At 29.2% G+C, this 115,343-nt stretch carries 103 protein-coding genes, 2 tRNA genes and 1 other RNA gene (1 of these 106 cut by a window edge); 59 read left to right on the top strand and 47 right to left on the bottom strand.

Going from position 1 to position 115,343, the window contains the following annotated elements:
- Window positions 1-80: 80 nt before the first annotated feature.
- The 3 genes from BLU40_RS07675 to BLU40_RS07665 form a co-directional block, all read right to left on the bottom strand.
- Window positions 81-1,268: a tyrosine-type recombinase/integrase gene (locus BLU40_RS07675; RefSeq protein ID WP_090121885.1), complete on the bottom strand. Its 1,188-nt coding sequence runs from the start codon at window positions 1,266-1,268 to the stop codon at window positions 81-83.
- Between the two features lie 97 nt (window positions 1,269-1,365).
- Window positions 1,366-2,070: a hypothetical protein gene (locus tag BLU40_RS07670; protein WP_090121881.1), complete on the bottom strand. Its 705-nt coding sequence runs from the start codon at window positions 2,068-2,070 to the stop codon at window positions 1,366-1,368.
- Between the two features lie 19 nt (window positions 2,071-2,089).
- Complete coding sequence (locus tag BLU40_RS07665; RefSeq protein WP_090121878.1) at window positions 2,090-2,473, bottom strand: LETM1 domain-containing protein; 384 nt, start codon at window positions 2,471-2,473, stop codon at window positions 2,090-2,092.
- 366 nt (window positions 2,474-2,839) lie between these two features.
- On the opposite strand from BLU40_RS07665, the gene hisG reads away from it, so the two are divergent.
- From hisG to hisIE, 8 genes are all read left to right on the top strand, one after another.
- Window positions 2,840-3,697: an ATP phosphoribosyltransferase gene (gene hisG / locus BLU40_RS07660; protein ID WP_090121874.1), complete on the top strand. Its 858-nt coding sequence runs from the start codon at window positions 2,840-2,842 to the stop codon at window positions 3,695-3,697.
- Window positions 3,698-3,818: 121 nt separating this feature from the next.
- Entirely contained in the window at window positions 3,819-5,102 is a 1,284-nt protein-coding gene (hisD, locus tag BLU40_RS07655; RefSeq protein WP_090121871.1) for a histidinol dehydrogenase, read from the top strand.
- Window positions 5,103-5,139: 37 nt separating this feature from the next.
- Entirely contained in the window at window positions 5,140-6,174 is a 1,035-nt protein-coding gene (hisC, locus tag BLU40_RS07650) for a histidinol-phosphate transaminase (protein WP_090121869.1), read from the top strand.
- Window position 6,175: 1 nt separating this feature from the next.
- Window positions 6,176-7,312, top strand: a complete 1,137-nt coding sequence (gene hisB, locus BLU40_RS07645; RefSeq protein WP_090121867.1) for a bifunctional histidinol-phosphatase/imidazoleglycerol-phosphate dehydratase HisB — start codon at window positions 6,176-6,178, stop codon at window positions 7,310-7,312.
- A 72-nt stretch (window positions 7,313-7,384) separates the two neighbouring features.
- Complete coding sequence (gene hisH, locus BLU40_RS07640) at window positions 7,385-7,966, top strand: imidazole glycerol phosphate synthase subunit HisH (RefSeq protein ID WP_090121864.1); 582 nt, start codon at window positions 7,385-7,387, stop codon at window positions 7,964-7,966.
- 195 nt (window positions 7,967-8,161) lie between these two features.
- On the top strand, window positions 8,162-8,887 hold the full coding sequence (hisA, locus tag BLU40_RS07635) for a 1-(5-phosphoribosyl)-5-[(5-phosphoribosylamino)methylideneamino]imidazole-4-carboxamide isomerase (RefSeq protein ID WP_090121860.1): 726 nt from the start codon (window positions 8,162-8,164) through the stop codon (window positions 8,885-8,887).
- A 140-nt stretch (window positions 8,888-9,027) separates the two neighbouring features.
- Window positions 9,028-9,783, top strand: a complete 756-nt coding sequence (gene hisF, locus BLU40_RS07630) for an imidazole glycerol phosphate synthase subunit HisF (RefSeq protein ID WP_090121855.1) — start codon at window positions 9,028-9,030, stop codon at window positions 9,781-9,783.
- A gap of 114 nt (window positions 9,784-9,897) precedes the next feature.
- The gene (gene hisIE, locus BLU40_RS07625) at window positions 9,898-10,494 is read left to right on the top strand and encodes a bifunctional phosphoribosyl-AMP cyclohydrolase/phosphoribosyl-ATP diphosphatase HisIE (RefSeq protein ID WP_090121851.1); all 597 of its coding nucleotides are present in this window, start codon (window positions 9,898-9,900) and stop codon (window positions 10,492-10,494) included.
- A 70-nt stretch (window positions 10,495-10,564) separates the two neighbouring features.
- Here the strand turns inward: hisIE and BLU40_RS07620 are convergent, their stop codons facing one another.
- The 3 genes from BLU40_RS07620 to BLU40_RS07610 all read right to left on the bottom strand — a co-directional run bounded on the left by BLU40_RS07620 (window position 10,565) and on the right by BLU40_RS07610 (window position 15,634).
- The gene (locus BLU40_RS07620) at window positions 10,565-12,496 is read right to left on the bottom strand and encodes an FAD-dependent oxidoreductase (protein WP_090121849.1); all 1,932 of its coding nucleotides are present in this window, start codon (window positions 12,494-12,496) and stop codon (window positions 10,565-10,567) included.
- Between the two features lie 5 nt (window positions 12,497-12,501).
- On the bottom strand, window positions 12,502-14,112 hold the full coding sequence (locus BLU40_RS07615) for an alpha-L-fucosidase (protein ID WP_090121847.1): 1,611 nt from the start codon (window positions 14,110-14,112) through the stop codon (window positions 12,502-12,504).
- A 370-nt stretch (window positions 14,113-14,482) separates the two neighbouring features.
- A complete protein-coding gene (locus tag BLU40_RS07610) occupies window positions 14,483-15,634 on the bottom strand; it encodes a right-handed parallel beta-helix repeat-containing protein (RefSeq protein WP_090121845.1) in 1,152 nt (383 codons plus the stop codon).
- Window positions 15,635-15,816: 182 nt separating this feature from the next.
- On the opposite strand from BLU40_RS07610, the gene BLU40_RS07605 reads away from it, so the two are divergent.
- Window positions 15,817-16,491: a DUF2461 domain-containing protein gene (locus tag BLU40_RS07605; RefSeq protein ID WP_090121844.1), complete on the top strand. Its 675-nt coding sequence runs from the start codon at window positions 15,817-15,819 to the stop codon at window positions 16,489-16,491.
- Window positions 16,492-16,560: 69 nt separating this feature from the next.
- Here BLU40_RS07605 and BLU40_RS07600 read toward each other — a convergent pair whose 3' ends face one another.
- On the bottom strand, window positions 16,561-18,639 hold the full coding sequence (locus tag BLU40_RS07600; RefSeq protein ID WP_090121843.1) for an endonuclease: 2,079 nt from the start codon (window positions 18,637-18,639) through the stop codon (window positions 16,561-16,563).
- A gap of 94 nt (window positions 18,640-18,733) precedes the next feature.
- On the bottom strand, window positions 18,734-19,942 hold the full coding sequence (locus BLU40_RS07595; protein ID WP_090121841.1) for an RsmB/NOP family class I SAM-dependent RNA methyltransferase: 1,209 nt from the start codon (window positions 19,940-19,942) through the stop codon (window positions 18,734-18,736).
- 93 nt (window positions 19,943-20,035) lie between these two features.
- Here BLU40_RS07595 and recG point away from each other — a divergent pair, with 93 nt between their 5' ends.
- From recG to BLU40_RS07575, 4 genes are all read left to right on the top strand, one after another.
- Window positions 20,036-22,141, top strand: coding sequence for an ATP-dependent DNA helicase RecG (gene recG / locus BLU40_RS07590; RefSeq protein ID WP_090121839.1), 2,106 nt, complete (start codon window positions 20,036-20,038; stop codon window positions 22,139-22,141).
- 121 nt (window positions 22,142-22,262) lie between these two features.
- A complete protein-coding gene (gene pheT / locus BLU40_RS07585) occupies window positions 22,263-24,689 on the top strand; it encodes a phenylalanine--tRNA ligase subunit beta (protein WP_090121837.1) in 2,427 nt (808 codons plus the stop codon).
- A gap of 66 nt (window positions 24,690-24,755) precedes the next feature.
- Window positions 24,756-25,787 carry a quinone-dependent dihydroorotate dehydrogenase gene (locus BLU40_RS07580; protein WP_090121836.1) on the top strand — a complete coding sequence of 344 codons (1,032 nt, stop codon included), beginning with the start codon at window positions 24,756-24,758 and terminating at the stop codon, window positions 25,785-25,787.
- A gap of 73 nt (window positions 25,788-25,860) precedes the next feature.
- On the top strand, window positions 25,861-26,538 hold the full coding sequence (locus tag BLU40_RS07575; RefSeq protein ID WP_090121834.1) for a tetratricopeptide repeat protein: 678 nt from the start codon (window positions 25,861-25,863) through the stop codon (window positions 26,536-26,538).
- A gap of 54 nt (window positions 26,539-26,592) precedes the next feature.
- On the opposite strand, the gene uvrA is transcribed toward BLU40_RS07575, so the two are convergent.
- Window positions 26,593-29,373, bottom strand: coding sequence for an excinuclease ABC subunit UvrA (gene uvrA, locus BLU40_RS07570; protein WP_090121832.1), 2,781 nt, complete (start codon window positions 29,371-29,373; stop codon window positions 26,593-26,595).
- Between the two features lie 188 nt (window positions 29,374-29,561).
- Here uvrA and BLU40_RS07565 point away from each other — a divergent pair, with 188 nt between their 5' ends.
- A complete protein-coding gene (locus tag BLU40_RS07565) occupies window positions 29,562-33,602 on the top strand; it encodes an FG-GAP-like repeat-containing protein (RefSeq protein ID WP_090121831.1) in 4,041 nt (1,346 codons plus the stop codon).
- A gap of 211 nt (window positions 33,603-33,813) precedes the next feature.
- Window positions 33,814-34,398 (top strand): RNA polymerase sigma factor, encoded by a 585-nt coding sequence (locus tag BLU40_RS07560; RefSeq protein WP_090121829.1) that lies wholly within the window; start codon window positions 33,814-33,816, stop codon window positions 34,396-34,398.
- Window positions 34,399-34,668: 270 nt separating this feature from the next.
- Here the strand turns inward: BLU40_RS07560 and BLU40_RS07555 are convergent, their stop codons facing one another.
- Entirely contained in the window at window positions 34,669-35,319 is a 651-nt protein-coding gene (locus tag BLU40_RS07555; protein ID WP_090121828.1) for an endonuclease III domain-containing protein, read from the bottom strand.
- 35 nt (window positions 35,320-35,354) lie between these two features.
- On the opposite strand from BLU40_RS07555, the gene bcp reads away from it, so the two are divergent.
- Together bcp and BLU40_RS17685 are read left to right on the top strand one after the other, a co-directional pair.
- Entirely contained in the window at window positions 35,355-35,813 is a 459-nt protein-coding gene (bcp, locus tag BLU40_RS07550) for a thioredoxin-dependent thiol peroxidase (protein ID WP_090121826.1), read from the top strand.
- Between the two features lie 78 nt (window positions 35,814-35,891).
- Entirely contained in the window at window positions 35,892-36,632 is a 741-nt protein-coding gene (locus BLU40_RS17685) for a DUF5684 domain-containing protein (protein WP_217633388.1), read from the top strand.
- Between the two features lie 65 nt (window positions 36,633-36,697).
- Here the strand turns inward: BLU40_RS17685 and BLU40_RS07540 are convergent, their stop codons facing one another.
- Both BLU40_RS07540 and BLU40_RS07535 read right to left on the bottom strand, forming a co-directional pair.
- Window positions 36,698-39,145, bottom strand: coding sequence for a TonB-dependent receptor (locus BLU40_RS07540; protein ID WP_090121824.1), 2,448 nt, complete (start codon window positions 39,143-39,145; stop codon window positions 36,698-36,700).
- A gap of 6 nt (window positions 39,146-39,151) precedes the next feature.
- Complete coding sequence (locus BLU40_RS07535) at window positions 39,152-40,867, bottom strand: M23 family metallopeptidase (RefSeq protein ID WP_090121823.1); 1,716 nt, start codon at window positions 40,865-40,867, stop codon at window positions 39,152-39,154.
- Between the two features lie 163 nt (window positions 40,868-41,030).
- Between BLU40_RS07535 and BLU40_RS07530 the strand changes: the two genes are divergently transcribed.
- The 5 genes from BLU40_RS07530 (at window position 41,031) to BLU40_RS07510 (ending at window position 47,199) form a co-directional block, all read left to right on the top strand.
- Window positions 41,031-41,321, top strand: coding sequence for a hypothetical protein (locus tag BLU40_RS07530; RefSeq protein ID WP_090121821.1), 291 nt, complete (start codon window positions 41,031-41,033; stop codon window positions 41,319-41,321).
- A 10-nt stretch (window positions 41,322-41,331) separates the two neighbouring features.
- Window positions 41,332-41,625 carry a cell division protein ZapA gene (locus BLU40_RS07525; protein WP_090121819.1) on the top strand — a complete coding sequence of 98 codons (294 nt, stop codon included), beginning with the start codon at window positions 41,332-41,334 and terminating at the stop codon, window positions 41,623-41,625.
- A gap of 60 nt (window positions 41,626-41,685) precedes the next feature.
- Window positions 41,686-41,792: non-coding RNA, 6S RNA (ssrS, locus tag BLU40_RS07520), on the top strand.
- Between the two features lie 45 nt (window positions 41,793-41,837).
- Window positions 41,838-43,406 (top strand): ribonuclease Y, encoded by a 1,569-nt coding sequence (gene rny / locus BLU40_RS07515; protein ID WP_090121956.1) that lies wholly within the window; start codon window positions 41,838-41,840, stop codon window positions 43,404-43,406.
- A gap of 325 nt (window positions 43,407-43,731) precedes the next feature.
- Complete coding sequence (locus tag BLU40_RS07510; RefSeq protein WP_090121818.1) at window positions 43,732-47,199, top strand: PPi-type phosphoenolpyruvate carboxykinase family protein; 3,468 nt, start codon at window positions 43,732-43,734, stop codon at window positions 47,197-47,199.
- A 54-nt stretch (window positions 47,200-47,253) separates the two neighbouring features.
- On the opposite strand, the gene xerD is transcribed toward BLU40_RS07510, so the two are convergent.
- The gene (gene xerD / locus BLU40_RS07505; protein WP_090121816.1) at window positions 47,254-48,150 is read right to left on the bottom strand and encodes a site-specific tyrosine recombinase XerD; all 897 of its coding nucleotides are present in this window, start codon (window positions 48,148-48,150) and stop codon (window positions 47,254-47,256) included.
- Between the two features lie 72 nt (window positions 48,151-48,222).
- On the opposite strand from xerD, the gene BLU40_RS07500 reads away from it, so the two are divergent.
- From BLU40_RS07500 to aroQ, 3 genes are all read left to right on the top strand, one after another.
- A complete protein-coding gene (locus BLU40_RS07500) occupies window positions 48,223-48,780 on the top strand; it encodes a type IX secretion system membrane protein PorP/SprF (RefSeq protein ID WP_090121814.1) in 558 nt (185 codons plus the stop codon).
- 67 nt (window positions 48,781-48,847) lie between these two features.
- On the top strand, window positions 48,848-49,474 hold the full coding sequence (locus tag BLU40_RS07495) for a porin family protein (RefSeq protein WP_090121812.1): 627 nt from the start codon (window positions 48,848-48,850) through the stop codon (window positions 49,472-49,474).
- A gap of 12 nt (window positions 49,475-49,486) precedes the next feature.
- The gene (gene aroQ, locus BLU40_RS07490; protein ID WP_090121810.1) at window positions 49,487-49,900 is read left to right on the top strand and encodes a type II 3-dehydroquinate dehydratase; all 414 of its coding nucleotides are present in this window, start codon (window positions 49,487-49,489) and stop codon (window positions 49,898-49,900) included.
- Here the strand turns inward: aroQ and BLU40_RS07485 are convergent.
- Genes BLU40_RS07485 through BLU40_RS07475 form a run of 3 tightly spaced genes read right to left on the bottom strand, consistent with a single transcriptional unit; the run spans window position 49,883 to window position 53,157 of the window.
- Window positions 49,883-51,061 (bottom strand): lipoprotein N-acyltransferase Lnb domain-containing protein, encoded by a 1,179-nt coding sequence (locus tag BLU40_RS07485; RefSeq protein ID WP_139170931.1) that lies wholly within the window; start codon window positions 51,059-51,061, stop codon window positions 49,883-49,885. The two genes, aroQ and BLU40_RS07485, sit on opposite strands and share 18 nt — an antisense overlap.
- A gap of 4 nt (window positions 51,062-51,065) precedes the next feature.
- A complete protein-coding gene (locus BLU40_RS07480) occupies window positions 51,066-52,130 on the bottom strand; it encodes a putative type IX sorting system protein PorV2 (protein ID WP_090121806.1) in 1,065 nt (354 codons plus the stop codon).
- A gap of 58 nt (window positions 52,131-52,188) precedes the next feature.
- Complete coding sequence (locus tag BLU40_RS07475) at window positions 52,189-53,157, bottom strand: YheT family hydrolase (protein ID WP_175454757.1); 969 nt, start codon at window positions 53,155-53,157, stop codon at window positions 52,189-52,191.
- A gap of 79 nt (window positions 53,158-53,236) precedes the next feature.
- Between BLU40_RS07475 and BLU40_RS07470 the strand changes: the two genes are divergently transcribed.
- The 3 genes from BLU40_RS07470 (at window position 53,237) to BLU40_RS07460 (ending at window position 56,681) form a co-directional block, all read left to right on the top strand.
- Entirely contained in the window at window positions 53,237-54,001 is a 765-nt protein-coding gene (locus BLU40_RS07470) for a CDP-alcohol phosphatidyltransferase family protein (protein ID WP_090121954.1), read from the top strand.
- A gap of 6 nt (window positions 54,002-54,007) precedes the next feature.
- Entirely contained in the window at window positions 54,008-54,475 is a 468-nt protein-coding gene (locus tag BLU40_RS07465) for a GNAT family N-acetyltransferase (protein ID WP_090121802.1), read from the top strand.
- A gap of 97 nt (window positions 54,476-54,572) precedes the next feature.
- Complete coding sequence (locus BLU40_RS07460; RefSeq protein ID WP_090121801.1) at window positions 54,573-56,681, top strand: prolyl oligopeptidase family serine peptidase; 2,109 nt, start codon at window positions 54,573-54,575, stop codon at window positions 56,679-56,681.
- A 1-nt stretch (window position 56,682) separates the two neighbouring features.
- Here BLU40_RS07460 and lptB read toward each other — a convergent pair whose 3' ends face one another.
- From lptB to BLU40_RS07440, 4 genes are read right to left on the bottom strand one after another with little or no spacing between them, the layout of a single operon-like run.
- On the bottom strand, window positions 56,683-57,417 hold the full coding sequence (gene lptB / locus BLU40_RS07455; RefSeq protein ID WP_090121799.1) for an LPS export ABC transporter ATP-binding protein: 735 nt from the start codon (window positions 57,415-57,417) through the stop codon (window positions 56,683-56,685).
- A gap of 15 nt (window positions 57,418-57,432) precedes the next feature.
- Entirely contained in the window at window positions 57,433-57,786 is a 354-nt protein-coding gene (locus BLU40_RS07450) for a carboxymuconolactone decarboxylase family protein (RefSeq protein ID WP_090121797.1), read from the bottom strand.
- Window positions 57,779-58,600 carry a twin-arginine translocase subunit TatC gene (tatC, locus tag BLU40_RS07445; RefSeq protein ID WP_090121795.1) on the bottom strand — a complete coding sequence of 274 codons (822 nt, stop codon included), beginning with the start codon at window positions 58,598-58,600 and terminating at the stop codon, window positions 57,779-57,781. The genes BLU40_RS07450 and tatC overlap by 8 nt, the downstream gene beginning before the upstream one ends.
- A gap of 1 nt (window position 58,601) precedes the next feature.
- On the bottom strand, window positions 58,602-59,567 hold the full coding sequence (locus BLU40_RS07440) for a KpsF/GutQ family sugar-phosphate isomerase (protein ID WP_090121793.1): 966 nt from the start codon (window positions 59,565-59,567) through the stop codon (window positions 58,602-58,604).
- Between the two features lie 167 nt (window positions 59,568-59,734).
- Between BLU40_RS07440 and BLU40_RS07435 the strand changes: the two genes are divergently transcribed.
- Window positions 59,735-61,933 carry an ATP-dependent DNA helicase RecQ gene (locus BLU40_RS07435; RefSeq protein WP_090121792.1) on the top strand — a complete coding sequence of 733 codons (2,199 nt, stop codon included), beginning with the start codon at window positions 59,735-59,737 and terminating at the stop codon, window positions 61,931-61,933.
- On the opposite strand, the gene BLU40_RS07430 is transcribed toward BLU40_RS07435, so the two are convergent.
- Entirely contained in the window at window positions 61,930-62,601 is a 672-nt protein-coding gene (locus BLU40_RS07430; protein ID WP_090121790.1) for a ZIP family metal transporter, read from the bottom strand. The genes BLU40_RS07435 and BLU40_RS07430 overlap by 4 nt on opposite strands.
- Complete coding sequence (locus BLU40_RS07425) at window positions 62,601-63,326, bottom strand: class I SAM-dependent methyltransferase (RefSeq protein WP_090121788.1); 726 nt, start codon at window positions 63,324-63,326, stop codon at window positions 62,601-62,603. The genes BLU40_RS07430 and BLU40_RS07425 overlap by 1 nt, the downstream gene beginning before the upstream one ends.
- Window positions 63,327-63,459: 133 nt before the next feature.
- Between BLU40_RS07425 and BLU40_RS07420 the strand changes: the two genes are divergently transcribed.
- Window positions 63,460-64,623, top strand: a complete 1,164-nt coding sequence (locus BLU40_RS07420) for a THUMP domain-containing class I SAM-dependent RNA methyltransferase (protein ID WP_090121786.1) — start codon at window positions 63,460-63,462, stop codon at window positions 64,621-64,623.
- Window positions 64,624-64,661: 38 nt separating this feature from the next.
- Here BLU40_RS07420 and BLU40_RS07415 read toward each other — a convergent pair whose 3' ends face one another.
- A complete protein-coding gene (locus tag BLU40_RS07415) occupies window positions 64,662-65,765 on the bottom strand; it encodes a hypothetical protein (protein ID WP_139170930.1) in 1,104 nt (367 codons plus the stop codon).
- A 129-nt stretch (window positions 65,766-65,894) separates the two neighbouring features.
- Window positions 65,895-66,908: a cytochrome-c peroxidase gene (locus BLU40_RS07410; protein WP_090121779.1), complete on the bottom strand. Its 1,014-nt coding sequence runs from the start codon at window positions 66,906-66,908 to the stop codon at window positions 65,895-65,897.
- A 136-nt stretch (window positions 66,909-67,044) separates the two neighbouring features.
- On the opposite strand from BLU40_RS07410, the gene priA reads away from it, so the two are divergent.
- The 6 genes from priA to BLU40_RS07380 all read left to right on the top strand — a co-directional run bounded on the left by priA (window position 67,045) and on the right by BLU40_RS07380 (window position 74,505).
- Complete coding sequence (gene priA / locus BLU40_RS07405) at window positions 67,045-69,501, top strand: replication restart helicase PriA (RefSeq protein ID WP_090121776.1); 2,457 nt, start codon at window positions 67,045-67,047, stop codon at window positions 69,499-69,501.
- A gap of 82 nt (window positions 69,502-69,583) precedes the next feature.
- Complete coding sequence (rpsF, locus tag BLU40_RS07400; RefSeq protein WP_090121773.1) at window positions 69,584-69,925, top strand: 30S ribosomal protein S6; 342 nt, start codon at window positions 69,584-69,586, stop codon at window positions 69,923-69,925.
- A 6-nt stretch (window positions 69,926-69,931) separates the two neighbouring features.
- Window positions 69,932-70,225 (top strand): 30S ribosomal protein S18, encoded by a 294-nt coding sequence (gene rpsR / locus BLU40_RS07395; RefSeq protein WP_090121770.1) that lies wholly within the window; start codon window positions 69,932-69,934, stop codon window positions 70,223-70,225.
- A gap of 15 nt (window positions 70,226-70,240) precedes the next feature.
- On the top strand, window positions 70,241-70,693 hold the full coding sequence (gene rplI, locus BLU40_RS07390; RefSeq protein ID WP_090121767.1) for a 50S ribosomal protein L9: 453 nt from the start codon (window positions 70,241-70,243) through the stop codon (window positions 70,691-70,693).
- Window positions 70,694-70,792: 99 nt separating this feature from the next.
- Window positions 70,793-73,921 (top strand): TonB-dependent receptor, encoded by a 3,129-nt coding sequence (locus tag BLU40_RS07385; protein WP_090121763.1) that lies wholly within the window; start codon window positions 70,793-70,795, stop codon window positions 73,919-73,921.
- A gap of 113 nt (window positions 73,922-74,034) precedes the next feature.
- On the top strand, window positions 74,035-74,505 hold the full coding sequence (locus BLU40_RS07380; RefSeq protein WP_090121761.1) for a DUF6495 family protein: 471 nt from the start codon (window positions 74,035-74,037) through the stop codon (window positions 74,503-74,505).
- On the opposite strand, the gene BLU40_RS07375 is transcribed toward BLU40_RS07380, so the two are convergent.
- On the bottom strand, window positions 74,486-75,169 hold the full coding sequence (locus BLU40_RS07375; protein WP_090121757.1) for an SIR2 family NAD-dependent protein deacylase: 684 nt from the start codon (window positions 75,167-75,169) through the stop codon (window positions 74,486-74,488). The two genes, BLU40_RS07380 and BLU40_RS07375, sit on opposite strands and share 20 nt — an antisense overlap.
- Window positions 75,170-75,211: 42 nt before the next feature.
- On the opposite strand from BLU40_RS07375, the gene BLU40_RS07370 reads away from it, so the two are divergent.
- The gene (locus BLU40_RS07370) at window positions 75,212-75,895 is read left to right on the top strand and encodes a TrmH family RNA methyltransferase (RefSeq protein WP_090121755.1); all 684 of its coding nucleotides are present in this window, start codon (window positions 75,212-75,214) and stop codon (window positions 75,893-75,895) included.
- Here BLU40_RS07370 and BLU40_RS07365 read toward each other — a convergent pair.
- Genes BLU40_RS07365 through porX form a run of 4 tightly spaced genes read right to left on the bottom strand, consistent with a single transcriptional unit; the run spans window position 75,882 to window position 79,424 of the window.
- The gene (locus tag BLU40_RS07365; RefSeq protein ID WP_090121751.1) at window positions 75,882-76,250 is read right to left on the bottom strand and encodes a hypothetical protein; all 369 of its coding nucleotides are present in this window, start codon (window positions 76,248-76,250) and stop codon (window positions 75,882-75,884) included. The genes BLU40_RS07370 and BLU40_RS07365 overlap by 14 nt on opposite strands.
- A 1-nt stretch (window position 76,251) precedes the next feature.
- Window positions 76,252-77,454 carry an alanine dehydrogenase gene (locus tag BLU40_RS07360; protein ID WP_090121747.1) on the bottom strand — a complete coding sequence of 401 codons (1,203 nt, stop codon included), beginning with the start codon at window positions 77,452-77,454 and terminating at the stop codon, window positions 76,252-76,254.
- Window positions 77,447-77,863, bottom strand: coding sequence for a tRNA (adenosine(37)-N6)-threonylcarbamoyltransferase complex ATPase subunit type 1 TsaE (gene tsaE / locus BLU40_RS07355; protein WP_090121742.1), 417 nt, complete (start codon window positions 77,861-77,863; stop codon window positions 77,447-77,449). The genes BLU40_RS07360 and tsaE overlap by 8 nt, the downstream gene beginning before the upstream one ends.
- A 13-nt stretch (window positions 77,864-77,876) precedes the next feature.
- Window positions 77,877-79,424 (bottom strand): T9SS response regulator signal transducer PorX, encoded by a 1,548-nt coding sequence (gene porX / locus BLU40_RS07350; RefSeq protein WP_090121739.1) that lies wholly within the window; start codon window positions 79,422-79,424, stop codon window positions 77,877-77,879.
- 37 nt (window positions 79,425-79,461) lie between these two features.
- On the opposite strand from porX, the gene BLU40_RS07345 reads away from it, so the two are divergent.
- From BLU40_RS07345 to BLU40_RS07300, 10 genes are all read left to right on the top strand, one after another.
- Window positions 79,462-80,691 carry an HD domain-containing protein gene (locus tag BLU40_RS07345; RefSeq protein ID WP_090121737.1) on the top strand — a complete coding sequence of 410 codons (1,230 nt, stop codon included), beginning with the start codon at window positions 79,462-79,464 and terminating at the stop codon, window positions 80,689-80,691.
- Window positions 80,692-80,726: 35 nt separating this feature from the next.
- Window positions 80,727-81,758 (top strand): UDP-3-O-(3-hydroxymyristoyl)glucosamine N-acyltransferase, encoded by a 1,032-nt coding sequence (gene lpxD, locus BLU40_RS07340; RefSeq protein WP_090121735.1) that lies wholly within the window; start codon window positions 80,727-80,729, stop codon window positions 81,756-81,758.
- Between the two features lie 2 nt (window positions 81,759-81,760).
- Complete coding sequence (locus BLU40_RS07335) at window positions 81,761-83,158, top strand: bifunctional UDP-3-O-[3-hydroxymyristoyl] N-acetylglucosamine deacetylase/3-hydroxyacyl-ACP dehydratase (RefSeq protein ID WP_090121733.1); 1,398 nt, start codon at window positions 81,761-81,763, stop codon at window positions 83,156-83,158.
- On the top strand, window positions 83,158-83,940 hold the full coding sequence (gene lpxA / locus BLU40_RS07330; protein ID WP_090121731.1) for an acyl-ACP--UDP-N-acetylglucosamine O-acyltransferase: 783 nt from the start codon (window positions 83,158-83,160) through the stop codon (window positions 83,938-83,940). Before BLU40_RS07335 ends, lpxA begins: the two co-directional genes overlap by 1 nt.
- A 12-nt stretch (window positions 83,941-83,952) precedes the next feature.
- On the top strand, window positions 83,953-84,519 hold the full coding sequence (efp, locus tag BLU40_RS07325) for an elongation factor P (protein WP_090121729.1): 567 nt from the start codon (window positions 83,953-83,955) through the stop codon (window positions 84,517-84,519).
- A 7-nt stretch (window positions 84,520-84,526) separates the two neighbouring features.
- On the top strand, window positions 84,527-85,450 hold the full coding sequence (locus BLU40_RS07320; RefSeq protein ID WP_090121727.1) for a UDP-3-O-(3-hydroxymyristoyl)glucosamine N-acyltransferase: 924 nt from the start codon (window positions 84,527-84,529) through the stop codon (window positions 85,448-85,450).
- A gap of 75 nt (window positions 85,451-85,525) precedes the next feature.
- Window positions 85,526-86,398 (top strand): succinate--CoA ligase subunit alpha, encoded by an 873-nt coding sequence (sucD, locus tag BLU40_RS07315; protein ID WP_090121723.1) that lies wholly within the window; start codon window positions 85,526-85,528, stop codon window positions 86,396-86,398.
- Window positions 86,399-86,495: 97 nt separating this feature from the next.
- Window positions 86,496-87,242 (top strand): 3-oxoacyl-[acyl-carrier-protein] reductase, encoded by a 747-nt coding sequence (fabG, locus tag BLU40_RS07310; RefSeq protein WP_090121719.1) that lies wholly within the window; start codon window positions 86,496-86,498, stop codon window positions 87,240-87,242.
- A 10-nt stretch (window positions 87,243-87,252) separates the two neighbouring features.
- Window positions 87,253-89,271, top strand: a complete 2,019-nt coding sequence (locus BLU40_RS07305; RefSeq protein WP_090121717.1) for a vWA domain-containing protein — start codon at window positions 87,253-87,255, stop codon at window positions 89,269-89,271.
- 77 nt (window positions 89,272-89,348) lie between these two features.
- Complete coding sequence (locus BLU40_RS07300) at window positions 89,349-90,179, top strand: prohibitin family protein (RefSeq protein WP_090121713.1); 831 nt, start codon at window positions 89,349-89,351, stop codon at window positions 90,177-90,179.
- 51 nt (window positions 90,180-90,230) lie between these two features.
- On the opposite strand, the gene BLU40_RS07295 is transcribed toward BLU40_RS07300, so the two are convergent.
- The 4 genes from BLU40_RS07295 to BLU40_RS07280 all read right to left on the bottom strand — a co-directional run bounded on the left by BLU40_RS07295 (window position 90,231) and on the right by BLU40_RS07280 (window position 92,487).
- Window positions 90,231-91,343 carry an LOG family protein gene (locus BLU40_RS07295; RefSeq protein ID WP_090121710.1) on the bottom strand — a complete coding sequence of 371 codons (1,113 nt, stop codon included), beginning with the start codon at window positions 91,341-91,343 and terminating at the stop codon, window positions 90,231-90,233.
- Between the two features lie 60 nt (window positions 91,344-91,403).
- The gene (locus tag BLU40_RS07290) at window positions 91,404-92,222 is read right to left on the bottom strand and encodes a carboxypeptidase-like regulatory domain-containing protein (protein ID WP_090121707.1); all 819 of its coding nucleotides are present in this window, start codon (window positions 92,220-92,222) and stop codon (window positions 91,404-91,406) included.
- Window positions 92,223-92,283: 61 nt separating this feature from the next.
- Window positions 92,284-92,367 (bottom strand) — tRNA-Leu (locus BLU40_RS07285).
- A gap of 47 nt (window positions 92,368-92,414) precedes the next feature.
- Window positions 92,415-92,487: transfer RNA gene (locus BLU40_RS07280), tRNA-Lys, on the bottom strand.
- Between the two features lie 122 nt (window positions 92,488-92,609).
- On the opposite strand from BLU40_RS07280, the gene BLU40_RS07275 reads away from it, so the two are divergent.
- Complete coding sequence (locus tag BLU40_RS07275; RefSeq protein ID WP_090121704.1) at window positions 92,610-93,119, top strand: shikimate kinase; 510 nt, start codon at window positions 92,610-92,612, stop codon at window positions 93,117-93,119.
- Here the strand turns inward: BLU40_RS07275 and BLU40_RS07270 are convergent.
- The 3 genes from BLU40_RS07270 to BLU40_RS07260 are packed head-to-tail and all read right to left on the bottom strand — an operon-like array spanning window position 93,111 to window position 94,581.
- Window positions 93,111-93,608 carry a phosphoribosyltransferase domain-containing protein gene (locus BLU40_RS07270; protein ID WP_090121702.1) on the bottom strand — a complete coding sequence of 166 codons (498 nt, stop codon included), beginning with the start codon at window positions 93,606-93,608 and terminating at the stop codon, window positions 93,111-93,113. The genes BLU40_RS07275 and BLU40_RS07270 overlap by 9 nt on opposite strands.
- Window positions 93,609-93,613: 5 nt before the next feature.
- Window positions 93,614-94,198, bottom strand: coding sequence for a methyltransferase domain-containing protein (locus BLU40_RS07265; protein WP_090121700.1), 585 nt, complete (start codon window positions 94,196-94,198; stop codon window positions 93,614-93,616).
- A gap of 14 nt (window positions 94,199-94,212) precedes the next feature.
- Complete coding sequence (locus BLU40_RS07260) at window positions 94,213-94,581, bottom strand: RNA-binding S4 domain-containing protein (RefSeq protein ID WP_090121697.1); 369 nt, start codon at window positions 94,579-94,581, stop codon at window positions 94,213-94,215.
- 78 nt (window positions 94,582-94,659) lie between these two features.
- Here BLU40_RS07260 and BLU40_RS07255 point away from each other — a divergent pair, with 78 nt between their 5' ends.
- On the top strand, window positions 94,660-95,445 hold the full coding sequence (locus BLU40_RS07255; RefSeq protein WP_090121695.1) for an FKBP-type peptidyl-prolyl cis-trans isomerase: 786 nt from the start codon (window positions 94,660-94,662) through the stop codon (window positions 95,443-95,445).
- Between the two features lie 65 nt (window positions 95,446-95,510).
- Here BLU40_RS07255 and BLU40_RS07250 read toward each other — a convergent pair whose 3' ends face one another.
- The 5 genes from BLU40_RS07250 to smpB all read right to left on the bottom strand — a co-directional run bounded on the left by BLU40_RS07250 (window position 95,511) and on the right by smpB (window position 99,166).
- A complete protein-coding gene (locus BLU40_RS07250; RefSeq protein ID WP_090121692.1) occupies window positions 95,511-96,125 on the bottom strand; it encodes a porin family protein in 615 nt (204 codons plus the stop codon).
- A 54-nt stretch (window positions 96,126-96,179) separates the two neighbouring features.
- On the bottom strand, window positions 96,180-97,151 hold the full coding sequence (locus tag BLU40_RS07245) for a transketolase family protein (protein WP_090121689.1): 972 nt from the start codon (window positions 97,149-97,151) through the stop codon (window positions 96,180-96,182).
- A 61-nt stretch (window positions 97,152-97,212) separates the two neighbouring features.
- The gene (locus tag BLU40_RS07240) at window positions 97,213-97,791 is read right to left on the bottom strand and encodes a Maf family nucleotide pyrophosphatase (protein ID WP_090121687.1); all 579 of its coding nucleotides are present in this window, start codon (window positions 97,789-97,791) and stop codon (window positions 97,213-97,215) included.
- A gap of 3 nt (window positions 97,792-97,794) precedes the next feature.
- Window positions 97,795-98,703: a geranylgeranylglycerol-phosphate geranylgeranyltransferase gene (locus BLU40_RS07235; protein ID WP_090121685.1), complete on the bottom strand. Its 909-nt coding sequence runs from the start codon at window positions 98,701-98,703 to the stop codon at window positions 97,795-97,797.
- Between the two features lie 4 nt (window positions 98,704-98,707).
- Window positions 98,708-99,166, bottom strand: coding sequence for an SsrA-binding protein SmpB (gene smpB / locus BLU40_RS07230; RefSeq protein WP_090121683.1), 459 nt, complete (start codon window positions 99,164-99,166; stop codon window positions 98,708-98,710).
- Between the two features lie 137 nt (window positions 99,167-99,303).
- Between smpB and BLU40_RS07225 the strand changes: the two genes are divergently transcribed.
- Entirely contained in the window at window positions 99,304-99,957 is a 654-nt protein-coding gene (locus tag BLU40_RS07225; RefSeq protein WP_090121681.1) for an OmpW/AlkL family protein, read from the top strand.
- A gap of 30 nt (window positions 99,958-99,987) precedes the next feature.
- On the opposite strand, the gene BLU40_RS07220 is transcribed toward BLU40_RS07225, so the two are convergent.
- Both BLU40_RS07220 and clpB read right to left on the bottom strand, forming a co-directional pair.
- Window positions 99,988-100,494, bottom strand: coding sequence for a histidine phosphatase family protein (locus BLU40_RS07220; protein ID WP_090121678.1), 507 nt, complete (start codon window positions 100,492-100,494; stop codon window positions 99,988-99,990).
- An 80-nt stretch (window positions 100,495-100,574) separates the two neighbouring features.
- On the bottom strand, window positions 100,575-103,166 hold the full coding sequence (gene clpB / locus BLU40_RS07215; protein WP_090121675.1) for an ATP-dependent chaperone ClpB: 2,592 nt from the start codon (window positions 103,164-103,166) through the stop codon (window positions 100,575-100,577).
- A gap of 129 nt (window positions 103,167-103,295) precedes the next feature.
- Here clpB and ytxJ point away from each other — a divergent pair, with 129 nt between their 5' ends.
- Window positions 103,296-103,631, top strand: coding sequence for a bacillithiol system redox-active protein YtxJ (ytxJ, locus tag BLU40_RS07210; protein ID WP_090121672.1), 336 nt, complete (start codon window positions 103,296-103,298; stop codon window positions 103,629-103,631).
- A 15-nt stretch (window positions 103,632-103,646) separates the two neighbouring features.
- Here ytxJ and BLU40_RS07205 read toward each other — a convergent pair whose 3' ends face one another.
- Together BLU40_RS07205 and fahA are read right to left on the bottom strand one after the other, a co-directional pair.
- The gene (locus BLU40_RS07205; RefSeq protein ID WP_090121668.1) at window positions 103,647-104,840 is read right to left on the bottom strand and encodes a hypothetical protein; all 1,194 of its coding nucleotides are present in this window, start codon (window positions 104,838-104,840) and stop codon (window positions 103,647-103,649) included.
- Window positions 104,841-104,951: 111 nt separating this feature from the next.
- Window positions 104,952-106,235, bottom strand: a complete 1,284-nt coding sequence (gene fahA / locus BLU40_RS07200) for a fumarylacetoacetase (protein ID WP_090121664.1) — start codon at window positions 106,233-106,235, stop codon at window positions 104,952-104,954.
- A gap of 119 nt (window positions 106,236-106,354) precedes the next feature.
- Between fahA and glyA the strand changes: the two genes are divergently transcribed.
- From glyA to BLU40_RS07170, 5 genes are all read left to right on the top strand, one after another.
- Window positions 106,355-107,629 carry a serine hydroxymethyltransferase gene (gene glyA, locus BLU40_RS07195; RefSeq protein WP_090121662.1) on the top strand — a complete coding sequence of 425 codons (1,275 nt, stop codon included), beginning with the start codon at window positions 106,355-106,357 and terminating at the stop codon, window positions 107,627-107,629.
- A 272-nt stretch (window positions 107,630-107,901) separates the two neighbouring features.
- Window positions 107,902-108,606 carry a peroxiredoxin gene (locus BLU40_RS07190; RefSeq protein WP_090121660.1) on the top strand — a complete coding sequence of 235 codons (705 nt, stop codon included), beginning with the start codon at window positions 107,902-107,904 and terminating at the stop codon, window positions 108,604-108,606.
- A gap of 417 nt (window positions 108,607-109,023) precedes the next feature.
- Window positions 109,024-110,793: a translational GTPase TypA gene (gene typA / locus BLU40_RS07180; protein ID WP_090121656.1), complete on the top strand. Its 1,770-nt coding sequence runs from the start codon at window positions 109,024-109,026 to the stop codon at window positions 110,791-110,793.
- A 165-nt stretch (window positions 110,794-110,958) separates the two neighbouring features.
- Window positions 110,959-111,612 (top strand): DUF2202 domain-containing protein, encoded by a 654-nt coding sequence (locus BLU40_RS07175; protein WP_090121653.1) that lies wholly within the window; start codon window positions 110,959-110,961, stop codon window positions 111,610-111,612.
- Window positions 111,590-112,102: a c-type cytochrome gene (locus BLU40_RS07170; RefSeq protein WP_090121650.1), complete on the top strand. Its 513-nt coding sequence runs from the start codon at window positions 111,590-111,592 to the stop codon at window positions 112,100-112,102. The genes BLU40_RS07175 and BLU40_RS07170 overlap by 23 nt, the downstream gene beginning before the upstream one ends.
- On the opposite strand, the gene BLU40_RS07165 is transcribed toward BLU40_RS07170, so the two are convergent.
- Window positions 112,099-112,512: a NifB/NifX family molybdenum-iron cluster-binding protein gene (locus BLU40_RS07165; RefSeq protein WP_090121646.1), complete on the bottom strand. Its 414-nt coding sequence runs from the start codon at window positions 112,510-112,512 to the stop codon at window positions 112,099-112,101. The genes BLU40_RS07170 and BLU40_RS07165 overlap by 4 nt on opposite strands.
- 348 nt (window positions 112,513-112,860) lie before the next feature.
- On the opposite strand from BLU40_RS07165, the gene BLU40_RS07160 reads away from it, so the two are divergent.
- The 3 genes from BLU40_RS07160 to BLU40_RS17555 all read left to right on the top strand — a co-directional run bounded on the left by BLU40_RS07160 (window position 112,861) and on the right by BLU40_RS17555 (window position 114,496).
- The gene (locus BLU40_RS07160; RefSeq protein WP_245729910.1) at window positions 112,861-113,307 is read left to right on the top strand and encodes a MarR family winged helix-turn-helix transcriptional regulator; all 447 of its coding nucleotides are present in this window, start codon (window positions 112,861-112,863) and stop codon (window positions 113,305-113,307) included.
- Between the two features lie 513 nt (window positions 113,308-113,820).
- Window positions 113,821-114,339: a CAP domain-containing protein gene (locus BLU40_RS07155; protein ID WP_090121643.1), complete on the top strand. Its 519-nt coding sequence runs from the start codon at window positions 113,821-113,823 to the stop codon at window positions 114,337-114,339.
- A 10-nt stretch (window positions 114,340-114,349) separates the two neighbouring features.
- Entirely contained in the window at window positions 114,350-114,496 is a 147-nt protein-coding gene (locus tag BLU40_RS17555; protein WP_175454756.1) for a hypothetical protein, read from the top strand.
- A gap of 286 nt (window positions 114,497-114,782) precedes the next feature.
- Here the strand turns inward: BLU40_RS17555 and BLU40_RS07150 are convergent, their stop codons facing one another.
- Window positions 114,783-115,343 carry the 3' end of a glycosyltransferase gene (locus tag BLU40_RS07150; RefSeq protein ID WP_090121640.1) on the bottom strand. Its footprint extends 675 nt past the window's final position, so only the last 561 of its 1,236 coding nucleotides appear in the window; its start codon lies beyond the right edge, outside the window; it ends in the stop codon at window positions 114,783-114,785.

The raw sequence follows: 115,343 nt of genomic DNA, 5'->3' as shown, positions 1-115,343 counted from the left end.
TGTTCATATTAACAATACATTTTTTTTATGAAGTTATTAATAGGTTATAAACTATTATTTTTAGTAAAAATGAGTTTGGATTAATAATTACCAGACAATCTATTTGGTAGTGTTGGGTTGTTTGTTGAAGCAATACTTTTTAAAGCCATATCTAATGGGCTTTTAATTTGAAGTAAATCTTTTTTGCTTACATGAGTATAAATCATAGTAGTTTCTGGTTTTGCGTGTCCTAATAACTCTTGAATATATCTTAAATCAATACCATTTTCTAATAGGTGAGTAGCATAACTATGTCTTAATGTATGTGGTGTTACTTTTTTAGTTATATGGGCAGCTTTACAAGCCGATTTTAAGAAACTTCGTATACTTTCGGCTGAATATTTTTCACTTTCAATTAAACCTTCAACAAAATAACGTTTAGGTACGTAGCTTGTTAGGTAATTTACCATTAGAGGAATAAAACTCTCAGCTAAAATAATATGTCTATCCTTACGACCTTTGGCATTTTTTACAATAATTTGTCGCCTATCTACATCAATATTTTTTAATTCTAAATTTAACAATTCACTTATGCGTAAACCGGCAGAATATATCATTGCCAAAACAGCTCGGTGTTTAAGGTTTTTGGTGCAACGTAGTAAATCAATAACTTCTTCTTTAGATAAAACAGTTGGTAATTTTTTATCTTTTTTGGGTCTAATTAATCGTACTTCATCAATTTCACATTCCGGATAAAAAGCTTTAAACAATTTAATGGCACTAATTAACTGCCTTTGTGTGCTAACACTTAGTTTACGAGGTATAAAAACATCTTCTATAAACAATTCAACATCTTTATTATTAAGCTTTTCTAGAGGTTTATTTTTAATGTAGTCTATAAAATCTGCAATGTGTGTAAAATAGGTTTTAATAGTACTTTCGCTATAGCGTTTACCTTTTAAATATTTTACATATAAGCGTATTATGTTTTTATTTTCTTCGGAAATATTTCTGGGTTTTCTTTCAACAATACGTTCTTCTTTTTTAAAAATAGAAGAATCAAAATGTATGGTTGCTAAACCTTCTAATTGTTCTTTTAATAAATGTATATGTTCTTCAGAAAAAGAAATATACCAAGCTTTTAAGGTTTGGCTCCATTTAAAATTAGGTATAGCCTTTATTTTTTCTTTTAATTCGTAATCAAATGGAAACTTAACCACAAGTTGATTTTCTTTTCGGTGTATAGCTTTACTTAATAAAACTGAAGGTAATTGTATTGATTTTTTCATAGCTTTTCAAATATACATAAAACATTTTAAAGCTTAAGGGTTTGTTTGTAAGCTAGATGGTTTTATTGTTATACCGCGTATTTAAAAGGCTTTTGGGTTAGTGTATTTCTACATTATGTTTAAAATGGATTCTTACAAATGAGTTTACAGCTGTATTATTAATAAACATAGGTGTCCATTTATTTTTGGTTTTTTCTAGAATTTCAATAATTTTTTTATTGGATTTTTTTAAACAACTAATACTTCCTCTAGGTTCAATTAATGCTCCTGTTTTAGTTATAATAAAATAAAATGTGACGTTGCATTTAGAATTTTGAGTATTTCCATATTGAAAAGAATTAGAAAAATAATGTAATAAATTTGAAGAGCCATTAAGCTTAGGCGAATTAATTTTATTTGTATAAAAAACTAATTCTCCGTTATGTGTAAAGTATTTTTGTTTTTGCTTTTTATTTAGAAACAATTTGGACTCGAAAATATATGTTTTACATATTTTATTATTATTTATAGAAAGCATAAGGGTATCAATAGTTACTTTTTTAACTTCATAAAATATATCGTTAACTTTTAATAAACTATCATTAATAGTATAGTTAACTTCTTTTTTTAAACCTAAATTGTTAAATGTAATTAATGCTTTATTTAATGTGTCAAATTCAATATTCCATTTAGAATCATTAATTGGTTTATTAGTAGAACAATTAACTGTTTTATTTAAAAACCATTTGGTATTAAAGCTGTTTTTTTGAGTGTAAAAATTTATTGAGTAAAAAAATAAAAATAGCGCAATTATAAATTTCATTTTTTAAACTTTAAAGTAACTAATTATTATTGTTTTTAAAATTACTAGGTATTAAATCAATGCCTTTTTTTTCTGCAGCTTTTAAAATAAACGGTATAAGTAGGGTAGCACCAGGAATTAAAACAAAAGGTACGCCAATACCTAAAATTTTAAAAACATCATAAACCTGAGTTTTTAAATGTTTTTCTTCTAGCTTACTTATTTTTTGTTTTGCAACAAACTTTAATATAATCCGTGAAGTTTCTTTAGAATCTACAGCTTCGTTTTTTAAACCAATTAAAAAAGAAGAAAAAGCCTTTGCAGTTTTAACTCTATTACTTTTAACAACATCTGCAAATTCTATTTTACCATTTTTTTCAAAAATGGATAAATCTATATTTAAAAATGTTTTTTGCTTAGTCATTAATTTTAATTGTTGTTAAAGTGGTAAATATACTATTTAATTTAAATGCTCTCTGTTTTATTAAACTTAGACCAAACGTTATTTAGCAAAAAGTATTTGTTATTATTAAATATTTAACAAATATTAATTTTTTGTAAATTTTTAAGTTTAGTAGTATGTCAAAACTAAAGTTATTTATATATTTGTTCTTCAAAATTAAAGAAATGACATTTATTCAATTACATCATCATCATTTAAATACTTGCAATCAAGCGAGCTGAAGATGTATTGAATTTAGTTAAAATATATTTTAAACCCGTTTGAGTAAATCAAGCGGGTTTTTATTTGTAAATTCAGCACGTTTACTTAAACACATTAATAAATAAAATGAGTAAAATTAAAATCGCAGTTCAAAAATCAGGAAGATTAAACCAAGATTCATTAAAACTATTAAAAGATTGTGGAATTTCTATAGATAATGGAAAAGATCAATTAAAGGCTTCAGCAAGTAATTTTCCAATGGAAGTATTATACTTACGTAATGGAGATATTCCTCAATATTTAAGAGATGGAGTAGTAGATATTGCTATAATTGGAGAAAATGTTTTAATAGAAAAAGGTACAGATATTATTACTGCAGAAAAGTTAGGCTTTTCTAAATGTAGAGTCTCCTTAGCTGTACCTAAGGATGTTGAGTACAATTCTATTCAAGATTTAGATGGTAAGCGTATTGCAACTTCATACCCAAATACCGTAATTGAATATTTTAAAAAGTTTAACATAACACCAGATATTCACATAATTAATGGTTCTGTAGAAATTGCACCAAATATTGGGTTGGCAGATGCTATTTGTGATATTGTTTCGAGCGGAAGTACGTTATTTAAAAATAACTTAAAAGAAGTTGAAAAAATGTTAACTAGTGAAGCTGTTTTAGCAGTTTCGCCAAATATTTCTTCTGAAAATCAAGAAATTTTGAATAAATTACAGTTTAGAATTCAAGCCGTATTAAAAGGGCGAAAATCTAAATATGTTTTAATGAATGCACCAAACGAAAAAGTAGATAAAATTATAAGTTTATTACCAGGTATGCGTAGTCCTACGGTATTACCTTTGGCTGAAGAAGGTTGGAGTTCTATTCACACAGTAATTGAAAAAAATTCTTTTTGGGAAGTAATTGACGAGTTAAAAGAAAATGGAGCAGAAGGATTATTAGTTGTGCCAATTGAAAAAATGGTATTATAATTTTAGTTAAAGTGTTGATTTGTTTAAAAGTTTAGAGGTAAATTATTATGCAATTAAATAGAATATTGAGAATTATCAATTACACAAATCAACAGTTAAACGGTTAAACAGAAATTAAAAAATGAATAAAATAATAAACCCTGCCAAAAGTGAATGGTCTCAAATTTTACAAAGACCAACACAAACAATAGCTGATATTGAAGAAACTGTTACCGCAATTTTTGACGATATTAAACGAAACGGAAACGATGGCGTAAAACGTTACACATCTATTTTTGATGGTGTAGAGTTAGATGATTTATTTGTTTCTGAAGAAGAAATAAAAGAAGCAGAAAATCAAGTTTCAGAAGAGTTAAAAAAAGCTATTGAAGTTTCAAAAAATAATATTTACAAGTTTCATGCAGCTCAAAAAACAGAAAAAGTTTTAGTCGAAACAACTGCAGGAGTTGAGTGTTGGCAAGAAAAACGACCAATTCAAAAAGTTGGTTTGTACATTCCAGGTGGTACGGCTCCTTTATTCTCATCTGTTTTAATGTTGGCTATTCCTGCTCAAATTGCAGGTTGTAAAGAAATAGTTTTATCTACACCACCAAATAAACAGGGAAAAATTAATCCAGCAATAATTTATGCAGCACAGCAATGTGGTGTTACTAAAATTGTAAAAGCAGGAGGTATACAGGCAATTGCAGGTTTAACATTTGGTACAGAAACAATTCCGCAGGTTTATAAAATATTTGGGCCAGGAAATCAATTTGTTACAGTAGCAAAGCAATTAGCAACTAAATATGGAGTAGCAATAGATATGCCGGCAGGTCCAAGTGAATTATTAGTAGTGGCAGATGATACGGCCAATGCTAGCTTTGTTGCTTCAGATTTATTAAGTCAGGCAGAACACGGTACAGATAGCCAAGTAATTTTAGTTTCTACTTCAAAAGAAAAGTTAAATGAAGTTGAAAAGGAATTAGAAATTCAAATAGAAGAATTAAGCAGAAAAAAAATAGCGAAAAAAGCCATAAAAAACTCTAAACTTATTTTTGTTGAAACTAAAGAAGTAGCTTTAGAAATGATAAACGAATATGGTCCAGAACATTTTATTGTTTGTACAGCAAATGATAATTTTTATGTTGAAGGTATTGAAAATGCAGGATCTGTTTTTATAGGTAACTATACGCCAGAAAGTGCAGGTGATTATGCTTCGGGTACAAATCATACATTGCCTACAAATGGATATACAAAAGCATATTCAGGTGTAAATTTAGATTCGTTTTTAAAAGCAATTTCTTTTCAGAAAATTTCTGAAGAAGGTATAAAAAATATTGGAAATGCTATAGAAATATTGGCTGGAGCAGAAGGATTAGACGCGCATAAAAATGCAGTAACATTAAGATTAAATAAATTGAAGTGAAATAGAAAAACAAAAAACTAACTAACCCAAATAAAAAATGAAAATCGAGAAACTAATCAGAGAGAACATCCGGGCAATGAAGCCTTATTCTTCCGCAAGAGATGAATTTAAAGATTTCGATACTGAGATGATTTTTTTAGATGCCAACGAAAACCCTCACGAAAACGGAGTAAATAGGTATCCAGATCCACAACAAAAAACTGTTAAAACAGAACTAGTAAAATTAAAGAAGGTAAAAGAATCTCAAATTTTATTAGGTAACGGTAGCGATGAAGTATTAGATTTAATTTTTAGAGCTTTTTGTGAACCAAAAGAAGATAACATAATAACATTGCCACCAACTTATGGTATGTATAGTGTGTTAGCCAATTTAAACAATATTGAAAATAGAGAAATTGTTTTAACTAAAAACTTCGAACCTTCAGTAAAAAACATTTTAGAAGGAGCAGATAAAAATTCAAAAATATTGTTTTTATGCTCTCCTAATAATCCAACGGGAAATTCATTTTCTAAAGAAAGTGTAGAAGTTTTGTTAAATACATTTCCAGGTATAGTTGTAATTGATGAAGCTTATATAGATTTTTCCGAACATAAAAGTTGGTTAGATCGCTTAAACGAGTTTCCAAATTTAATTATTACTCAAACATTTTCTAAAGCCTATGCTATGGCAGGAGTTAGATTAGGTATATGTTATGCTTCAGAAGAAATTATAGCGGTTTTAAACAAAATTAAACCACCATATAATATCAACGATTTAACACAGAAATGCGCTTTAAAAAGGTTTACAAAGCTAGATGATTTAAAGGACGACGTAAAAAACATTTTAAAAGAAAGAGCAAGATTAATTCAGGGGCTTAAAGAAATTTCATTTGTTGAAAAAATTTACCCTAGTGATGCTAATTTTGTGTTAGTAGTAGTTGATAATGCAACAAAAAGATACAATCAATTAATAGAAAAGGGTATAGTAATTAGAAACAGAACTACACAACCTTTATGCGAAAACACCTTACGTTTTACCGTAGGTACTAAAAAAGAAACTAAGCTTTTAATAAAAGCATTGAACGAAATATAATATGAGTAAGAAAGTTTTATTTATAGACAGAGATGGTACAATAATAAAAGAAACCATTGATGAGCAAATAGACGCATTTGAAAAAATGATATTTTACCCAAAAGCATTTACGTTTTTAGGTAGAATAGCAAAAGAGTTAGATTATGAATTGGTTATGATAACTAATCAAGATGGTTTAGGAACCGATGTTTTTCCTGAAGATACATTTTGGCCTGTTCATAATTTTATAATGAAATCTTTTGAGAATGAAGGTGTTGTTTTTGATAAAGTGTTTTTAGATAGAACTTTTCCGCACGAAAATGCAAATACTCGTAAACCAGGTACTGGCTTATTGACTGAATATTTTTCTGAAGAGTACGATCTAGAAAACTCGTTTGTAATTGGAGATCGTTTAACAGATATTGAATTGGCTAAGAACTTAGGTTCAAAAGGAATTTATATAAACGACAATACAAATCTTGGTACAGGAGAAATTACTGTAAAACGCGATGAGTTAGACACTATTATTGCGTTAGAAAGTAACGATTGGGAGCAAATTTATGAGTTTTTAAAACTAGAAAATAGAACAGCCGAATTAACACGTAACACCAACGAAACTAAGATTTATATAAAATTAAACTTAGACGGAACCGGCAAGAGTGAAATTTCAACAGGTTTAGCATTTTTTGATCATATGTTAGACCAAATTGCACGCCACGGTAATATGGATTTAACCATTAAAGTTAAAGGAGATTTAGAAGTAGATGAGCACCATACGGTAGAAGATACTATGATTGCTTTAGGTGAAGTGTTTGCCAAAGCCTTAGGAAATAAGTTAGGTATTGAACGTTATGGGTTTTGTTTACCAATGGACGATTGTTTGGCACAAGTTGCTATTGATTTTGGGGGAAGAAATTGGCTGGTTTGGGAAGCAGACTTTAAACGTGAAATGATTGGTAAAATGCCAACAGAAATGTTTTATCACTTATTTAAATCGTTTACTGATGGTGCGCGATGTAATTTAAATATTAAAGCAGAAGGTGTAAATGAACATCATAAAATTGAAGGAATTTTTAAAGCGTTTGCAAAAGCTATAAAAGCTGCTGTTAAACGTGATCCAGAAAAAATGATTTTACCAAGCACAAAAGGAATGCTTTAAGTGTTGTTAGTTTTTGGTTGCTGGTTTTTAGCCAACAACAAACAACTAATAACAAACAACTAAATAGAATAAATGAAAATAGTAATAATAAATTACGGAGCAGGAAATATACAATCTATAAAGTTTGCAATAAAACGTTTAGGTTATGAAGCTGTTTTAACAGATAATGAAGAGGAGATTAGAAATGCTGATAAGGTAATTTTTCCTGGTGTAGGTGAGGCGAGTAGTGCAATGGAAAAATTGAAGCACACAGGTTTAGACAAAGTTATACCAACATTAAAACAACCAGTTTTGGGTATTTGCTTGGGTATGCAGCTAATGTGTAAATATTGCGAAGAAGGTAATACAAACGGTTTAAATATTTTTGATGTAGATGTAATTAAATTTGATGGCTCTGAAAAAGTTCCACAAATTGGTTGGAATCAAATTGAAAATTTAAAATCGGATTTATTTAAAGGTATTAAAGAGAAAGAATATATGTATTTAGTACATAGCTTTTATGTTACTTTAAATGAAGAAACCATTGCTACAACTAATTACGGAATTAAATATGCTTCAGCATTAAAAGAAAAAAACTTTTATGGAGTGCAATTTCATCCAGAAAAAAGTAGCAAAGCTGGAGCGCAAATTTTACAAAACTTTTTAGAGTTGTAGAAAGGAGAATGTTATTCCTGTGAAAACAGGAATTAATACAGCGTTAAAAATAAATTCCTGCCTGCGATAGGAATGACAATATTAAATAAAATACGTCACCCTGAACTTGTTTTAGGGTTCCATTACAAATTGAAAATTAGGTAAGATGCTGAATCAAGTTCAGCATGACGAATTAAAAAATATAATTAGTAAACAATGAGAATTATACCAGCAATAGATATTATAAACGGAAAATGTGTTCGCCTATCAAAAGGAGATTATACAACGGAAAAGGTATACAATGAAAACCCGTTAGAAGTAGCAAAAATGTTTCAAGATCACGGTGTTAAACATTTGCATTTAGTTGATTTAGATGGCGCAAAAGCAAGTCATATTGTTAATTATAAAGTGTTAGAAACAATTGCTTCAAATACAGATTTATCTATTGATTTTGGAGGTGGTTTAAAATCAAACGAAGATTTAAAAATTGCTTTTGAAAGTGGAGCGAACCAAATTACAGGAGGAAGTATTGCTGTTAAAAATCCAATTATTTTTAAAGAATGGTTAGGTAAATATGGTTCGGATAAAATTATTTTAGGAGCTGATGCTAATAATGAGAAAGTTGCTGTTGGTGGTTGGTTAGAAGAAAGTGATAAAGAGTTAGTTCCTTTTATACAAGGATACGAGAAAGAAGGTGTTAGTTATGTTATTTGTACAGATATTTCTAAAGATGGAATGTTACAAGGACCATCGTTTGATTTATATCAGAAAATATTGAATGAAACTAATAATATAAAACTAATTGCATCTGGAGGAATTTCAACCTATGATGAATTACCACGTTTAAAAGAAATGGGATGCGAAGGAACCATTGTTGGTAAAGCAATTTACGAACATAAAATTAGTATGAAGCAAATAGAACAATTTATATTAAATAGTTAATAATTGAATATCATTCCTGTGAAAACAGGAATCCAAACAGTTAAAAAATAGATTCCTGCCTATGTAGGAATGACAAAAATATATAGTTAAGTATCATAGTTGCTAAATACCAGTTACTAGATACCATATACCAAAATTAAATGTTAACAAAAAGAATAGTTCCTTGTTTAGATATTAAGGATGGAAGAACAGTAAAAGGCGTAAATTTTGTAGATTTACGTGATGCTGGAGATCCGGTAGAATTAGCGGAAATTTATGCAAATGAAGGTGCAGATGAGTTGGTGTTTTTAGATATTACAGCAACAGAACAAAAGCGTAGAACCTTAGCCGAATTAGTAATGCACGTTGCTGAAAAAGTAAATATTCCGTTTACAGTTGGTGGTGGAATTTCATCTGTTGAAGATGTAGATTTATTGTTGAATTCTGGAGCAGATAAAGTTTCTATTAATTCTTCAGCAGTAAAAAATCCACAATTAATAAACGATTTGGCTGCAAAATTTGGTAGTCAATGTGTTGTTGTTGCTATTGATGCAAAACAAATTGATGGAGAATGGATGGTGCATTTAGTAGGTGGAAAGGTACCTACAGATATTAAATTATTTGAATGGGCAAAAGAAGTTGAAGAACGTGGAGCTGGTGAAATTTTATTTACTTCTATGAATCACGATGGAACTAAAAATGGTTTTGCAAATAAAGCTTTGGCGCATTTAAGCGATTTGGTAAATATTCCAATAATAGCTTCTGGTGGAGCAGGAAATATGCAGCATTTTGCAGATACATTTATTGATGGTAAAGCAGATGCCGCATTGGCAGCTAGTGTATTTCATTTTAAAGAAATTGAAATAGTAGATTTAAAAAAGGAATTAAAAAAGAAAAATATACCTGTAAGGTTGTAGTAAATAGTTGTCATTCTGAAAGAAGAGAAACGTATTGAAGAATCTCACATTTGGTTTAGAGATCCTTCGTTATCACTCAGGATGACGGTTAAAATAATATTATAAGAAATAATTATGACAATAGATTTCAATAAAAATAATGATGGCTTAGTACCAGCTATTATTCAAGATTTTGTAACAAGACAAGTGTTAATGTTAGGCTATATGAATAAAGAAGCCTACGAGAAAACAGTTAAAACTGGTAAGGTTACTTTTTTTAGTAGAACTAAAAATAGATTATGGACAAAAGGTGAAGAAAGTGGTAATTTTTTAAACTTAGTTTCTGTAAAAAACGATTGTGATAATGATACTTTATTAATAAAAGTTAAGCCAGTTGGAGCAACTTGTCATACTGGATCAGATACTTGTTGGGATGAAACTAATGAAGCTTCGTTTGGATTTCTATCGGAACTTGAAAATGTTATTACAAGTAGAAGAATGAATGCAGATTCTGAAAAGAGTTATGTAGCTTCATTATTCAAAAAAGGAATTAATAAAATTGCACAGAAAGTAGGAGAGGAAGCTGTTGAAATAGTTATTGAAGCAAAAGATGATAATGAAGAATTGTTTTTAAATGAAGGAGCCGATTTACTATTTCATTATTTAATTTTATTACAAGCTAAAGGTTATACTTTAAAAGATATTGTAAAAATATTAGAAGGTAGGCATTAATAGTATTCAATTATAACTAAATAGTAAAACCCGCATTTTTTTATAAAACGCGGGTTTTTTATAGTCAATTTTATACGCTTTTATTTCCAGGTTGCCTCATTAATTCTTGTAGTTCATCAAGTTTATGTTCATATACTTCTTTTGGAGATATATTATATTTAGAACATAAAGAAGCTGCTTTTCCTACAATTTCTCCCATCATACCACAAGTTTTCATAACTCGTATTGGCCCAATTCCTTCTCTTGTTACGCTAATATCTCTTCCTGCCATAAATAAATTATTAATATTACGGCTGTATAATGTTCGGTAAGGAGCCCAGTAAATTCCTTTATATTTATACTTGTTTTGTTTGCCTGTAGTGGCTTGTGAAATAAACTCATTTCCTTTTAAGTCATCATCGTAATCTTTGTGTGGAGTATGAATATCAATATGCCAAGAACAAGGAAATGCAGGGTCAGGAAATGTTTTATGATCTCTAAAATTATCAGCACTTAAAATTACATCTCCTAAAAGCCTTCTTGATTCCCTTTTTCCAGCAATGTATGCCGACCAACCCAACCTGTGATTTGGATAGAGTTTATCAACATTTTTTAGAGCATCCCAAGCACCATACATTGCTCTAAGGTTTAAATCTCTAATAATTTCAACATCAGTTATTGGATTTTTATCAAAACCGCTTTCCCAAAACCAACCACCTAAATTTCCTAAAGGATCTTCGCCACCCCATTGACCTTTATAATTTTTTCTGCCAGGAAAAGGTTTATCTGTTAAATCAATTGCCCAAGGACAACGAGGGAATGGTTGTTCGGTTTTACCTATGTCACATGAAATAGTTAGAGCAGCCTTATCTTTACAGTCACATTCAAGAACCTCTTTTTTATTAGAGGCATCAAGAACATTCCATAAATTAGACATACCCATTACACCTACGCTAGAGATTTCAAAATCAGCTCCTGCCATAAAACCAACAGTGGCATCACCTGTGCAATCTGAAAAATAATTAGCCTTTATACTTGTATGTTCTGCAGTTTTAGTGTTTTGAGATACTACTGATAATATTTTTCCGTTTTTTTGTTTCACATTAATTACTCTCTCTTCTGTCATTAATGTAATTCTAGGTTCTGCTTTAACAACTGCCATTTTACGTGCATCGTTATAGGCGATTCCTCCTCCAGCATTTTTAGATTTAAATTTTGGGGTAAATAAATCTGGAGATATTTCTGCTACTATATCACCAATATGCGGATAGGGTTCTTGTTGAATTTTCCCTTCAGGCCAAACCCTAACTTCAGAACTTCCATTACCACCTAAAACAGTTCTATCTTGAATTAAAACAACATTTAAACCGTTTCTTGCTGCAGAAATAGCCGCACATGTACCAGCAAATCCGCCTCCAACTATCGCTAAATCAAAAGAGCCACCATCTTTCGGTTTTTCAGGTAGTCCTAATAAATTTCTTCTGAATTTGGTAAGTGCCTCTATATTATTAGAAGGTTCAAAATCAATATCTTTACAAAATAGAATTGCTTCACACCTACCTTCAAAACCAGTTAAATCATGTAAGCTTACTTTTGCAGTTTCATCAACTGTAACTAGTCCGCCATCGTGCCAATGCCATTCAGCTCCTTTGGTTCCAAAAGTTTCATTTAGAGGTTCACTGTTAATTAATAATTGAAATTTACCTGGAGCTCCTTCAACTTTCCAAGGAGCAACCCAATCGCGAGTTCTTACCCAAACTCTATAAGTTCCTTTAGAAGGAAATTCAATTTCGGTGGTTGCATCTTCAACAGGTATTCCAAGTCCGTGTGCTAATAAATACGGAGATCCCATTTGTTCCATAGATTGTTGATCTAAATCCCAACCACCTAAATTCTCAAATTGTTCTGCTTCTAAAAAAACAAATTCATTATTTTTTTTGTTTGAAACACAAGCTGTTAAACCTCCTGCTAAAATGGCTAAACTAGCACATCCTAAAGTTCCAATAAATTGTTTTCTGTTCATATTAATTATTTTACTGAAGGTATTTGTCCTTTAAACTCTAATTTTAATGGGTATGCGTATTTATAGTTTGGCTTTTTAGGTAAGCTAATTTCTAATCCTTTTTCAGATTGTTTTATTTTAACTCGCCCTTTTCCACCAATTAGTTTAATAGATTTTAGTGTTTTTAAATCTAAGTTTGAAAGAGATTCAATTAATAAATTACCGTTTTCAGGCCATTTTAATGAAGTTATATAGAGTACAGTATTCTTTTTATTACGAGTAAAACGAACATCTTTAGTGGTAGCGGTATACATTTTATGGCCAGTTTCGTTTTTTTCACCCCATTTATCACCAACATCTCCAAAAACTTCATAAGGGCGAGTTTTATAAACTGCTTCTCCGCATATTTTTAACCAAGCACCTAATTCATACATCATAGTTTTTTGTTCTTCAGGAAAAGTTCCATCTGGTCTAGGAGCAAAAGACAACATTAACACACCTTTTTTGCTAATTATATCCATTAACTGGTCTACAATCATGTTTGTTGGCTTAATTGTTGTTCCTTCTACAAATCCCCAGTTATGATCATCGTACACACAATCATCTGTTTGCCAAACCATTTTGCCTATAGTATTCATACCTCCACGTTCATAATCACGCACTGCAGAACCTTCTTTATAAAATTTCGATTTATAATTCAGTACAACATTAGGATTTCCAAATGTTCCTTTGCCGTTTTTAACCGCGCTATTGTAATAATGAGCGCCAAATTCTTTTCTACGAGATTCCCAAACAGGAAGTTTAAAACCCCAATCAAAATAATATAAATCTGGTTTATACATATCAGCTAATTCTTTAGTTCTAGCTAACCAACGATTCATATCGCGCTCACTTGGTTTTACCAAACCACGAGAACGAGGTATCCAAGTTTTGCGCCCTTCTCCGTTGTAAATTCTAACAGTATCTGCGCTTTTTTGAACTATTGGATTTCCATATAAATCTTGATATTCAGGATTAGTTGCATCGTATCTATTTATATGATTCCATTGAAAAAAGGCATAATTCCAAGCGGTATGATTCGAAACACCAAATTTTAATCCTCTTTTACGAACAGCTTTTTCAATTTCGCCTACTAAATCACGTTTTGGCCCCATATTTACAGAATTCCATTTACTTAATTTAGTATCCCATAAACAAAACGAATCGTGATGAGCTCCCATCATAGTAAAGAATTTTGCACCACCTTTAACACATAAATCTGCCCATTCATCAGCATTAAAATTTTCAGCTTTAAACATTGGAATAAAATCTTTGTAGCCAAATGTTTCTGGAGGTCCATAGGTTTCATTATGGTGTAAATGAGTTGCTAAACCTTGGTTGTTTCTACTACTTTGATCTTTTTGTGAATACATCCATCTACCATACCATTCTGCTGCATGATTGCCTTTAAAAGCAGGAACTGAATAAACTCCCCAATGTACCCAAAAACCTAATTTTGCATCTTCATACCATTCCGGAGCTTCATAATTTTGAAGTGATTTCCATTCGGGTTTATATGTTTCAGAATTTGATTGTGCAAAAATAAAACTGTTAACACAAAAAGTAATAAGTATTAAATAACTGAATTTAGTTCTCATATTTATGAATTTACAAGTAAAGATACTTTTTAAAGTATACTTTTATGGAGTTACAAGTACAACAAATGTATCTATGAATAAAACGAATACTTAAATCTTATTTTTGTTGTCATATCCATTACAACCTTAAAACTTCCTTCTGTAGTTATTCCATTAGAATGATTTATTATAAATCCTAACGAGCTGTATATTTTCCATTGGAAAGTTTCTGATCAACTAGCCCCATATTAATAGTTACAATATAATTATATGGTTGAGTAATTTCTGTTATATCAGTATTGTCGCTATACTATAGCAAAAAGTAATAAAAAAAATAGATGAGTATTTTATATAGTTAGTTATAAAAAATTAAATAAATGGTTAATAGAATTTAATTTTTTATAACTATTAGTTTAGCTAATTCTTCAGCAGTTAAATCTTTATATTTTTTACCGTTAAAAGTAGCTTTATTATCAACTTCAATAGACATTGTTTTTTTTGTGGCATAACCAGAAATTATTCTATCTTCAGCATTAATAGTGTTGTTGCCTTTTATTTTTAAAAACCCTTTGCCATAACCAATTGAAATAGCTGGTTTTTTACTGAAGGTAATTGTATTACCATCTAAAGTAATATTGCTCGAGCCGAAATCTATTTTTTCTTCATTTGGAATTTTTCTTCCATTTCCGTGGCCGGTATAACCTGTAGAGAAAATGATAATAGCACTTCCTACATCATTTCGCATAGTGTTGTGCTTTATTAAAAGGTCTCTAGTATCGTGTTCAATATGTATAGCTTGAGAATAACTTTGTAAACCACCATCCATTCTTTTGTTATTTTGAATTACGGCGTTTCTAGTATTAGCAATAGCTACATTAAACCTAGCAGCAACATAAAACTCGCAATTATCTATTATAATATTTGAATGGTCTATTAAATTTGTATCTGCAAAAGCATTATCTATACTAATTTGATGATCTCCTCCTTTAAACACACATTTTGTAACTAAAAAATCATTTAGAATAACCGAATCCATTGTTTGCACACCAAACTTACAATCTGTAAAATTAGAGTTTTCAACAAGTATATTTTTATAATCGCCTCTAAAGTCTACACCTGTATAGCGTCCTTTTGAAAACGAACAATTTTTAATTGAAATATTTGTTAAGAGCTGTTTATTAGCTTCAACCCTAATTAAATTTACAGCGTTACTAAATGAAAGGTTCTCGAAAGTTGTAAAACTAGCTTGTAAAACAACCAAATTGTTTTTTTGACTCTCTTTAGTTAATCCATATTTTTTATTGTTCGATCTTGATTTCCCTTTAAATGTAATTCCGCTTTTTTTTATGGTGAAGTGTTTGTCGGTATTTTTAAAAACAATATCTATATCTATTAAAATAACATCACCAGCTTTGGCTTCGTTATATGCTTTATTGAGTTTTTCAACAGAACTTCCTTTTTTTGATGATACTTTAATTGTTTTGGCATTTGTAATTTGTAAACCAATTAAGACTAAAAATATTACTTGTAAATATAATTTCATAAATAATGTTTTAAAATATACTACAAACATAATGTGCATTAAACTAACTAATAATTACTTATGGTTTTAATAGGGTATCATATGTTTTTATAGTTATTATAAGTTGTAATATTTACGTTTGTTGAACGTCTTAATACGTATTCAAACAATTTTTGTACATTGACATTTAAAATAAAACACGAATGACAACTATAGATAAATCTACCATTGATTTTTTAAAAAAATTACATAAAAATAATAATCGCGATTGGTTTAATGATAATAAACCTGCCTTTTTAGAAGAGCAGAAAAAAACTAAAGAGTTTTATAATGCGATTATGGAAAAGTTAAAGGAACATGATGATATAGATAAATTTAAATTTTTTAGAATTTATAGAGATGTTCGTTTTTCAAAAGATAAAACGCCTTACAAAGCTCATTTTGCTGGTTCTTTTGCAAGAGCAACAAAAAGATTACGTGGAGGGTATTATTTAAGAGTAAGACCAGGAGAAAGTTTTTTGGCTGGTGGTTTTTGGGAACCTAATAAAGAAGATTTATTACGTATTAGAAAAGAGTTTGAAATGGATACTGTTGAAATTCGTAAAATATTGAATGATAAAACGTTTATAAAACAATTTGGAAAGTTGCAAGGTACTGCTTTGAAAACCGCTCCACGAGGGTTTGATAAAGAGCATCCAGATATGGACTTAATTAGAATGAAACAATTTATAATTGTGCGTAATTTTACTGATAAAGAAGTATTAGCATCTAATTTTTTAGATGAATTAGATGATAGTTATAAAGCAATGAGGCCATATTTTGATTATATGAGCGAAATTTTAACTACAGATTTAAACGGAGAATCTATAATAGATTAAAATTGAAATTATTATATAAAAAAAGCATCCTTATAAAGGATGCTTTTTTTATACATAAATACGTTTTAGTTATTGAACTATTAATCGTTTAGTTGAATAAGCCGAATCACTTTCAATTTTAACTATGTACATTCCACTAGGAATATAATCTATACTAATTTTATTATTTGTAAGCTTAGGATTGCTAAGTTGTTTAATTAATTGACCTGTAATACTATAAAATTCAATAGATTTTAATTCATCATTATTTGGTGAACTAATAATTACTTTATTGTTTTTTGTAGGATTAGGGTAAACTGAGAACAAGTTTTTATCAAAGTCATTTGTTGATAACGTTGAATAACAAGTCCAAGTTATATCATCAATTGTAACTTGTTTCCCAGTAGTAGGTACTATTTTTATTACTATATCATCTGAAATATTAATATTAGAAACAGTAAATGTTTGAAGACTTGTATTATCCCAAGCAATTGAAATTCCTTGTGAAACATCATTAATAAATAATTCTACTTGTCTGTCTCCACCACCAGTAAATGCTTTCTTTAAATTACAAGTGAAACTTCCAATTCCACCTGAAATAGTTGAAGATGTAAGCGAGCTAGTAGTGTTTCTTAACATTAAACTTTGACCATTTATTTCATTTCCATTATCGTAAGCATCTCTAGATTCAGTATAACTCCAAGTTATATCATTAACACCTATAAAACTTCCATCATCATATCCTCCCGATGGTAAGCTAGTAGCATTAGCAAATGTTTCAGTTCCGCAATCACTTGTTGCCGCACTTGTTGTTATAGTTTCTGTATTACTAACAGCAGATGTATTATTAGCTGCGTCTTTAGCATAAACAGTAAAATCATAACTTGTTTCAGGAGTAAGATTTGAAACAGCATATGAATTAGTAGGAGAAGTACCAATTAAGCTACCATCTTTATAAATTTCATATAAAGTAACTGCAACATTATCAGTTGCTGGTGTCCAAGATAAATTTGCACTTGTACTTGTTACATTGCTAGAAACTAAATCTGTAATTGCAGAAGGAGGCGTAATGTCTATAACATTAGTAGTTGTAAAGTTTTCAGTATTACTAACTAAAGATAAATTTCCAGAAGGATCTTTAGCATAAACAGTAGCATCGTAGTTAGTGTTTTGCGTTAGTCCAGTAACAACTTTAGAATTTGTTGTTGAAGTAGTATACAAGGCTCCATCTATAAAAATATCATAACTAGATACCGATATATTATCTGTTGAAGCTGTCCAATTTAAGTCTACTGTTGTATTTGTAATGTTTGAAGCAACTAAATTAGTTGGTGTAGAAGGTATTTCTGTATCTGGAGTTGTAGCAAATGCACTCCAAATCATATTTACATATTCAGGATGATCAATATAAGGGTTTCTATTTCCTTGATATACATATGCAGCGTTATTTCTTGCTGTTTCTCTAGTAGATACAGGATCGTTTGTATGCCACTTAACCAGCAAAGTAATAAACCAGTCTGCATAAGCTTGATTTTCGGTACCATTTAACATATCATGAGACCAACCATCAATTTGTGATTCATAGCGTGTTGCAAAATATAGCATGCATCGAGCAATATCACCTTTAAATTCATCAATAGGTTCAAATACGGTTCCTGAGTATCCTGGAGTTATATTAGGTCCTCTTTTAGAGCCGTTTAACGATGTCCAAGTTGGAGATGAAACTTCTCCAAAAGGATAATTATTTCTTTGTCCATTTACTTTACCATCAGAAGGAACCACATGATGAATATCTGTTCTCATTGGTACTTGTTTGTCAAATGTACCTTGAGGAAATAAATGTTCTCTATTGTAGCAATCACTTTCTGCACTATAATTACCGCAATTATTAGATCCGTGATTATAATTATAAGGGTCTTCACCTGTTGGATTTTCAGAATACATATCTAAAACAGTATTGTCACCTTCATAATAAAGATCACTATCTGTAGATTGGTAACCGCCATATAGAGCCGAATAACCACGGTCTATATGTCCATTTGAAATTATTGAAGATAATTGCGATTTTAAGGCATATCCAGTTCCGGTAGCGCTATCATAATATCCACTAGGTATTTGACCGTAGGATGTTATTGACATTAATAAAACAAAGAGTAATAGTTTTTTCATAAAGTTGCTTTTAATTTTTCAAGCACGAATTTATAAAAAACTATTTTTAAATTGTTAATTTAACATTAATTACATGTTTTTTTATTAGTAATTTTTAACTTATTCTTTCTAACAAAGCCATATAAAAACCATCGTAACCAGATTTAAATGGAGATACCTTATGATCTTTAATAATTCTAAAGTTATCGTTATTTTTTAAAAAAGCTTTAACTTGTTTTTCGTTTTCTGAAGGTAGAATAGAACAAGTTGCGTATACCATTTTTCCTCCATTTTTAACAAGTTGAGAGTAACGTTGTAAAATTTCAGCTTGTGTTTTAATAATGTTTTCTACAAACTCTGGTTGTAATTTCCATTTACTATCTGGATTTCTTTTTAAAACACCTATACCACTACAAGGAGCGTCAATTAAAACTCTATCTGCAGTGTCTTTCATTTTTTTAATTACTTTGGTTGTTTCAATAACCTTAGTAGTTATGTTATGCGCTCCAGCTCTACGAGTTCTAATTTTTAATTTCTTTAATTTACTTTCGTAAATATCAGTGGCAATAATGTTTCCTTTATTTTCCATTAAAGCAGATAAATGTAATGTTTTACCACCAGCACCAGCACAAGTATCAATAACTCTCATTCCTGGTTTTACATCTAAATATTCTGCCACAAGTTGAGATGAAGCATCTTGTACTTCAAAAAATCCACTTTTAAAACAATCTGTTCTAAATACGTTAGCACGCTCAACTAATTTTAAAGCATCAGTATAACCATCAATAGCTACAGTTTCTATACCTTCTTCAGCTAACTTCTTTTGTAAAACATCTTTAGTTGTTCTAAGTGTATTTGTACGTAAAATAACTTCAGCCTGTTTGTTTAAAGCTGTCATTTCTTTAGCCCAATGTTTCTCGCCTAATTCTGCTACACACAATTCATCTAACCAATCTGGAATAGATTCTTTAAATACACGTACTTTTTGAAGTTCATCAAATTTCCCTTTAATTCTTCTTTCTGGCACACCATGTAATTGGGGCCAATCTGGTAAATCATACCCTTTTAGTGTAGCAAAAACTGAAAAGTTTTTCCAAACGTTCTCTGTTGTGTAATGGTCTTTAGTACCAGCAATTTCGTTGTATAAACGTTTCCAACGTACCATTTCATAAATGGTTTCCGCAACAAATTTACGGTCTCTAGCTCCCCAACGACTATCGCGTTTTAAAGCTTTTTGTACTACCTTATCAGCATATTCACCTTCATTAAAAATTAGTTTAATGGAATCAATAACTGTAAATACTAGGTTTCTATGCAATCTCATATTAAAAAATTAAGGTTGCAAATATAGTCAATTACTTACTAAGTTATTGTTAATTGTAAATTGAATGTTATCTTCGTATTTTTAAAACAAAAAATGCCAACTTATTCATTAAATACAGCAATTTCTTATTTAAAAGGTGTAGGCCCTAATAGAGGCGATTTATTAAAATCGGAATTAGGGATACATACTTTTGGCGATTTAGTGAATTTTTTTCCAAATAGATATTTAGATAGAACGCAATTTTTTAAAATAAATCAACTACAGCAAAATTCTTCTGAAGTGCAAATAGTTGGTAAAATTACACGTGTAAAAACAGTTCAACAAAAAAGAGGAAGTAGGTTAGTAGCAACTTTTGTAGATGATACTGGCTCTATGGAATTGGTTTGGTTTAGAGGCGCAAAATGGATTAAAGATTCTTTAAAAGTTAATGTACCTTATGTAATATTTGGTAAAACAAATTATTTTAAGGGTATGTTTTCTATGCCACATCCAGAAATGGAGTTGGTAAGTGTTTATAAAAAAAGTTTGCGTGGAGCTATGCAACCTATTTATCCTTCAACAGAAAAATTAGTTAATAAAGGTATTAGCAATAAAGTTATTTCAACAATTATTCAAAACTTATTTGAAGAGCTAAAAGGAAATTTTAAAGAAACATTATCTAGCAGAATAATTGAAAAACTACAATTAATTAGTAAAACACAGGCATTATTAAATATTCATTTTCCAACAAATCAAGAATTACTTACAAAAGCTCAATTTAGATTAAAGTTTGAAGAATTATTTTTTATTCAACTTCAATTAATTAGAAAAAAACTAGTTCGAAAATCTAAAATAAAAGGTTTTGTTTTTGAAAAAGTAGGTGAGAAGTTTAATTCATTTTATAGCGATAAGTTACCATTTGATTTAACCAACGCCCAAAAACGAGTATTAAAAGAAATAAGAAAAGATGTAGGGTCTAATGCTCAAATGAATCGTTTGTTACAAGGAGATGTTGGTTCTGGAAAAACAATTGTGGGCTTATTGGCAATGTTGTTAGCAATAGATAATGGATTTCAAGCAGCTTTAATGGCTCCAACCGAAATTTTAGCAACGCAGCATTATAATTCTATTGTTGAAATGCTTGATGGCTTAGAAGTATCTGTTAAACTTTTAACTGGTTCAACAAAAGCTAAAGAACGTAGAATTTTACACGCAGAATTAGAAAGTGGAGAATTAGATATTTTAATTGGTACACACGCGTTGATTGAAGATAAAGTAAAATTTGAGAATTTAGGTATTGCTATTATTGATGAACAACATAGATTTGGAGTAGAGCAACGATCTAAAATGTGGCAAAAAAATACCTTACCACCGCATATTTTGGTTATGACAGCTACACCTATACCAAGAACGTTGGCAATGAGTTTGTATGGCGATTTAGATATTTCTGTTATAGATGAATTACCTCCAGGAAGAAAAGCAATAAAAACAGCGCACAGATTTGATTCTCAAAGACTTTCTATGTTTCAATTTTTGAAAAAAGAAATTGATAAAGGTAGACAAGTTTATATTGTATATCCATTAATTAATGAATCCGAAGCAATGGATTATAAAGATTTAATGGATGGTTTTGAAAGTATTTCTCGCGATTTTCCAAAACCAAATTATCAAATTAGTATTGTACACGGTAAAATGAAACCAGCCGATAAAGAGCACGAAATGCAACGCTTTTTAAAGGCCGAAACTCAAATTATGGTGGCTACAACGGTAATTGAAGTTGGTGTAAATATACCAAACGCCAGTGTTATGGTTATAGAAAGTGCGGAGCGTTTTGGGCTATCTCAATTACATCAATTACGTGGTAGAGTTGGTAGAGGTGCAGATCAAAGTTATTGTATTTTAATGACAGATTATAAATTATCTGCCGATGCAAAAACAAGAATGGAAACAATGGTTAGAACTAGCGATGGTTTCGAAATTGCTGAGGTTGATTTAAAGTTAAGAGGCCCAGGTAATTTAATGGGTACACAACAAAGTGGTGTTTTAAATTTAAAAATAGCTGATATTGTTAAGGATTCTCATTTGTTAAAATCTGCTAGAAGTTTTGCAATTAATTTGTTAGCAAACGACCCTACGCTTAGTTTAGATGAAAATTTAAACATTAAAATAGCTTATACTGAAATTAGTAAAAACAGCACAATTTGGCAGAATATTAGTTAATTTTCTACTAATTGTATAAACTCTTCAAAATAGGACACATTTCTGAGTCATTTTTAACTGCAAATTTTTATCATTCAAGTTCTATTGTTTATCTTTGCAATTCGTTTAAAAAACAGAATAAATGAAAATATCATATAATTGGTTAAAACAATTTTTAAAGGTTGATTGGGAAGCCGAAAAAACAGGAGAATTGTTAACTGATTTAGGGCTTGAAGTTGAAGGAATTGAAACTGTAGAGTCTATCAAAGGAAGTTTAGCCGGAATTGTTGTAGGTAAAGTTTTAACGTGTGTTCAGCATCCAAATGCAGATAGATTACGTGTTACTACTGTAGATATTGGTGCAGAAGCTCCTGTACAAATTGTTTGTGGAGCTCCTAATGTAGCCGAAGGTCAAACAGTGCCAGTTGCAACAATAGGTACCGTTCTTTATGATGATAAAGGTGAAAGCTTTAAAATTAAAAAAGGAAAAATTAGAGGCGAAGAAAGCTTTGGAATGATATGTGCCGAGGATGAATTAGGTTTAGGATCTGGTCACGACGGTATTATGGTGTTAGATGATGAACTTGAAGCAGGTGTACCTGCTGCTGAGGTTTTTAATATTGAAAAAGATGAGGTTTTTGAAATTGGATTAACTCCAAACAGAGCCGATGGTATGAGCCATTATGGTACTGCTCGTGATTTACGTGCAGGAATGATTCAACAAGGAACTTCTTTAGAATTAATTTCACCTTCAGTAAGTGATTTTCATGTAGACGATAGAACTTTAAAGTTTGATGTTGTTGTTGAAGATAGTGAAAAGGCACCACGTTACGCAGGTGTTACTATTTCAGATATTGAAGTGAAAGACTCTCCAGAATGGATTCAAAATAGATTAAAAGCAATTGGTTTAACTCCAATTAATAATATTGTTGATGTTACTAATTATGTGTTACACGAATTAGGACAACCATTACACGCCTTTGATGCTGCTAAAGTAAAAGGTAATAAAGTAATTGTTAAAACATTACCTTCAGGTACTAAATTTACAACTTTAGATGAGGTAGAACGTGAGTTACACGAAGAAGATTTAATGATTTGTAATGGTAACGAAGAACCAATGTGTATTGCCGGAGTATTTGGTGGTATAGATTCTGGTGTTACAAAAAATACAACTTCTATATTTTTAGAAAGTGCATATTTTAACCCTGTTTCTGTTCGTAAAACTGCAAAAAGACATGCGTTAAATACTGATGCATCTTTTAGATTTGAGAGAGGAATTGACGCTAATTTTACTGAATATGCTTTAAAAAGGGCAGCAAATTTAATTATTGAAGTTGCTGGTGGTAAAGTTTCATCTGAATTAATAGATTTATATCCTTCAAAAATTGCAGATTTTGAAGTTTTTCTTTCTTTTGAAAAAATGGATCGTTTAATTGGTGCTGAAATTCCAAGAGAAACGGTTAAAAATATTTTAGCATCACTAGATATTAAAGTAAATAGTGTTACTGATGGAGGTTTAGGATTAACAGTACCATCATATAGAGTAGATGTTACACGTGAGGCAGATGTTATTGAAGAAATTTTAAGAGTTTACGGTTATAATAATGTAGAGTTTTCTCACAAATTAAATACATCTATTTCTTTATCTGAGTTTGATGGCGTTAAAATTGAAAATGTTGTTGCAAACCAATTAATTGCACAAGGTTTTAATGAAACAATGGCTAATTCTTTAACTAAGCCAGAGTATTTAAATTTAACAGATAATTTAAGTGAAGAACATAATGTAGCAATGTTAAATCCTTTAAGTAGTGATTTAGGTGTTATGCGTCAGTCGTTGTTATTTAGTGGTTTAGAGTCTGTAATTTATAATGTAAATCGTAAAAATGGTTCATTAAAGTTTTTCGAATTTGGAAAAACATACCACAAGTTTGAAAGCGGTTATAGCGAGCAAAAACATTTAACTTTATTTGTTTCTGGTAATAGAACAAAAGACAGTTGGAATACACCTCAAAAAACTTCAGAATTCTTTTATTTAAAAGGAATTGTTGAAACAATGTTACAACGTTTAGGTATTTCAAAAGTAAAAGTAACACCAACTAAAAACGATGTGTTTTCTGAAGGAATTACATTAAGTTTAGGAAAAATTAAACTAGTAGATTTAGGTGTTGTAAAGCGATCAATAAATAAAACCTTTGGAATTAAGCAAGAAGTATTATTTGCTGATTTTAATTGGGATAATGTTTTAAAAGTAGGAGGTAAAACAAGTATTAAAATTGCTGGTTTGCCAAAATTCCCTGCTGTTAAAAGAGATTTTGCTTTACTAGTTGATAAAGAAACTACTTTTAAAGAATTATATAATTTAGCTTTCCAAGCTGAAAAGAATTTATTGAAAGATGTAGATTTATTTGATGTTTATGAAGGTGATAAGTTAGCTGAAGGCAAAAAGTCTTATGCACTTAGTTTTTTATTGCAAGATGAAAACAAAACATTAAATGATAAACAAATTGATAAAATAATGAAAAAGCTGCAGCAAACATTTGAAAAGAATGTAGGTGCCACGCTTAGATAAAAATAATTTTAAAGCCTTTAGATATATTCTAAAGGCTTTTTTTTAATATTGCAGAAATATACGTTTATGTACAAGAGTTTAATTCGTCCTTTCTTTTTTCTTTTCGATCCAGAAAAAATTCATCATTTTACATTTTCATTAATTCGTTTTTTATCTAAAATACCAGGTGTTTCAGCTATTTTTAGAAGCCTGTATCAAATAAACGATAAAAGCTTAGAGAGAGAATTATTTGGATTAAAATTTAAGAATCCGGTTGGTTTAGCTGCAGGATTTGATAAAAATGCAGTGTTGTTTAATGAGCTTTCAAACTTTGGTTTTGGTTTTGTTGAAATTGGTACAGTAACTCCAAAAGCACAAGCAGGAAACCCTAAAAAAAGAATTTTTAGATTAAAAGCAGATAATGCTTTAATTAATAGAATGGGGTTTAATAATAACGGATTAGAAGCTGCTATTGAAAAATTAAAAGGAAATAAAGGCAAAATTATTATTGGAGGTAATATTGGTAAAAATACTGCTACAATGCCAGATGCTTATACAAAAGACTATTTAGAGTGTTTTAACGCATTACATCCGTATGTAGATTATTTTGTATTAAATGTTAGTTGTCCAAATGTAGGTAGTCACGCTAAATTAACCGATAAAGATTATTTAATTGAATTAATTACAGCGGTTCAAAACGCAAACAATGCTTTTGAAAATCAAAAACCAATTGTTTTAAAAATTGCACCAGATTTAAATGATGTTCAGTTAGATGAAATAATTGAATTAGTTGCAGAAACCAAAATTGATGGAGTAATAGCGTCTAATACATCTGTAAATAGAGAAGGTTTAAAAGCTTCAAAAGAACAATTGAACGCTATTGGTAATGGAGGTTTAAGCGGTAAACCAGTTAAAGATAGAAGCACAAAGGTTATTCAGTACCTTTCTTCAAAATCTAATAAAGCATTTCCAATTATAGGTGTAGGTGGTATACATTCTGCAGCAGATGCTATTGAAAAATTAAATGCAGGTGCTGATTTGGTTCAAATTTATACAGGCTTTATTTATGAAGGTCCTGGACTGATTAAAAAGATAAATAAAGCGATACTATCTCAATAGTATTGTGATTATATTAACCAAATTATCAGATTAATTTAATAGATTTACATTAGAATTTTAAAAACACAAATCAATGAAACAGTTAATTTATATTTTCACTTTTTTAATTACTGTAACGGCAATTGCACAAACAACTACAAATATTGAAGTTGAAAAACAAAAATTAAAACAAGCTTTAGCATATAATGATAAAGCTGTAGCGGCAAGTGCTATGTATTCTATAATTGCTTTGGAAGGTGAAACAAGCACATACAAGGATAGTTTAGCTTATATGTATTTTAACAATAGAAATTATGTTTCTTGTTTTTTAGTTTCGAATGATATTTTAAAAACTAAAAAAGGGGATAAAAATTTTTTAGAAATGAGTGCGGTTTCTTTAGAGCAAATGGGTGCTTTAGAAAAATCGATTGAAATTTATACAGATTTATTATCAACTTCAAACAATAATTACCACGCATATAAAATAGCTGGTTTACAGTTAGCGTTAAATAAGTTTGATGAAGCTTTTGCAATGGTTAGAAAAGCAGATGGTTTACCTGATACGGGGAAAATAACAGTAAATTTTCAGGTAAATAAAAACTATACTCAAAATGTAAATTTAAAAGCTGCCATTGCTTATTTACAAGGAATTGTAGAAATGAATTTAAAGAAAAATACGGAAGCAAAAGCTAGTTTTGAAAGAGCAGTAACGTTATTTCCTGAGTTTGTTTTAGCAAAAAGTAAATTAACAACGCTAAATGCTGAAAAGTAAAACCATACAACATATTTAAAAAAAGGCTTTGAGAATTTCTCAAAGCCTTTTTATTTATAGTTTTTCTTTCAAATAAGGAGCAGTGTAAGATTCTTTAACATTTATTAAATCTTCAGGTAATCCTTCAAAAGTAATATTACCACCATTTTTACCACCTTCTTTACCTAGATCAATAATATAATCGGCACATTTAATTAAATCTATATTGTGTTCTATTACAATTATAGAATGTCCGTTATCGATTAAAGCATTAAATGAGTTCAATAATTTTTGAATATCGTGAAAATGTAACCCAGTAGTTGGTTCATCAAAAATAAATAAAGATTTACTTTGTCTTGATCCTTTTACCAAAAACGAAGCTAATTTAATTCGTTGTGCTTCACCACCCGAAAGGGTAGAAGAAGACTGACCTAAAGTAACATACCCTAAACCTACATCTTGTAAAGGTTTTAGTTTTTTTACAATTTTAGTTTCGTTATGTTCGGTAAAAAAAGCAATAGCATCATCTATGGTGCTATTAAGAATGTCATTTATAGATTTGTCGTGAACTTTAACCTCAAGAACTTCTTTTTTAAATCGTTTTCCTTTACAAATGTCGCATTCTAAATGTACATCTGCCATAAATTGCATTTCTATAGTTACTTCACCTTCACCTTTACATTTTTCGCAACGCCCACCTTCAACATTAAAAGAGAAATGTTTAGGTTGGTAGTTTCTAATTTTCGAAAGCTTTTCTGAAGCAAATAAAGCTCTAATATCATCGTATGCTTTTACATAAGTAACGGGGTTCGACCTGCTTGAACGTCCAATTGGATTCTGATTGATAAATTCTATATGTTCAACTTTGTCGGCATTTCCTTGAAGCTCAGTAAACTGACCAACTTTTTCGCCATAACCACCAACAACTTTTTGAACTGCAGGGTATAATATTTTACTAACTAAAGTACTTTTTCCACTTCCAGAAACTCCTGTAACAACAGTTAATGTGTTTAAAGGAAAAGTAGCGTCTACATTTTTTAAATTATTTTCTCTAGCTCCAACAACTTTAATTACGTTGGTATATTTTCTACGTTTTTTAGGAACTTCAATTTTTAGCTTTTCATTTAAATATTGAGCTGTTAACGAATTACTTTTTAAAATATCATTAAATGTACCTTCAGCAACAATTTCACCACCATAAGTACCAGCTTCAGGTCCTATATCAATAATTACGTCTGAAGCTTTCATAATATCTTCATCGTGTTCTACCACAATTACGGTATTACCTAAATCTCGTAAATCTTTTAAAACTTTAATTAAACGTTCAGTATCTTTTGGGTGTAAACCAATGCTTGGTTCATCTAAAATATACATAGAGCCAACCAAACTACTACCTAAAGAAGTTGCTAAATTAATTCGTTGACTTTCACCACCAGAAAGTGTGTTTGATGTTCTGTTTAAGGTTAAATACTTTAAACCAACATCATTTAAAAACTGCAATCTATTGTTAATTTCAACTAACAACCTTTTTGCAATGTCAGCATCGTAGGTATTAAGTTTTAATTGCTTAAAAAACTGAGCCAATTCATCTAAAGGAAGGTCAACAAGGTTATTTATATGTTTACCACCAACTTTAATATTGTTAGTTTCTTCTCTTAATCGTTTACCATTACAAGCAGTACATTTAGTTTTACCTCTGTAACGAGAAAGCATTACTCGATATTGAATTTTGTAACTTTTTTCTTCTAAATGTTTGAAAAAATCGTGTAAACCATCAAAAGAATCATTTCCATCCCAAATGAGTTGTTTATGTTCTTCGGAAAGCTCAAACCAAGGTTTGTGTACCGAAATTCCTAAATCGTAAGCATTGTTAATTAAATCTGCTTTGTATTTTTTGAATGAATCGGATTTCCAAGGTAAAATAGCATTGTCTAATATAGAAAGTGAAGTATTTGGTATTACTAATTCTTCGTCAACACCAATTACATTTCCGTAACCTTCGCACTTAGGACAAGCTCCATATGGGTTATTGAAACTAAATAAATGCGTATTGGGTTCTAAAAACTGAATACCATCTAATTCGAATTTGTTATTAAAAAGAGTTTCTTTATTTGTTGCTAACTCTTCAATAATACATTCTCCTTTACCTTCAAAAAAAGCAGTTTGAATAGCATCACCTAACCGATTGAAAAAATCTTCATCATCCTTAACAACAATACGATCTATAACTAGATAAAAATCACGTTCAATCTCTTTTTCAATTTCTTCAATTCGTAAAATTTCACCTTTATACTTAATACGAGCATACCCTTGTTGTGCAAGTATTTTTAAGGTTTGCAACACATTTCTATCTTCTGGAATATGTACTGGAGCTAATAACAACAATTTACTTTTTAGCTCAATTTCTTTTATAAAATTTAAAACATCAGTAACAGTATGTTTTTTTACTTCTTTTCCAGAAACTGGAGAGTAAGTTTTACCAATTCTGGCATACAGCAATTTTAAGTAGTCATAAATTTCTGTTGAAGTACCTACGGTTGAACGAGGATTGGTAGAGTTTACTTTTTGTTCAATAGCAATTGCAGGTGCAATTCCTTTAATATAATCTACTTTAGGTTTATTTAATCTACCTAAAAACTGACGTGCGTAAGATGATAAGCTTTCAACATATCTACGTTGTCCTTCAGCAAATAGTGTGTCAAAAGCTAAACTAGATTTTCCCGAGCCAGATAAACCAGTTATAACAACTAATTTATTTCTAGGTATAGCAACATCAATATCTTTTAAATTATGAAGTTTGGCACCTTTAATTAAAATGTTTTCTTTTGGATCTAATGCAGCTATATTTTTTGTCATTTATACTCTAAAAAAATGAATAGCTGCAAAGATAATCACAAATTTTAATTATATCATTTATCATATGTTTAAAAATTATAGAATAAACAGTATTTATTAGTTTTTTAAACGCCTACTTTATTGAAAATTAATATATTGTAATTGCAAAATTAAAAAAAGAAAAAGAACGATTACAATTTTACTAACCAATGACTTATTTTAAATTTTTAAAACCGCTATTTTTTATAGTGTGTATTTGTATTTCAAATTATTTATATAGCCAAAATTTTGAACGTATTGAAAATGTTGCCGATTTAGGTTTTTTAAAGAAAAACAGTGGTGTAGCTGTAGCAGATTTTGATAATGATGGTGATTTAGACATGTTTGTGGTTGCAAAAGCAAAAGATGAAGAAGGTGTAGAGGAAAGCCATAGTAAATTATTGAAAAACAATAACAATGGAACATTTACAGATGTTACAAGTGGTTCTGGTTTAATTAACCTATTAGATTCCACAATAGATTCTGAAAAATACGATGGATTAAATGGTTTTAAGCACGGAGTTTCTTGGGGAGATTATGACAATGATGGTTATCCAGATTTGTTTTTTACGCATTCTTATAAAGTGCAATTATTTCATAACCAAGGCGATGGAACATTTGTAGATGTTACAGCAAGTGCTGGAATAAAAGAGGTAAACTATTGTAGAAATACAACTTCTACTTGGTTCGATGTAAATAACGATGGTTTTTTAGATGTTTATATTTCTGAATGGGGCGAATGCGATAATAACTATTTTTATTTAAATAATGGAAACGGAACTTTTAAAGATGTAACAGAAGATTTTGGAATTAAAAACGTAAAGTTTTCATATATGGCTTTACCATTCGATTTTAATAATGATGGTTGGATGGATTTGTATGTATCTAATGATTTTGAAAGAAATAGTCTTTTTATAAACGAAAATGGTACAGGGTTTAAAGAAGAAGCTAGTAATTATGGTTTAGATAGTGGAATTAACGATATGGGTATTGCCATAGGTGATTATAATAAAGATGGATTTTTCGATTTATTTATTACCGCAATTAATGAAAACGTATTATTAACAAACAATGGAGATAACACCTTTAGCAATAATACAGACGAAAAAAATGTAAATGATACTGGTTGGTCTTGGGGAACAACTTTTGCCGATTTTGATTTAGATGGAGATGAAGATTTATTTGTTGCCAATGGTTATCAATTAGCAGATAGGCCAAATCAAAATCAATATCCATCATTACAAAACAATGTTTATTTTAAAAATTTATATGTTGAAGGTGATGCTACGTTTTCAAATCAAGAAGGTATATCTAATTTAGATGAAACCACAATAAGTGTTAGTTCTATGCCATTTGATTATGATAACGATGGAGATTTAGATTTATATGTAACTAATAGCGATAGAGTGTCTTATTTCTATGAAAACAAAACAATAAACAACAATCAACCTGTAGATAAAAATTGGTTTAAAGTTAGTTTGGAAGGAACAACTTCCAATAGAGATGCTATTGGAACAACTTTAATTTTAAAAACAAATAAAGAAACATTAAAACGTTATTATACCGGTGTTAGCTTACTGTCTCAAAGTTTACAAGCAGTACATTTTGGGCTAGGAGATGCAACAGAAATTATTGAATTAGAGATTAATTGGCCATCTGGAATTAAAGAAACATTCAATGCCTTAGAAGTAAACAAATTAATAAAAGTTAAAGAAGGTGAAGGGTTTGAAGTTGAAGAAGAAGAGGAAGTAATAAAGTTGGAAGGTTGTACAGATCCAAACTCATGTAATTATAATCCAGATGCCGTAGTAGACAATGGTTCTTGTACCTATTTAGAATCAAAAAGTATACAAGGTTCTATTACAAGCGGTTATTTCAAAACTGAAGAATATAGCTATCCAAATACTGCAGGTTCAACTTATAAATGGCATGTTGAAGGTGGTGTTTTATTAGAAGGACAAGGAACAAATTCAATAAAAATAAAATGGGAGCTAGATAAAAAAGGTTATATCTCTGTTATAGAAACTAGTAGTTCTTGTAGTAGTGAACTTGTTGAGTTAGAAGTTGAGTTAAAAGCTTCAAATTTACCAGATAAAAACTCTATTGCTAGAATATGGAACGAAGCTTTGCTTACAGCAATTAGAGGAGATTATGCGAGGCCAACGGTACATGCTCGAAATTTATTTCATACAAGTATAGCTATGTATGATGCTTGGGCAATTTATAGTGAAGAAGCAAGAACATATTTAATAGGAAATGAGGTTCATAATTTTAATAGTTCTTTTAATGGCTTTTCAACAGAAGAACCAATAGAAGAAGCTAGAAACAAAACTATTAGTTATGCAGTTTATAGATTGTTAAACCATAGATTTAAAAACGCTCCTAAATTTCAAAATTCAAAAGAAATATTTGACTTAATTATGGAAGAATATGGTTATGACATTAGTTTTGTGTCTACAGATTATTCAAAAGGAAATTCAGCAGCTTTAGGTAATTTTATTGCAGAAACTATTATAAATTATGGGTTTACAGATAACTCTAGAGAAAGGTTTACTTATCAAAATGCGTTTTACAAACCGGTAAATGAAGCGTTGGCGCCAAAAATACCAGGTAATAAAAATGTAACTGATCCAAATAGATGGCAGCCATTAAGCTTAGATCAATTTATAGATCAAAGTGGAAATTTAATAGAAGGTACAACACCAGATTTTTTAAGTCCGGAATGGGGAGCAGTTTCTCCTTTTTCTTTAACTAGTGAAGAGAAGTCAATTTTTACAAGAAACGGTAATGAATATTCAGTTTATCATTATATAGATGGTCCACCACAATTAGATTTATTGCAAGATACTAAGTTAAGTAACGCTTATAAATGGGGTTTTAATTTAGTTTCAATTTGGGGAGCACATTTAGACCCAACAGATGGAGTTATGTGGGATATTTCACCAAAATCAATTGGTAACATTGATAGTAACGATTTCCCAGAATCGTATGATAATTACAATAACTTTTACAATGAAACTATTGGCGGTGATATTGGAACTGGTTATAGTATAAATCCAATTACAAATACGCCATATAAGGAGCAGCAAGTACCAAGAGGTGATTATGCTAGAGTTTTAGCCGAATTTTGGGCAGATGGTCCAGATTCTGAAACACCACCAGGACATTGGTTTACCTTGTTAAATTATGTAAATGACCACGAATTAATTGTTAAAAAATTAAATGGTAAAGGAGAAGTGCTTGGTGCTTTAGAATGGGATGTTAAATCTTATTTTTTAATGGGTGGTACAATGCATGATGCTGCTATAACAGCTTGGGGTATTAAAGGTTGGTATGATTTTATTAGACCAATATCAGCAATTAGATATATGGCAGAGTTGGGTCAAAGTACCGATGCTTCAAAAGAAAATTACCATATTGCAGGTATACCACTAAAAGAAGGTTTTGTTGAAGTGGTTGAAGAAAATGATCCGTTAGCAGGTAAAGAAGGAGAACATATTGGTAAAATAAAAGTATATAGTTGGAGAGGTCACGATTTTATTGAAAACCCAGTTGAAGACACTGCTGGAGTAGGGTGGATATTGGCAGAATACTGGTGGCCTTACCAAAGGCCAAGTTTTGTTACACCTCCATTTGCAGGTTTTGTTTCTGGGCACTCAACCTACTCTAGAGCAGCAGCAGAAGTTATGACACTTTTAACTGGATCTGAATATTTTCCAGGTGGTATGGGTGAATTTTTAGCTAAAAAAGATGAGTTTTTAGTTTTTGAGAAAGGACCAAGTGTAGATGTTAAGTTACAATGGGCCACTTATAGAGACGCTTCCGATCAATGTAGTTTATCTAGAATTTGGGGAGGTATTCATCCGCCAGCTGATGATATACCAGGAAGAAAAGTAGGCGAAATACTCGGTGTTAATGCATTTGATTATGGAATTCAATATTTTAGTGGTAAAGAATTGCAACAGTCTGTAGAGAATTCAACCATTAGTTTTGTGTATCCAAATCCAACACAAACAGACAATGTTTATATAAATAATACAAAAGCTTCAGATGTTTTTTGGTTAGGAGATATGAAAGGAACGAGTATACCAATTAAAACAGTTCATAATACTTCAACAAATATTACAGAATTGAAGTCTCAAATAAATTTGTCAACCGGTGTTTATATCTTAAAAATTAATAACGAGACAAAAATGTTAGTTAAACAATAATTGAATACAGTTATTGTTGAAACTTTTTAAATAAAATGTTAAAATTATGTGATTTATAGCTGTTTGAGGCAGTAAAACTTGTAGAAATAAAAATTATTATGCATCTTTGAGTATATTTAAATTAAAAATACGCGTATAAAACATCATTACTTTTTATAATTAAAAATCAATAATTAAACTAAATACACCTTTTAAAAGAGGTATTATAGTTATGAAAAGTACAAATATATCTGATGGCGTATTAGTCAGCAATTACATACAAGGAAGTGAAAAATCTTTAGAGATTTTAATAGTTAGACATAAGCAAAGAATATATAGTTTTATTCTTTCAAAAGTTTTAGATAGAGATTTAGCAGAAGACATTTTTCAAGATACCTTTATAAAAGTAATTAATACTTTAAAAAGAGGAAGTTATAATGAAGAAGGAAAGTTTTTACCTTGGGTAATGAGAATTGCTCACAATTTAGTAATTGATCATTTTAGAAAAAGCAAAAGAATACCAACCTTTAAAAATACTGATGAATTTGATATTTTTACAGTTATTGGAGATGAACAACTAAATGCTGAAAATGAAATTATTAAATCTCAAATATTGGATGATGTAAGAGGGTTAATAACAGAGCTTCCTGAAGATCAAAAAGAAGTTTTATTAATGCGTATGTATAAAGATATGAGCTTTAAAGAAATATCGGAAAATACAGGAGTTAGTATTAATACAGCACTTGGTAGAATGCGATATGCACTTATAAATTTGAGAAAATTAATAGAGAAACATAATATTATTTTAGTTAATTAACAATAAAAGTGGATTTGTAGCGTTATATAGTAAATTAAGCCTATATATATGATGAAACTTTACTCTGAGAAGTCTTCTGCAAGGAAGCAACCAAAACAAGAAACAGTTCAGTATTTGTTAAATTATTCGAAACAATTGAAGATAATTAAAACCAACAAAAACTATCTTATTGAACTGAGTTTGAATTAATGTTCTTTTAAACCCATTCTCTAACCAAGAATGGGTTTTTTTAGTATATTTTGTGAGTTGAAAAACTTTTTGAAATTTACATTATTTTTTGAGAAAATCTGCAATTACAGATTTTCTACCAATAGTTTTGGTTATTATATCATTTTCTAAATTCCACCCTCGGGCTGGAGAATATTCTCTTCCGTAGTAAATAATTTGTAAATGAAGTTTATTCCATAATTCCTCTGGAAATAATCTTTTAGCATCTTTTTCAGTTTGAACTACATTTTTACCATTGGTTAAATTCCATCTATACATTAATCTATGTATATGTGTATCTACAGGAAATGCTGGTATTCCAAATGCTTGACTTAAAACAACTGCAGCAGTTTTATGTCCAACAGCTGGTAATTCTTCTAAGTCTTCATAAGTTTTAGGAACTTCACCATTATGTTTTTCAATTAGAATTTTGGATAAACCGTGAATCCCTTTAGATTTCATTGGAGATAAACCAACAGGTCTAATAATATCACGTATTTCTTCAACAGTTAATTTAATCATATCATACGGATTGTCTGCTTTTTTAAATAGAATAGGTGTAATTGTGTTTACTCTTGCATCTGTACTTTGAGCCGACATTAAAACTGCAATCAATAAGGTATATGGATCTTTATGATCTAATGGAATCAATGTATCTGGATATATATTTTCTAAAGTATCTATTACAAATTGAACTTTTTCTTGTTTTGTCATTTTTAGTATATTTACAAAAAGCTAAAATACAAATTATGACAACATTAAAAGTAGGAGATAAGGCACCAAATTTTAAAGCCTTAGATCAGGCCGGAAACACTATAAAATTAGAAGATTATACAGGGAAAAAATTAGTACTTTTCTTTTACCCAAAAGCAAGTACACCAGGTTGTACTATGGAAGCTTGTAACTTACGCGATAATTACAATATGTTTTTATCTAAAGGTTACGATGTTTTAGGTGTAAGCGCAGATTCAGCAAAAAGACAGCAAAATTTTATAAATAAAAACGAATTGCCTTTTCCTTTATTAGCTGATGAAGATAAGGCGGTAATAAATGCTTTTGGCGTTTGGGGACCAAAAAAGTTTATGGGACGTGAGTATGATGGTATTCATCGCACAACTTTTGTGATTGATGAAAATGGTATTGTTGAAGAAATAATTCAAAAAGTAAAAACAAAGCAACATACTGAGCAAATATTTGGAGAATTATAGAATTTTAATAAATCTTTTTTTTAAGATACTACTAATGTTTAAAGAATGAGGTTTTTATTAAATAACAAAATATAAAAAATGGAAGGTAAACTTTTAAAAACATCTTTAAAATTTGGATTAACTTTAGGGGTAATAAACTTATTATTAGGGGTGTTTGCTACATATACTTTTGACCCTAATAATTTATCGCAACAAAGCTCAATATTAATAAGTTTTATTACTTGGGTTTTATTTATTTTAACTATAACAATAGCTCATTTTCAGTTTAATAAAAGCAATGGAAATTATATATCATTTAAAGATGCAATTCTAATCGGGTTAATAATTATAGGTGTTACTTACATTATTTCTATAGTTTATTCTATAGTTAGTTATGAATTTCTTTTAACAGAAAAAATAGAAATCTTCAATAGAAATCTTAGCGAAAAATTTGGAACAAATTTAAATAAGAGTTTTATTTCTATTGAAACGCTTTTTTTTAAATCTCTATTTGGACTTTTAATTCAAATATTTTTATTATTTGTAATAATAACAATTGAATCACAATGGAAAATATATAAAAAAGCTGGTAAAGAAGGTTGGGCATCTATTATACCTATATATAATATTATAATTTTATTAGAGATTGTGAAAAAGCCTTTATGGTGGTTTATTCTATTATTAATTCCTTTTGTTAATATAATTATAGCTATTTTAATAATAAATAAACTTTCTATAAGATTTGGTAAAAATGAAGGCTTTACATTTGGTTTAATATTTCTTCCTTTTATTTTTTACCCTCTTCTAGGTATGAGTAAAGTAGAGTACAATAATGAATAAAAACTTGAAAGTTTAAATAATATCTATTGGTTTTACTATAGATAATAAGTATAAACATTTAAAAACTAAAACTTCATATTTAGTTTTATATTTAACACACGGCTTGTCATATAATTAGGTATGCCGTAATATCTTTTTGAATACACATCTCTAACCCAAGTGTTTGTTATTGAGTTTTTGACATCGAACATGTTGAAAATTTCAAAACCTAAAGAAAATTCTTTAAAATTACCTAACCAACGTTTGTTACTTGGGTTTTGGCGATCTGTAAATACATACGATATTCCAATATCTGCACGTTTATAGGCGTCTAATTTACTTTGATAATCGTATTGATTAACATATGAAGGCGAACCACCAGGTACTCCTGTATTAAACACTAAGTTTAAGTACATTTTTATGTTGGGTATGTTTGGTACATAATCTTGAAATAGCATACCAAATTTAAAACGTTGATCTGTAGGACGAGAAATATATCCTAAATTATCAGTATTTTCTTCTGTTTTTAAATACCCTAAACTAATCCAACTTTGGGTACCAGGAACAAATTCTCCGTTTAAACGTAAATCTACTCCAGTTGCATATGCTTTTGCATTATTGTTTGCAGCATAACGCACTTTTACATTATCTACAGTATATGTATTAACATCTGTTAAGTGCTTGTAATAAGCTTCAGAAATTAATTTAAAAGGTCTATCCCAAAGTTTAAAACTATACTCATTACCTAATACAACTTGTAAAGATTTTTGAGCTTCAACTGTAGGCACTACATTTCCTGAGTTATTTCTTAATTCCTTATAAAAAGGAGGTTGAGCATACATTCCACCAGCAATTCTAAACAACATATCTTTATCCCAATCTGGTTTAATAGCAAATTGTCCACGAGCAGAGTATATAATTTTATTAACACTTTCTAAGTTATTGGCACTAACATTCCAATTATGAGCACGAACACCCACGTTGTACCAAACTTTATGATTGTTCCAATTAGTGTTTTTAGAGTATTGAGTAAACCAAACTAATCTATCTATAGTTACATTATTAGCCGCGTTTACTTTTTGATAGGGCTCTAAACTTCCTGAAAAAGGCTCATAAGGTTGGTTAATTATAGAGTGGTTTGGTGGTCTAACACTAAAACCAAGTGAATCTATAACTTCCCATTCGTTTAAGCGGTCTTTAAAATTTTCGTATTGATATTTTATACCAGCATCTATTTGATGTTTACCTTTTTTAAAAGTAGCTTTAAATTCAGCATTACTTATTAAAGCATCTAAATCGTTTCTTGCGTGGTTTAATTGAGAGCCAATACCTTCAGAAAATTCAACTTCACCAAAATTGTCAGATCCAAAATCGTTATTTACATCACCTAAATTATAACTAGCTAATATGTCGTAATATTCTTCTTCCATTGTGTGATAGGTTGAAGTAGTAAGACTTAAATTTAGATTTTTATTTACAATATAACTACCTTTTAGCGCACCAAACAATGTTTCGAACTGATCTTTTTCTTGACCATCATAATAAACAATTAGTTCTAAAGGTTCAGAAATTGTTCCAAATTTTGTTCTTCTTGTTGAAGGTGTAAATTCATAATTATTAACAGAGAAATTTCCTAGAAAATCAATTTTTAGTTTTTCATTTACGCTATACGATAAAAATGTTTGAACATCGGTAAAGTTAGGGTTTGAATTTGTTTCAACATCTTTACTATTAATAAATAAACTATTATCTCTATATCTTGCACCAACAATAGCACTTAACTTATTATTAAACATAGTGCCCTCGATAGTTGCGCTACCACCAAGTAAACTAGCATTAATACTAGCAGCAAATTCTTTAGGAGTTCTGTAAGCAATATCTAAAACAGAAGATAATTTATCTCCATATTTTGCCTGAAAACCACCTGCAGAAAATTTAACATTTTGAACCATATCTCCATTTACAAAACTTAAACCTTCTTGTTGACCTGATCTAATTAAAAACGGACGGTAAACTTCAATACCGTTTACATATACCAAGTTTTCATCAAAATTTCCACCTCTTACATTATATTGAGTGCTTAATTCATTGTTATTATTAACACCAGCAAGTGTAATTAAAATGTTTTCTACACCATTGTTTGCTCCAGGTATTTTAGAAATATCTGAAGGGTTTATGGTTATATTACCTTGTGCAGTATTTTTATGGTTTTTAACTACAACTTCATCAATTTCTTCAACTTTTAGATTTAAAACAGGGTATAAACGTATTGTTTTATTTTTTTGAACCGTTATTTTTTTTGAATAAAGTATGTAAGCTACGTGGCTAAACTTTAAGGTAATTTCCTTATTAGCATTAACAGTAATCTCAAACTCACCTTTTTTATTTGTTGAAGTTCCTTTGTTTAAATAAGTAATCGCAACACCTTCAATAGGTTTATTGCTTTTGTTTTTTACAGTTCCTTTTATAACACCTGTTTGAGCAGTTAAACTATAAGTGAAAAATAATACTAGGAGGGTTAAAAGATGTTTCAATTTTTTTTATTTTTTTCTGAAAAAAGTTGCGTTTAAAGTACTCTTGTTTCCAACATTATCAGTTACTGTAACTTTTAAGTTGTGTTTTGCTGTTGTAAAACTTTTATCGCTTAAATCATAGGTAAGCGTTCCAGATTTTACATTGTATTCCATTAAAATCCATTTACCATCAATTTCACCTCTGTAAGTATTAATTCCAGAATGCAAATCAGATATTTTTAATTTTAAAGTTTTGGCATTGGTTAGCCATTGTTCATTTTTAAAGTTATACAACTTAATAATTGGTTTTTTTGTGTCCTTTAATAAAGTAAATTTACCTAAATCTTTGGTTGTAGTATAAAAAAACTTTGGTTGCTTAACTGTTTTTTTATAAGATGTTAAACCTTTATTATTATAATGAGCAATGTATAATTGTTTTTTATCCTGTTCGCTATATTTAGAAACATCAAAAGTTAATGTGTAACTTCTTTTAAGTGGCAACGTTGGTGTATGCACAGTAGCAATAGTGTCTTTTACACTAAAATCTAAATAAAAATTATTATAAAAAGTTCCTTTTGGAAAAGCAGCTGAAATTCCATTTTTTGAAACCCTTTTAAATTCATTATAGTTTATTTTATAAGGTGTAATTTTTTCTTTTTTTGAAATAACTTTGGCTTCCTTTTTACCTAAAATTGGGATTCTAATTTTTTGAGAGTTGCCTTTAAAATCTTTTGCTACAATTTCTACATTATAAGTTAAACTATCTTTAATGGTAATATAACCTTTAGAAGATGATTTACTTTTGTACATACTTAAATTATTAGCAGGTTCAATAAAACATTTTTGAATACGTTGATTTAAATTGGCGTAACGTTCATAATCTATTAAAAGATTAATGTATTTACCTTCAGAAAAAGCAAAAGATTCAGCTCTAAACTCGTGTTTTTTTTGTCCGTTCACAAAAAGTTCTAAACTATATAAACCATTTTTATTGTAAGCACCATCCAGTTGATCGTACGAGTTTATTCCAAATCCTATTTTTCCAAAAGCAGTTATTTTTCTTGCAACTAAGTCTCCATTTTTAGCTTGTACTAAAGCAATTTGATTTTTATAACCTATTTTATTTATATGTGAATTTTTACTTGAAGGATAGCCGATTAAAGTGTTGATTTTAGGTTTTTTAGAATCTTTAACTGTAATACCAAAATACATTGGGTTAATAGGTTTTTCAGTTCTAGAATTTCTTATTTCAAAATGTAAATGTGGTCCAACAAAACCACCAGTACTTCCAGAATAGGCAATTAATTCGTTAGCAGAAATAGGCAATGTTGTAGCAGCTGGAAATAATTGAATTTCGAAACTCTCCTTTTTATATTGCTGTTTTTTTATATACTTTTCAATACGATCGCTAAATTTTTTAATATGTGCATAAACCGATGTGTAACCATTTGGGTGCGTTATATAAATAGCTTTTCCATAACCCCATAAAGAAATTTTAATTCTAGAAACGTAACCTGGTGCAGATGCATATATATTTAATCCTTCTCTTTGTTGCGTTTTTAAATCTAAACCTGCGTGAAAATGATTAGGTCTTAATTCTCCAAAAGTTCCAGAAAGTACTAATGGAATATCTAAAGGACTTCTAAAATAATTTTGAGGATATGTATTGCTTTTTGAAGTATTTCCTTGCGGAAACACCATAAAAGTGGTAAAAAGTAATATGATAAAGGCTATTTTTCTCATTAAAAATTTTAGGCTAAAATAACAAATTAAATTTTTTATAATGTGTAATCTACTAGCTATTTAGAAAAAATATATCAATTAAAATGCCAAATAACTCAAAAACAGTTGTAATATTGATATACGTATGTTAACTTTGTAAAACATAGTTTATTCTTATAACAATATGAGTAATATAACACAAGTTGTTAATTTAGTAGAAGATAAGCTCAAAACTCTTTTAGAAAATTATACATTTTTGAAAGAAGAAAATGAGCTATTACTACAAAAAGTAACCGTTTTAGAAAATCAGTTAGTTAAAGAAAAGCAAGAAATTATTTCGATTGAGAAAAAATACCAATTGTTAAAAATTGCTAAAACTATAGAGGGCAGTAACAAAGATACAAGAGAAACAAAACTCAAAATAAATGCTTTAATACGCGAAATTGATGCTTGTATAGTGCAATTAAGCGAATAAGTTCTTAAGAATGGCGGAATCGTTAAAAATAAAAGTAACCATAGCAGGTAGAGTATATCCTTTAGTAGTTAGAAATGAAGTAGAGGAAGAAGGGATGCGAAAAGCTGCGAATAAAATTAATGAGTTGGTTGCTAAATTTGAAAAAAATTACGCTGTTAATGATAAGCAAGATGTTTTATCTATGTGTGCATTACAATTTGCATCATTAGTAGAAATAAATGCTATTCAAGATAAAGAAGATACGATTGAAGCTGAAAAAAAATTAAATAAAATTAGTGAGTTGCTTAGCAATCACTTAGATTAAATACGTTCTTTAAAATAAATATTAATTAATATACTGCCTACATTAGTTATCGTTTGTTAAACTCAACGCTATATCTTTATAAAGAGTAAGTCGTTATTGTTAGAGCAAGCCATCTTGAATGGATCCTCGACCAATAAGTTAGCTCTAATCTTGTTTATAAGGAGTTTAAAAACCAGATTAATGTAGGTTTTTTTATATACAAAAATCAAACTATGGTAGAAAACATAATACCAATTCTAATTGGTATAGTAATAGGATTAGCTATTGGATATGTAATTGCAAAATTTCTCGAAAAATCTAAGGCAACAAAGATTTTAAGAAATACAAAAAAGGAGGCTTCATCAATAATTAAAGAAGCTAAAATTGAGGCTGATGCAATTAAAAAAGATAAAATATTACAAGCTAAAGAAAAGTTTATTGAGCTAAAATCTGAACACGAAAAAGTAATTATTAGTCGTGATAAGAAAATGGCCGATGCTGAAAAAAGAACAAGAGATAAAGAATCTCAAGTTTCAAGTGAATTAGACAGAAATAAAAAATTAAATAAAGAATTAGACTCTAAAGTAGGAGAATATACTGAAAAAATAGACTATTTAGAGCGTAGAAATAGTGAAGTAGATAAATTACACCGTAAACAAGTAGAACACTTAGAAGTGTTATCTGGTTTATCTGCAGAAGATGCAAAAAAAGAGTTAGTATCTTCATTAAAAGAAGAAGCAAAGAGTGATGCAATGGGCTTTATTCAAGAAACAATTGAAGAGTCTAAATTAACTGCAGCACAAGAAGCTAAAAAAATTATTTTAAACACAATTCAAAGAGTAGGTGTAGAGCAAACTGTTGAAAATTGTGTATCTGTTTTTAATATTGAAAGTGACGATGTTAAAGGTAGAATTATTGGTAGAGAAGGAAGAAATATTAGAGCTTTAGAAGCTGCAACAGGTGTAGAAATTATTGTAGACGATACTCCTGAAGCTATTATTTTATCTTGTTTTGACCCTGTTAGAAGAGAAATTGCTCGTTTAGCACTTCATAAATTAGTTACAGATGGTAGAATTCACCCAGCTCGTATTGAAGAAGTTGTAGCTAAAACAGAAAAGCAAATTCAACAAGAAATTAACGATATTGGTAAACGTACCGTTATTGAATTAGGAATTCACGGTATTCACCCAGAATTAATTAAGACTATTGGTAGAATGAAGTATCGTTCTTCTTATGGTCAAAACTTGTTACAGCACTCGCGTGAAGTAGCAAACCTTTGTGGTTTAATGGCTGCAGAATTAGGTTTAAATGCTAAACTTGCTAAACGTGCTGGATTATTACACGATATAGGTAAGGTACCTGAAACAGAGAGCGAATTACCACACGCATTGTTAGGTATGGAATGGGCTCAGAAATACAACGAAAATAAAGAGGTTTGTAACGCAATTGGAGCTCACCACGACGAAATTGAAATGAAATCGTTAATTGCACCAATTGTACAAGTTTGTGATGCTATTTCTGGTGCAAGACCAGGAGCACGTAGACAAGTACTTGATTCTTATATTCAACGTTTAAAAGATCTTGAAGATATAGCATTTGGATTTACAGGTGTACAAAAAGCCTATGCAATTCAAGCGGGTAGAGAACTACGTGTAATTGTTGAAAGCGAAAAAGTAAACGATGCTAAGGCATCAGAATTATCATTTAATATTTCTCAAAAAATACAAAATGATATGACTTATCCAGGTCAAGTTCGTGTAACAGTAATTAGAGAAACTAGAGCAATTAATATTGCAAAATAGTTAAAAACATAAATATTATTTTAAAAAACTCTCAATTAAATTGAGAGTTTTTTTTTACTTATTTTTTAATTTATTGGATTTGTTAAAAGTTTGTACAAATTAAAATATAATGTGATTTTAATAATATTTTTAAGTATTATTTAATTTTGATGTTAATTATTTGTATTTATTGTAGTTTTTTAATCATTTATTTAATACAAGAACATTTAAAATTATAAATATTAAAATTGGTTAACCAGTTTTAATATTTTTTTTATACATTTGTTCAATCGATTGCGCAAATCAATTGAATTAAAAACGAAATCAATCAAAATAAATATAAAAAATGAGTACAAGTAAAAGTGAAGTTAACCAAAGGAGGAAAGACATAGTTCAATATGTCAATCTTCAGTTGGCCTCTTTAGGTCAACCAATTTTTAAAGATGATGAAAATGATACAGAGAACTTTTGTAATCCAAAGCTTCAAAAGTTAACAGAATCTTTTACTAAAGGATTTCGTGAAAAGTCTAGATTATTGTCAGATTATCTTTCACCGGCAGATGCAAGAATTCAGGAATTTTTGAACGATTACTTGAAAGATGTAGATTATGACAAAGAGTATGTTATACCTAACAATACACTTGTATTAAACCAAAAAGGGCACGCTAGAGAAATTAGTTTACCACCAAATGGAAATTTATTTAAAAGTGAAAACATTACTTCACATAGAATAAAGCAAGGAATTTTAAATAATCCAATTGCAGATAAAAGAACTACTAAAGGAACCTTTCACATTGTTGAAGGAGATTTGCCAGTTCCATTAGATAAAAAGGAAGTTCCTAAAATTGTATTTGCTCATTTTTTAAATGCTGCTTTTAATCCTTCTGATGAATTAAAGACATTGCCGTTTACTTCAAATCAAGAAGATAAGGCTAAAGTTATAGTTTCATTGTTGTTAAGACCAATGGTTTGCCCAGAAGTAAAAGGAGTTATTTCAAAAAAGAGTATGGAAGTTCGCTTTTTTGCTCCTGGTAGTTTGGTTACTAATTTAGATTTTGTTGAAACAATTTTTGGAAATGCTGGAGATCCTAATTTGGCTCATAACGATGCTGCTTTAGATACAGAACATTGGACTGGACATTCTGGTTGTATAGTTTTAGCGCCTCAATTAAAAACGTTAACAAAAAAGCAAGTTGGCTTACCTCATTTTAACGATGCTACAGAACGTCAAATTAATGATGGAATGTGTTGGAAAGATGAAAATGAATTGTACAATGATGGTAGTGCATTTAAAATAACTTGTAGAGATGAAAGAGGTGTAGTTGTTACGCTTATTGCTGATAATTACTTTGGATATTCTAAAAAAGAGATTAAAACTCAAATTAGTTATTCTGCCAATTTATTTGGATTGGTTGAAGAAGAACACGCCGGTGGTGCAATTGCGTATCCACGTGGTGTAATGGGAGATATTGTTGATGGTAGTGCTTTTTCAGCAAAATTTGGAAATAGATTTACTTTCGAGAATGTTAAAGAATTATTAGGAGATAGAATTGAAATAGATCCATCTAATTATGCAACAGATAAAAAGTATCCTAATTTAGTTTACATACCTGAAAATGCGTATATAAACACAAATTCTAACGATATTACTTGGACTTATAATGGTGAAAATCAGAAATTAGTACTTTCTCCATACAAAACCTATATTCACCCAACAGGAAATAAATTTAAATTAGAAAAGCATAAAGCAATCTCGTTGTGGAGAATTGTAAACACTTCACCAGAAGGAATTTTTTGCCATAAACCTTGTACTGTTTCTGGTGGAGGTAAATCAGAGATTTCTAAATCTATGTTAAATGCAATTACATATAATTCATTTAATATTATAGATATTGAAGAGGATTTCAAAAAAGCAGATGAAATTATTGAATTCGATTATTCTAAACGTTGGAAAAATTACGACTCGTCATTACCTCCTTCAAAACCATTTTTAAGTAAGGAAAGAACCTTAGGTTCTGCAGTAATGTTGTTAACGCCTAATAAGCAGAATAGTGATGAGTTTAATGAGTTTTTAAACAATATACCTGTTCATATTAGATCTTTAGTGTTATTTGTAAAGCGTTTATACAGACAAGATCACGGAGATTTAAACTGGAAAGATTGTATGTCTGTTCAAATAATAAATGGGCAAAAAGGTACAGGATTATGGTATTTTGAAAACCCAGTTGTAGGTAGTTACGTTAGAATTGGATTTAATCAAGAAGGTATTTGGATGTTGAATAAATTAAGATCAGATTTCTCTGCTTCAACAAAAATTCAAACTGAAGATGATATTTCTGCCTCTATAACAATTCCTGCTGACAGACTTAAAAACTTAAATCCGCAATACAAAAACAAAAGTTTAAAAGTAGTTGCTAACTGTGAGTCTCACTTATTCCAAAGACCAGATGAGGCAATTGTAAGAGGTTATGATGAAGGTGCAGAGCACGATTTAGTTTCTAACAATGTGTTTTTAACAAACTATGAATTGTTGACTAAAAAGGATGCAATTGAAATTTATGAAGACACTATTAATTATGATAAATACACACAACCTGTAAAGGATTTAATTTTAAGTGTTGTAAATAGTCCTAACGATGAGGAATACTTTTCATTACCATCTCATACTAGAATTGTTGAAGGTGAGCCGACTAAAAATCCACGTTATTTAGAGAGAAATATTCAATTTAACGAGACTGAAGAAAGTTATTTAGGTGATATTGGAGTTCGTTTATATAGAAAAATAAAATCTGAAGATCCAGTAATTAATGTTGTTAATGCTGTTTTACCTGGAAGAAGAAACAATCCGGTAGATAAAGAAGCTGGTATTAGACCTTTGGCGGTTTACAATCCAATTCATTACCAAGAAACACCAGAGTTATTTATGGACTTTATTTGTAGTTTAACAGGTAAATCTCCATCAACAACTGGTGCAGGTTCTGAAGGAGCTTTAACAAAAGGTCCTTTTAATATGTTAACACCAACAACCGATTTAAATAATGCTTTATTATCTCATATTTTAACGGAGTCTAATGCGTTTAGTACTGCTGCAGGTTATGTTGGTGCAGAGAATCAAGTTGACCATGATATTAGTTTATTAATTCCTGAAATTTGGGCAAGGTTAGAACCAGAAGATAGAGATCCAAAAGCTTTAATTGAAAATGGTTCTTTAGAAAAATTAGAAGATTTTGAACATAATGGAGAAAAAATATTAGCTAGCCGTTTAGGTTATAGAATAACTAATACGTTCTCATTTAGATGTTTAAATAGGTTATTTGATGAACCAAACGCTGTGTTTAGTGAAAGAATGTTAAAGCCTGAATTACAAGGTTTAGAAGATTATGTTGATGGAATTAATAATATTGTTGAAGCGCAACAAAAAGTTGCTGTTAAGTATTTCGAAGATGGAAGTATTGATGCTGCAATTCCACCATTAAAGATTTTACTTCATATTATGGCTTATGGAAATTATGAAGGAAAAGAAATTAGCGATCCTACATTAAGAGCTTATTTTGAACGAGATTACATTTTAAATAGCGATTGGTACAAAGAGCGTTTAGTTTTAAAGCAACAAAAAGACATTGCTTTTTATCAAAAGCAACTTTCTTATTTAGATAATTTTATTTCAAATTCTAAAAATGAAGATATTGTAAATGAAATGGGTTTAAGTTCTAGACTTGAAAAAGTAGAAAAACTATATGCAGAAGCAAATTCAGATAGTTATTTACAAAGTTTAATTGGAACAATAGGAGTAGATCCTTTATGTAAAAAGTAAGTAGATTAATCCTTTATATAAAACTGTAGCAATTCTATTTTTGCTGCAGTTTTTTTATTTTCTAGGGTGAAAAGTATTTACAACTTCTTTTAAAAAGCTCTTATCTAAATGCATATAAATTTCTGTAGTAGTAATACTTTCGTGACCTAACATTTGTTGTATAGCTCTTAAATCTGCTCCACGCTCCAATAAATGCGTAGCAAAAGAATGTCTAAAAGTATGCGGACTTATTTTTTTATTAAGCCCAACTTTAATTGCCAAGTTTTTTATTATGGTAAAAATCATAACACGTGTTAATTTTTTTCCTCTTCTGTTTAAAAATACAGTGTCTTCAAATTCCTTTTGAACATTTATATGTGTTCTAATTTCTTTTACATAAAAGTTAATATACTTTTTAGTTTGCTCATTAATAGGAACAAAACGTTGTTTATTTCCTTTACCAATAACTCTTATAAAGCCTTCATCAAAAAATAAATCTGAAAGTTGAAGGTTTATTAATTCAGAAACACGTAAACCACAACTATAAAGTGTTTCAATAATTGTTCTATTTCTTTCACCTTGAGGTAAGCTTAAATCTATTGAATTAATTAATATATCAATTTCTTCTAGAGACAGTGTATCTGGTAATTTTCTTCCAATTTTAGGTGTTTCTAATAAATCAGTTGGATTTTCGGTTCTATAATCTTCAAAAACCAAATAATCGAAAAAATTTCGTAAACCAGATATTAATCTTGCCTGTGATCTAGCACTTAATTTTTTAGAAATAGTATATATAAACTGCTGAATATTATCGTGTGAAATTTTAATTGCAGAAACATTCAATTCATTCACTTCAAGATAATTAATTAACTTTTTTATATCTCTAGAATAAGCATCAATAGAGTTTTCGGAAAGACCTTTTTCAAGTTTTAAATAGTATTGATAATCTTCTAATGCGTTGTTCCATTTCATTTTAGAAAAGTACAAATTAATATTTGTATTTAGAATAAAAAGTATAAATTTGATATGCTATAAAAATTAAATATGAAAAAGATTTTAACAACCATTCTATTAGTATGTATAGTTTCTATTTGTACTTCTCAAGAAACTAAATTCTCTATTATTGCAGGTTATTCAAATGCTTTTGAAACTGTGAAAATTGATGCAGTAAATTTACTTAATAACTATGAAGATGAAATAAGTTTTGACGTTAAGAAGGAAACAATTAATGATAGTTATAGTGGTTTTAATATTGGAGTTTCTGTGGAAACCTCTATTTCAGATAAAATAAGTTTTAATCCTTCATTATTGTATCTTAATGTGAACAATACTAATTTTTTACAAGCTCCAATATTTCTAAAATATTATTTAAATAATGAATTAAGTATTATTGGCGGACCGCAATTAACTTATACTTTAGACGAAGTTTTTGAAAGAGTTAGAAAATTGAATATTGCTATTGGAGCTGGGATTTCTTATAATATTTCTGAAAGATTTTATGCACAAGCTAGTTATTCATATCAATTAAACGATTATGTAAAAGATAAAGATTATACACAAAAAATTCACTTATTAAATATAGGTTTAGGTTATAAGCTTTAATTAAAATTAAGATCTAAATAAATCTGTTTTTATTAATAATAATTGAATTAAATTTTAAAATTGAAATATGAAAAAAATAGTGTTATCAGCAATTTTTGCTATTGTTTTAGTCTCTAATATAACTTCTCAAGTTAAGTTTGGTGTTAAGTCTGGAGTTAATATGTCAAAATTTAGTGGAGACTTAAATAATACTGAAATTATTTATGGATTTAATGCAGGTGTATTTGGAGAATTAAAACTTAGTGATAAAATATCACTTCAGCCAGAATTATCCTTTTCAAAACAAGGATCAAAATTCGATTATAATAATGAATCTCCTGGTTATAAAGAATTTAAAATGGAGTATATTAATTCCACTTTTATGTTAAAATATTATTTAACAAAAAATATTTCAGTAGAAAGTGGGCCGCAAATAGGGTTTTTATTATCAGCTCAAGATATAGGTTTGTTTGATGCTAATGCATTTATTTTAGAACTTGAAGAAGTTGAAATGGTAACAGAAGTTGAAGATGTTAAAGATTCTTATAAAAATGTTGATTATGGTGTAAATTTTGGATTATCATATGAAATTAAGAAAAAATATATTATTTCTGCGAGATACTATTTAGGTTTTAAGAATATAGAAGATTATGAATCTTTCTCAGGAAAAATTAAAAATGAAGTTTTATCATTTTCAATTGGGTACAAATTTTAATACATTTACGTTATGAAAATACTTGTACTAAACGGACCAAATTTAAATTTATTAGGTAAACGCGAACCTGAGATATACGGAAGTGAAACTTTTGAAGATTATTTCAATAATTTGGTTAAAAAGTATGCGGATGTTGAGTTGCATTATTACCAAAGTAATGTTGAAGGGGAATTGATTAATAAATTACATGAAGTTGGTTTTGATTTTGATGGTATTATATTTAATGCTGGAGCATATACACATACATCTGTAGCTATTGGAGATGCTATAAAAGGAATAACTACTCCTGTTATAGAATTACATATTTCTAACGTGCATTCTAGAGAAGAATTTCGTCACGTTTCCTATATCTCTCCAGTTGCAAAAGGTGTAATTGCAGGTTTTGGTATGCAAAGTTACGAGTTGGCTTTACAGAGCTTTATTTAACCGTATATACTTGTTAATATGACCGTAATGGTTGTTTAGCATTGCAAGAATAGGAACTATAGCCCAATTATAAACTTGAACTTTAAATCCCCATAACACTAATGTTGCAATAATTCCTAGAATTAGTATAAAGTTATAGGTAACAATCCATTTAGGTAATTTATTTTTTAACATATAAAAAGCAACAAATAAGTTAGGTGCAAAAGCCCATAAAAAATTAAAGTTTTTATAAGTTGCAGTATGGCTTGTTGCAAACCAAAGTAATAGAACTACTACACCAATTAAACCTGTTATAAAGTAAATACTAAAGTCTAACCATTTTTTTCGTTTTCCTTTTTTTGAATCTCTTCTTGTTACCCAAATTATTAAAAGAGCTAACAATAAGAATATAAAAATAGGAGGAAAGTTAGATGAAGTCTCTTTAACTGGATGACTTAATAAATCTCTTTGATTTAAAACGAGTGGTTCAATTTTAGCATTTCTACCAATAGTAGCATTTTCGAAAGCTTTAAAAATATAATCAGGTAAAAATTTATAATCATCTTTGGTAGCTGTATCATCAATAACAGAACCTAGCGCTAAATCTATTCCAAATTTACCCCATTCGTGATTTTTAGTATAATCTTCAATTAAATCTCTATGTGTTTTAGTAGAAGTAATATGTGCATTTGTAAATTGAACCTTGTTTTTTAAAACAGTTTTAATTACTTGTTCAATTTTTGTAGCGCAATTATCATAAAAGAAGTCGTATTGATAATCCCTGTTTTGTGGCTTTACATTATCTTCTAAAAAATTATAAACCGCTTGAGTTTCTTCAATATTTAAATTTAATTGTTGTTCTTTAACCCAACGTTTTTGGTAATTATATATGTAAATAAATCTATTAAAATCGCTTTTAGATAGTTGATAGGTTAAATTTCCTTTAACAAAATTTAAATAAAAGTTTGGAGCATTAAAATCGAAAGTTCCATAATTGTATATATCATCAATACCATTTGCAGTATCTGTAATTCTAAAAGCACTATGTCCAAAAGCGCTATATAATTCGTTATCTGGTCCACAAGTTAATACACTAATTGTAGCTTTATTAGACAATTTAATTTGGCCAAAAAAGCTAAATGTATTTAATATAATTACTATGAATACTATTTTTTTAAGCATCTTGTTATCTGTAATAATCAAAATCTAGTTTTACTGAAAATATGTTTGAATATAATGCACTACCAACACTACCAATATTAGTTAAGGCATAATCAATTTGTATACCTCTATATTTAAAACCAACACCAAAATTTGGCTGCAAACTTAAATTTTTAGTATTGTCAAATTGTAATTCGTTTTGAATGTTTCCAACACCACCTCTTAAAAACACGGTATCAACATAATCTAATTGAAAACCAATAGCAGGATCTATACTTACAAAATCTGTAGAAATAATATCGTTTGTTTCTGTAAAACGAAGATTTAAATCAACTTCTGTTAACAAACCAAAATCTCTAGTTATTGCAAATTTTTTGGCTACACCTAATTGTGCTTTTGGTAGTGTAAGTTCAGTTGTTTCTGGTAATTCTTGATTTTCACCTGGAATGGCATCTTTAATGGTATTAAATTCATCTTCATCAATACTCCAAGAGTTAAAAGTTGTTGTAATATCTCGTAGCATTACACCAAACTTCCAATCGTTTCTTTCAAATTGAACAGCAACATCTAAACCAAATCCCCAAGAGGTAGCAAAATCTCCAATTATACGCCTAACAATTTTGGTGTTTAAACCAACATTTAAACCTTGAATAGGTAAATGTCTGGCGTATGATAAATTTACAGCATAATCTGCAGCAGAAAAAAGACTAATGTTGTTATAATCTATATTTCCATTAGAATCAATAAGTTTAGTGGTGTTTAAAATATCATCTACCCCAAATCTAATTATTGAAACTCCAACGGCGCTTCTATCATCTAAAGGCATTGCAAAACCAGCATAATCATATTTAGCAATACCTTCAAAATATTCTGCATGCATTAAAGAACCTTGAAAATCTTCAATATTAGCCAATCCAGCAGGATTCCAGTATGATGAGTTTACATCGCTACTTGTAGCAACTACAGCTTTTGCCATTCCAAAAGAAGCAGCATCTACACCAATATTTAAAAATTCGTTAGAATATTTACGAGCAGTTTGCGCAAAAGAAATTTGAGAAACTAAAATTATAAAAACTAAAAACTTTTTCAATGTATATATTTATTGTGAATAGCGAATGTAAAAAATCTTTACTAGTTAACGTAAAAATTCAGGAAATAATATGTTGAATAAACTGATGTATTCTAGTTTCACTCCATAAATTTTTAGTTTTATTTGTTGAAGTATTAAAACCTACGTGTCCACCGTATTTAGGAGTTTCTAAATAAATATGCGTATTGTTTGTGGCAGCTTCAAAAGGATAACAGCTTTTAGATAGAAAAGTATCATCTAATGCACTCAATACTAAGGTAGGTTTTCGAATAGTTTTTAATAGTGGTAAAGAACTATTTTTGCGCCAATAATCTTGCGCGTTTTTATAACCAAAAAGAGGTGCTGTAAAAGAATTATCAAACTCCGTAAAATTTTTAGCACTTATAATTTCAGAATAATTAAAATTAGCTTCAGGAAATTTTTCTATTTTTAATTGCGCTTTTTTCTTTAGAGATTTCAAAAAACGATTAATATAAACTTTATTAATTGTTTTAGATAACTCATATGAAGAGCCTTCCAAGTCGCAAGGAGCAGAAACTGTGATGGCTCCTTTAATCTTTGATGGAATATTGTTGTTTTCGCCTAAATATTTTAAAGTTATATTACCTCCCATACTATAACCTAAGAGAACAATGTTTTGATAGTTGTAGTTTTCTTCTACATATTTAATTACAGTTGCTAAATCGTCTGATCTACCACTATGGTATGATTGTAAAATATGGTTATCTTCACCACTACAACCTCTGTAATTTAATGCTAAACAGTCTATTTGTTTAGAATTTAAATATTTAACTACAGAAACAATATATTTTGAATTAGAACTACCTTCTAAACCGTGAGAAGCTATTACTAGTGTTTTAGAGCCAGTTAGAGAAAAATCTAAATCTAAAAAATCATTGTCATTTGTTAAAATTCTAACACGTTTGTAATCAATTTCAGAAGAAAGAAATAGTGTTTTATAAACAGTATTTAAATGTGTATTTCTAAAAATAAAAGAAGGAGAATAGTTAGACTCAATTATTGGCATATATAGGTTTTTAGAAAAATAAATATAAATAAATATTTTAGAAAAACATTTTAGTATTTTTACAAAAAATAATGAATAAATGACCTTTAAAAAACACATTCCAAATTTAATTACCTTACTTAATTTATTATGCGGTACAATAGCAACCATTTTAGCTGTACAGAATGAATTGGTTTTTGCTGCATATTTTGTGTTACTTGGAATACTATTTGATTTTTTTGATGGTTTTGCAGCAAGATTATTAAATGTGCAAGGTGAATTAGGAAAACAATTAGATTCTTTAGCAGATGTTGTTACAAGTGGAGTAGTTCCAGGAATAGTAATGTTTCAATTAATTGTAAGATCTATAGATAAAGATTGGGTTGATGGGCTAAGTTGTGAAATTGGTAAATGGGTTTCATATCCAAATATTAATGAAAAATGGATTGCATTTTTAGGTTTGTTAATTACATTAGGAGCAGCATATAGGTTGGCTAAGTTTAATATTGATGAACGTCAAACAAGTTCATTTATAGGGTTGCCAACACCTGCGGCTTCTATTTTTGTATTGAGTTTACCTTTAATATTAGAATTTAGTTCAATAGAAATTGTAGAGTCTATTATTTTAAACAAATGGTTTTTAATAGGGATAACGTTGGTATTAACATATATAATGAATGCTGAAATTCCTTTGTTTTCTTTGAAATTTAAAAACTATTCTTGGAAATCAAATCAAATTAAATATGTGTTTATAGGGTTAACAATAATATCGATTGTATTACTAAAAGTAATTGCAGTTCCTTTTATTATATTGTTATATGTTTTATTATCTGTTTTTGAAAATAGTATATTCAAACAAAAATAAAATAGAATGCCCTTAAAATTAATTTTTAGAGAAGCTACTGAAAAAGATGTTTCTAGTATTGTAAAGATAATAGCAAGCGATACATTAGGAAAACTAAGAGAACACTACCAAGATCCACTTCCTGAAAAGTATAATAAAGCTTTTAGTATTATTGATAAAGACCCATCTAATGAATTAATTGTTGTTGAAGATGAAAATACTTCAACCATTATTGGAACTCTGCAATTAACTTTTATTCAGTATTTAGCTTACCAAGGTGGTTTAAGAGCTCAAATAGAAAATGTTTTTGTTAGAGAAGGTTATAGAGGAGAAGGAATTGGAAAAGAATTATTTAAGTGGGCAATTGAAAGAGCGAAAGAAAAAAATGCTCATTTAGTACAACTAACAAGTGATAAACAAAGAGCTAAAGCTATTAAATTTTATGAAAACTTAGGGTTTAAAGCTACACACGAAGGTTTTAAACTTCATATTTAGATCACTTATTTTGTTTATTTTAAATATACTCTTTCATTTATAATTTTTATTTTTATAGGCATTAATTAGTGCCTCATAATTAAACTAAAATTGCTTAATGAATATTTCAAAAATAATTGCTATTTCACTTTTTATATTAAGTGTAAATAATGTAAACAGTCAAATTGTTTATCCAAAAACTATAAAGCAACCTACCAAACAAGCATACCACAATGTTGAAATTGTTGATGATTATTTATGGTTAGAAAAAATAAATTCAATAGAAGTAAAAGATTGGGTTAAATTGCAAAATAAAGTTTCAGAAAAATATTTAAATAAAATTAGTAGAAGAAATGGTTCGTTTAATCAAATGAATAGTTTTATGTACTATGATATGGATTTTGATGAAAAGGAAATAGAATTGATTAAGGAAAATAAAACTTACTACAAGCTTATGTATCCTGGCGTAAATAGTGAGTTGTGTATTTATTATAAAAAAGGAATTAAAGGAAGTTTTGAAAAACTAATTTCTCCTAGTTCAATATCTCGAAAAGATCATATTAACTTTACATCTTTAGCGCCTTCTAAAGATGATAGATTTTTGGCATACAAGTACAATCGAAATGGTAGTGATTGGGGTGAGGTAAAAATAGTGCAATTAAAAAATAGACGTTATTTTAAAGAAACATTAAAACACATTGTTTCACCTGAGATTTATTGGTTTGGACAAGGATTTTTTTATAAAAAATACAAATATACATCAGAGTTTGGTAAAAGAGAATTCCCTAGTATTCAGTATCATTTACTTGACACAGAGCAATCTGAAGATTTGATTGTTAAAAATACGAATAATGAAAATGAGGGTTTAAATCTCTATGGCACTCCAAATCAAAACCTATTTATAATTAAAAAATCAAATAGATTTGATAAAAAATTTAGTTTCTATTATCTAGATCCAAAAGGTTCAAATACAGATTTTAAACCTTTATTTAAAGATATTAAGTATAACTTAGATATTGTTCGTTTTAAATCTGATACAGTTTATGCACTAGCAAAAATAAAAGATAAAAAATACATCATTTCTTTTCCTTTAGATCAGCCTAAGAAATGGAAACTAATTACTCCCATTTATAAGGGAGCAGTTTTTTCTGAATTTGAGTTTTTAGAAGATAAAATGGTAATTTCATATCAATCAAATAAATCTTCAATAATAGCAGTTGTAGATTATTCTGGAAAAGTATTAGGCGAAGTTGTTACGCCAGAAGGGCTAAGTATAGATGGAATGAAATTTGCCGAAGAAACGAATGAGTTTTATTTTAAATTAACATCATACACGGTTCCTCCTGTGTTGTGTCAATTAGATTTAGAAAATTATAAATTTGATTATTTAGGAAAGGTTGAAGTTAGTTTTGATGCGAAAAATTATAAATTTTTAAGAAAAAATTTTACTTCTCATGATGGTACTCAAGTACCAATGTTTATTGTTTATAAAGATTCTTTAAGTAAAAATAGCAATACACCGTTTCTTTTAGAAACATATGGAGGTTATGGTAGAATTGCTAAGCCTACGTATAATCCTGGAGTAATACATTTTATTGAGAATGGTGGAGCATTTGCATATGTACATGTAAGAGGTGGGGGAGAATTTGGCGAAAAATGGAAAGAAGCTGGTAGAAAAATGAATAAAGTTAACGCTATATTAGATTTTACTAGTGCAGCTGAATATTTGATTGAGGAAGGCTATACAAAACCAAGAAAGATAGCTATAACAGGTACTTCACATGGAGGATTGATTATTGCTTCTGCAATTATTAAAAAGCCTGAATTGTTTGGAGCAGCTGTTATTAATGTAGGTGTTCTTGATATGTTAAGGTTCGAAAACTCTTCAGTAGGATCAGTATATACAAACATAAACGAATTTGGTTCAATAAAAATAGAGGAGGAGTTTAAAAACTTGCTGTCATACTCTCCATATCATAATATAGATAGTAAAATCAATTATCCATCTATTCTTATTTCAACGGGGAGTGATGATAATCGTGTACCTCCTTATTATTCCTATAAATTTGCGGCAAAATTGCAAGAAAATATATTACAAACTAATCCTGTGCTTTTATGGTCACAATCTAATACTGGACATTATGGAGCAAATAAGGCTAATTCAAGAATAAAAGAAAATGCTTTTATTTATGGGTTTTTGATGAATGAATTGACAAAAGAAGATTAATTTAAAATTTCTTTTGTTTTAATTCAAAGTCTTTACCAAGATAAACACGTCTAACAGTTTCGTCTTCTGCTAATTCTTGTGGTGTTCCTTCTTTTAGAATTCCTCCTTCAAACATAAGGTAAGTTCTATCGGTAATTGCCAATGTTTCTTGTACATTATGATCGGTAATTAGAATACCAATGTTTTTATCTTTTAAATGAGCAACAATACTTTGTATATCTTCTACTGCAATTGGGTCTACACCTGCAAATGGTTCATCTAATAAAATAAATTTTGGATCAGATGCTAATGCTCGTGCTATTTCAGTTCTTCTACGTTCTCCACCAGAAAGTAAATCTCCTCGGTTTTTACGAACGTGACCTAAACTAAATTCATCTATTAAAGATTCTAATTTATCTTTTTGTTCTTTTTTAGATAAGCCTGTAAATTGAAGCACAGACATAATATTGTCTTCAACAGTTAATTTTCTAAAAACTGAAGCTTCTTGTGCCAAATAACCTACACCTTCCTGAGCTCTTTTATGCATAGGAAAATCTGTTATAACCTTATCGTCTAAATAAATATCACCTTCATTTGGCTTTATCATACCAACAATCATATAAAAAGAAGTGGTTTTACCTGCTCCATTTGGACCTAATAAACCAACAATTTCACCTTGTTCAACTTCAACAGAAACACCTTTTACAACGTATCTACTTCCATATTTTTTTTTAATATTTTCTGCTCTTAATATCATTCTTGTCGATTGAATTTATTTTTTATCGTTTAATTCTAATTCCTCCCAAAATTCGTAAGCTCTTCTTAAATGTGGTATTACAATAGTACCTCCAACCAAAGTAGCAACTTCCATAGTTTCCATCATTTGTTCTTTGGTTATGCCTTCATTATAAGCAGTTTCTAAATGATACTTTATACAATCATCACATCGTAAAACTGTTGAAGCCACTAAACCTAAAAGTTCTTTAGTTTTAACGTCTAAATGTCCTTCTTTATATGTATTTGTGTCTAAATTAAAAATTCGCTTGATAATTTTATGATTTCCAGACAATATTTTATCGTTCATTTTTTTACGATAAGCGTTGAATTTTTCTATTTGATTAGACATTTTTTAATTGATTTTTATGTTCTTTTTTTAAAACAGCTTTAGAAATATAAATACTTACTTCATATAAAATTAAAATAGGTATTGCTACAATAACTTGACTAATAATGTCTGGAGGTGTAATAATTGCAGATAAAACAAGTACTAAAACCAATGCGTGTTTTCTATATATTTTTAAGAAATTAGGTGTTATTAATCCCATTTTTGTTAGGAAATAGATAATTATTGGCAATTCAAAAATTAATCCAGATGCTAATATTGATGAACGAACTAAAGCAATGTATGAGCCAATTTTAATGTTACGTTCAACCATATCACTAATAGAATAATTACCTAAAAAGTTAACAGATAATGGAGTAACAATGTAATAACCAAATAAAACACCAATAAAAAATAAAAATGAAGAGATAATAATAAAACTTCTAGCTCCTTTTTTCTCTTTTTCGTATAATCCAGGGCTAATAAATTTCCAAACTTCCCAAATTATAAAAGGAAATGCTAAAACAAAACCAACCGTTATAGAAGTCCATATATGAACGCTAAATTGTTCTGCCATTGCTAAACTTTGAAAAGTAAAAGGCATATCATCAATGCATAAACCATCAGTTCCAAAGAATTGAGATACTTTACAAAATACCCTGTAAGTTATAAAGTTTGCATTTTTAGGAGCAAATAAAATGGTATTAAAAATAAAGCCTTTCATAATAAAAGCTATAATACCAAAAGCAAACACGGCAAGTGTAGATCTAATTAAATGCCAACGTAGTTCTTCTACATGGTCTAAAAAAGACATTTCTGGTTTTTCTTCTGTTGCCATATTAAATAATTCCTTCTTTTAATAAATCATGTAAATGAACTACACCTACATATTTTTTGTTGTCTAAAACTAACAACTGACTAATATTATTGTCTTCCATAGTATGTAAGGCTTCAACAGCCATAGCATCAGAATTAATTGTTTTTGGATTTAAACTCATTATATCTTTAGCTGTTACACCTTTAATATCAGGATTTTTACTTAACATTCTACGTAAATCTCCATCAGTAACAATTCCAACAATATGTTCATTTTCTAATACAGCAGTAGTACCCAATCTCTTTTTTGAAATTTCAATAATAACCTCGTTAATAGGTGTTGAAAGCTCAACCTTAGGAATTTCATTTTTAGCAACTAAATCATTTACCCTTAAATATAATTTTTTACCTAAAGCTCCACCAGGATGATATTTTGCAAAATCTTTACTTGAAAAATTATTTAAATCTAATAAACAAATAGCTAAAGCATCACCAATTACTAATTGAGCTGTTGTGCTTGTTGTTGGCGCTAAGTTATTAGTGCAAGCTTCTTTTTCTACATAAGAATTTAATAAAAAATCTGAGTTTTTTGCTAAAAATGACTCTTGATTTCCTGTAATAGCTATAATTTTATTTCCGTAATTTTTTATAAAAGGTACTAGAACTTTAATTTCTGGAGTATTTCCACTTTTAGAAATACAAATTACTGTATCATCAGCTAAAATGTTTCCTAAATCACCGTGTATAGCATCTGCGGCGTGCATAAAAATTGCCGGAGTTCCAGTGGAGTTCATAGTTGCTACAATTTTTTGAGCAATTATAGCACTTTTACCAATACCGCTAACAATTACTCTTCCTTTAGAATTGTGAATAAATTTAACGGCATTTTCAAACTCATCATTTATAAATTTGATTAAATTCGCTATAGCTTTACTTTCAAGTTGAATTGTTTGCTTAGCTGTTTCAATTATTGTATTTTTATTTTTCAAAGATTTGTATTTTGAATTAAAAAATGTTTATCTTTATTAACGAACAAAAATAAATTTATTTAATTAGAAATTGAGTAAAGAACTAAAAAAATATTAATTCTACGTTTAAACTAACCCAACAAGCAGCCCAAGTTTAATATTTTCATAATAACGAATGAGTAGATATAATGAATAATACAAAAATAGATATACATACAGCCCTAAAAAAATATTTTGGTTTTAACAAATTTAAAGGCCTACAAGAAGAAGTAATAGAAAGCATAGTATCTGGTAAAGATACGTTTGTAATTATGCCTACAGGTGGAGGAAAATCTTTATGTTACCAATTACCTGCATTAGTTAAAGAAGGTACAGCAATTGTGGTGTCGCCATTAATTGCTTTAATGAAAAATCAAGTAGATGCCATTCGAGGATTATCTTCAGAAATTGGAATTGCACATGTATTAAATTCATCTTTAAATAAAGGTGAAGTAGCGCAGGTAAAAAGTGATATTGAAAACGGTATTACAAAATTATTATATGTTGCACCAGAATCATTAATTAAAGAAGAGTATGTTGAGTTTTTGCAAAAGCAAAAGATATCTTTTGTTGCAATTGATGAAGCTCACTGTATATCTGAATGGGGACACGATTTTAGACCAGAATATAGAAACCTAAGAACAATTATTGAAAAGATTGATAAAGTTCCAATTATTGGTTTAACAGCAACAGCAACAGAAAAAGTTCAAGAAGATATTTTAAAAACTTTGGGAATGTCTGATGCTAAAACTTTTAAAGCATCGTTTAACAGACCTAATTTATTTTATGAAGTTCGTCCTAAAACTTCTACTATTAATGCAGATATTATTCGATTTATAAATCAGCATCAAGGTAAATCGGGTATTATTTATTGTTTAAGTAGAAAAAAAGTTGAAGACATTGCGCAATTATTGCAAGTTAATGGTATAAAAGCCGTTCCTTATCACGCAGGTTTAGATGCTAAAACTAGAGCTAAACATCAAGACATGTTTTTAATGGAAGATGTTGATGTAGTTGTTGCAACTATAGCTTTTGGTATGGGAATTGACAAGCCAGATGTTCGTTTTGTAATTCATCATGACATTCCAAAAAGTTTAGAAAGTTATTATCAAGAAACCGGTAGAGCTGGTCGAGATGGAGGAGAAGGTATATGTTTAGCCTATTATGCTTATAAAGATATTGAAAAATTAGAGAAATTTTTATCAGGAAAACCTATTGCTGAGCAAGAAATTGGAAATGCATTATTGCAAGAAGTTGTTGGTTATGCTGAAACTTCTATGTCTCGTAGAAAGTATTTATTACATTATTTTGGTGAAGAATTTGACGATGTAAATGGCCTAGGTGCCAATATGGATGATAATGTTAGAAATCCAAAAAGTAAACATGAAGCAAAAGCTGAATTAAAAATTTTATTAGAAGTTGTAAGAGATAGTAATCAAAAATACAAATCTAAAGAAGTTGTAAATACACTTACCGGAAATGTAAATGCTTTATTAAAATCTCATAAAACAGACGAACAACCATTTTTTGGAATAGGTAAAAAGTTTGATAAAGGGCATTGGATGGCACTTATTCGTCAAGCTTTAGTTGGTGGTTTTTTAAAGAAAGAAATAGAGCAATATGGTGTTGTTAAAATAACGGAGCAAGGTTTAAACTATATAGCTAAGCCAGTTTCTTTTATGATGACGGATGATCACGTTTATGAAGAGGCTGATTCAGCTACGATAGTAACTCAAACAAAAGCTAGCGGGGCTTCTGCAGATGCAGCATTGGTTAAATTGTTAAAAGATCTTCAAAAATCTGTAGCTAAAAAAAATGGCGTTCCACCATATGCAGTTTTTCAAGAAACATCTCTAGAAGATATGGCTTTAAAATATCCTATAACTATGGATGAGTTAAAGAATATTTTTGGTGTAGGTGAAGGTAAAGCACGAAAATTTGGAAAACCTTTTGTTGAATTAATTTCAAAATATGTTGAAGAAAATGATATTATAAGACCAGATGATTTTGTGGTTAAAAGTACAGGAGTTAATTCAGGTTTAAAATTATATATAATTCAAAATACAGACAGAAAGTTACCGCTAGAAGATATAGCTAAAGCAAAAGGCTTAGAATTTAATGAGCTTATTGAAGAAATGCAGCGTATTGTTTATAGTGGAACCAAATTAAATATAGATTATTGTATTGATGAGCACTTAGATGAAGATCAACAAGAAGAAATATTTGATTACTTTATGGAGTCTGAAACAGATAGAATTCAAGATGCTTTAGACGAATTTGATGGAGATTATGATGAGGATGAACTTCGTTTAATGAGAATTAAATTTATAAGTAAAGTAGCTAATTAAGCTAAAAAAGCAACCAACATACCAACTAAAATAGCTATAAATTTATACAAATTAAATTTATGGTCTTTAGATGATTCGAATAGAATTATTGTAGATATATGTAAGAATATTCCTATAATAACTGCTGTTATTTCTGTATTATACTTTATTAATAGCGCAACATGTTCTCCAGCCAAACTTCCTAATGGAGACATTAAAGAAAATAGTATTAAAAACGAAATTGCTGTTTTTTTACTAAAATTAGAGTTTACAAAAAACGTACCTAGTATAATGGCAATAGGGATTTTATGAATAACTATTGCCCATAATAAATGTTCATGATGGGTGTGATTTGCTAATGGTAAACCTTCCATAAAAGCGTGTGCACACAAACTTATAAATAAAGCCCAAGGAAATACTTGATCTTTTTGAATGTGAATATGTCCATGTTCCGCTCCTTTAGAAAAGAAATCTAATATTAATTGTAGTAATAATCCTAAAAGTATAAATATACCAACTTTAGAATTGTGTGTGTGATAAACTTCAGGAAATAAATGAAGTATAGTAATTGATAAAAGATATGCGCCACTAAACGCTAGTAACAACTGAACAGATTTATTACCTGGTTTTAAACCAAAAACAATTACAATTCCTATAAGAACTGATACTATAAGTGCAATATAAGTCATTATTCTACAACTAAAATTAATCTATCTGAAGTTGTTTCGTTAAATTCAGATAGTTGGTAATCTCCAAAAATATGTTTAATGTTAAAACCAACACTATCCATATATGTTTTTATTTTTGGCAAATCTAAGCTTTTTACCTTTTCGAAATACGTATGATTTTCATTATCTGCTTCAAAATTTATTTCTTTCACAATAAACTTTCCATCTACATACCTTTTAATATTAAATGTAATAGCATCAATTGTTTTATGTTCAGTTTTAACTAAATTGTTAATTACTTTTTTACTGTTCATAAAGTCAATAACCGCTATACCGTTGGGTTTAAGTCCGTTTTTAATATTTTTTAAAACATTAATATCTTCATTGTCATCTTCAAAAAAACCAAAACTTGTAAATAAGTTTAAAATAACATCATAATTATTTTTGAATGGATTTCTCATATCATGTTCAACAAATCTCAACGTTTCATTTTCAAATTGTTTTGCATGTAATATGCTATTTTTTGATAAGTCGGCACCAACAGTATTATAACCTAAAGAATTTAAGTAAATAGAATGCCTTCCTTTTCCACAAGCTAAATCTAGCAATAAATTATCTTTTTCTAAATTTAAAAAAGACACTAAATTACGCATAAATTCTTGTGCTTCAGTATAATCTCTGTGTTTATATAGGGTGTGGTAATAACTAGTGTTAAACCACATTTTAAACCATTCTTTATTTTCCATATTTCAAAAACTAGTACAAAAATAGGAATTTGACTGAATTATACTTCATTGAACAAATGTTTATTTAATTAATATTGTTTTTATACTATTCAATCATTTTTTATTTAAGTACTTTTGCACAAATTTATAGGCAATGCAAAGAAATTTTAAAATGGTGGCAACCACCATGTTTGGTTTAGAAGAAGTTTTAGCTACGGAGTTAAAACAGTTAGGAGCGCAAGATGTTGAAGTAGGTGTGCGTAGTGTTACTTTTTACGGAGATAAAGGTTTTATGTATAAAGCTAACATGTCTTTAAGAACTGCTATTCGTATTTTAAAGCCAATTAAAAGTTTTAGAGTGTATGACGAGGAGGATTTGTATAAAAAACTTCAAACTATAAAATGGGAACAGTACATGAAAGTTGATAGCACTTTTGCTATTGGTGCAGTTGTAAATTCTAAAAATTTTACTTCTAACTCTCATTATATCTCGTTAAAATCTAAAGATGCTATTGCTGATTATTTTAGACATAAATACCATAAACGTCCAAATGTAGATTTAAAATATCCAGATGTAAAAATTCACGTTCATATTCAAAAAGATGGATGTTCAGTATCGTTAGATAGTTCAGGAGATTCATTACACAAACGTGGTTATAGGAGTTCTACAAATATTGCGCCTATTAACGAGGTTTTAGCTGCAGGTTTAGTGCTGCTATCTGGTTATACAGGAAATGGAAATTTTATCGACCCTATGTGTGGTTCTGGTACTATTCTAATTGAAGCAGCTATGATTGCTTGTAATATTCCTGCAAATATTAACAGAAAAGAGTTTGCTTTTGAAAAATGGGACGATTATGATGAAGATTTATACTTTTTAATTCAAGATGTTTTATTGAAAAAAATTACAAATCCACATTTTAAAATTATGGGATTTGATAAAGCACCTTCAGCAGTTAGAAAAGCAAAAGAAAATATTGAGAATGCGAACCTTGCAGATTTTATAGGTGTACACCATGTAAACTTTTTTAATTCTGTAAAAGAAGTTTTCGGACATACTACTATTTTATTTAATCCACCATATGGTGAGCGTTTATCTATTGATACTGAAGAATTTTATAAAAAAATTGGAGACACCTTAAAACACGGCTATCCAGGTACTACAGTTTGGTTTATAACATCAGATGTTCAAGCGCTTAAACATGTAGGTTTGCGAACTTCAAAAAGAATTGCCTTAAAAAATGGTGATTTAGATTGTAAGTTTGTTAAGTACGAAATGTACGAAGGAAGTAGAAAAGAAAAAAAAGCGACACAGTAGTGTCGCTTTTTTATTAACTCAAACTATTTTACTATTTATTAACTTCGTCTTCTGCTTGTACTTGAGCTTCTAGACGTTGATTTTACACTAGGTTTTCTGCTAGTAGTTGTAGCTCTTTTTGTAGAAGTTGTACTTCTTTTTTGAGTTACTCTAGGAGTTTTTATTGTTCTACTAGAAGTACTTACTTTACTTGGTTTTCTAACTGTTCTTGTAGAAGATGTTGTACTTCTTCTTGGTTGTGTACTTGTAGGTTTACGTTCAATTGTTCTTTTTGTACTTGTAGAAGTTCTAGGTGTTGTAGCTCTTCTGTTTTCAATACTAGTTCCTCTTTTTATTGTTGAAGAAGTATTTCTTCTTTGAGGTGTTGTAGTAGTTCTAGATCTATCATTACTTGTAGTTCTTCTACTAATTGTACTATTTCTATTACTTGTAGATTTATTAGATCTGCTAATTTGATCGCTTCTTCTTTTAGGAACTTTACTTGTTGCAACTCTACTTCTTACACTATTACCGTGTTTAGATCTTTTGCTATAATATTTGTTTCTAGAATGATCGCTATAATATCTATGTCTAACAGGTTGGTATCTATGTCTATAAGCTGTATGACTTACAATTCTAAATTCAAAGAAAGGTCTTACAAAAAAGTTATGATATGGGTGGTAAACATAAGTTCTATTATATCTGTTTATGTAACCAGAACAGTGCGAGTAGCTTCCGTAACGGTTGTAGTGTACATATAATCTACCAACTCTATTTAATCTGTTATTTATATAATTAATATCTACAGAACCAATAGTGGATACTCTTCCATAATAATCATAATAGATAGGTGTGTTTTCTACTTGAATTACAGCTCCGTAATTGTCGTATTGTACATAGGCATCGTAATTGTAACCAGAGTTAAAAGAAATATCTAAATTTCTGCTATTGTAGTTTACATTTACGTTTCTTCTATGGTTATTTAAATAAAAATCAAATTCTCCATTTTGAAAAACAGCAAATGTAATTCCGTTTTCAACAAATGTAAATGATTCTCCATAACCATTATTGTATCTGTTATAATCCGTTGTATTTTCTGTTGAAGCAAAAGCTCCTAAACTTACCAATACAAATGTTGCGAATAAGAATAATTTGTTTTTCATAATAGTGGGTTTTAAGTTAATACTATGTAAGCTTGTTAGCATTACGCTTAGATAATTGCAAACAGCGTGCCAAAAAAAAGCACTCCTGTTTTGGGAGTGCTAATTATCTTATATTTAGAGTGTTAGATTTTAAATATTCTTTGGTAATTCACCAGTTAAAGAATTTAAAAATGCAACCATAGCATCGATTTCTGCAGCTGTTAAATCTTTATTTAATTGAACTTTAGCCATAATGCTAACAGCTTCTTTTAAATCTTTTACACTACCATCATGAAAATAAGGATATGTTTTTTCTATGTTTCTTAATGAAGGAGATTTAAAAACATATTTATCACTTTCTTTTTTAGTAACTTCAAATTTTCCTTCGTCAATTTTTTTACTTTTAGTGTGTTTCCAATAATCGTCAAACAAGCCAAATTTTTGAAAAAGATTTCCACCAAGCGCATTACCAGAATGGCAAGCTACACAGCCTTTGTCCATAAATAATTGTAAACCTTCTTGTTCTATTGCAGATAAGGCTTCGTTATTACCAGCCAAATAATCATCAAATTTTGAAGGTGTTATTAATTTTCGTTCAAATGCACCAATAGCTTTTTTTATGTTATTATAATTAATTGGTTGTTTTTCATTAGGAAAAGCTTCAGCAAATAATCGCTTGTAATCTTCTATTTTAGAAAGTCTTTCTACAACAACAGCCTCACTTGGCATAGCCATTTCAACAGGGTTTAAAATAGGTCCACCAGCTTGAGCTTCAACATCTGGCTCTCTACCATCCCAAAACTGAGATCCGTGTAAGGCAGCGTTTAATACAGTAGGAGAGTTTCTACTACCAAAACCACCGTCATTACCTGGCGAGGTTGGTAAATTATCTACACCATACGTTTCTAAATTATGGCAAGTATTACAACTTTGTGTATTGTCTTTAGATAGTTTATTATCAAAGTATAATTTTTTTCCTAAAGCAACTTTTTCTGTAGTTATTGAGTTGGTTTCACATTCTGCTTGTACAGGTAATTTACCAAACATAGCAGATGCTTTTTTCTGTAATTCAGTATATTCTGGAGCTACTTCTTTTTTCTTTTCTGAAGTGTTACAGCTTATTAAAACAGATACTGCAACTAGTATAAATAGTGTTTTTTTCATGACTTATAAATTAAAGTGCAAATTTAGGGTTTACGGGGATTTTTGTAAGTGACATTTGTAACAATAAAGAATCATTTAAATTAACTTAATTTTAATTGTTAATTATTAATATGAAATCAATATTTTTACAGCCTCAATGAATACAAAAGGCCACTTTATAAACGTTATTTTACCTATTCCGCTTCAAAAGTTATTTACCTATAGAATAACTGAAGCCGAAGCTCAATTTTTAAAACCAGGTATAAGGGTTGCTGTTGAATTTGGAAAATCCAAAATATATACTGCGTTGGTATATAAAATTCATAATGAAGCTCCTGTTGGCTATGATGCTAAGGATATTCATCAAATATTAGATGAAAAACCTATAGTTAATGAATTTCAATTAAAACATTGGGATTGGATTTCGGGGTATTATATGTGTTCTTTAGGTGAAGTTTTTAGAGCTGCAATGCCTTCAGCATTTATGTTAGAAAGCGAGAGTATTATTCAGTTGGTAGAAAACAATATTGACGAAAATGAATTAAACAACGATGAATTTTTAATTTTTGAAGCTTTAGAAAACCATCAACAATTAACAGTTCAGCAAATAGTTGAAATACTTAATAAAAAAACCGTTTTACCTGTTTTAAAAACATTAATAGATAAAGAGGTAATTGTTATTAAAGAGCAAATTTATGAGCAGTATAAGCCAAAACTAATAAAATATGTTAGAATTAATGAGGCTTGGAGTTCAGAAAATAAATTACCAGAATTATTAGAATTGTTAAGTAGAGCTAAAAAACAACGAGAATTAATTTTAGCGTATTTTCAATTAAATTCATTAAAAAAACCAATAAAATCTACAGAGTTAATTGATAAAGCAGGTTGTACGCCAGCAGTATTAAAAGCATTAGTAGATAAGGAGTATTTAGAAATATATTATCTTCAAAAAGATAGAATTAATTTTGAAGGAAAAACAAAAAATATTTTAGAATTATCTAGTTATCAAGAAACAGCTTTTTTAGAAATAAAAGAATGTTTTAAAACTAACTTTACTACACTTTTAAAAGGAGTTACAAGTAGTGGTAAAACTGAAATTTACGTAAAGTTAATTAAAGAGATACTTAAAGAAGGTAAGCAGGTTTTATATTTACTGCCTGAAATTGCCTTAACTACACAATTAATTGATAGATTGCAGGTTTATTTTGGAGATTATCTATCTGTATTTCACTCTAAATATTCAATAAATGAGCGTGTTGAAGTTTGGAATAATGTGTTAGATAATAAGCCGAAAGCTCGTTTAATTTTAGGCGCTAGATCTTCTATATTTTTGCCGTATTCAAATTTAGGGTTAATTATAGTTGATGAAGAACACGAAACATCTTTCAAACAATTTGATCCTTCTCCAAGATATCACGCTCGTGATGCTTCTATAGTATTAGCAAATCATCATAAAGCAAAAGTATTATTAGGTTCTGCAACACCAAGTGTTGAGTCTTTTCATAATGCAAAGCAAGGTAAATATGGTTATGTAGAGTTAAACAGGCGATATAATGATGTTATGCTACCTGAAATTGAACTTGTTGACATAAAAGAAAAATATAAGAAGAAAAGAATGTCAGGGCATTTTTCAGATAGATTATTGGAATTAATTGCTGAAGCTTTAGAAGAAAAAGAACAAGTTATATTATTTCAAAATAGAAGAGGGTATTCGCCTGTTTTGGAATGTGAAACTTGTGGAGTTTCGCCACAATGCCCTAATTGTGATGTTAGCTTAACCTACCATAATTATAAAAAGGAGTTACGTTGTCACTATTGTGGCCATAAACAGGCGTTAATGTATAATTGTGGAGCTTGTGGTAGCGAAAAATTAAATACTAAAGGATTTGGTACAGAACAAATAGAAACAGAAATAGACGCGCTATTTCCAAAAGCTAATGTTGGTAGAATGGATTTAGATACCACAAGAGGAAAATTTGGGTATCAAAAAATTATAGGCCAATTTCAAGCACAAGAAATTGATATTTTAGTGGGTACACAAATGCTTTCAAAAGGCTTAGATTTTTCTAATGTTACCTTGGTTGGTGTTATGAATGCAGATAATATGTTGAATTTCCCAGACTTTAGAGCACATGAACGTAGTTATCAATTAATGGTACAAGTTGCAGGAAGAGCAGGTAGATTTAAAAAAAGAGGTAAAGTAGCCATTCAAACATTTAATCCATATCATCAAATATTACAGCAAGTATCTATAAATGATTATGATACGATGTTTAAAGAACAATTAGATGAACGCTGGCAATATCATTATCCGCCGTTTTATAGATTAATTAAAATTACGCTTCGACATAAAGATTTTAATAGAGTGGAAATGGCAGCAAATTGGTTAGGTCAATCGCTAACAAATAGTTTTAAACAAAATGTATTGGGCCCAACAGCACCTTCTATCTCTAGAATACGTAATTATTACATTCGTACTTTAATTATTAAAATTCCTCATAATCAGTCAATTGGTGGTACAAAGCAACAAATTAGACGAATAATTAATTCTTTTCAAGCAGTAAAAGAATTTAGATCTGTTAGGTTAGGAATTGATGTAGATAATTTTAATTAAAAAAAGATTATTAAAGTGTTGCTAATAACGTTTAAAATTGTACTTTTGCAACCTTAAAAGTAAAAATTTAAAATTAATATATATGAATCATTACGAAACTGTTTTCATTTTGAATCCCGTTTTATCTGATGTTCAGGTAAAGGAAACAGTAAAGAAGTTTGAAGACTATCTTGTTTCTAAAGGTGCCGAAATGATTTCGAAAGAAGATTGGGGGCTAAAAAAATTAGCTTACACAATTCAAAACAAAAAAAGTGGATTTTACCACTTATTTGAGTACAAGGTTGAAGGAGTAGAAATTTCTCCTTTAGAACTTGAATTTAGAAGAGACGATAGCATTATGCGTTATTTAACTGTAAAGTTAGATAAACATGCTGCGGCTTGGGCTGTAAAAAGAAGAGATAGAGTTAAATCATCTAAAAAGTAAGAAGTTATGTCTATAGATCAACAAGCAAAAGGAGGAAAACAAGGTGATGTTCGTTACCTAACTCCATTAGATATTGACACTAAGCAGGTGAAAAAATACTGTCGTTTCAAAAAGAATGGTATCAAATATATCGATTATAAAGATGCTGATTTCTTAATGTATTTAGTTAATGAACAAGGTAAAATTTTACCTCGTAGATTAACAGGTACATCATTAAAATACCAACGTAAAGTGGCTGTAGCTATCAAAAGAGCTCGTCATTTAGCTTTAATGCCTTACGTAGGTGATATGTTAAAATAATAAAGAGGAAGTAATATGGAAATTATATTAAAACAAGACGTTGAAAACGTAGGTTTCAAAGATGATATTGTTACTGTAAAAAATGGTTACGGTCGTAACTTTTTAATTCCTCAAGGAGTTGCAGTATTAGCTACAACTTCAGCTAAAAAAGTATTAGCTGAAACTTTAAAGCAAAGAGCTTTTAAAGAAGAAAAATTAATTAAGGACGCTACTAAAGTTGCTGACGCTATTAAAGAATTAGAAATCAAAATTTCTGCTAAAACAGGAGATGGTTCTAAATTATTTGGTTCAGTAAATAATGGTAATGTTGCAGAAGTATTTGCTGCAGCTGGTCATTCAATTGATAAAAAATATATTAAAGTTGAAGGTGGAAACATTAAGAGACTTGGAAAATATAATGCAACAGTAAGATTACATAGATCTGTTATTGTTGAATTACCGATTGAAATTATTGCAGAAGCAAAGTAATTAACAATCAATCGTTAATAAAGTATTAAGGCTCGCTATTTATAGCGGGCCTTTTTTAGTTAATTTTGCGAAATATTAACTCAACATTAACTAATAAATATGAAAAAACAATTACTTTTTACTTTGCTATTAAGCATTACAATTGTAAGTTTTACATTCGCACAGGTTACATCTTCAAAAATAAATGGTGTAGTAACTGATGATTCTGGAGAAGGATTATTTGGTGCTAATGTAATTGCAAAGCACACTCCATCTGGAACTGTTGCTGGAACAATGACTTTAGAAAGCGGACGTTTTACCTTACCAAACTTACGTGTAGGTGGACCTTACACCATTTCGGTAAGTTATGTAGGCTTTAAAACTATTGAATATACTGATGTATATTTAGATTTAGGAAAATCATTTGATGTAAACATTAAAATGGTTGCTGAAAGTGAACAACTAAATGAAGTAGTTATTACTGCTCAAAAAAGTTCAACTTTTAATAATGATAGAACTGGAGCTCACACAAGTGTTGGAGCTAGAGATTTAAAAAATTTACCAACAATTTCTCGTTCTGCTTCAGATTTTTACCGTTTAGATCCTTCTGCTTCGGGAGGTTCATTTGGTGGAAGAAACGATCAATTCAATAACTTTACGTTAGATGGAGCCATTTTTAACAATCCATTTGGGTTAGATGCAGCTACACCAGGAGGACAAACTTCTGCTCAACCAGTTTCTTTAGATGCTATTGAACAAATTTCTGTTGCTACTGCTCCTTATGATGTTTCTCAATCAGGATTTACAGGAGCTTCTATTGATGCTGTAACAAAATCTGGTACTAATGAAGTATCTGGAACTATTTATGGTTATTTTAGAAATCAAGATTTAACTGGTAGTAAAGTTAAAGGCGAAAAAATATTTGTTCCAAAATTAGAGCAAATTCAATATGGTGTAAGTGTTGGAGCACCAATAGTAAAAGATAAATTATTTTTCTTCGCAAACTTTGAAAGTGATGATAGAACGGATTTAGGTCAATCTTGGTTACCAAATACAGGTACAGGAGCTATTAATGAATCTAGAGTTTTAGAAAGTGATTTAATGGCTGTACAATCTGCTTTAGCAGGATTAGGCTATGATACTGGTGCTTACCAAGGTTTTACACACGACACCAAATCTATAAAAGGTATTTTTAAATTAGATTGGAATATTAGTGATAAGCATAGAGCAGCATTTATCTATAACTTTTTAGATGCTTCTCAAGATAAAACAGCGCATCCAACAGCTTTAGGATTTAGAGGTCCTTCATATAGCATGTTACAGTTCGAAAATTCTGGATATGAAATGAATAATAAAATTCAATCATTTCAGGTTGAATTAAATTCTACATTTTCAGATAAAGCAACAAATAAGTTTAGAGCAGGTTATACACATTTCGATGATTTTAGAACACCAAAGTCTCAACCAATGCCAGCTTTTAGAATTTTAAATGGAGGGTCTAATTATATTGTAGCTGGTCACGAGCCATTTTCAATTAACAATACATTAGATCAAAAAGTTTTTCAAGTTTCTGATAATTTCAATTATTTCTTAGAAAACCATACAATTACTGCAGGTTTTTCTTTCGAAAAGTTTGAGTTTGACAATTCATTCAACTTAGGAACTTATGGTTTTGGAGATGCTAGAGGATATGTTGGAGCATTTTTTGGAGATTTTGCAGATATGAGCGCATTTAACACAGCTGTTTCTAATGGGTTATTAGCAGATGCAATGGCAAATGCAGAAGGCGTTTATGCAAATAATAATGCATTAGAAAATGGAGAAGGTTGGTCTTTAGCTGAAACTAATGTAGGTCAAATAGCTTTTTATTTACAAGATGAATTTTCAGTTTCTGATGACTTTACGTTAACTTATGGTGTTCGTATAGATAAGCCTTTGTTTTTTGATACTGATGAAAAAGCACAAGAAGTTATTGATAGATCAGTATATGCACCTGAAATACCATATTATAATCCAAATACAGGAGAAGAAGTTCTTTTAGATAACACACAAATGCCAACAGATAGTTGGTTAGTTTCTCCAAGATTAGGTGTTAATTGGGATGTTTTAGGTAATAAAACTTTTCAAGTTAGAGGTGGAACAGGAATATTTACAGGTCGTTTACCATTTGTATGGTTAGGAAATCAAATAGCTAATCCAAATGTATGGTATTACCAAATGGTTGATCCTAGTTTTCAATTTCCACAAGTGTTTAGAACTAGTTTAGGAACAGATGTTAAGTTTAAAAACGGACTAGTTTGGACTACAGATATGGTAGTTACAAAAGATATTAATGGTGCTCATGTACAAAACTGGGGGTTAAGAAATCCTTCTGGTTCACTTAATGGATATGGAGATTCTAGACCTTACTATGAGGATGCTGATAAAGGTAATACAGGTTATGTATTTACCAATTCAAGTAAAGGAAAATCGTTTAACTTCTCAACAAAACTTCAAAAATCGTTTGATAATGGTTTATATACAAGCATAGCTTATAACTATTTAGATTCTAAAGATGTAAACTCTATTGAAGCTGAAATTACTGGAGATGCTTTTGATTTTAACCCAACTTTAGGTGATGCAAATACGGCTTCTTTAGCAAATTCAAAATATGGAGATAAACACAGAATTTTAGGTGTTATTTCTAAAGCTTTTAATTATGGTTCTACAGATCAGTGGACAACAACTATGGCAACTTTCTTTGAGTATGCTCAAGGTGGTAGATATAACTACACGTATGGTGGAGATATAAATAATGATGGTTCTGGATTAAATGATTTAATTTTTATTCCTACAGAAAATCAATTAAGCCATATGAACTTTACTAGCCCTGGTGATGCTGCTGCTTTTGAACAATTTATTCAACAAGATGATTATTTAAGTGAGCATAGAGGTGAGTATTTTAAAAGATATGGTGCTTTAGCTCCTTGGAGAGGTAAATGGGACTTTAAATTAATGCAAGAATTAAAGCTGAAAAATGGGCATAGAGTTGAATTTAGTGCTAACGTATTAAATATTGGAAATATGCTTAATTCAGACTGGGGATTGGTACAATTACCAGCTAATCAACAACCTTTAGGTGTAACAGTAGATCCTGTGTCTAAGGCTCCAACTTATACATTTAATGCAGACTCTAACAAAACATTTGTTTATGATTCTTCATTAATTTCTAGATGGCAAGCACAATTTGGATTACGTTATACGTTCTAAATTTAAAATTTAATATATTTGAACCGCCCAATTTTGGGCGGTTTTTTTATGTGATCACTGAGCGGAGTCGAAGTGATTTTTAGTAATTTCGACTCCACTCAATAACCATAGAAATGAAGTATAGACAATTAGCAAAAGAGCAATTTTTAGAATTACATCATGAATTTGCCCAGTTTTTAGCAACACAGCAAATAGATATTAAGGAATGGGAAGAAATGAAGGTAAGAAAACCAAAAATGGCAGAAGAAGAGTTAAATATTTTTAGCGATGTTGTTTGGGAAGATGTTTTGACGAAAACTAAATTTTTAAACCATATTTCTGAAAATCATATTAATTTATTTCAATGTAATTCTAAGGAAATTATACGTTTGTATGTGAAATTAAATAATAAAGAGAAAAGTTTTTTAAATGAAGCTGATTTTGAATGGTTTCAACAAAACCCTCTACATAATGATTTTGAATATTTTAAAGCTTCAAAAAAATATACTAACGAAAGAAACCCAGAGTTATTTAAATTAATAGAAATGGGAGCTCAAATATCTAAAGGAGAATTATTTCATACAGTTAAAGAGTTAATTGGTTAACAATTTTTGGTACACCTATAGAAGCTGGTTTCGCTACAATAGTTAAATTATTAAAGTCGTTTTTATTTATTGAAGGCTTTGGATCTATAAAATAAATAGGAGTATTTGGCTTTATATAATTTACTAAATTAGCAGCAGGGTAAACCTGCATAGACGTGCCTATTATTATTAATACATCGGCTTTTTCTGTTATTTCAATCGCTTTATCTAACATTGGTACTTCTTCACCAAACCAAACAATATGAGGTCGTAATTGTGAACTTTGAGGACATAAATCACCTAGATTTAAGTCTTTAGTCCAATTAAATACAAGGTTTTCATTTCTTGTGCTTCTTACTTTAAACAATTCGCCGTGTAAATGTACTATGTTAGAACTTCCAGCTCTTTCATGTAAATCATCAACATTTTGAGTTATTATAGTAGTTTCATACATTTTTTCAAGGTTAACTAACGCTTTATGACCATTATTTGGAACAACATTTAATAACTGAGCTCTACGTTTGTTATAAAAATCGAGGACTAATTCTTTATTTTTATTCCAACCAATTGGTGAAGCAACTTCCATTATATCATGTCCTTCCCATAAACCATCAGCATCTCTAAAAGTTTTTATTCCGCTTTCGGCACTAATACCAGCGCCAGTAAGTACTACAATTTTTTTCATAGTATGAAAATACTATTTATATTTGAACTTTAATAAAATTAGATGGTAGATTATAAGTATTCAACATATTTAGAGCAATTTGTAACAGAAAAAAGAAGAAATCTTTTTAGAACAGTATTGAACCAACGTACAAACCATTTTACAGTGGCAATTGAAGATTTGTTTCAACCACATAATGCAAGTGCAGTTGTTAGAACTTGCGATATTTTTGGAATTCAAGAAATAAATGTAATAGAGAATAAATATAAGTTTTACGCATCTAGGCACGTAGCAAAAGGTGCTCAAAAATGGTTAGATTTTAATTATTATAGAGAAAAAGATACAAATAACACAAAGGTTTGTATGGATGAGTTGCGTGCAAAAGGATATCAAATTATAGCAACAACTCCACATAACGAATCTTGTTATTTAGAAGATTTTGATGTAACTAAAAAATCTGCTTTCTTTTTTGGTGTTGAAAAGGAAGGGCTTTCAAAAGAAGTTTTAGATAATGCAGATGGTTATTTAAAAATACCAATGGCAGGTTTTACCGAAAGTTTAAATATATCTGTTGCTGCAGCTATTATTTTACAGCGTTTTACCGAAAAATTAAAAGCTACTGATGTACATTGGCAACTTTCAGATTTAGAGAAAGATGCAAAGTATATTGAGTGGATGGAAAAAACGATAAAAAGTATTAAAAAAATTAAAGAAAACTATTACAATACAATTGCTATTGAAAAGTAATTTCTTCAATAAAAGCTGTTGAATCACAATTTTTTACAACTAGTGTAACATTTTTCAATTCTTTTTTACCTTGAATTGAATATTGTGTACAGTCGTCAATTTTTGTTTTATTCCACATATCAACATTTCCTTTTCTTAATATTTTTGAAATAGAAGCAGTATCAACTTTGTTTAAAGCAATAATTTCTAAAGCTTTTTCAGAAAAAACTCTATCTTTTATTCTAATGTTTTTTAAAACACGTGCGTTTGGACCGTAACTAAATTCAGTTCCTTTTTTATTCCAAATAAATACAACAGCAATGGTTCCAATTAATAAGCCAAATAAGTAATAAGGTAAACGTTGTTTAAATGTCATTCTATAAAAATAATAAGTTTATATCTCTAAAAGGAATTTGAAACCAATCAGCTACAGTTTTGTTAGTTAAAATTCCGTGGTAAAAGTACATACCTTTTTGCAAACTTTTATCTAATCTTGCAGCATTTTCAAAACCACCTTCTTCAGCAATATTTTGTAAATAAGGTGTAAAAATATTACTTATTGATACTGAGGCAGTTCTAGCATATTTTGAAGGTATATTAGGCACGCAATAATGTATAATACCGTGTTTAGAAAACGTAGGTTTTTTATGTGTTGTTATTTCTGAAGTTTCAAAACAGCCACCTCTATCTATGCTAACATCAACAATAACAGAGCCATCTTTCATATTTTGAACCATAGTTTCTGTTACATAAATTGGTGCTCTAGATTTACCTCTAATGGCACCAATGGCAACATCGCAACGCATCATAGCTTTTTGTAATGTTTTAGGTTGAATTGTAGAAGTATAAATTGGTCTACCTAATTTATGTTGTAAATGTCTTAGTTTTGTTAAGGAATTATCAAAAACTTTAACGTTGGCACCTAAACCAATTGCAGATCTAGCAGCAAATTCACCTACGGTTCCAGCTCCTAAAATAACAACTTCAGTTGGAGGTACGCCACTAATATTACCCAGTAATAATCCATTACCTTTGTTGTCTTTGCTTAACATTTCTGCAGCAATTAAAATAGATGCGGTTCCAGCAATTTCACTTAAAGATTTTACTATAGAGTAAATACCGTGCTCGTCTCTAATATAATCAAAAGCAATGGCAGTAATTCGTTTACTTGCAAGTGCTTCGAAATATTTTTTAGTTTGTGTTTTAAGTTGAAGAGCAGAAAACAATATACTTTGTGGATTTATATTTTCGATTTCGTCTAACGATGGTGGTTCAACCTTTAAAATTATATGACAACCAAACGCTTCTTTAACATCATATGAAATTTTTGCTCCAGCTTCAGAATATTCTGTGTCAGAAAAATTAGCGCCTTCACCAGCACCAGTTTCAATTATAAATTTATGACCTTGTGCTGTTAACGCAGCAACGGCATCTGGTGTTAAGCAGACTCTATTTTCTTGATAATGAGTTTCTTTAGGTATTCCAATAATTAATTCGCCTTTCTGTTTGCAAATTTCTAAGGTTTCTTCCTGCGGAATTAAATCGTACTTACTAAATGGTGAAGTAATTTTTTTACTCATTATTTTTAAGTTCTAGAGTTCGGTTAAATTCATTAGTTTCTGTAATTGTTATGTTTACAGATTCTAAAGGTAATAAATTTTCAACTTTATTAGGCCATTCAACCAAACACCAGCTATTACTATAAAAATACTCATCAATTCCAATATCCATAGCTTCTTCTTCATTATCAATTCTATAAAAATCGAAATGATAAATAGTATCTCCTGAATTTGATTGGTATTCGTTTACAAGTGAAAAAGTTGGAGAACTTACATTATCATTAACTCCTAATTGTTTAACTATTTCTTTAATAAGTGTTGTTTTACCTACACCCATTTCACCATAAAAAAGAATTACTTTGTTAGCTGCGTTATCGATAACATATTTTGCTATTTCTGGTAATTCGTTTAACGAATAATTTTTTTCCATTTTATAATACAAATTATTTTGGTGCAAATATAGCACATGGAATTATCATTTCCTCTAAAGAAATTCCACCATGTTGGTATGTATTTTTATAATATTTAACAAAATGGTTATAATTATTAGGGTATGCAAAGAAATAGTCTTCCTTGGCGAAAATAAATTTACTACTCATATGAATAGATGGCAATTGAATATCATGCGGGTTATTAACTGCAAAAACCTCTTTATCTTCGTAAGTTAAGCTACGTCCAGTTTTATAGCGTAGGTTAGAACTAATATTTTTATCTCCAATAACTTTTGATGGTACTTTAGAATTTATGGTTCCGTGGTCGGTTGTAACTATTAATTTTAAACCGAGAGCTTGTGCTTTTTGAATCATTTCAAACAAAGGTGAATTTATAAACCAACTATTTGATAATGATCTATAAGCCTTATCGTCACTAGCTAACTCTTTAATTACTTCCATTTCAGTTTTAGCGTGTGAAAGCATATCAACAAAATTGTAAACAACTACAGTTAAGTCGTTTTCTTTTACTGAGTTAAAGTTTTCAGCTAAATGTTTACCGTTTTTTAAATTGGTTATTTTATGGTATTCCCAGGTATAATTTTTATTGTTACGTTTTAAATTAGCTTCTAGGAATTCTGCTTCATTTAGGTTTTTTCCACCTTCATCAGTATCATTTTTCCATAAATTAGGATGTTTTTTAGACATTTCTAATGGAGTTAACCCAGCAAACATTGCATTACGAGCATATTGTGTTGCTGTTGGTAAAATAGAGAAATATGGTATTTCTTTTTCTTTTTTATAAAATTTATTGATTGTTTTTTCAATTACATTAAATTGATCATACCTTAAGTTATCAATAACAACAAGCAATGTTCCTTTTGAATCAGAAACTTCAGGAAAAACTACTTTTTGTAATAATGTATTTGAAAGTATTGGGGCATCATAACCTTCTATCCAATCTTGGTAATTCTTTTTTATGAATTTAAAAAACAGTGAATTTGCTTCAACTTTTTGACTTTCAAGAATTTCAATCATTCCAGTATCGGTAATGTTTTCGAGCTCTAATTCCCAGTAAACAAGTTTTTTATATAGTTCAACCCATTCTTCGTAAGAGTTTATCATAGCCAAATCCATTGCTATTTTTCTAAACTCTTGTTGGTAGTTAGAAGTAGTTTTTTCTGAAATAAGACGAGAATGATCTAAATTCTTTTTTAAACTTAATAATATTTGATTTGGGTTTACGGGTTTTATTAGGTAATCGGCAATTTTATTACCAATAGCTTCTTCCATAATATATTCTTCCTCACTTTTTGTTATCATAACAATTGGTAAGTTAGGTTGCTTACTTTTTATTTCTGTAAGTGTTTGTAAACCACTAAGTCCAGGCATATTTTCGTCTAAAAATACCATGTCAAAATTAGTTTCATCGCACATATCTATGGCATCAGCTCCGTTATTACTTTTTGTAACCTTATATCCTTTTTTTTCTAAAAAAAGAATGTGTGGTTTTAATAAATCAATTTCATCATCAACCCATAAAATGTTTATCTCACTCATATTGTTATCTTTGTAGAATTATATTAAATTAATTGTTTTGACCGATAAAAAAACGAACAAACTCAAGATATTAAACGACCCAATTTACGGATTTATTACTGTTCCCGACGCATTAATTTTCGACCTTATACAACATCCTTATTTTCAACGCTTAAGGCGTATAACTCAAATGGGATTATCGCATTTAGTATATCCAGGTGCACACCATACAAGATTTCATCATGCAATAGGATGTATGCATTTAATGCAAAAAGCAGTTTCAATATTAAAATTTAAAGGTGTTGAAATTTCAAAAGAAGAAGCAAATGCAGTATACATCGCAATTTTATTGCATGATATTGGTCATGGCCCTTTTTCACATGCTTTAGAACATTCAATTGTTACCGGCATTAATCATGAGTCTATTTCATTAAAATTTATGGAAGCTCTTAATAACGAATTTGATGGTGAATTAACATTAGCTATTGAAATTTTTAAGGGTAATTATCATCGGAAATTTTTATATCAGCTAATTTCTAGTCAGTTAGATATGGATAGGCTTGATTATTTAAAGCGAGATAGTTTTTATACAGGAGTTGCTGAAGGAAACATAAATTCTGAACGTATGCTAACCATGTTAAATGTTAAAAATGACTGTTTAGTAATTGAGGAAAAAGGTATTTATTCTGTAGAAAAATTTATTGTTGCTAGACGGTTAATGTATTGGCAAGTATATTTACATAAAACGGGTATTGTAGCAGAAAAATTATTAGAAAAAGTACTAAAAAGAGCTAAGGAATTAGCTTCTCAAGGTATAGATTTACCCGCAAGTAAGGCATTTAAATATTTTTTAAACAACCCTATAAATGAAGATAATTTTGATTTTAAAACGTTAAAAACATTTTCTAGATTAGATGATTACGATGTTTTATCTTCAATAAAAGATTGGATTTCTAATGATGATATTGTGTTATCTAAACTTTCTGAAAGTTTAATAAATAGAAAGCTACCTCGTGTTATTCTTCAAAAAACAGAATTTCCACCCCAAGAAATTACTACAGTAAAAAATGAAATTAAAGAAGTTATAGGTCTAACTGATAGAGAATTAGAATATTTTGTATACACTGGTAAGGTACAAAATCAAGCGTATGACAGTACAAAAGATAATATTCAAATATTGTTTAAAAATGGTGAAATTAAAGATATAACAGAAGCATCCGATCACTTAAATATTCAAGCTTTATCTAAACCTGTTTATAAGTACTATATCTGTTATCCAAAGCAGTAGTTGTAATTCATAGTTTTTTTATATTTTTGCAGGTAATGAAATTTAAAATAAGTCAAATAGCAGAAATTTTAGAAGGTGAGATTTTAGGAGATGAAAATGTAGAAGTAGATAAGCTTTCAAAAATTGAAGAAGGAGAAGAAGGTTCGTTAACCTTTTTATCTAACCCAAAATATACATCCTTTATTTATTCAACAAAAGCTACAGCTACTATTGTAAATAAAGAGTTCGAACCAGAAAAAGAAATTTCAACAACTTTAATTAAAGTTGAAGATTCATACAAAGCATTTTCTAAATTATTAGAATTTTATAACGAAGTAAAAAATAATAAATCAGGAATTGAAGAACCTTCGTTTATTAGCGATTCCGCTAAAATTGGAGAGAATTTATATTTAGGATCATTTTCATATATAGGAAATAATGTGAAAATTGGAGATAATGTAAAAATATATCCAAGTGTTTATATAGGAGATAATGTTAAAATAAAAAATAATACAACTATATTTTCCGGTGCTAAAATTTATTCAGAAACAGAATTAGGTAATAATTGTGTTGTTAATTCAGGAGCTATTATTGGTGCTGATGGATTTGGATTTGCACCAAATGAAAAAGGAGAATTTAGTAAAGTACCGCAAATAGGAAATGTTATTATTGAAGATAATGTTGATATTGGTGCAGCAACCACAATTGATAGAGCAACATTAGGCTCTACAATTATTAGAAAAGGAGTAAAACTTGACAATCAAATTCAAGTTGCTCATAATGTTGAAATTGGGTCACACACCGTAATTGCAGCACAAACAGGAATAGCTGGCTCTACAAAAATTGGTGAACACTGTATGATTGGTGGTCAAGTAGGTATTGTTGGTCATTTAACAATAGGAAACAATGTTAGAATACAAGCACAAGCTGGTATTGCAAGAAATTTAAAGGATAATGATGTAGTACAAGGTACGCCTGCATTTGGGTATTCGGATTTTAGCAAATCATACGTTTATTTTAAAAGACTACCAGATTTAGTCTCACAAATAAACGATTTACAAAATGAACTAAAAGCTTTAAAAAAATAAAGATGAGTCAAAAACAAAAAACTATTAAAAATGAAATAACACTTTCGGGTGTTGGGTTGCATACGGGCAACAAAGTTACAATGACGTTTAAACCAGCGCCAGTAAATCATGGATATGCTTTTGTTAGAGTTGATTTAGAAGGAGAGCCAGTTATTGAAGCTAGTGCAGATTATGTAGTAAATACACAAAGAGGAACAAACCTTGAGAAAAGAGGTGTTCACGTAAATACATCTGAGCATGTTTTAGCTGCTTGTGTAGCTTTAGGTATTGATAATATTAGTATTGAAATTAATGCGCCAGAACCTCCAATAATGGATGGGTCTTCTAAGCATTTTATAGAAGCACTTGAAAAAGCAGGCATAGAAGAACAAGATGCAGATATTGAAGTTTATGTTGTAAAAGATGTAATTTCTTATAAAGATGAAGAATCTGGAAGTGAAATTATACTAATGCCTAGCGATGAATATCAAATTACAACTATGGTTGATTTTGGTACAAAAGTTTTGGGCACACAAAATGCTACGTTAAATTCTTTAGCAGATTTTAAAGAAGAAATAGCGGATGCAAGAACTTTTAGCTTTTTGCACGAATTAGAAATGTTGTTAGATAACAACTTAATTAAAGGAGGAGATTTAAACAATGCTATTGTTTATGTAGATAAAGAAATTTCTGAAGCTACAATGGATAAGTTAAAGAAAGCTTTTAATAAAGAGTCTTTAACTGTAAAACCAAATGGTATTTTAGATAACCTTACATTGCGTTGGGCAAACGAAGCTGCACGTCATAAATTACTTGATGTAATTGGAGATTTAGCTTTAGTTGGTACACGTATTCAAGGAAAAGTTATTGCAAACAAACCAGGACATCTTGTAAATACGGTGTTTGCTAAAAAACTTAGAAAAATAATTAAAAAAGAAAAAAGGAACAATGTTCCAACATACGATTTAAATCAACCACCTTTAATGGATATACATCAAATTATGGATGTATTACCTCATAGACCACCGTTTTTATTAATTGATAGAATTATTGAACTATCTGATAAACACGTTGTTGGAATGAAAAATGTTACAATGAACGAAAATTTCTTTGTTGGTCATTTTCCAGGTGCACCTGTTATGCCAGGAGTATTACAAGTAGAGGCTATGGCACAATGTGGTGGAGTTTTAGTATTAAGTACAGTTCCAGATCCTGAAAATTATTTAACTTATTTTATGAAAATGGATAATGTTAAATTCAAACAAAAAGTATTACCAGGAGATACATTAATATTTAAAGCTGAATTAATTTCACCAATTAGAAGAGGAATTTGTCATATGCAATCTTATGGATATGCAAATGGTAAACTTGTAGTTGAAGCAGAATTAATGGCGCAAATAGCAAAAAAACCTAAAGAATAATGAATCAACCATTAGCATACATACACCCAGGTGCTAAAATAGCTACAAATGTTGTTGTAGAACCATTTACAACAATACATAATAATGTAGAAATAGGCTCAGGAACTTGGATAGGATCTAACGTAACAATTATGGAAGGTGCTAGAATTGGAAAAAATTGTAGAATTTTTCCTGGAGCTGTTATTTCAGCAATTCCTCAAGATTTAAAATTTGATGGAGAAGATTCTCTAGCTATAATTGGCGACAATACTACTATTAGAGAGTGTTGTACAGTTAATAGAGGAACCAAAGCACTTGGAAAAACACAAATTGGAGATAATTGCTTAATCATGGCAACATCTCATATTGCACACGATTGTGTAATAGGTAATAATTGTATTTTAGCAAACGGATCAGTAATTGCTGGTCATGTAACAGTAGGAAATCACGCAATTTTAAGTGGTTTAGTTGCTGTACATCAATTTATACATATTGGTGAGCACGCTATGGTTTCAGGTGGTTCTCTTGTAAGAAAAGATGTACCTCCATTTTCTAAAGCAGGTAAGGAACCTTTATCTTATATTGGTATTAATTCAATAGGTTTAAGACGTAGAGGCTTTGATACAGAGAAAATAAGAGAAATTCAAAATATATTTAGAATTTTATACCAAAGAAATTATAATACCACGCAAGCTTTAGAAAAAATTGAAGCAGAAATGGAAGCAACAAAAGAAAGAGATCAAATTATACTTTTCATTAAAAACTCTCAAAGAGGTATTATGAAAGGTTATTCAGCAAGTTAATAAAAAATAGATATGGCAACAACATCAGATATTAGAAACGGATTATGTATTAAACATAACAATGATATTTTTAAAGTAGTAGAATTTTTACATGTAAAACCAGGTAAAGGACCTGCTTTTGTAAGAACAAAGCTTAAAAGTTTATCTTCTGGAAAAGTATTAGAAAATACATTTCCTGCAGGTAGAAAAATAGAGGATATTAGAGTTGAAACTCAAAAATTTCAATTTTTATATCCAGAAGGAGATTCATTTCACTTTATGAACACTCAAGATTATAACCAGATAACACTTCAAAAAAATGTTATTGATGCTCCTGGACTTTTAAAAGAAGGAGAAGTTGTAACAATTATTATTAACACTGAAGATGATATGCCTTTATCTGTAGATATGCCAGCTAGTGTTATTTTAGAAGTTACACATACAGAGCCTGGAGTAAAAGGTAATACAGCTACAAATGCAACAAAACCTGCTACTGTAGAAACAGGAGCGCAAGTTAATGTACCTTTATTTATTAATGAGGGAGACAAAGTTAAAATAGATACAGCTAAAGGTGCATATTTAGAAAGAGTTAAAGAATAGTTTTTGCATGAAATTACCTAAAAAACATACATTAGAAGAGATCGGAAAAATTATTGGTGCTGAATTTGTTGGCCCTGCAGATTTCCCTGTTGAAGGATTTAATGAAATTCATGTAGTAGAAAAAGGAGATATCGTTTTTGTAGATCATCCAAAATATTACGACAAGGCATTAGAATCGAAAGCTACTGTAGTTTTAATAAATAAGAGGGTAAAATGCCCTCAAGGTAAAGCATTACTTATTTCAAAAGATCCATTTTCAGATTTTAATAAACTAACGCGTTATTTTAGACCTTTTCAATCTTCTAATTCAGCAATTGCAGAAACTGCTGTAATTGGACAGGACAGCATTATTCAACCAAATTGTTTTATTGGTAATAATGTTGAAATAGGTAAAAACTGTGTCATTCATTCTAATGTTACAATTTACGATAATTGTAAAATAGGAGATAATGTAATAATACATGCAGGTTCTATTTTAGGAGCTGATGCATTTTATTATAAAAAAAGAAATGCAGGTTTTGATAAACTTTTATCAAGCGGAACAGTGGTTGTTGAAGATAATGTTGACATTGGTGCATTATGTACTATTGATAAAGGTGTCTCTGGAAACACAACCATTGGTAAAGGAACTAAAATTGACAATCAGGTACATGTAGGTCATGATACTGTTATAGGTGAAATGTGCTTAATTGCATCGCAAACTGGTATTGCAGGTTGTGTAATTATTGAAGATGGTGTAACACTTTGGGGACAAGTTGGAACCAATAGTGGAATAACAATAGGGAAAGGAGCAACTGTTTTAGGACAAACAGGGGTAACCAAATCTGTAAAGGGAGGTAAAACCTATTTTGGTACACCAGTTGAAGAATCGAGAAAAAAACTTCAAGAAATGGCAACAATTAAGCAATTAGTTAGAATGCAAAAAAAATAATTTTTATTACTATTTAATGGAATAAAAAATTAAATTTGTTATATAATTACACTTACACTTAAAAATTACAATTAAATGAGCGTTTTAGTTAACAAAAATTCAAACATAATAGTTCAGGGTTTTACTGGTAGCGAAGGTACTTTTCATGCCGGTCAAATGATTGAATACGGAACCAATGTTGTTGGTGGTGTAACACCGGGTAAAGGTGGACAAACTCACTTAGATAAACCAGTTTTTAATACAGTTCAAGAAGCTGTAGAAAAAGTTGCTGCAGATACATCAATTATTTTTGTTCCACCAGCTTTTGCTGCAGATGCCATTATGGAAGCTGCTGAAGCAGGAATAAAAGTTATTATATGTATTACCGAAGGTATTCCTGTAGGCGATATGGTAAAAGTTAAAGCTTATATCGAAACTAAGGATTGTACTTTAGTTGGGCCAAATTGTCCAGGAGTTATTACTCCAGGTGAAGCTAAAGTTGGAATTATGCCAGGGTTTATTTTCAAAAAAGGAAATGTTGGTATAGTATCAAAATCTGGAACTTTAACATATGAAGCCGCAGATCAAGTTGTAAAGCAAGGTTACGGTATTACTACGGCTATTGGTATTGGTGGTGATCCAATTATTGGAACTACAACTAAAGAAGCAGTTGAATTATTAATGAATGATGATGATACTGAATGTATTGTTATGATTGGTGAAATAGGTGGTCAATTAGAAGCCGAAGCTGCTAAATGGGTTAAAGAATCTGGAAATAAAAAACCGGTAGTTGGTTTTATTGCAGGTCAAACTGCTCCTAAAGGAAGAACTATGGGACATGCTGGTGCAATTGTTGGAGGTGAAGATGATACTGCACAAGCAAAAATGGAAATATTACGAGCAAATGGAGTTCACGTTGTGGATTCTCCTGCTAAAATAGGTGTTAAAGTAGCTGAAGTATTAGGCTAATTTAAACACATAAAAAATTTAAAAAGCTTCCTTTATAGGAGGCTTTTTTTATACAATTGTGTATATTTGATTTGAAATAAAAATAAATAAGAAACTAATGAAACTATTAGAAAATAAAACAGCTTTAATTACTGGAGCAACAAGAGGAATTGGAAAAGGAATTGCTACAGTTTTTGCTAAACAAGGAGCAAACGTAGCTTTTACGTTTAATTCATCTGTTGAAGCTGCTCAGGAATTAGAAAAAGAATTAGAATCTTTTGGTGTTAAGGCAAAAGGATACCAATCTAATGCCGCAAATTTTGATGCAGCACAAGAATTAGCTGCTGATGTACTTAAAGAATTTGAAACTATTGATGTTCTTATTAATAACGCAGGAATTACTAAAGATAATTTGCTAATGCGAATTTCTGAAGATGATTTTGATAAAGTTATTGAAGTTAACTTAAAATCTGTTTTTAACTTAACTAAAGCAGTTATTAGACCAATGATGAAACAACGTGCAGGTTCTATTATTAATATGAGTTCGGTAGTTGGATTAAAAGGTAATGCTGGTCAAGCTAATTATGCAGCATCTAAAGCTGGTATTTTAGGATTTACTAAATCTGTAGCTCTAGAACTTGGTTCACGTAATATACGTTGTAACACAATTGCTCCTGGATTTATAGAAACTGAAATGACTGCAGATTTACCAGAAGAAAAAGTAAAAGAATGGAGAGCTGGAATTCCGTTAAAACGTGGTGGTTCTCCAGAAGATATTGCAAATGCTTGTGTATTTTTAGCTTCAGATATGAGTTCTTACATTACCGGTCAAACTTTAAGTGTTGACGGAGGAATGTTAACTTAATTTTTAATAATTGTATAACGTATTATATATAGTATTAATAGCTGTAATTGCGCTTTTATTAGCCTTTTTTCAGTATTTATATAAAAACAGAAAAACAACTTCAAATGTTTTTCTGTTTTTACTTAGGTTTTCTACTTTGTTTTTAGTGTTTTTGCTACTTTTTAATCCTTCAATAAAAAAGCAAAAAATAGAAACTATAAAACCAAATCTTTCTATTTCGGTAGATCAGTCTAAATCCATAAAACATTTAAAACAAGAAAGTAATGTTCGGAGTTTTGTTGAACTGCTAAAAGCTAACAAGCAATTAAATGAAAAGTTTAATGTTCGTTATTATTCCTTTGGAAGTAATTTTAAAGAGTTAGATTCATTAAGTTTTTCAGAAAATCAGACTAATTTATTTAAACCCATAAATGAATTTTCTAAACTTTATAAAAAACAAAACAATCCTGTTTTATTAATTACAGACGGAAACCAAACTATTGGAAATAGTATTGAATTTTCGAATTACAAAAGCCCTGTTTATGCATTGGTGGTGGGTGATACTACCAAACTTCAAGATATTTATATTCATCAGATAAATGCCAATAAGCAAACATATATTAATAATAAAGTTCAAGTAGAATTATTTATTAATTATGAAGGAAATAAAGATGTAAGTAAAAAATTAACCATTAGTTATAAAGGCAAAAATATTTTTTCAAAAACGTTACATTTTTCAAAAGAAAACAATGTACATATAGAAAGTTTATTTGTTACAGCTTCAGAAAAAGGAAATCAATATTATAACGCAAGAATTGAAACATTAGAAAACGAAAAAAACACTTCAAATAATAGTAAAAGCTTTTCAATTAATGTAATTGAAGAAAAAATGAAAATCTTATTACTGTCTTCTATAGTTCACCCTGATTTAGGGATGTTTAAAAAATCTATTGAAAGTAATAAACAGCGTGAAGTTGTAATTAAAAATATTAAAGAATTTAAAGAAGATTTATCTAATTATCAATTGGTAATTTTAAATCAACCAACAAAAGAGTTTGAAACCGTATTTAATTCTATAAAATCTAAAGAACTAAATTATTTTGTAATTACAGGTTTACAAACAGATTGGGAATTTCTAAATAAAATACAATCTAATTTTTATAAAGAAGCAATTTCAAAGTCTGAATTGTACAAGGCCAATTTCAACAAAGATTATTCTAGTTTCTTGAATACAGATATTGGTTTTTCTAAGTTTTCACCTATTGAAGATAAGTTTGGAAAAATTATTGTGAACACGAAGGTAAATACAATAGCATTTCAAAAAATTGGAAGTTTTGAAACCAAAAATCCTTTGTTGGCTACTATTGAAGGTACTAGAAATAGAGTAGGTGTTTTGTTTGGTGAAAATAGCTGGAGATGGAGAATGCAAAGTTTTTTAGAAAATAAGTCATTTCAACCATTTGATGATTTTATGTCTAGCTTAATCCTGTATATGTCTTCAAACAAAAGAAATAATAGGTTACAGGTTAATTTAAGCTCAATTTATTATGCAAATGAAGTTTTAAAAATTTCATCTATTTATTTAGATGAAAATTTAAACTTTGATCCTAGAGCTAAATTGTGGTTGCAAATTGATAATAAGGAATTAAAAAGTTCGGAAAAAACACCTTTTTCATTACAAAATAATTCATTTAAAGCAGAGTTAGAAAATTTAAAACCAGGAGAATACTCATATACTGTATCTGTAGAAAACCAATCTATAAAAAAATACGGAAGTTTTAAAGTAGAACCTTTTGAAATTGAACAACAAAAGGAAAATGCGAACGATAAAGCATTGAAATATTTAGCACATAACACAAAAGGTAGTGTGTTTTATAATACACAAGAGCAATTAGTTATAGACACATTGTTGAAAAACGAAGACTTTAAGAGTATTCAAAAATCTAGTATAGAAAAAACACCTTTAATAAATTGGAAGTGGCTTTTAGTTCTAATTGTTTTATTATTAAGTGTTGAATGGTTTGCTAGAAAGTATTACGGTAAAATTTAAGTATAAATTTTACTTTCTATTAATGTAAGAGTTCAAATTCTGTTTTGTACTTTTACAAAAACTAAAAATTAAAAGAAATGGCCAACAACGGACAATTACAATTACCAAAAACATTAATACCTCTTATTTTTGTAGGATTTTTTGTGGTATTATTTATATCAAAATCTACAGTAACAATAGATGCTGGGGAAGCAGGAGTATTATGGAAACGATTTGATGGTGGGGTAGTTACAGATGAAGTACCTTTAGGAGAAGGATTTCATATAGTAGCACCTTGGAATGAAGTTATAGTTTATGAAGTACGTCAACAAGAATTATTTGAAAAAATGAAAGTGTTGTCTTCAAACGGATTAGAAATTCAAATTGATGCTTCGGCTTGGTATGAGCCTGTTTATAATGAATTAGGTCATTTGCACCAGTCTATTGGGCAAAATTATTTGCAGCGTGTTATTCAACCTGCAATTCGAAGTGCAGCAAGGAGTGTTATTGGACGTTATACGCCAGACGATTTGTATTCAACAAAACGTGATGCTATTCAAATTGAAATTTATGAAGAAACCAAGAAAATTCTTGATAAACAATATGTTCAGTTAAATGAGGTGTTAGTAAGAGATGTAACTTTACCGCCTACAATTAAAGAAGCTATTGAAAGTAAATTAAAACAAGAACAATCATCTTTAGAGTATGAATTTAAACTTGTAACAGCAGCAAAAGAGGCTGAAAAAGTACGTATTGAAGCGCAAGGAAAAGCTGATGCAAATAGAATATTAAGTGCATCTTTAACTGATAAAATTCTACAAGATAAAGGTATTGAGGCTACTTTAGAACTTTCAAACTCACCAAATAGCAAAGTAATTGTTATTGGAAGTGGAAAAAATGGAATGCCAATTATTTTAGGAAATCAATAAATAAAATAACATTATAAAAAAAAGCCAACTTTTTAGTTGGCTTTTTTTGTTTTATGATTTTGGAAATTTTTCAATTTCTTTAATAACATCTTCTTCTAAATCGTAAATAGAAAGAATCATATTTTTATATTTTTCTTCCTTAGTTAAGTTTTCTAACAATGGATATATTGGTCTATTTTTAGTCCAATACTCTTTATTTAAAAATACCATAGGGCTAGCAAAACCATAACTTAAATAATGATTTTGTGTTGCATCTTGAAATATTTCTTGAATTGTACCAGCACTTCCTGGAGAAAATATAACTCCGCCTTTTGCAATAGCTAATAAGCCTTCTTCTCGAACACTATTTGCAAAATATTTGGCAATATGTGATGCAAATGGAGTAGGTGGTTCATGCCCATATAACCAAGTAGGAATTCCTAAACTTTTATAAGAGGATTTTGGATATTTCTCCAACACCTCAAAAGCTTTATCTAACCATAGTTTATCATTATAAACAGGTGCTTCAGATAAAACGTCAATTGCATTTGTTAATTCTTTATCAGTTTTTCCTCCAAACCAAGCTCCAACATGAGTTGCCTCCATAGCTCCTGGTCCACCACCAGAAATCATTAAATAACCTAATTCGGTTAATTTTTTGCTTATACGAGCTACCATTAAATAATTACTATTACTTCTAGACAAACTATGTCCGCCCATAATGGCAACAATTTTTCTTTTTTTATAGTTTGAAATAAAATCATTTAATGCGTTAGTTACAGAATGATCATGTAACCGTCTAGTTAAAGTTTCTTTTATGTCTTTTGCCTCTTTACCGTGTTCAATAAAATGGTTGTAAACTATTTTGTCTAACGTTTTTTCGTAACTTTCAGGAACTCCAACTTTATAATTGGTATAAAGGGTTTCTTTAGTATATAGTGAGTTTATAAACGGATTAAAGGGTGCTTTTATTTGTGGAAAAATTAAGCAATCTTCAGATACTTTTGTGTTAATATGTTCAGGTATGGTACAGCCTAAAAATATACAGTTATAAAAAGAGAGGTTTTTAGTTTTATTTAAAACGTTATTAAAATCTATATTTTGAAATGCATAATAACTAAGTTCCGTTTCAAGTTTTAGAACGTTTAGTAAATCTTCGTTCGAATCAATTTCTTTATATTCCATATTAATAGTTAAAAAAAGCCAACGTTAGTTGGCTTTAGTTTATAATGTTAATACCAATTTTTATTTTTTATCCTTAATTGTACTTCCTTTTTTAATGGCTTTATAATTTTCATAACAAAGTAATACCGCCTCAACTAATTGTAAGTCACTAGCCGATTTTATAAAGTAGTCAGAGTAATTACATTCGTTTAATAAATCATTTAATTCTTGAGAATTCATGTTTAAATATTCCATCATTAATTCTCTATTAAATTTAGATTCTAATAAAGATCGAATAGCATCATTATCTCTTAATTTTTTCAGTTTTTTAAGTTGTTTTGGCTTTTTACCAAACATATTATAGACAAAGTCCACTGGGTGAAATAAAGCATCTACAGGTGATGTGTATGTTTTTTTAGCACGTGAACCAACTTCGTATGTTTGAGGTAGACCACTAATATGAATTCTCGAATATTTATCTTTAGGAACACTTTTAGCGTCAATTTCTAATACTCCAATTAATTTATGTGATTTTACTACAACTTCATTAATTTGTTCAGCTTTTTCGTGTAATTCAATTACTAATTCGTTTCCTTTTAATAAATCATTAGTAATTTTAAGTTTTATAGATTGGTAACCTAAATAAGATACGTAAATAGTATCGTTTACAGCTGTTGCTAGTTCAAACTTACCAGAATCTAATGAGGCAGTACCAAAAACGGAATTTAAGTTAAATAAATGTGCTCCTTTAAGCGGATCTTTAGTAGTATGACTAATTACTTGCCCTTTTAAAGATACAGCAAGTCTAGTACTTTTAATTGTGTCTGAAACTTTTACTTCTTGCGAAATTCCACAAAAAGTAATTAAGAATAGAAATGGAAATATTAATTTTTTAAGCATATGCTAAAATAAAATAAGTTTGTATAATTTTAGTTAAAAATAACTTATTTATTTTAACTAGTGCACATAACAGGAGTTGAACCTGCACATCTATAAAGATACGAGCCCCTCAAGCCCGCGCGTCTACCAATTCCGCCATATGTGCATAGTGAGTATAAACAAAAAAAGCTAAGCAAAATGCTTAACTTTTTGTGACCTGGCTGGGGCTCGAACCCAGGACCACCTCCTTAAAAGGGAGGTGCTCTACCAACTGAGCTACCAGGTCTTTTAATGTCCTTTTGTAAAGACGAGTGCAAATATACTACCTAAATTTAATCTGGCAAGTTTTTTTTTAAAATATTTTAATCGATATTTGTTAAAAATAAGAGAAGTACTAAAACACAACATATGAAAATTGTATTATTAGGTTATATGGCGAGCGGAAAATCTGCAGTTGGAAGAAAATTAGCTGAGAAATTAGATTTACAATTTGTTGATTTAGATGATTTTATTGAAGAAAATGAAGAAATGTCTATATCAGATATGTTTTCGAAGAAAGGGGAAATTTATTTCAGAAAAAAAGAAAGTGAGTATTTAGAAATTTTATTAAATAATAAAAAAAACTTGTTAATTTCTTCTGGAGGAGGAACCCCTTGTTATGGAAATAACCTAAATTCTATAAAAGAAAAGTCTATTTCTATTTATTTAGATGCTTCGATACAGACTATTTTTGATAGATTAAAGAATGAAACTTCTCAAAGACCACTTGTAGCAACTATTGGAATTGATAGTTTAAAAGAATATATAGCCAAGCATTTATTTGAACGTAGAAATTTTTACGAAAAAGCAACGCATAAAATAAGTGTAAACAATAAAAGTATTGCAGAAATTTCAACAGAAGTTTTAGAACTATTCTAAAACCGCGTAACTATCTTCGTTACTATAAACTAAATTTACATGTTCTCTTAGAGAAGTAGATAAAGAGATTCCTTTAAAATCTGCTTTTACAGGATATTTTTTATGGTTACGATCAATTAATACAGCTGTTAAAAACTGTTTTAATTGTACTTCTAAAAAATGTTTTATACCATAAATAAGAGTAGAACCAGAGTTTAAAACATCATCAACCAAAATTAGAGATTTGTTTTTGTAATCTTCAACATTAATACTTGTAGTAATAGTTTTTAATGGATTTCGTTTATCTATTAAAACTTCACACAAAATAACTTTTAAGTCTGAAATTTCTTCTAATACTCTAGCTAGGTTTTTAGCAAAAATAAAACCATTACCCGTAATTCCTGCTATTACAATCTCTTTTTCATTACAATTACATTCATATATTTGATAAGCTATACGACGTGTTTTTTGGTTTATTTGCGTATTTGTAAGAATTATTGATTGTTCCATTTAGTTTATTTTTTAACAAATATAAAAAACAATTCTCTACCATCTCTAGGTTTAATAGAATTATAACAGCGTTCTAGAATTCGAACTTCAAATTTTGCATAAAACAATTGTATATATTCAATAATATTACCTCCAAATGGAGGACCTTCATTGGTTAATTCAAAATCAAATAATAAGCCAACTAGTTTACCACCGTCATTTAATAAATCATACATTTTATTTACATATTCTTCTCTTAAAGTTGGATCTAAAGCACAAAAAAAAGTTTGTTCAATAATTAAGTCGTATTTATTTTGATGATCAAAAAAGTTAGCATGTATTAAATCTTTTTCATGAAAACTAGGGAATCTATTGTGTAAATTTATTAAAGGTTGCTTGGCAATATCTATAACAGATACATTTTTAAAACCATTTTTATGTAAATATTCAGCCTCGTAACTATTTCCACCTCCAGGAATTAAAATACTTTTATTTTTTTCTGAAATTTGATCTATATACGTTTTAATAGGTGTAGAAATATAACCAATATCCCAACCTGTTTTATTGTTTCGATATTTAGTATCCCAATATGTTTTATCAAATTTAGTCATTAAATTAGGTTTGGTTAATCCTCCTCGTAATATTCGTCAATATCTCTTCTGTCTTTTTTTGTAGGTCTTCCTGTTCCTTTTTTACGGTAATAATCTTTAGAATATTTTAATAAATCCAGTTTTTCAAATTGGCTTTTATCTGTAATATCTTTAATATATAAATCAACTAATTTAGCGCCTACACGGTTTTTAGGAATATCAATTATTAAAAATTCGTAATTAATTTGATTTCTTCTTACTTGAATTTTTTCTCCAGAAAACACAAGTTTAGAAGGTTTTATATTGTCTGCATTTATTTTAACATGTCCTTTTTTACAGGCTTCAGTAGCAATACTTCTGGTTTTATAATACCGTACACACCACAAAAATTTATCAATTCTCATATATTAAAGTTAAATTTAACTTTTAGCTTTTAACAAAGATATGAAAATACTATCTTGCGGCTTCTAAAAATAAGATGAATGAAAATTAAAAATTTATTACAAATTCTAGTAGTTGGTATTGTTCTTTTTTCGTGTGGAGGAGATGATAATGATGATAACTTTGATTATGAAGGACAAGCAGAAACTGATAATAATGATATAGTTGAATATTTACAAACGCATTATTTAAATGAAGATGATGGAGCCATTTGGACTATTACAGGAAGTGAAACATCTTTAATGGATGATTCGAGATTAAGTTCACAAACTGTTGTAAGTAATGATGTAAGTTATAAATTATATACTTTAAAAACTGTAGAAGGTGTTTCTAAATCTCCTTCTCAAGTGGATTCTGTATTAGTAACTTATGCTGGTATGCTGTTAGATAGTACTGTTTTTGATGCTTCAACTACAAAAGTATGGTTTGCTTTAAGTAATTTAGTTAGTGGTTGGGGATTTGGTTTAAGAGATTTTAAAGGTGGTGAAGTAGTACAGGCTGATGATGAATCTTTTAAGTACGAAAATTCTGGACAAGGATATTTATTTATGCCTTCTGGATTAGGTTATGGTAATGTTACACAGAGTGTTATTACAAAAAACTCTCCGTTAATTTTTAAAATTACTATGAATGATGTTAATTATGTTGACAATGATTTAGATGGTGTTTTATCTAAGGATGAAGATGTTAATAATGATGGTTTAGTAACAAATGATGATACTGATGGAGATTCAATTCCAAATTATATTGATACTGATGATGATGGAGATGGAATTTTAACTGAAGATGAGTTAGAAGATAATAAATATTTAGATCCAAACAACTAGAAAAAATATACTAAAAAAAGCCACTCAAATTTGAGTGGCTTTTTTTTTCTTGTAAGTTTTTAATTTTATTTTTTAGAATCCTTTTTTAAGCTATAAGATAGACTAAAAATAAATTGTTCTGGTCTTGAATCCAATGTAAAGTTTTTACCTGCATTTGTCCAGTTAGCTTCATTAGAGCTTAATCCTCTTTCGTAACGAGCATCAAACCCAAACCTTCCTAATTCTATAGAAGCTCCAATATTCATTCCAACAGTAAAATTATCTTTAACTTCATCGTAGTTAACATTATTAAACTCGTCTTTTAAAATATATTGAAATGCTGGTCCAGCAAATACATTTAAAGGTCCAATTAATTTTACACCTACTAAAACAGGTACATCAATTTTAGACATTTTAAAATCATTACCTCCATTTAAAGAGTATTTACTGTTTGTTTTGGTATAAACTAGTTCTGGTCTAATATAAAAACCATTCATATCTAATTTACCGTAAAACCCGATATTGAAACCTGATTTTCCTTCACCTTCATTATTAATAATTGTTTCAGCTTCGTTTAAAAATTCTTTTAGCTCGCCATTAGAATTGTAGCTAAAACCACCTTTAATACCAAAATCATTTTGTGCACTTATTAAAAAAGTACACATAACTGCCATTGTAAATAATAAAATTCTTTTGTTCATAATATTTTATGTTTTTAGAGTTCTAGTGCAAACAAAACGCAAATACTATACCAATTATTTTCTAGCAATTGCTTTTTTAACTGCATTAATAACTGCATTTGCATCTAATTGATACTTTTCCATTAGCTGTGCTGGTGTTCCACTTTCTCCAAAACTATCGTTTACAGCAACAAATTCTTGTGGTACAGGGGTGTTTTGAACTAACACTCTAGAAACGCTTTCTCCTAAACCTCCTAATACATTATGTTCTTCAGCAGTAACAACACAACCAGTTTTAGCAACTGATTTTAAAATAGCTTCATCATCTAAAGGTTTAATAGTATGTATGTTAATAACTTCAGCAGAAATACCCATTTCTTCTAACTTTTCTGAAGCTTGTAATGCTTCCCAAACTAAATGACCTGTTGCTACAATAGTAACATCTTTTCCATCTGTCATTTGAATTGCCTTACCTATTTCAAATTTATTTTCATTTGAAACATCTGTATACTTAGGCATAAAAATAGGCATTACCGGACGTCCAAAACGTAAATAAACAGGGCCTTCGTGTTCTGCAATAGCAATAGTAGCAGCTTCGGTTTGGTTGTAATCACAAGTGTTAATTACAGTCATTCCTGGTAACATTTTCATTAATCCAATATCTTCTAATATTTGGTGTGTTGCTCCATCTTCACCTAAAGTTAAACCTGCGTGAGATGCACATATTTTCACATTTTTATCTGAATATGCAATAGATTGACGAATTTGGTCATAAACTCTACCAGTAGAAAAATTTGCAAAAGTTCCAGTAAAAGGAATTTTTCCTCCAATGGTCATACCAGCCGCAATACCCATCATATTAGCTTCAGCAATACCAATTTGAAAAAATCTATTTGGATTTTCTTCAATAAATTTCTCCATTTTTAATGAACCCACCAAATCAGCACATAAAGCAACTACGTTTGGGTTTGTTCTTCCTAATTCAGCTAAACCAGCACCAAAGCCAGAACGTGTATCTTTTTTCTCAGTAAAAGTGTATTTTTTCATTTGTTTAAAGTTGTATTTATTTTAAAACGCTTCAAAAATAAGTATAATTAATATTTTGAGGCTATAATTTCTTTAATTCTTGATAAATTTTATCCACAGGTAAGCCCATAACGTTAAAATAGCTTCCTTCAATTTTAGAAACACCTACATAACCCAGCCATTCTTGGATTCCATAAGATCCAGCTTTGTCAAAAGGTTTATATTTATTAACATAATAAGTAATTTCATCTAAAGATAAATTTGCGAAGTGTACTTTAGTAATATCAGTAAACACCTTTTGTGTATTATTTGTTCTAATACAAACCGATGTGTAAACCTCGTGTTTTTTGCCAGATAGTTTACTTAACATTTCAATAGCTTCTTCTTTAGTTTTAGGTTTTTCGAGTGCTTTATTATTAAACCAAACAATAGTATCGGCAGTTATAATAATATCTTTTTCTGAAACTTCTCCAAAAGCATTAGATTTTAAAACTGCTAAATACTCCGTTATTTCTTTGTTTTTTAAATTGCTTGAATAGAGCTCATTAACTTCTTTTACTTCAATTTTAAAATTAACATCTAAACCTTTGATTAATTCTTGCCTTCTAGGTGAGTTTGAGGCTAGGATAATAGTGTTGTTTTTAAATTTTTCTTGTAGCATTAGTTATAATTTAAATGATAATAATATAATTGAACTGACTCCAAAAAGCATAATAATTTTTAGTAATAAACTTATTTTTTTGAAGTCCTTATTTGTAGTTGATTTTAATATTTGAATTGAAATATAAAATAGAGGTAAAAACGAAAATAATAATAGGTATAAAAATGTATATTTATAATATTCAGCAAATGTAAGTGTTAAGAAAAGTAGTAGGGATAAAACAATAAAACAGCTTATTGCTATTATACTTTTACTTCTTTTTATACCAATAGAAATAGGTAACGTATTTAATTTTAACTTGTAATCGCCTATAATATCTTGTATATCTTTTATTATTTCTCGAGAAAAGTTAATAAAAAAAGCAAAAATGGTATATAATAAGAGTATGATTTTAACATATAAACTATTTTCAATCAAAGTTTTGTTGCTTATGTTAAAAATAGCTAATAAATATACACTTAAAGCAATAAGAAACGAAACAATAATATTACCTAAAAGTAGTGTTCCTTTTATTTTTTTTGAATAATAATAGAGTAGAAGTGATACTGTAATAAATATGAAAGAATATTGTGGTTTTTGAATATTTAGAGATAGATAAATACCAGAAATAACACCAATACTATTAACAAAGAGGTATAACCGTTTAGCCTTTTCTTTAGATATTAAGCGAGATACAATATAGGTGTTTGGCTTATTTACTTTATCAATTTCTACATCAAAAATGTCATTAATAATATTTCCAGCCGCTGTAATACAAACTAGTGCTAAAAGAAATATAATAAATTGAATACTAGAAAAAACTTCAACAATATTAAAAGCTGGGAATAATAAATATTTTATAAGTAACTGAAAATATATTAAAAGCAGTAAGTTTTTATACCTAATTAGATTAAAAAATACTGCAACAGACATAAAATTAATTAAAATCTTTTTTAATTCTAGCTAAAGCTTTTTTATTGTCTCTATCTTTAATTGCTTCACGCTTATCGTAGTTTTTCTTTCCTTTACACAAAGCAATATCTAATTTAGCCCAACCATTATCTGTTAAAAATAATCTTAACGGAATTATTGTTAAACCTACATTTTGAACCTCTTTTTCAAGTTTTTTTAATTCTTGTTTATTTAACAAAAGTTTACGTTCACTTTTTGGTTTATGGTTATAAGCATGGCCATATAAATATTCTTCAATAAACATATTTATAACAAATAGCTCTCCTTGCTCATTAAATTCGCAAAAACTTTCTGTAATTCTAGCTTTACTTTCTCTAATAGATTTTATTTCTGTTCCAGTTAGCTGAATTCCAGCCGTATACTTGTCTAAAATCTCGTATTCGAAACGAGCCTTTTTATTTTGGATGTTTATTTTTTTCTGCATAAAAAACAAAAATAATATAATTTAATTTAAAATAATAATCATATGTAGTGTAATATAAAACAATTGTCATAGTTTCAAAATCAAAAAAGGTGTAATATTGCAAGTAATTAGAAGAACATTAATATTACAATTTTATTATGAAAAAACTATTATTTAGCCTATTGGTTTTAGGTTTAGTGTCAGTAAACACATTTGCACAAGAAACTAGTGAAGATTATAGTAAGTGGCAAATTAGATTAAGAGGTCTTGTTATTGAACCAGATCAAAAAGCAGAAGTTGAAATTATTAAAGGAAATGTTGATGTAGGAACTCAATTTATTCCAGAATTAGATTTCACTTATTTCTTTTCTAAAAACTGGGCTGCAGAGCTTATTTTAGGAACAACTAAACACGATGTAAATACAATTGATTCAGATTTAACACTTTTAGGTGGGCCTTCTAGTGCAGAAGTAGATTTAGGAAATGTTTGGTTATTACCTCCAACATTAACTTTACAATACCATTTTAATGGAGATAAAGCTCACCCATATTTAGGAGCCGGTGTAAATTACACTATGTTTTATAATGTAGATGCAGGTGATGTTGTTGATGTTGATTATGAAAATGCTTTTGGTGTTGCTATGCAAGCTGGTATTGATTTTGATTTAAACGATAAATGGTTTATAAATGCAGATGTTAAGTACATATTTTTAAGTACTGATGTTACTGTTAATGCTGGAGCTGCAATTTTAGATGCAGATGTAGATATTAACCCATTTATAGCTGGTATTGGTATTGGAAGAAGATTCTAATAACAATTTACAATATATAAAAGCCACTTTTTAGTGGCTTTTTTTATGCGCTATTTTTAATAAAACATCCATAATTCCCGTTTTATTTAAAGTAACTATATAGAGGTTAGAATTATTACTCTCATCAATTTGTTTATATTTTTCTTTTCCTATTACTTTATTTACAAAACTTGGAGTAGTATTGCTATGCCCAACAATTAAAATAGTTTTTCCTTTTGTTTTTTTCTGAAAATCTTCACTGTATAGATCTCTTGGGTTATAGTATTTTATTTTAACATTATTTAAAACAGCTGTTGGAGAAGCGGTTTGTTCGGTTCTTTTATAATTTGTCGAGTATACATCGTCAAATTCTACACTTTTTAAAACTTCACTCCAATAAATAGCTCTTTTTTTTCCTTTCTCACTTAAATCAGGGTTTTTATTAGTTTTATCTGTTTGATTTTTTTCAGCATGACGAATAAAAAAATATTTCGTTTCTCCTTGGCTATAAGAGTTTATCCAAAAAAACGTTAGAATAATTATAAAAAAATGTTTCATAAATAGTGATTTTAAAACTAATATATAAAAAACTCCTTGAACAAAGCTCAAGGAGTTAAATGATTAGTATTTATAGTAGATTATTTATTTCTAAATACAATTTTATCATCAAAAGCATCTAGTAAAATATGACTAGTAGCTGTTATTTTACCCGATAAAATTTCTTTTGAAAGTTCATTTAAAACATCTTTTTGAATTACTCTTTTAACTGGTCTTGCACCAAATTGAGGATCAAAGCCTTTTGTTGCAAGGGTTTCAATAGCTTCATCAGTAAATTCAATTTTAATGTCTTTTTCTTGCAACATTTTAGCTAAGCTTTTTAATTGAAGATTTACAATTTTATGTATTTCAGCTTTATTTAAAGGCGTAAACATTATAATTTCATCAATTCTATTTAAAAACTCTGGTCTAATAGTTTGGCGCAACAATCCAATAACTTCAACTTTAGTAGCTTCAGTAATCAAATCACGTTTTGCCATATCCATTTTTTCAAACTTTTCTTGAATTATATGTGCACCCATATTAGATGTCATAATAATTATAGTATTTCTAAAATCTGCTACACGGCCTTTATTATCTGTTAATCTGCCTTCATCTAAAACTTGTAATAAAATATTAAATGTATCTGGGTGCGCTTTTTCAATTTCATCTAAAAGAATTACTGAATATGGTTTACGTCTAACAGCTTCAGTTAATTGCCCACCTTCCTCATAACCAACGTAACCTGGAGGCGCACCAACCAATCTACTTACTGAATGTCGTTCTTGATATTCACTCATATCGATTCGTGTCATTGAATTTTCATCATCAAACAAATATTCAGCCAAAGCTTTAGCTAATTCAGTTTTACCAACACCTGTTGTACCTAAAAATAAAAATGATCCTAACGGTTTTTTATCGTCTTGTAAACCTGCTCTAGAACGTCTTACAGCATCAGAAACAGCTACTATTGCCTCTTCTTGACCAATTACTCTATTATGTAGTTCACCTTCTAAATTCAATAACTTTTCACGATCACTTTGTAGCATTTTTGTTACTGGTATTCCTGTCCATTTAGCAACAACTTCAGTAATATCTTCTCTTGTAACAACTTCTTTAATTAAAGCCGAATCTTGATCGTCAGAAATTTCTTTTTGAAGTTCTTCCAAGTGCTCTTGTTCTTCTTTAATTTTTCCGTAACGTATTTCAGCAACTTTGCCATAATCACCATCACGTTCTGCTTGTTCTGCTTCTAATTTATAGTTTTCAATGGCTTCTTTACTTTCTTGTACTGCATCTACCAATTCTTTTTCGCTAACCCATTTTGCGTTAATTTCGTTGCGTTCTTCTTTTAAATTCGCAACTTCTTTTTTTAATGAAGTTAATTTTTTTACATCATTTTCGCGTTTAATAGCTTCAATTTCAATTTCTAACTGCATTATTTTTCGATCCAAAACATCTAATTCTTCTGGTTTTGAATTGATTTCCATTCGTAATTTTGCAGCAGATTCATCCATTAAATCAATAGCTTTATCTGGTAAAAATCGATTAGAAATATAACGCTGAGATAGTTCTACCGCAGCAATTATGGCGTCGTCTTTAATTTGAACTTTATGATGGTTCTCGTATTTTTCTTTAATACCACGTAAAATAGAAATAGCACTTTCTGTATCTGGTTCATCAACTATTACTTTTTGAAATCTACGTTCTAATGCTTTATCTTTCTCAAAGTATTTTTGATATTCATCTAGAGTAGTGGCTCCAATAGCTCTAAGTTCTCCACGAGCCAAAGCTGGTTTTAAAATATTAGCAGCATCCATTGCTCCTTGACCACCACCAGCACCAACAAGAGTATGTATTTCATCTATAAATAATACTATTTCTCCATTTGCCGAAGTAACTTCTTTCACAACAGATTTTAAGCGTTCTTCAAATTCACCTTTAAATTTAGCACCAGCAATTAGAGCACCCATATCTAGCGAATAAATTTGTTTGTCTTTTAAATTTTCTGGAATATCTCCTTTAATTATTCTGTGAGCTAGACCTTCAGCAATAGCCGTTTTACCAGTGCCAGGTTCACCAACTAGCATAGGGTTATTTTTAGTTCTACGAGAAAGTATTTGAAGTATTCTTCTAATTTCTTCATCTCTACCAATTACTGGGTCTAATTTTCCTTCTTTTGCAAGTTCATTTAAATTACGAGCATATTTGTTTAGCGAATTGTAAGTGTCTTCTGCGCTTTGAGAGTTTACTTTACTGCCTTTTCTTAATTCAGAAATAGCAGTATTCATAGATTTACTTGTAATACCTTGATCTTTTAGAACCTGTGCAGTTGTATCTTTATTTTTTAAAATAGCTATTAATAAATGCTCTATTGAAACAAACTCATCATCCATTTTTTGTGCTTCATTAGCTGCTGTATTAAGCATTTTTGAAGCATTTCTAGACAATGTAGTTTCATTACCACCAGTTACTTTAGCGTAACTTTCAATGGTTTTATCTATTAGTGTTTTTAGTAAATCAAAATTAACACCTAATTTTTTAAAAATAAAAGGTGCTACATTTTCATCAACATGAAAAATTCCTTTTAAAATATGTGAGTTTTCTATTTGTTGATGTTCTAAACCTTGTGCAAATTGCTGAGCCTTTTGAATAGCTTCTTGCGATTTTATTGTAAAATTATTAAAGTTCATAACGTTTTGTTTTTTGTTTATATATTTGAAACTCTCAAAGAGCGTTCCGTTTACAAAAATGAAGTTTTACAAGTCAAAATGTCTTGTTTTAATAGGGTTTAGCGGACAAAATGTCTAAAACTATATATAATGAATTGGTTAGAATTAACAACAATAGAACAATTAGATGAATTAATAAATGACTCGAACAACAAACCTATTTTAATTTTTAAACATAGCACACGTTGCGGTATAAGTAGATTTGCTTTAAGTGGTTTTGAACGTAGTTACAATATTAATAAAGAAAGTTTAAGTGTTTATTTTTTAGATTTATTAAAATATAGGGAGGTTTCTAATGCTATTGCTGAAAAATTAAAAGTACAGCATCAATCCCCTCAGGCAATTGTTATTTCAAAAGAGAAAGTTATTTATTCAGCATCACATAGTGATATTTCAGCAGAAGACATAAAAAAAGCAATCGGTTAAGATTGCTTTAGGTTTTTAGTTTCTTCTAAATTTATTGGAAGTTATTATATGTTTTACTTTTTCTTTTAAGTTTTCTCCGCTGTCATAAACCATTTGTTCGTTTGAAGGAAATGGTATAAATTTTCTAGAAGCTAAACTTTTTTGCTGACTACTTAAAGCTCTTTTATCGCCACGAATGGTTGCATATTTATTTTCGAAAATAAATTCGCTAGCCAATGGAAAAGATTGCATTAACTGATTTGTTTTTATATTGTAATACTTAACAACACCAACAACTTGAGTAGATTTTGTTTGTGTAACTTCTTTTAATTTACAGCGTACGCTTTTGTAAATATCTACTGTAATACTTTTACCTGTACTATCTTTTTTAACGTTTCCTTTAGCATCTTTTACATATTCCCAACCATCTTTAATTTCTTTTTCACTTTCAACTTGACGTTCAGAAATTCGCTCTGGAGAAATATTTATCTGGCTTAAGTAAATTTCTAGTTGGTAATCATAATTAATTTTTTGCTGTTTTCTATTGTGGTAAACAGTCCATAAATCATTTAATTTATAGGTGTTAAAATCTAATAAGTCTTTTTCTAATTGAATAGGTATTATTTTGTTTGATTTGTTAAGCATCGAAACAAAAACAAAATCAGTTCCTTTAAAATGAGCATCTTCAATCAATAAATTAGTATCCTTGTAATCTGGATTTAATTCGTTTAAATAATTTAAATCGTCAAAAGCAGCTCTAAAATCATATTTATGAACAGAATTAGCTAGTGTTTCTTTAGCTTTTACATATAAATACTCTGTTAGATTGTTTTTTGAAGAAATAATTTCATTTGAATAATTTACAAAATTAAATGAGGCATCTTTTCCTCTATTTAAAATTTTAAGAGGAAGTAGTGGTCTTATAACATTTTGTCTATTGCTTAATGTAGTGTAGATATTATAAATTTCTTCTAAACTAGCTTTGTTACCTTCTTTTTTTAAGAAGCTAATTCGTTCTAAATCTCTATCAACAACTTTTTTAAATCCTTCTTCAAGCATTAAAACATAAGGTTGATTTCCTTTTTTGAATTTATTACTTCTAAGATTTTTTACAGCAATATTTATGGCTTCATCATAATTTCCATAATTTAAAGCTTCTTGTGTTTTTTTTATACTACTGCAACTTATAGTTGCTATAATTAATAAAAATAAGGGTAATTTTAATCTCATAATTGAGGTATTTTGGGTTATGATATGAGGTATTTCAATTTCAATGCCAAAATTAACCAAATAAGCCTAAAAAATTTCTTTTTTAGGCTTATTTATCAATATTATATAAGATTATTTTAAATCAATGGCGGGTTTTATTTTACCTGTACATTTACCAAAGCCAATTCTAACTTTTTCGTTTTCACAAAAACCACGTAGAATTACATTATCTCCATCATTTAAAAAAGTTCTTTGTGTTTTATCATTTAGTGTAATAGGGTTTTCACCATTCCAGCTTAATTCTAATAAACTTCCGCTACTTTCTATATTAGCTCCTGAAATTGTACCACTACCAAATAAATCTCCAGCTCTAACGTTACAACCGTTTATAGTTTGGTGTGCAAGTTGCTGAGACATACTCCAATAAATATTTTTAAAGTTAGAAGCACTTATTAAATTTAAATCACCATTTTCAGTTTCTAAATAGGTATTTAGGGTAATATTAAAAGTGTTTTTAGTGTTTTCTTGTTGAAGGTATGGTAACAATGTTTCTTGCTTAGGACTTTCACATCTAAAAGGTTCTAAAGCATCTAAAGTAACTATCCAAGGCGAAACTGTAGAAGCAAAACTTTTACTAGAAAATGGCCCTAAAGGTTTAGATTCCCAACGTTGAACATCTCTCGAACTCCAATCGTTTAATAGTACTAAACCAAAAATATACTCTTCAGCTTCGTTTACAGGTATTGGTTCTCCAAAATGGTTTGCTGCTGTTGTAATAAATGCAGTTTCAACTTCCATATCTAATTTTTCCGAAGCTCCAAAAACAGGAGTAGTGGCATTTTCTGGTAAAATTTGCCCGTATGGCCTTTTAATAGGTGTACCCGAAACAACTACAGAGCTAGCTCTTTCGTTAAAACCTAAAGGCATATGATGCCAGTTACTTTCTAATGTTCCATTTTTTAAGTTAAACATTTTAGCAACATTTTGAGCGTGGTTTTTACTTGAAATAAAATCGGTGAAATCTCCTATATCTATAGGTAATAACATTTCAACTTCATTTACATCGAAAATTATTACCTCTTTATGTTTAGCGTTATCTTTTAGTTTAGAATTGTTAATTTCAAATACTTCAGAAATTTTATTTCTAACCAATCTCCAAGTTTTTCTACCGTCTGCAATAAAATCGTTTAACGAATCTTGCATAAACATATCATCAGTTAATGGTACATCATCAAAATAACCTAATTGATGAAAAGCTCCTAAATCTATAGCATACTCCCCAATTCGAGTACCAATTGTAATAATATCATCTTTAGTAATAAACACACCGAAAGGAATATTCTGTATAGGAAAATCGCTCTGTTTATCTACATCAAGCCAAGATTTTAGTTCGGGATTATTAGCTTTTATTTTCATTTTTGAATACTTATTAAATATTGTTAACTTCTTTTATACTCAAATATATAAGATTCTTATTAAATGAAGCATGAAATTACTATTTTTGCGTGAATTTTAACTTTTAAACGTAATACGTTATGCAACGCGATCAAGTAATTTTTGATTTAATTCAAGATGAAAAAGAAAGACAACTTAATGGACTAGAGTTAATTGCCTCTGAAAATTTTGTTAGTGAAGAAGTAATGGAAGCGCAAGGTTCTATTTTAACAAATAAATATGCAGAAGGATATCCTGGCAAAAGATATTATGGCGGTTGTGAAGTAGTTGATGTTATTGAACAAATTGCAATTGATAGAGCAAAAGAATTATTTGGAGCAGAATATGTAAATGTTCAACCACACTCTGGATCTCAAGCAAATACAGCTGTTTACGCTGCTTGTTTAAAGCCGGGTGATAAAATTTTAGGTTTTGATTTATCTCACGGAGGGCACTTAACACACGGTTCTCCAGTTAACTTCTCTGGAAAATTATACAACCCTGTTTTTTACGGAGTAGATGAAGCAACAGGAACAATAGATTACAATCATTTAGAAAAGCAAGCTAAAGAACATAAACCAAAATTAATTATTGCTGGTGCTTCTGCTTATTCTAGAGATATTGATTTTGCAAAATTTAGAGAAATTGCAGATGAAGTTGGAGCTATTTTAATGGCAGATATTTCTCATCCTGCTGGTTTAATTGCAAAAGGAATTTTAAACGATCCTTTACCACATTGCCACATTGTTACAACTACAACCCACAAAACATTGCGTGGGCCAAGAGGAGGAATGATTATGATTGGTAAAGATTTTGAAAATCCATTTGGATTAAAATTGAAAAGTGGAAAATTAAAGAAAATGTCAACTTTAATTAATTCATCTGTCTTCCCAGGAAATCAAGGTGGACCATTAGAGCACGTTATAGCAGGTAAGGCAGTTGCTTTTGGTGAAGCGTTAACTGATGAATTTTTACACTACCAAATTCAAGTTAAAAAGAATGCTTCTGCAATGGCTGATGCTTTTGTAGCTAAAGGGTATAAAATTATTTCTGGAGGAACAGACAATCACTGTATGTTAATTGATTTAAGAAATAAGAACTTAAGCGGTAAAGATGCTGAAAATGCTTTAGTAAAAGCAGAAATTACAGTAAATAAAAATATGGTGCCTTTCGATGATAAGTCTCCATTTATAACTTCTGGAATTAGAATTGGTACTGCTGCTGTAACTACAAGAGGTTTAGTTGAAGCTGATATGACTACAATTGTTGATTTAATTGATGACGTAATTATGAATTTTGAAGATGAAGCTAAATTAGAAGAAACTGCAGAAAAAGTTAATGCATTAATGTCTAATAGACCTTTATTTAAAATGTAATACTCATTTTAAAAATATATTTTTTAGAAAGCTTGCAATTTTTGCAGGCTTTTTTTGTATTTCAATTTAGTATTGATAAGAATCATTAAATATAGTGACTAAAGTCACATAAAAACAGTCTTTAATATTTGTTATATCCTTCTGTTATTGAGAACTTTATATGTGTTATTGAAAACCTTTATTTCAATATCATTTTTTTCAATTTAAAAAATAATTAACGAATTGAAACTACTACTACATTTGGATTATAATTAATAAAAAAAGATAAAATAATGGAAACACAAGAATTTACATCAATGCCAAGAATAGGGGATAAAGCACCTGAATTTAAAGCAGTAACAACTCAAGGAGAAATCAATTTCCCTGCAGATTATAAAGGAGAATGGGTTATATTATTTAGTCATCCAGCAGATTTTACACCTGTTTGTACTTCAGAATTTATGACGTTTGCTACTATGGAAGATAAGTTTGCAGAAGCTAATTGTAAGCTTGTTGGTTTGTCTATTGATGGTTTATATAGTCATATTGCTTGGTTACGTTCAATAAAAGAAAAAATTGAATATAAAGGAATGAAAGATGTTGAAGTAAAATTTCCTTTAATTGAAGATATTACTATGGAAGTTGCTAATAAATATGGAATGGTTCAACCAAATGAAGATTCTACAAAAGCAGTACGTGCAGTTTTCTTTATTGATCCAGAAGGAATTGTTAGAACTATGATTTACTATCCACTAAGTTTAGGACGTAATTTTGATGAATTATACCGAGTAATTATTGCTTTACAAGCTGCTGATGAGTTTGGCGTTGCAACACCTGCAGATTGGAGACCAGGAGATGATGTAATTGTTGGACCTGCTGGTTCTTGTGGAACTGCAGAAGAAAGAATGACAGATAGTGATATGGATTGTAAAGATTGGTATTTCTGTACTAAAAAATTAGATAAAGACACAGTTTTAGAAAAAATTCTAAAGAAATAGCCATTTAAAAGGCTTAAAAATAAAACAAAGAGATTACTACTTTCTTTGCTATTGCTAAAAAATCTAAATTAAGATGTTATTTAAATTAAAATGAAACATATTTTTAATTGTGATATTTTTATTTTTTTGAGAATAACAAAAAGGCCTGCTACTAAGTAGCAGGCTTTTTCAATTTCTATTCAGGTTTTTTTCCGCTGCTCAAAAACATGAAAAGAGCCACTACAAGCCCTATAAATACAAGAAACATAAATATAGCGCCAAAAATTCCCCAGTTCCAATTAAATAATGGTAATAAGTTTAAAATCATAATTATAGGTTTTAAAACAAATTTATGAATATTAAAAAAATCATTCTTCAACTTTTGTTACAATAAATCAAATAAAACAAGTACTTTTGCAGCGCTTTAAAAATCAGAACATGAAAAGTATAAGAAATATTGCCATTATTGCTCACGTAGATCACGGTAAAACAACGTTGGTTGATAAAATTATTGATCAAGCACAAATTTTAGACGATCGTAAAGTTCGTACAGATTTATTATTAGATAATAATGATTTGGAACGTGAACGTGGAATTACTATTCTTTCTAAAAACGTATCAGTAAATTATAAAGGTGTAAAAATTAATATAATTGATACTCCAGGTCACGCCGATTTTGGTGGAGAAGTAGAACGTGTATTAAAAATGGCTGATGGTGTATTACTTTTAGTTGATGCTTTTGAAGGCCCAATGCCTCAAACACGTTTTGTATTAGGTAAAGCAATAGAATTAGGTTTAACACCTATTGTTGTTGTTAATAAAGTAGATAAAGAAAACTGTACACCTGATTTAGTTCACGAAAAAGTTTTTGATTTAATGTTTGCTTTAGATGCTAATGAAGAGCAACTAGAATTTGCAACTGTTTATGGTTCTGCAAAAAATGGTTGGATGAACTATGATTGGAAAGATGAAACAGACAATATTATTCCATTATTAGATTCAATTATAAAATATATTCCTGAAGCACCTTATAAAGAAGGTACACCTCAAATGCAAATTACTTCATTAGATTTTTCTTCTTTTGTAGGTAGAATTGCTATTGGACGTGTATTTAGAGGAGATTTAGAAGAAGGTAAAGATTATATGCTTTGTAAAGCAGATGGTTCTACTAAAAAAGTTAGAATTAAAGAATTACATACTTTTGAAGGTTTAGGTAAAAATAAGGCTGACAAAGTAAGAAGTGGAGATATATGTGCAATTACAGGTATTGAAGGTTTTGATATTGGAGATACAATTGCAGATTTAGAAGAGCCAGAAGCATTGCCAAGATTAAAAGTAGATGAACCTACTATGAGTATGTTGTTTACTATTAATAATTCTCCTTTCTTTGGTAAAGAAGGTAAATTTGTAACTTCTCGTCATTTACGTGATCGTTTATATAAAGAAACTGAGAAAAACTTAGCTTTAAGAGTTGAAGATACTGATACTGAAGATAAATTTAATGTATTTGGTCGTGGAATTCTGCATTTATCGGTTTTAATCGAAACAATGCGTAGAGAAGGTTACGAACTTCAAGTAGGTAGACCACAGGTAATTATTAAAGAAATTGATGGTGTTAAATGTGAGCCTTATGAAACGTTGGTAATTAATGTACCTGAAGAATCTGCAAGTAAAGCTATTAATTTAGTTTCTTTAAGAAAAGGAGACTTATTAGTAATGGAACCTAAAGGAGACTTACAGCACTTAGAATTTGATATTCCTTCAAGAGGTTTAATTGGTTTACGTAATAAAATTTTAACAGCAACAGCTGGAGAAGCTATTATTAATCATAGATTAAGAGGTTTTGATGCTTATAAAGGAGAAATTGCAACTTCAAATAATGGAGCTATTGTTTCTGCCGAAACAGGTAAAGCAACTGCTTATTCAATTGATAAATTACAAGATAGAGGTAAGTTTTTTATAGATCCAAACCAAGAAATTTACAAAGGTCAAGTTGTAGGTGAAAACAATAAACAAGAAGCTATGGCTGTTAATTTAATTAAAGGAAAAAAATTAACAAACGTACGTAAATCTGGAACTGACGATAGTGTAAAGATTGCTCCGAAAATTGATTATTCTTTAGAAGAATGTATGGAGTATATTAAAGATGATGAATACTTAGAGGTTACACCTCAAAGTTTAAGAATGAGAAAAATAAATTTTAGATAGATTTATTCTGTAAATATTAAAAAAAAAACCACCTTTTTGGTGGTTTTTTTATGCTCATATGTTAGTTACATTTGTTACATATTTAAGACTTATAAAACGTAATTTTATTAAAACTATTTAAAGAAATAAAGGTCTAAAGGAAATAACACTTTAAATAAAACATTTATGAAATTATTAAAAATTAATATATCAGTTTTTTTATTGCTTACACTAGTTTTATCTTGTAATTCAAACTCTAATAGTGAAGATATATTGGATGTTGAAATAATTGAAACTACTGGGAATGAACTAAATTCAACACTTTCCGAAGAAGAAATAGGAGATTTATTGTTTTTAAGAGAAGAAGAAAAACTAGCTCGAGATGTTTATTTATATGCATATAGTGTTTATAATACTACTATATTTAAAAACATTGCAGCAAGTGAACAAACTCATATGGATGCTATTTTAGTTCTTCTAAATACATATAATATTGAAGATCCTATTTTAGCAGAGCAAGGTAAATTTAGTAACGAAATTCTTCAAAATTTATATATCTCTTTAATTGAAAAATGTAATATTTCTTTATTGGATGCTTTAATAGTAGGTAATACAATTGAAGATTTAGATATTAATGATATTGAACTGAATGAAAATAGAACAGAAAAAGAAGATCTTCTTTTAGTTTATGCTTCATTAAAATGTGGTTCTCGAAATCATTTAAGAAATTTTAACAACCAATTAATAAATAACGTAGGTACATATACACCTCAATATATTAATCAAGAAACTTTTAATAACATAATAATTTCAGAAAATGAAAAATGTGGTTCAAATTAAAACTATAATATTCTTCTTTTTAATAATAATAGGTGTAAGTTGTAATACTTCAAAAAAGGATAAAGCATACACTAACGTAGCTCAAGCCGAAGCTAGTAATAATGAAAAAGGCCTAGAATTAATTAAACAAAAATGTTATGCTTGTCATTCAGTAACTTCAAAATCTCACGACGAAATTATTGCTCCTCCTTTAGTTGCTGTCAAAAGAAGATATTTACGTCAATACAACTCTAAAGAAGAGTTTGTTAAGGCCGTTTCTAACTGGATTGTAAATCCAACAGAAGAAAAAGCAATTATGTATGGAGCAGTAAATCAATTTAAAGTTATGCCCAAATTACCCAATTCACTAGAAGATGCTGAGGCCATTGCTACATATATGTATAATAATAATTTAGAAAAACCTTCTTGGTTTCAAAATCATTTTAATAACGAACATTCTAACAAATCGGGGAGAGGACGAAATGGTAAGGGTAAAGGTAACAGGTTTTAATGATGGTGGTGTCCACCGCCACAACTACAATTACAACCAGCACTTTCAGCATGTTCTGCAGGTTTTTTAGCAGCTAAAGTTCCGTTTAGCAGTTTTTCTATTGCTAGATCTGGATCTTTTTCTTCAATAATATGAGCTGCAACACCAAATTTACCTAGTTTTTGAATGGCTCCAGAGCCAATTCCTCCAGTTAATAAAATATTTACACCTAATAATGGGTTTTTAACTTCCTCCACATTCTGATCGGCATGAAAAAATTCGTGCAATGTTTCTTCTTTTTTCAATTCTAAAAGATTTTTACTAACTAACTTGTTATCTTTTAGTTGATATATTAAGAAGTTTCTACATTTTCCGGCGTGATCAAATACTTCTTTTCTATTTTGTGCTGTAATAGCTACTATTAATTCCATTGTATACTTTTTATGCAAAATTAAGTCGAATTGTTAGCTTATTTAGCAACAAATGTTTCGTATTATTCCATTTTATATGCATTAATATTGCATTGCTTTAAGTGTATTTTTAATTATTTCAAAAAAAATAAAAAATTAATTTCTGGATGTTATATTTTATAAAAATAATGTAACTAATTGATTACCTGATTATAAAGTGTATGGGGGCTTTCTTCGATTAGTTTGCTTTTATTGCTTAAATTTTAAAATAATGTAATTAAAAGATCTAGTTATTAGGAAATTATAATATTTGTATATACATTTGTTGTATACACAATGGTAGTATAAACATTTGTTGTCCCCCCGAAGTTGAATAAAAAAGGTATATATGATAATATAAATTTACCTGACATAACAATTAATAATTTATTAATAACAGGTAACTGGATGAACGAAGTGTATTCAGTTCATTTAAAACAATACGCATTATCTATTCAACAATATCAAGTATTACGTTCTTTGAGAAATTTAAATGGTGAGCCTGCAAATTTGCAAACATTGCAAGAGTTAATGGTTAGTAAAAATTCTAATACCACACGTTTAGTAGAAAAATTAAGGTTAAAAGGATTAATTACTAGAATTCAAAATGAAGAGAATAGGAGAAAAGTTGAAATACGAATTACAAAAGCAGGTTTACAGTTATTAAGCGAAATTGATTCTTCTCAAGAAGAATTTGAGCAAAACGTTACAAGTAATTTGCGCCCTACCGAATTAATTGCTTTGAATCAATTACTTAAAAAAATTAGAAATAAATAATCGCCCTTAAAAATTAATAAAGTTGAAAGCCCAATACCCTAATTGTTCAACTAAAATTAATATTTGAGTAAATATGAATAAATAAATTAAAATAGGAGGTAGTCTCACTGTAGTCACAAGCACCTAAAGTAATCCGAAAATACTTTATTTTGTTAGATGGTTAGTAAGAACCTTGATTCTGCCTCTTTTTATTTTGATGTTTTAGTAAAATTGAAACCCCAATTAAGAACCAAAACCCCAAAACTGACATGATTTTTGAAAATCAAATTCTTAGAATACGTTCAAAACCTATATTTAATAACAATAGCTTATTTCAAATTTTAAAATCGATAAATTTTAAAAGTGTAAAACGTAGCTTGTTGTATGTTTTTATAAGTGCTAATTATTTAATTAGTATGTTTTAAACAATACAGCCGCTTTTCGTTTGCAATAATCCACCTTTCCCACAACGGTAGTTATTATAATAGTATTTGCGGCTGTTAATTTTAGAAACCCCTTAATTGCCCTAACCAAATGACTTTTTTTAAACCCTTTTTAATTGCTGCTACGGCAATGTTATTATTTACATCATGCTCAAATGAAAATAATACAGAAGAACTAATTTTAAATGAATCCTTAACCGCATTAAATAAAAGTGCAATAACCCCAATAGAATTTAACGAATTCGAAACTCAACTCATAAAAGTAATTAATGATCATAGGGAATCAATAGGTGTAAATCCTTTATTGGCAAGTTTAGAAGCTAATATTCAAGCAGAATCTCATACAAATTACATGATTGAAAAAGGAGAAATAAGTCATGATAACTTTAATAAAAGAGAACAAAACTTAATTGTTAACGCAAATGCAGAAAAAGTAGGAGAAAATGTTGCTTTTGGCTATGATTCACCTGAGGCTGTTTTAGAAGGTTGGCTAAATAGTAGCTCACATAAAAGGTTAATTGAAAGTTCTTCTTATTCTCATTTTGGATTATGTACAAATTCAGGAGTCACAGGTAAACAGTATTTTACACATATTTTTATTAAAATTTAAAAAAAGTATTATGATTTTAGAAATTACTAAACCTAAACAAAATAATAAGTTAAAAAATAAATCTAGCATATATATAAACACTTTAATTCCAGAATTTTGGTATATAAGTAATAAAGGTAATAGAACTCAGGCGTATAAGAAATGTGCTAACATTTAAAAAAACAGTTGCAATAATCCATTTAAAAGCGTCGTCCCCACAACGGTAGTATATTTTTTGGTATTACAACTGTAATTTATGTCATAAAAAACAGTCGCAAATGCTTGAAAAAATTGTCGTCCCCACGATCATATTTTTATTACACAAGTACTACGACTGTATTTTTTATACTGAAAAATCAGTAGAAATAATTTTGTTCTTGAACTTTTAGGTTTAGTAAATGTAAAAGATATGTTTTGTAATTCCAATTATTTAAACTGCTTTTTTCTGAGTTGTCACTAAAAATTTAATTATATTTATTTTTTTCTTCAATCCATTTACTTAAGTACATAGTGCTTTTTAAAGTGTTATGTTGTAGAATATTTCCAGTAAAATTATTTAATCTGTGAGTAACTAAATTATTTTCAATTTTATTTATTTTTGAAACTAATTTTTCAGCATACTTTTCTTTAGAAAAGCAATTGTTAATAATGTTTACGCCATTTATTTGAGATTTTGACCATACTTTTTTATTAGTGTATAAATCAATAGCTTTATTCGAAAACATGTTAAAACTATTAGAAATATAACCATTCCAAGGTAATTTTTTGTGCATTGCTTCAGCTCCAATTTTTGTAGTAACATTGGGCGTTCCATACAGCATACTGTCTATTAGTTTTCCTTTTAACCCAGCTCCAAAAACTATTGGAGCTAATAACACCCTAGATTTAGAAATAACTTCTTCAGCGCTATTTGCCCAACCTTTTATTAAAAAACCTTCCTTTTTATTATGCAATTGTTCAACTTTTTGGCTTGAGTATGCTCCGTAAATTAATAGGTTAGCTTCTGGAAGTTTTTCTTTAATATT

The sequence above is a fragment of the Lutibacter oricola genome (genome assembly GCF_900106565.1).
GTDB lineage: Bacteria > Bacteroidota > Bacteroidia > Flavobacteriales > Flavobacteriaceae > Lutibacter > Lutibacter oricola.
Note: the sequence above shows the minus strand (reverse complement) of the source record. Positions and strands in the feature narration are given on the sequence as shown.

Bases quoted from the DNA above. Each gene is read 5' to 3' on its own strand.
- BLU40_RS07675 (WP_090121885.1), bottom strand. From the start codon at position 1,268: ATGAAAAAATCAATACAATTACCTTCAGTTTTATTAAGTAAAGCTATA.
- BLU40_RS07670 (WP_090121881.1), bottom strand. From the start codon at position 2,070: ATGAAATTTATAATTGCGCTATTTTTATTTTTTTACTCAATAAATTTT.
- BLU40_RS07665 (WP_090121878.1), bottom strand. From the start codon at position 2,473: ATGACTAAGCAAAAAACATTTTTAAATATAGATTTATCCATTTTTGAA.
- hisG (WP_090121874.1), top strand. From the start codon at position 2,840: ATGAGTAAAATTAAAATCGCAGTTCAAAAATCAGGAAGATTAAACCAA.
- hisD (WP_090121871.1), top strand. From the start codon at position 3,819: ATGAATAAAATAATAAACCCTGCCAAAAGTGAATGGTCTCAAATTTTA.
- hisC (WP_090121869.1), top strand. From the start codon at position 5,140: ATGAAAATCGAGAAACTAATCAGAGAGAACATCCGGGCAATGAAGCCT.
- hisB (WP_090121867.1), top strand. From the start codon at position 6,176: ATGAGTAAGAAAGTTTTATTTATAGACAGAGATGGTACAATAATAAAA.
- hisH (WP_090121864.1), top strand. From the start codon at position 7,385: ATGAAAATAGTAATAATAAATTACGGAGCAGGAAATATACAATCTATA.
- hisA (WP_090121860.1), top strand. From the start codon at position 8,162: ATGAGAATTATACCAGCAATAGATATTATAAACGGAAAATGTGTTCGC.
- hisF (WP_090121855.1), top strand. From the start codon at position 9,028: ATGTTAACAAAAAGAATAGTTCCTTGTTTAGATATTAAGGATGGAAGA.
- hisIE (WP_090121851.1), top strand. From the start codon at position 9,898: ATGACAATAGATTTCAATAAAAATAATGATGGCTTAGTACCAGCTATT.
- BLU40_RS07620 (WP_090121849.1), bottom strand. From the start codon at position 12,496: ATGAACAGAAAACAATTTATTGGAACTTTAGGATGTGCTAGTTTAGCC.
- BLU40_RS07615 (WP_090121847.1), bottom strand. From the start codon at position 14,112: ATGAGAACTAAATTCAGTTATTTAATACTTATTACTTTTTGTGTTAAC.
- BLU40_RS07610 (WP_090121845.1), bottom strand. From the start codon at position 15,634: ATGAAATTATATTTACAAGTAATATTTTTAGTCTTAATTGGTTTACAA.
- BLU40_RS07605 (WP_090121844.1), top strand. From the start codon at position 15,817: ATGACAACTATAGATAAATCTACCATTGATTTTTTAAAAAAATTACAT.
- BLU40_RS07600 (WP_090121843.1), bottom strand. From the start codon at position 18,639: ATGAAAAAACTATTACTCTTTGTTTTATTAATGTCAATAACATCCTAC.
- BLU40_RS07595 (WP_090121841.1), bottom strand. From the start codon at position 19,942: ATGAGATTGCATAGAAACCTAGTATTTACAGTTATTGATTCCATTAAA.
- recG (WP_090121839.1), top strand. From the start codon at position 20,036: ATGCCAACTTATTCATTAAATACAGCAATTTCTTATTTAAAAGGTGTA.
- pheT (WP_090121837.1), top strand. From the start codon at position 22,263: ATGAAAATATCATATAATTGGTTAAAACAATTTTTAAAGGTTGATTGG.
- BLU40_RS07580 (WP_090121836.1), top strand. From the start codon at position 24,756: ATGTACAAGAGTTTAATTCGTCCTTTCTTTTTTCTTTTCGATCCAGAA.
- BLU40_RS07575 (WP_090121834.1), top strand. From the start codon at position 25,861: ATGAAACAGTTAATTTATATTTTCACTTTTTTAATTACTGTAACGGCA.
- uvrA (WP_090121832.1), bottom strand. From the start codon at position 29,373: ATGACAAAAAATATAGCTGCATTAGATCCAAAAGAAAACATTTTAATT.
- BLU40_RS07565 (WP_090121831.1), top strand. From the start codon at position 29,562: ATGACTTATTTTAAATTTTTAAAACCGCTATTTTTTATAGTGTGTATT.
- BLU40_RS07560 (WP_090121829.1), top strand. From the start codon at position 33,814: ATGAAAAGTACAAATATATCTGATGGCGTATTAGTCAGCAATTACATA.
- BLU40_RS07555 (WP_090121828.1), bottom strand. From the start codon at position 35,319: ATGACAAAACAAGAAAAAGTTCAATTTGTAATAGATACTTTAGAAAAT.
- bcp (WP_090121826.1), top strand. From the start codon at position 35,355: ATGACAACATTAAAAGTAGGAGATAAGGCACCAAATTTTAAAGCCTTA.
- BLU40_RS17685 (WP_217633388.1), top strand. From the start codon at position 35,892: ATGGAAGGTAAACTTTTAAAAACATCTTTAAAATTTGGATTAACTTTA.
- BLU40_RS07535 (WP_090121823.1), bottom strand. From the start codon at position 40,867: ATGAGAAAAATAGCCTTTATCATATTACTTTTTACCACTTTTATGGTG.
- BLU40_RS07530 (WP_090121821.1), top strand. From the start codon at position 41,031: ATGAGTAATATAACACAAGTTGTTAATTTAGTAGAAGATAAGCTCAAA.
- BLU40_RS07525 (WP_090121819.1), top strand. From the start codon at position 41,332: ATGGCGGAATCGTTAAAAATAAAAGTAACCATAGCAGGTAGAGTATAT.
- rny (WP_090121956.1), top strand. From the start codon at position 41,838: ATGGTAGAAAACATAATACCAATTCTAATTGGTATAGTAATAGGATTA.
- BLU40_RS07510 (WP_090121818.1), top strand. From the start codon at position 43,732: ATGAGTACAAGTAAAAGTGAAGTTAACCAAAGGAGGAAAGACATAGTT.
- xerD (WP_090121816.1), bottom strand. From the start codon at position 48,150: ATGAAATGGAACAACGCATTAGAAGATTATCAATACTATTTAAAACTT.
- BLU40_RS07500 (WP_090121814.1), top strand. From the start codon at position 48,223: ATGAAAAAGATTTTAACAACCATTCTATTAGTATGTATAGTTTCTATT.
- BLU40_RS07495 (WP_090121812.1), top strand. From the start codon at position 48,848: ATGAAAAAAATAGTGTTATCAGCAATTTTTGCTATTGTTTTAGTCTCT.
- aroQ (WP_090121810.1), top strand. From the start codon at position 49,487: ATGAAAATACTTGTACTAAACGGACCAAATTTAAATTTATTAGGTAAA.
- BLU40_RS07485 (WP_139170931.1), bottom strand. From the start codon at position 51,061: ATGCTTAAAAAAATAGTATTCATAGTAATTATATTAAATACATTTAGC.
- BLU40_RS07475 (WP_175454757.1), bottom strand. From the start codon at position 53,157: ATGCCAATAATTGAGTCTAACTATTCTCCTTCTTTTATTTTTAGAAAT.
- BLU40_RS07470 (WP_090121954.1), top strand. From the start codon at position 53,237: ATGACCTTTAAAAAACACATTCCAAATTTAATTACCTTACTTAATTTA.
- BLU40_RS07465 (WP_090121802.1), top strand. From the start codon at position 54,008: ATGCCCTTAAAATTAATTTTTAGAGAAGCTACTGAAAAAGATGTTTCT.
- BLU40_RS07460 (WP_090121801.1), top strand. From the start codon at position 54,573: ATGAATATTTCAAAAATAATTGCTATTTCACTTTTTATATTAAGTGTA.
- lptB (WP_090121799.1), bottom strand. From the start codon at position 57,417: ATGATATTAAGAGCAGAAAATATTAAAAAAAAATATGGAAGTAGATAC.
- BLU40_RS07450 (WP_090121797.1), bottom strand. From the start codon at position 57,786: ATGTCTAATCAAATAGAAAAATTCAACGCTTATCGTAAAAAAATGAAC.
- tatC (WP_090121795.1), bottom strand. From the start codon at position 58,600: ATGGCAACAGAAGAAAAACCAGAAATGTCTTTTTTAGACCATGTAGAA.
- BLU40_RS07435 (WP_090121792.1), top strand. From the start codon at position 59,735: ATGAATAATACAAAAATAGATATACATACAGCCCTAAAAAAATATTTT.
- BLU40_RS07430 (WP_090121790.1), bottom strand. From the start codon at position 62,601: ATGACTTATATTGCACTTATAGTATCAGTTCTTATAGGAATTGTAATT.
- BLU40_RS07425 (WP_090121788.1), bottom strand. From the start codon at position 63,326: ATGGAAAATAAAGAATGGTTTAAAATGTGGTTTAACACTAGTTATTAC.
- BLU40_RS07420 (WP_090121786.1), top strand. From the start codon at position 63,460: ATGCAAAGAAATTTTAAAATGGTGGCAACCACCATGTTTGGTTTAGAA.
- BLU40_RS07415 (WP_139170930.1), bottom strand. From the start codon at position 65,765: ATGAAAAACAAATTATTCTTATTCGCAACATTTGTATTGGTAAGTTTA.
- BLU40_RS07410 (WP_090121779.1), bottom strand. From the start codon at position 66,908: ATGAAAAAAACACTATTTATACTAGTTGCAGTATCTGTTTTAATAAGC.
- priA (WP_090121776.1), top strand. From the start codon at position 67,045: ATGAATACAAAAGGCCACTTTATAAACGTTATTTTACCTATTCCGCTT.
- rpsF (WP_090121773.1), top strand. From the start codon at position 69,584: ATGAATCATTACGAAACTGTTTTCATTTTGAATCCCGTTTTATCTGAT.
- rpsR (WP_090121770.1), top strand. From the start codon at position 69,932: ATGTCTATAGATCAACAAGCAAAAGGAGGAAAACAAGGTGATGTTCGT.
- rplI (WP_090121767.1), top strand. From the start codon at position 70,241: ATGGAAATTATATTAAAACAAGACGTTGAAAACGTAGGTTTCAAAGAT.
- BLU40_RS07385 (WP_090121763.1), top strand. From the start codon at position 70,793: ATGAAAAAACAATTACTTTTTACTTTGCTATTAAGCATTACAATTGTA.
- BLU40_RS07380 (WP_090121761.1), top strand. From the start codon at position 74,035: ATGAAGTATAGACAATTAGCAAAAGAGCAATTTTTAGAATTACATCAT.
- BLU40_RS07375 (WP_090121757.1), bottom strand. From the start codon at position 75,169: ATGAAAAAAATTGTAGTACTTACTGGCGCTGGTATTAGTGCCGAAAGC.
- BLU40_RS07370 (WP_090121755.1), top strand. From the start codon at position 75,212: ATGGTAGATTATAAGTATTCAACATATTTAGAGCAATTTGTAACAGAA.
- BLU40_RS07365 (WP_090121751.1), bottom strand. From the start codon at position 76,250: ATGACATTTAAACAACGTTTACCTTATTACTTATTTGGCTTATTAATT.
- BLU40_RS07360 (WP_090121747.1), bottom strand. From the start codon at position 77,454: ATGAGTAAAAAAATTACTTCACCATTTAGTAAGTACGATTTAATTCCG.
- tsaE (WP_090121742.1), bottom strand. From the start codon at position 77,863: ATGGAAAAAAATTATTCGTTAAACGAATTACCAGAAATAGCAAAATAT.
- porX (WP_090121739.1), bottom strand. From the start codon at position 79,424: ATGAGTGAGATAAACATTTTATGGGTTGATGATGAAATTGATTTATTA.
- lpxD (WP_090121735.1), top strand. From the start codon at position 80,727: ATGAAATTTAAAATAAGTCAAATAGCAGAAATTTTAGAAGGTGAGATT.
- BLU40_RS07335 (WP_090121733.1), top strand. From the start codon at position 81,761: ATGAGTCAAAAACAAAAAACTATTAAAAATGAAATAACACTTTCGGGT.
- lpxA (WP_090121731.1), top strand. From the start codon at position 83,158: ATGAATCAACCATTAGCATACATACACCCAGGTGCTAAAATAGCTACA.
- efp (WP_090121729.1), top strand. From the start codon at position 83,953: ATGGCAACAACATCAGATATTAGAAACGGATTATGTATTAAACATAAC.
- BLU40_RS07320 (WP_090121727.1), top strand. From the start codon at position 84,527: ATGAAATTACCTAAAAAACATACATTAGAAGAGATCGGAAAAATTATT.
- sucD (WP_090121723.1), top strand. From the start codon at position 85,526: ATGAGCGTTTTAGTTAACAAAAATTCAAACATAATAGTTCAGGGTTTT.
- fabG (WP_090121719.1), top strand. From the start codon at position 86,496: ATGAAACTATTAGAAAATAAAACAGCTTTAATTACTGGAGCAACAAGA.
- BLU40_RS07300 (WP_090121713.1), top strand. From the start codon at position 89,349: ATGGCCAACAACGGACAATTACAATTACCAAAAACATTAATACCTCTT.
- BLU40_RS07295 (WP_090121710.1), bottom strand. From the start codon at position 91,343: ATGGAATATAAAGAAATTGATTCGAACGAAGATTTACTAAACGTTCTA.
- BLU40_RS07290 (WP_090121707.1), bottom strand. From the start codon at position 92,222: ATGCTTAAAAAATTAATATTTCCATTTCTATTCTTAATTACTTTTTGT.
- BLU40_RS07275 (WP_090121704.1), top strand. From the start codon at position 92,610: ATGAAAATTGTATTATTAGGTTATATGGCGAGCGGAAAATCTGCAGTT.
- BLU40_RS07270 (WP_090121702.1), bottom strand. From the start codon at position 93,608: ATGGAACAATCAATAATTCTTACAAATACGCAAATAAACCAAAAAACA.
- BLU40_RS07265 (WP_090121700.1), bottom strand. From the start codon at position 94,198: ATGACTAAATTTGATAAAACATATTGGGATACTAAATATCGAAACAAT.
- BLU40_RS07260 (WP_090121697.1), bottom strand. From the start codon at position 94,581: ATGAGAATTGATAAATTTTTGTGGTGTGTACGGTATTATAAAACCAGA.
- BLU40_RS07255 (WP_090121695.1), top strand. From the start codon at position 94,660: ATGAAAATTAAAAATTTATTACAAATTCTAGTAGTTGGTATTGTTCTT.
- BLU40_RS07250 (WP_090121692.1), bottom strand. From the start codon at position 96,125: ATGAACAAAAGAATTTTATTATTTACAATGGCAGTTATGTGTACTTTT.
- BLU40_RS07245 (WP_090121689.1), bottom strand. From the start codon at position 97,151: ATGAAAAAATACACTTTTACTGAGAAAAAAGATACACGTTCTGGCTTT.
- BLU40_RS07240 (WP_090121687.1), bottom strand. From the start codon at position 97,791: ATGCTACAAGAAAAATTTAAAAACAACACTATTATCCTAGCCTCAAAC.
- BLU40_RS07235 (WP_090121685.1), bottom strand. From the start codon at position 98,703: ATGTCTGTTGCAGTATTTTTTAATCTAATTAGGTATAAAAACTTACTG.
- smpB (WP_090121683.1), bottom strand. From the start codon at position 99,166: ATGCAGAAAAAAATAAACATCCAAAATAAAAAGGCTCGTTTCGAATAC.
- BLU40_RS07225 (WP_090121681.1), top strand. From the start codon at position 99,304: ATGAAAAAACTATTATTTAGCCTATTGGTTTTAGGTTTAGTGTCAGTA.
- BLU40_RS07220 (WP_090121678.1), bottom strand. From the start codon at position 100,494: ATGAAACATTTTTTTATAATTATTCTAACGTTTTTTTGGATAAACTCT.
- clpB (WP_090121675.1), bottom strand. From the start codon at position 103,166: ATGAACTTTAATAATTTTACAATAAAATCGCAAGAAGCTATTCAAAAG.
- ytxJ (WP_090121672.1), top strand. From the start codon at position 103,296: ATGAATTGGTTAGAATTAACAACAATAGAACAATTAGATGAATTAATA.
- BLU40_RS07205 (WP_090121668.1), bottom strand. From the start codon at position 104,840: ATGAGATTAAAATTACCCTTATTTTTATTAATTATAGCAACTATAAGT.
- fahA (WP_090121664.1), bottom strand. From the start codon at position 106,235: ATGAAAATAAAAGCTAATAATCCCGAACTAAAATCTTGGCTTGATGTA.
- glyA (WP_090121662.1), top strand. From the start codon at position 106,355: ATGCAACGCGATCAAGTAATTTTTGATTTAATTCAAGATGAAAAAGAA.
- BLU40_RS07190 (WP_090121660.1), top strand. From the start codon at position 107,902: ATGGAAACACAAGAATTTACATCAATGCCAAGAATAGGGGATAAAGCA.
- typA (WP_090121656.1), top strand. From the start codon at position 109,024: ATGAAAAGTATAAGAAATATTGCCATTATTGCTCACGTAGATCACGGT.
- BLU40_RS07175 (WP_090121653.1), top strand. From the start codon at position 110,959: ATGAAATTATTAAAAATTAATATATCAGTTTTTTTATTGCTTACACTA.
- BLU40_RS07170 (WP_090121650.1), top strand. From the start codon at position 111,590: ATGAAAAATGTGGTTCAAATTAAAACTATAATATTCTTCTTTTTAATA.
- BLU40_RS07165 (WP_090121646.1), bottom strand. From the start codon at position 112,512: ATGGAATTAATAGTAGCTATTACAGCACAAAATAGAAAAGAAGTATTT.
- BLU40_RS07155 (WP_090121643.1), top strand. From the start codon at position 113,821: ATGACTTTTTTTAAACCCTTTTTAATTGCTGCTACGGCAATGTTATTA.
- BLU40_RS17555 (WP_175454756.1), top strand. From the start codon at position 114,350: ATGATTTTAGAAATTACTAAACCTAAACAAAATAATAAGTTAAAAAAT.